This is a genomic window from Streptomyces sp. NPDC048496, assembly GCF_043200055.1.
Taxonomy (GTDB): domain Bacteria; phylum Actinomycetota; class Actinomycetes; order Streptomycetales; family Streptomycetaceae; genus Streptomyces.
The window spans coordinates 1-98967 of sequence record NZ_JBICXB010000022.1 but is presented as its reverse complement, the minus strand read 5'-3'; the positions used below and the strand labels follow the sequence as shown (position 1 = coordinate 98967).

94 protein-coding genes, 2 tRNA genes, 6 pseudogenes and 1 riboswitch are annotated in these 98967 nt (G+C 69.9%); of the genes and pseudogenes, 42 read left to right on the top strand and 60 right to left on the bottom strand.

Features of this window, described 5'->3' with window-relative positions; all coding sequences use genetic code 11:
* Positions 1 to 280: 280 nt before the first annotated feature.
* Positions 281 to 802, bottom strand: a complete 522-nt coding sequence (locus tag ACGFSA_RS20755) for an SMI1/KNR4 family protein (protein WP_393306189.1) — start codon at positions 800 to 802, stop codon at positions 281 to 283.
* A 433-nt stretch (positions 803 to 1235) separates the two neighbouring features.
* Positions 1236 to 2240, bottom strand: coding sequence for a helix-turn-helix transcriptional regulator (locus ACGFSA_RS20750; RefSeq protein ID WP_393306187.1), 1005 nt, complete (start codon positions 2238 to 2240; stop codon positions 1236 to 1238).
* Positions 2241 to 2302: 62 nt separating this feature from the next.
* Here ACGFSA_RS20750 and ACGFSA_RS20745 point away from each other — a divergent pair, with 62 nt between their 5' ends.
* Together ACGFSA_RS20745 and ACGFSA_RS20740 are read left to right on the top strand one after the other, a co-directional pair.
* Entirely contained in the window at positions 2303 to 2890 is a 588-nt protein-coding gene (locus tag ACGFSA_RS20745) for a DinB family protein (protein WP_393306185.1), read from the top strand.
* Positions 2887 to 3348: a VOC family protein gene (locus ACGFSA_RS20740; protein WP_393306183.1), complete on the top strand. Its 462-nt coding sequence runs from the start codon at positions 2887 to 2889 to the stop codon at positions 3346 to 3348. Before ACGFSA_RS20745 ends, ACGFSA_RS20740 begins: the two co-directional genes overlap by 4 nt.
* Before the next feature lie 111 nt (positions 3349 to 3459).
* On the opposite strand, the gene ACGFSA_RS20735 is transcribed toward ACGFSA_RS20740, so the two are convergent.
* On the bottom strand, positions 3460 to 4137 hold the full coding sequence (locus tag ACGFSA_RS20735) for an SDR family NAD(P)-dependent oxidoreductase (RefSeq protein WP_393306199.1): 678 nt from the start codon (positions 4135 to 4137) through the stop codon (positions 3460 to 3462).
* Between the two features lie 16 nt (positions 4138 to 4153).
* Here ACGFSA_RS20735 and ACGFSA_RS20730 point away from each other — a divergent pair, with 16 nt between their 5' ends.
* Positions 4154 to 4624 carry an SMI1/KNR4 family protein gene (locus ACGFSA_RS20730; protein WP_393306181.1) on the top strand — a complete coding sequence of 157 codons (471 nt, stop codon included), beginning with the start codon at positions 4154 to 4156 and terminating at the stop codon, positions 4622 to 4624.
* A 44-nt stretch (positions 4625 to 4668) separates the two neighbouring features.
* On the opposite strand, the gene ACGFSA_RS20725 is transcribed toward ACGFSA_RS20730, so the two are convergent.
* The 7 genes from ACGFSA_RS20725 to ACGFSA_RS20695 all read right to left on the bottom strand — a co-directional run bounded on the left by ACGFSA_RS20725 (position 4669) and on the right by ACGFSA_RS20695 (position 15160).
* On the bottom strand, positions 4669 to 5514 hold the full coding sequence (locus ACGFSA_RS20725; protein WP_393306179.1) for an ABC transporter permease: 846 nt from the start codon (positions 5512 to 5514) through the stop codon (positions 4669 to 4671).
* Positions 5511 to 6464, bottom strand: coding sequence for an ATP-binding cassette domain-containing protein (locus ACGFSA_RS20720; RefSeq protein ID WP_393306177.1), 954 nt, complete (start codon positions 6462 to 6464; stop codon positions 5511 to 5513). The genes ACGFSA_RS20725 and ACGFSA_RS20720 overlap by 4 nt, the downstream gene beginning before the upstream one ends.
* On the bottom strand, positions 6457 to 7698 hold the full coding sequence (locus ACGFSA_RS20715; protein WP_393306175.1) for a hypothetical protein: 1242 nt from the start codon (positions 7696 to 7698) through the stop codon (positions 6457 to 6459). Before ACGFSA_RS20715 ends, ACGFSA_RS20720 begins: the two co-directional genes overlap by 8 nt.
* Positions 7695 to 8759, bottom strand: coding sequence for a thiopeptide-type bacteriocin biosynthesis protein (locus tag ACGFSA_RS20710; RefSeq protein WP_393306173.1), 1065 nt, complete (start codon positions 8757 to 8759; stop codon positions 7695 to 7697). The genes ACGFSA_RS20715 and ACGFSA_RS20710 overlap by 4 nt, the downstream gene beginning before the upstream one ends.
* Positions 8759 to 11491, bottom strand: coding sequence for a lantibiotic dehydratase (locus ACGFSA_RS20705; RefSeq protein WP_393306171.1), 2733 nt, complete (start codon positions 11489 to 11491; stop codon positions 8759 to 8761). The genes ACGFSA_RS20710 and ACGFSA_RS20705 overlap by 1 nt, the downstream gene beginning before the upstream one ends.
* Before the next feature lie 12 nt (positions 11492 to 11503).
* Positions 11504 to 13147 carry a SagB family peptide dehydrogenase gene (locus ACGFSA_RS20700; protein ID WP_393306169.1) on the bottom strand — a complete coding sequence of 548 codons (1644 nt, stop codon included), beginning with the start codon at positions 13145 to 13147 and terminating at the stop codon, positions 11504 to 11506.
* A 66-nt stretch (positions 13148 to 13213) separates the two neighbouring features.
* The gene (locus ACGFSA_RS20695) at positions 13214 to 15160 is read right to left on the bottom strand and encodes a TOMM precursor leader peptide-binding protein (RefSeq protein ID WP_393306167.1); all 1947 of its coding nucleotides are present in this window, start codon (positions 15158 to 15160) and stop codon (positions 13214 to 13216) included.
* A gap of 79 nt (positions 15161 to 15239) precedes the next feature.
* Between ACGFSA_RS20695 and ACGFSA_RS20690 the strand changes: the two genes are divergently transcribed.
* Entirely contained in the window at positions 15240 to 15491 is a 252-nt protein-coding gene (locus tag ACGFSA_RS20690) for a hypothetical protein (protein ID WP_393306165.1), read from the top strand.
* A gap of 77 nt (positions 15492 to 15568) precedes the next feature.
* On the opposite strand, the gene ACGFSA_RS20685 is transcribed toward ACGFSA_RS20690, so the two are convergent.
* The 4 genes from ACGFSA_RS20685 to ACGFSA_RS20670 form a co-directional block, all read right to left on the bottom strand.
* Positions 15569 to 17557 carry a TOMM precursor leader peptide-binding protein gene (locus ACGFSA_RS20685; protein ID WP_393306163.1) on the bottom strand — a complete coding sequence of 663 codons (1989 nt, stop codon included), beginning with the start codon at positions 17555 to 17557 and terminating at the stop codon, positions 15569 to 15571.
* Positions 17558 to 18271: 714 nt separating this feature from the next.
* Positions 18272 to 18670 (bottom strand): hypothetical protein, encoded by a 399-nt coding sequence (locus ACGFSA_RS20680; RefSeq protein ID WP_393306161.1) that lies wholly within the window; start codon positions 18668 to 18670, stop codon positions 18272 to 18274.
* 131 nt (positions 18671 to 18801) lie between these two features.
* A tRNA-Pro gene (locus ACGFSA_RS20675) sits at positions 18802 to 18875 on the bottom strand.
* Between the two features lie 50 nt (positions 18876 to 18925).
* Entirely contained in the window at positions 18926 to 21550 is a 2625-nt protein-coding gene (locus tag ACGFSA_RS20670) for an ATP-binding protein (protein WP_393306159.1), read from the bottom strand.
* A gap of 107 nt (positions 21551 to 21657) precedes the next feature.
* On the opposite strand from ACGFSA_RS20670, the gene ACGFSA_RS20665 reads away from it, so the two are divergent.
* Both ACGFSA_RS20665 and ACGFSA_RS20660 read left to right on the top strand, forming a co-directional pair.
* Positions 21658 to 22152 carry a DUF309 domain-containing protein gene (locus ACGFSA_RS20665; RefSeq protein WP_393306157.1) on the top strand — a complete coding sequence of 165 codons (495 nt, stop codon included), beginning with the start codon at positions 21658 to 21660 and terminating at the stop codon, positions 22150 to 22152.
* Between the two features lie 81 nt (positions 22153 to 22233).
* The gene (locus ACGFSA_RS20660; protein ID WP_393306155.1) at positions 22234 to 22632 is read left to right on the top strand and encodes a hypothetical protein; all 399 of its coding nucleotides are present in this window, start codon (positions 22234 to 22236) and stop codon (positions 22630 to 22632) included.
* Between the two features lie 12 nt (positions 22633 to 22644).
* Here ACGFSA_RS20660 and ACGFSA_RS20655 read toward each other — a convergent pair whose 3' ends face one another.
* Entirely contained in the window at positions 22645 to 22773 is a 129-nt protein-coding gene (locus ACGFSA_RS20655; RefSeq protein ID WP_393306153.1) for a hypothetical protein, read from the bottom strand.
* Between the two features lie 60 nt (positions 22774 to 22833).
* On the opposite strand from ACGFSA_RS20655, the pseudogene ACGFSA_RS20650 reads away from it, so the two are divergent.
* Positions 22834 to 23120: pseudogene (locus ACGFSA_RS20650) on the top strand (ABC transporter substrate-binding protein); the annotation flags it as partial.
* 38 nt (positions 23121 to 23158) lie between these two features.
* Positions 23159 to 24208: a hydroxyacid dehydrogenase gene (locus ACGFSA_RS20645; RefSeq protein ID WP_393306197.1), complete on the top strand. Its 1050-nt coding sequence runs from the start codon at positions 23159 to 23161 to the stop codon at positions 24206 to 24208.
* Positions 24209 to 24515: 307 nt separating this feature from the next.
* Here ACGFSA_RS20645 and ACGFSA_RS20640 read toward each other — a convergent pair whose 3' ends face one another.
* The 4 genes from ACGFSA_RS20640 to ACGFSA_RS20625 form a co-directional block, all read right to left on the bottom strand.
* Positions 24516 to 25148, bottom strand: coding sequence for a lactate utilization protein C (locus ACGFSA_RS20640; protein WP_393306151.1), 633 nt, complete (start codon positions 25146 to 25148; stop codon positions 24516 to 24518).
* Positions 25145 to 26683 (bottom strand): lactate utilization protein B, encoded by a 1539-nt coding sequence (locus ACGFSA_RS20635; protein WP_393306149.1) that lies wholly within the window; start codon positions 26681 to 26683, stop codon positions 25145 to 25147. Before ACGFSA_RS20635 ends, ACGFSA_RS20640 begins: the two co-directional genes overlap by 4 nt.
* The gene (locus ACGFSA_RS20630; protein WP_366690519.1) at positions 26680 to 27447 is read right to left on the bottom strand and encodes a (Fe-S)-binding protein; all 768 of its coding nucleotides are present in this window, start codon (positions 27445 to 27447) and stop codon (positions 26680 to 26682) included. The genes ACGFSA_RS20635 and ACGFSA_RS20630 overlap by 4 nt, the downstream gene beginning before the upstream one ends.
* 145 nt (positions 27448 to 27592) lie before the next feature.
* Positions 27593 to 28318 carry a FadR/GntR family transcriptional regulator gene (locus ACGFSA_RS20625; protein ID WP_393306147.1) on the bottom strand — a complete coding sequence of 242 codons (726 nt, stop codon included), beginning with the start codon at positions 28316 to 28318 and terminating at the stop codon, positions 27593 to 27595.
* 164 nt (positions 28319 to 28482) lie between these two features.
* Between ACGFSA_RS20625 and ACGFSA_RS20620 the strand changes: the two genes are divergently transcribed.
* Positions 28483 to 28881, top strand: coding sequence for a helix-turn-helix domain-containing protein (locus ACGFSA_RS20620; protein WP_393306145.1), 399 nt, complete (start codon positions 28483 to 28485; stop codon positions 28879 to 28881).
* A 4-nt stretch (positions 28882 to 28885) separates the two neighbouring features.
* Here the strand turns inward: ACGFSA_RS20620 and ACGFSA_RS20615 are convergent, their stop codons facing one another.
* Both ACGFSA_RS20615 and ACGFSA_RS20610 read right to left on the bottom strand, forming a co-directional pair.
* Positions 28886 to 29929 (bottom strand): S66 peptidase family protein, encoded by a 1044-nt coding sequence (locus tag ACGFSA_RS20615; RefSeq protein ID WP_393306143.1) that lies wholly within the window; start codon positions 29927 to 29929, stop codon positions 28886 to 28888.
* A 48-nt stretch (positions 29930 to 29977) separates the two neighbouring features.
* Positions 29978 to 30349: pseudogene (locus ACGFSA_RS20610) on the bottom strand (enoyl-CoA hydratase-related protein); the annotation flags it as partial.
* Between the two features lie 218 nt (positions 30350 to 30567).
* Between ACGFSA_RS20610 and ACGFSA_RS20605 the strand changes: the two are divergent.
* A complete protein-coding gene (locus ACGFSA_RS20605) occupies positions 30568 to 33006 on the top strand; it encodes a SpoIIE family protein phosphatase (protein WP_393306141.1) in 2439 nt (812 codons plus the stop codon).
* A 31-nt stretch (positions 33007 to 33037) separates the two neighbouring features.
* Here the strand turns inward: ACGFSA_RS20605 and ACGFSA_RS20600 are convergent, their stop codons facing one another.
* Entirely contained in the window at positions 33038 to 33265 is a 228-nt protein-coding gene (locus ACGFSA_RS20600; protein WP_393306139.1) for an alpha/beta fold hydrolase, read from the bottom strand.
* Between ACGFSA_RS20600 and ACGFSA_RS20595 the strand changes: the two genes are divergently transcribed.
* Entirely contained in the window at positions 33242 to 33544 is a 303-nt protein-coding gene (locus ACGFSA_RS20595; protein ID WP_393306137.1) for a TetR/AcrR family transcriptional regulator C-terminal domain-containing protein, read from the top strand. The genes ACGFSA_RS20600 and ACGFSA_RS20595 overlap by 24 nt on opposite strands.
* Positions 33545 to 33737: 193 nt before the next feature.
* Here the strand turns inward: ACGFSA_RS20595 and ACGFSA_RS20590 are convergent, their stop codons facing one another.
* Positions 33738 to 34376, bottom strand: a complete 639-nt coding sequence (locus tag ACGFSA_RS20590; protein ID WP_393306135.1) for an Lrp/AsnC family transcriptional regulator — start codon at positions 34374 to 34376, stop codon at positions 33738 to 33740.
* A 164-nt stretch (positions 34377 to 34540) separates the two neighbouring features.
* On the opposite strand from ACGFSA_RS20590, the gene ACGFSA_RS20585 reads away from it, so the two are divergent.
* The 8 genes from ACGFSA_RS20585 (at position 34541) to ACGFSA_RS20550 (ending at position 41849) form a co-directional block, all read left to right on the top strand.
* Positions 34541 to 36109: an ABC transporter substrate-binding protein gene (locus tag ACGFSA_RS20585; RefSeq protein ID WP_393306132.1), complete on the top strand. Its 1569-nt coding sequence runs from the start codon at positions 34541 to 34543 to the stop codon at positions 36107 to 36109.
* Positions 36084 to 37181 carry an ABC transporter permease gene (locus ACGFSA_RS20580; RefSeq protein ID WP_393306130.1) on the top strand — a complete coding sequence of 366 codons (1098 nt, stop codon included), beginning with the start codon at positions 36084 to 36086 and terminating at the stop codon, positions 37179 to 37181. The genes ACGFSA_RS20585 and ACGFSA_RS20580 overlap by 26 nt, the downstream gene beginning before the upstream one ends.
* Positions 37178 to 38047, top strand: a complete 870-nt coding sequence (locus tag ACGFSA_RS20575; RefSeq protein WP_393306128.1) for an ABC transporter permease — start codon at positions 37178 to 37180, stop codon at positions 38045 to 38047. The genes ACGFSA_RS20580 and ACGFSA_RS20575 overlap by 4 nt, the downstream gene beginning before the upstream one ends.
* The gene (locus ACGFSA_RS20570; RefSeq protein WP_393306126.1) at positions 38044 to 38892 is read left to right on the top strand and encodes an ABC transporter ATP-binding protein; all 849 of its coding nucleotides are present in this window, start codon (positions 38044 to 38046) and stop codon (positions 38890 to 38892) included. The genes ACGFSA_RS20575 and ACGFSA_RS20570 overlap by 4 nt, the downstream gene beginning before the upstream one ends.
* Positions 38889 to 39836 (top strand): oligopeptide/dipeptide ABC transporter ATP-binding protein, encoded by a 948-nt coding sequence (locus tag ACGFSA_RS20565; RefSeq protein ID WP_393306124.1) that lies wholly within the window; start codon positions 38889 to 38891, stop codon positions 39834 to 39836. Before ACGFSA_RS20570 ends, ACGFSA_RS20565 begins: the two co-directional genes overlap by 4 nt.
* 216 nt (positions 39837 to 40052) lie before the next feature.
* Positions 40053 to 41192 carry a M24 family metallopeptidase gene (locus tag ACGFSA_RS20560; protein ID WP_393306122.1) on the top strand — a complete coding sequence of 380 codons (1140 nt, stop codon included), beginning with the start codon at positions 40053 to 40055 and terminating at the stop codon, positions 41190 to 41192.
* Positions 41193 to 41339 (top strand): hypothetical protein, encoded by a 147-nt coding sequence (locus ACGFSA_RS20555; RefSeq protein WP_393306120.1) that lies wholly within the window; start codon positions 41193 to 41195, stop codon positions 41337 to 41339. It begins immediately after the preceding gene.
* 81 nt (positions 41340 to 41420) lie between these two features.
* Positions 41421 to 41849 (top strand): DUF4440 domain-containing protein, encoded by a 429-nt coding sequence (locus tag ACGFSA_RS20550; RefSeq protein WP_393306118.1) that lies wholly within the window; start codon positions 41421 to 41423, stop codon positions 41847 to 41849.
* Between the two features lie 244 nt (positions 41850 to 42093).
* Here ACGFSA_RS20550 and ACGFSA_RS20545 read toward each other — a convergent pair whose 3' ends face one another.
* The gene (locus tag ACGFSA_RS20545) at positions 42094 to 46803 is read right to left on the bottom strand and encodes a multicopper oxidase domain-containing protein (protein ID WP_393306116.1); all 4710 of its coding nucleotides are present in this window, start codon (positions 46801 to 46803) and stop codon (positions 42094 to 42096) included.
* A gap of 446 nt (positions 46804 to 47249) precedes the next feature.
* On the opposite strand from ACGFSA_RS20545, the gene ACGFSA_RS20540 reads away from it, so the two are divergent.
* Together ACGFSA_RS20540 and ACGFSA_RS20535 are read left to right on the top strand one after the other, a co-directional pair.
* The gene (locus tag ACGFSA_RS20540) at positions 47250 to 47915 is read left to right on the top strand and encodes a response regulator transcription factor (protein ID WP_393306195.1); all 666 of its coding nucleotides are present in this window, start codon (positions 47250 to 47252) and stop codon (positions 47913 to 47915) included.
* A 67-nt stretch (positions 47916 to 47982) separates the two neighbouring features.
* Positions 47983 to 48945, top strand: a complete 963-nt coding sequence (locus tag ACGFSA_RS20535; protein ID WP_393306114.1) for a sensor histidine kinase — start codon at positions 47983 to 47985, stop codon at positions 48943 to 48945.
* Between the two features lie 453 nt (positions 48946 to 49398).
* On the opposite strand, the gene ACGFSA_RS20530 is transcribed toward ACGFSA_RS20535, so the two are convergent.
* The 4 genes from ACGFSA_RS20530 to ACGFSA_RS20515 all read right to left on the bottom strand — a co-directional run bounded on the left by ACGFSA_RS20530 (position 49399) and on the right by ACGFSA_RS20515 (position 52672).
* Positions 49399 to 49935, bottom strand: coding sequence for a hypothetical protein (locus ACGFSA_RS20530; RefSeq protein ID WP_393306112.1), 537 nt, complete (start codon positions 49933 to 49935; stop codon positions 49399 to 49401).
* Between the two features lie 70 nt (positions 49936 to 50005).
* The gene (locus tag ACGFSA_RS20525; protein ID WP_393306110.1) at positions 50006 to 51523 is read right to left on the bottom strand and encodes an alkaline phosphatase; all 1518 of its coding nucleotides are present in this window, start codon (positions 51521 to 51523) and stop codon (positions 50006 to 50008) included.
* A 257-nt stretch (positions 51524 to 51780) separates the two neighbouring features.
* Positions 51781 to 52317 (bottom strand): hypothetical protein, encoded by a 537-nt coding sequence (locus tag ACGFSA_RS20520; protein ID WP_393306108.1) that lies wholly within the window; start codon positions 52315 to 52317, stop codon positions 51781 to 51783.
* Between the two features lie 16 nt (positions 52318 to 52333).
* On the bottom strand, positions 52334 to 52672 hold the full coding sequence (locus ACGFSA_RS20515) for a helix-turn-helix domain-containing protein (protein ID WP_393306106.1): 339 nt from the start codon (positions 52670 to 52672) through the stop codon (positions 52334 to 52336).
* A gap of 59 nt (positions 52673 to 52731) precedes the next feature.
* Between ACGFSA_RS20515 and map the strand changes: the two genes are divergently transcribed.
* The 3 genes from map (at position 52732) to ACGFSA_RS20500 (ending at position 54710) form a co-directional block, all read left to right on the top strand.
* The gene (map, locus tag ACGFSA_RS20510; protein ID WP_393306104.1) at positions 52732 to 53478 is read left to right on the top strand and encodes a type I methionyl aminopeptidase; all 747 of its coding nucleotides are present in this window, start codon (positions 52732 to 52734) and stop codon (positions 53476 to 53478) included.
* Complete coding sequence (locus ACGFSA_RS20505; protein WP_393306102.1) at positions 53469 to 54134, top strand: LuxR C-terminal-related transcriptional regulator; 666 nt, start codon at positions 53469 to 53471, stop codon at positions 54132 to 54134. Before map ends, ACGFSA_RS20505 begins: the two co-directional genes overlap by 10 nt.
* Before the next feature lie 135 nt (positions 54135 to 54269).
* A complete protein-coding gene (locus tag ACGFSA_RS20500) occupies positions 54270 to 54710 on the top strand; it encodes a hypothetical protein (RefSeq protein ID WP_393306100.1) in 441 nt (146 codons plus the stop codon).
* A 29-nt stretch (positions 54711 to 54739) separates the two neighbouring features.
* On the opposite strand, the gene ACGFSA_RS20495 is transcribed toward ACGFSA_RS20500, so the two are convergent.
* Positions 54740 to 54813, bottom strand: a tRNA-Pro gene (locus ACGFSA_RS20495).
* A 126-nt stretch (positions 54814 to 54939) separates the two neighbouring features.
* On the opposite strand from ACGFSA_RS20495, the gene ACGFSA_RS20490 reads away from it, so the two are divergent.
* The 3 genes from ACGFSA_RS20490 to ACGFSA_RS20480 all read left to right on the top strand — a co-directional run bounded on the left by ACGFSA_RS20490 (position 54940) and on the right by ACGFSA_RS20480 (position 57019).
* A complete protein-coding gene (locus ACGFSA_RS20490) occupies positions 54940 to 55641 on the top strand; it encodes a transketolase (RefSeq protein ID WP_393306098.1) in 702 nt (233 codons plus the stop codon).
* Positions 55642 to 55699: 58 nt separating this feature from the next.
* On the top strand, positions 55700 to 56602 hold the full coding sequence (locus tag ACGFSA_RS20485; protein WP_393306096.1) for a transketolase family protein: 903 nt from the start codon (positions 55700 to 55702) through the stop codon (positions 56600 to 56602).
* A gap of 102 nt (positions 56603 to 56704) precedes the next feature.
* Positions 56705 to 57019, top strand: coding sequence for a hypothetical protein (locus tag ACGFSA_RS20480; RefSeq protein ID WP_393306094.1), 315 nt, complete (start codon positions 56705 to 56707; stop codon positions 57017 to 57019).
* Positions 57020 to 57082: 63 nt separating this feature from the next.
* Here ACGFSA_RS20480 and ACGFSA_RS20475 read toward each other — a convergent pair whose 3' ends face one another.
* The 3 genes from ACGFSA_RS20475 to ACGFSA_RS20465 form a co-directional block, all read right to left on the bottom strand.
* Positions 57083 to 57919, bottom strand: a complete 837-nt coding sequence (locus ACGFSA_RS20475; protein ID WP_393306092.1) for an ABC transporter ATP-binding protein — start codon at positions 57917 to 57919, stop codon at positions 57083 to 57085.
* Positions 57916 to 58935 (bottom strand): ABC transporter substrate-binding protein, encoded by a 1020-nt coding sequence (locus ACGFSA_RS20470; RefSeq protein WP_393306090.1) that lies wholly within the window; start codon positions 58933 to 58935, stop codon positions 57916 to 57918. Before ACGFSA_RS20470 ends, ACGFSA_RS20475 begins: the two co-directional genes overlap by 4 nt.
* 73 nt (positions 58936 to 59008) lie before the next feature.
* A complete protein-coding gene (locus ACGFSA_RS20465) occupies positions 59009 to 59884 on the bottom strand; it encodes an ABC transporter permease (RefSeq protein ID WP_393306088.1) in 876 nt (291 codons plus the stop codon).
* A 250-nt stretch (positions 59885 to 60134) separates the two neighbouring features.
* Between ACGFSA_RS20465 and ACGFSA_RS20460 the strand changes: the two genes are divergently transcribed.
* A complete protein-coding gene (locus tag ACGFSA_RS20460) occupies positions 60135 to 61178 on the top strand; it encodes a LacI family DNA-binding transcriptional regulator (RefSeq protein ID WP_393306193.1) in 1044 nt (347 codons plus the stop codon).
* A gap of 282 nt (positions 61179 to 61460) precedes the next feature.
* Here ACGFSA_RS20460 and ACGFSA_RS20455 read toward each other — a convergent pair whose 3' ends face one another.
* From ACGFSA_RS20455 to ACGFSA_RS20425, 7 genes are all read right to left on the bottom strand, one after another.
* Positions 61461 to 62069 carry a GAF domain-containing protein gene (locus ACGFSA_RS20455; RefSeq protein ID WP_393306086.1) on the bottom strand — a complete coding sequence of 203 codons (609 nt, stop codon included), beginning with the start codon at positions 62067 to 62069 and terminating at the stop codon, positions 61461 to 61463.
* Entirely contained in the window at positions 62066 to 62716 is a 651-nt protein-coding gene (locus ACGFSA_RS20450; RefSeq protein WP_393306084.1) for an ATP/GTP-binding protein, read from the bottom strand. Before ACGFSA_RS20450 ends, ACGFSA_RS20455 begins: the two co-directional genes overlap by 4 nt.
* A complete protein-coding gene (locus ACGFSA_RS20445; RefSeq protein ID WP_393306082.1) occupies positions 62694 to 63065 on the bottom strand; it encodes a DUF742 domain-containing protein in 372 nt (123 codons plus the stop codon). The genes ACGFSA_RS20450 and ACGFSA_RS20445 overlap by 23 nt, the downstream gene beginning before the upstream one ends.
* Positions 63066 to 63067: 2 nt before the next feature.
* Positions 63068 to 63502, bottom strand: a complete 435-nt coding sequence (locus ACGFSA_RS20440; RefSeq protein WP_393306080.1) for a roadblock/LC7 domain-containing protein — start codon at positions 63500 to 63502, stop codon at positions 63068 to 63070.
* Positions 63503 to 63509: 7 nt separating this feature from the next.
* Positions 63510 to 65354, bottom strand: a complete 1845-nt coding sequence (locus ACGFSA_RS20435) for an ATP-binding protein (protein WP_393306078.1) — start codon at positions 65352 to 65354, stop codon at positions 63510 to 63512.
* Positions 65355 to 66361: 1007 nt separating this feature from the next.
* Positions 66362 to 66928: a DUF6529 family protein gene (locus ACGFSA_RS20430; RefSeq protein ID WP_393306076.1), complete on the bottom strand. Its 567-nt coding sequence runs from the start codon at positions 66926 to 66928 to the stop codon at positions 66362 to 66364.
* A 4-nt stretch (positions 66929 to 66932) separates the two neighbouring features.
* Entirely contained in the window at positions 66933 to 67097 is a 165-nt protein-coding gene (locus ACGFSA_RS20425; protein WP_393306074.1) for a hypothetical protein, read from the bottom strand.
* 227 nt (positions 67098 to 67324) lie between these two features.
* Between ACGFSA_RS20425 and ACGFSA_RS20420 the strand changes: the two genes are divergently transcribed.
* The gene (locus ACGFSA_RS20420; RefSeq protein ID WP_393306072.1) at positions 67325 to 67480 is read left to right on the top strand and encodes a hypothetical protein; all 156 of its coding nucleotides are present in this window, start codon (positions 67325 to 67327) and stop codon (positions 67478 to 67480) included.
* A gap of 84 nt (positions 67481 to 67564) precedes the next feature.
* Here the strand turns inward: ACGFSA_RS20420 and ACGFSA_RS20415 are convergent, their stop codons facing one another.
* From ACGFSA_RS20415 to ACGFSA_RS20375, 9 genes are all read right to left on the bottom strand, one after another.
* Positions 67565 to 68785 carry an acyl-CoA dehydrogenase family protein gene (locus ACGFSA_RS20415; protein WP_393306070.1) on the bottom strand — a complete coding sequence of 407 codons (1221 nt, stop codon included), beginning with the start codon at positions 68783 to 68785 and terminating at the stop codon, positions 67565 to 67567.
* A complete protein-coding gene (locus ACGFSA_RS20410; protein ID WP_393306067.1) occupies positions 68782 to 69195 on the bottom strand; it encodes a hypothetical protein in 414 nt (137 codons plus the stop codon). The genes ACGFSA_RS20415 and ACGFSA_RS20410 overlap by 4 nt, the downstream gene beginning before the upstream one ends.
* Positions 69192 to 69611: a hypothetical protein gene (locus tag ACGFSA_RS20405; protein WP_393306065.1), complete on the bottom strand. Its 420-nt coding sequence runs from the start codon at positions 69609 to 69611 to the stop codon at positions 69192 to 69194. The genes ACGFSA_RS20410 and ACGFSA_RS20405 overlap by 4 nt, the downstream gene beginning before the upstream one ends.
* Positions 69608 to 71170, bottom strand: a complete 1563-nt coding sequence (locus ACGFSA_RS20400; protein WP_393306063.1) for a type I 3-dehydroquinate dehydratase — start codon at positions 71168 to 71170, stop codon at positions 69608 to 69610. Before ACGFSA_RS20400 ends, ACGFSA_RS20405 begins: the two co-directional genes overlap by 4 nt.
* A gap of 47 nt (positions 71171 to 71217) precedes the next feature.
* Positions 71218 to 71583, bottom strand: a complete 366-nt coding sequence (locus ACGFSA_RS20395) for a hypothetical protein (RefSeq protein ID WP_393306061.1) — start codon at positions 71581 to 71583, stop codon at positions 71218 to 71220.
* Between the two features lie 5 nt (positions 71584 to 71588).
* Positions 71589 to 73088, bottom strand: a complete 1500-nt coding sequence (locus ACGFSA_RS20390) for a hypothetical protein (protein WP_393306059.1) — start codon at positions 73086 to 73088, stop codon at positions 71589 to 71591.
* 388 nt (positions 73089 to 73476) lie between these two features.
* Complete coding sequence (locus tag ACGFSA_RS20385; protein ID WP_393306057.1) at positions 73477 to 74034, bottom strand: hypothetical protein; 558 nt, start codon at positions 74032 to 74034, stop codon at positions 73477 to 73479.
* Complete coding sequence (locus ACGFSA_RS20380; RefSeq protein WP_393306055.1) at positions 74031 to 74981, bottom strand: metallophosphoesterase family protein; 951 nt, start codon at positions 74979 to 74981, stop codon at positions 74031 to 74033. Before ACGFSA_RS20380 ends, ACGFSA_RS20385 begins: the two co-directional genes overlap by 4 nt.
* Positions 74978 to 75496: a cupredoxin family copper-binding protein gene (locus tag ACGFSA_RS20375; RefSeq protein ID WP_393306053.1), complete on the bottom strand. Its 519-nt coding sequence runs from the start codon at positions 75494 to 75496 to the stop codon at positions 74978 to 74980. Before ACGFSA_RS20375 ends, ACGFSA_RS20380 begins: the two co-directional genes overlap by 4 nt.
* Before the next feature lie 271 nt (positions 75497 to 75767).
* Between ACGFSA_RS20375 and ACGFSA_RS20370 the strand changes: the two are divergent.
* A pseudogene (locus ACGFSA_RS20370) lies at positions 75768 to 75982 on the top strand (IS30 family transposase); the annotation flags it as partial.
* A 358-nt stretch (positions 75983 to 76340) separates the two neighbouring features.
* Here the strand turns inward: ACGFSA_RS20370 and ACGFSA_RS20365 are convergent.
* Positions 76341 to 77582 (bottom strand): MBL fold metallo-hydrolase, encoded by a 1242-nt coding sequence (locus ACGFSA_RS20365; RefSeq protein WP_393306051.1) that lies wholly within the window; start codon positions 77580 to 77582, stop codon positions 76341 to 76343.
* 112 nt (positions 77583 to 77694) lie between these two features.
* Complete coding sequence (locus tag ACGFSA_RS20360; RefSeq protein WP_393306049.1) at positions 77695 to 78135, bottom strand: PPOX class F420-dependent oxidoreductase; 441 nt, start codon at positions 78133 to 78135, stop codon at positions 77695 to 77697.
* 119 nt (positions 78136 to 78254) lie between these two features.
* On the opposite strand from ACGFSA_RS20360, the gene ACGFSA_RS20355 reads away from it, so the two are divergent.
* The 5 genes from ACGFSA_RS20355 (at position 78255) to ACGFSA_RS20335 (ending at position 83069) form a co-directional block, all read left to right on the top strand.
* Positions 78255 to 78818 carry a carboxymuconolactone decarboxylase family protein gene (locus ACGFSA_RS20355; protein ID WP_393306047.1) on the top strand — a complete coding sequence of 188 codons (564 nt, stop codon included), beginning with the start codon at positions 78255 to 78257 and terminating at the stop codon, positions 78816 to 78818.
* A 118-nt stretch (positions 78819 to 78936) separates the two neighbouring features.
* On the top strand, positions 78937 to 80565 hold the full coding sequence (locus ACGFSA_RS20350; protein ID WP_393306045.1) for a thiamine pyrophosphate-binding protein: 1629 nt from the start codon (positions 78937 to 78939) through the stop codon (positions 80563 to 80565).
* A complete protein-coding gene (locus tag ACGFSA_RS20345; protein ID WP_393306043.1) occupies positions 80562 to 81785 on the top strand; it encodes a Glu/Leu/Phe/Val dehydrogenase dimerization domain-containing protein in 1224 nt (407 codons plus the stop codon). The genes ACGFSA_RS20350 and ACGFSA_RS20345 overlap by 4 nt, the downstream gene beginning before the upstream one ends.
* A 166-nt stretch (positions 81786 to 81951) precedes the next feature.
* On the top strand, positions 81952 to 82224 hold the full coding sequence (locus ACGFSA_RS20340) for a hypothetical protein (protein WP_393306041.1): 273 nt from the start codon (positions 81952 to 81954) through the stop codon (positions 82222 to 82224).
* Between the two features lie 254 nt (positions 82225 to 82478).
* Positions 82479 to 83069: a TetR/AcrR family transcriptional regulator gene (locus ACGFSA_RS20335; RefSeq protein WP_366690483.1), complete on the top strand. Its 591-nt coding sequence runs from the start codon at positions 82479 to 82481 to the stop codon at positions 83067 to 83069.
* Between the two features lie 49 nt (positions 83070 to 83118).
* Here the strand turns inward: ACGFSA_RS20335 and ACGFSA_RS20330 are convergent, their stop codons facing one another.
* Both ACGFSA_RS20330 and ACGFSA_RS20325 read right to left on the bottom strand, forming a co-directional pair.
* Complete coding sequence (locus ACGFSA_RS20330; RefSeq protein ID WP_393306038.1) at positions 83119 to 84120, bottom strand: DUF6745 domain-containing protein; 1002 nt, start codon at positions 84118 to 84120, stop codon at positions 83119 to 83121.
* Between the two features lie 123 nt (positions 84121 to 84243).
* Positions 84244 to 84570 (bottom strand): hypothetical protein, encoded by a 327-nt coding sequence (locus ACGFSA_RS20325; RefSeq protein ID WP_393306036.1) that lies wholly within the window; start codon positions 84568 to 84570, stop codon positions 84244 to 84246.
* A 164-nt stretch (positions 84571 to 84734) separates the two neighbouring features.
* On the opposite strand from ACGFSA_RS20325, the gene ACGFSA_RS20320 reads away from it, so the two are divergent.
* The 6 genes and pseudogenes from ACGFSA_RS20320 to ACGFSA_RS20295 all read left to right on the top strand — a co-directional run bounded on the left by ACGFSA_RS20320 (position 84735) and on the right by ACGFSA_RS20295 (position 90414).
* Positions 84735 to 85691: an STM4015 family protein gene (locus ACGFSA_RS20320; RefSeq protein WP_393306034.1), complete on the top strand. Its 957-nt coding sequence runs from the start codon at positions 84735 to 84737 to the stop codon at positions 85689 to 85691.
* A 124-nt stretch (positions 85692 to 85815) separates the two neighbouring features.
* Positions 85816 to 86109 (top strand): annotated as a pseudogene (locus ACGFSA_RS20315) (leucine-rich repeat domain-containing protein); the annotation flags it as partial.
* The gene (locus tag ACGFSA_RS20310; protein WP_393306032.1) at positions 86090 to 87244 is read left to right on the top strand and encodes an STM4014 family protein; all 1155 of its coding nucleotides are present in this window, start codon (positions 86090 to 86092) and stop codon (positions 87242 to 87244) included. The pseudogene ACGFSA_RS20315 and the gene ACGFSA_RS20310, both read left to right, overlap by 20 nt.
* A 70-nt stretch (positions 87245 to 87314) precedes the next feature.
* Positions 87315 to 88130 (top strand): STM4013/SEN3800 family hydrolase, encoded by an 816-nt coding sequence (locus ACGFSA_RS20305; RefSeq protein ID WP_393306191.1) that lies wholly within the window; start codon positions 87315 to 87317, stop codon positions 88128 to 88130.
* Positions 88127 to 89488, top strand: coding sequence for an STM4012 family radical SAM protein (locus ACGFSA_RS20300; RefSeq protein WP_393306030.1), 1362 nt, complete (start codon positions 88127 to 88129; stop codon positions 89486 to 89488). Before ACGFSA_RS20305 ends, ACGFSA_RS20300 begins: the two co-directional genes overlap by 4 nt.
* An 8-nt stretch (positions 89489 to 89496) precedes the next feature.
* Complete coding sequence (locus ACGFSA_RS20295) at positions 89497 to 90414, top strand: STM4011 family radical SAM protein (protein WP_393306028.1); 918 nt, start codon at positions 89497 to 89499, stop codon at positions 90412 to 90414.
* A gap of 196 nt (positions 90415 to 90610) precedes the next feature.
* Here the strand turns inward: ACGFSA_RS20295 and ACGFSA_RS20290 are convergent, their stop codons facing one another.
* The 3 genes and pseudogenes from ACGFSA_RS20290 to ACGFSA_RS20280 form a co-directional block, all read right to left on the bottom strand.
* Positions 90611 to 91456, bottom strand: coding sequence for an SGNH/GDSL hydrolase family protein (locus ACGFSA_RS20290; RefSeq protein WP_393306026.1), 846 nt, complete (start codon positions 91454 to 91456; stop codon positions 90611 to 90613).
* A gap of 166 nt (positions 91457 to 91622) precedes the next feature.
* Complete coding sequence (locus ACGFSA_RS20285) at positions 91623 to 92543, bottom strand: peptidoglycan DD-metalloendopeptidase family protein (protein WP_393306024.1); 921 nt, start codon at positions 92541 to 92543, stop codon at positions 91623 to 91625.
* A gap of 3 nt (positions 92544 to 92546) precedes the next feature.
* Positions 92547 to 92704, bottom strand: a riboswitch (cyclic di-AMP (ydaO/yuaA leader).
* A 297-nt stretch (positions 92705 to 93001) separates the two neighbouring features.
* Positions 93002 to 93645, bottom strand: a pseudogene (locus ACGFSA_RS20280) (GH36 C-terminal domain-containing protein); the annotation flags it as partial.
* 138 nt (positions 93646 to 93783) lie between these two features.
* Between ACGFSA_RS20280 and ACGFSA_RS20275 the strand changes: the two are divergent.
* Positions 93784 to 94596: a tyrosine-protein phosphatase gene (locus ACGFSA_RS20275; RefSeq protein ID WP_393306022.1), complete on the top strand. Its 813-nt coding sequence runs from the start codon at positions 93784 to 93786 to the stop codon at positions 94594 to 94596.
* A 22-nt stretch (positions 94597 to 94618) separates the two neighbouring features.
* Here the strand turns inward: ACGFSA_RS20275 and ACGFSA_RS20270 are convergent, their stop codons facing one another.
* From ACGFSA_RS20270 to ACGFSA_RS20250, 5 genes and pseudogenes are all read right to left on the bottom strand, one after another.
* Positions 94619 to 94792, bottom strand: coding sequence for a DUF6126 family protein (locus ACGFSA_RS20270; protein WP_393306020.1), 174 nt, complete (start codon positions 94790 to 94792; stop codon positions 94619 to 94621).
* Between the two features lie 33 nt (positions 94793 to 94825).
* Positions 94826 to 95434, bottom strand: coding sequence for a helix-turn-helix domain-containing protein (locus ACGFSA_RS20265; protein WP_393306018.1), 609 nt, complete (start codon positions 95432 to 95434; stop codon positions 94826 to 94828).
* Between the two features lie 62 nt (positions 95435 to 95496).
* Positions 95497 to 96894, bottom strand: coding sequence for an aspartate aminotransferase family protein (locus ACGFSA_RS20260; RefSeq protein ID WP_393306016.1), 1398 nt, complete (start codon positions 96892 to 96894; stop codon positions 95497 to 95499).
* Entirely contained in the window at positions 96891 to 98792 is a 1902-nt protein-coding gene (dxs, locus tag ACGFSA_RS20255) for a 1-deoxy-D-xylulose-5-phosphate synthase (RefSeq protein ID WP_393306014.1), read from the bottom strand. Before dxs ends, ACGFSA_RS20260 begins: the two co-directional genes overlap by 4 nt.
* Before the next feature lie 26 nt (positions 98793 to 98818).
* Positions 98819 to 98967: pseudogene (locus ACGFSA_RS20250) on the bottom strand (4-hydroxy-3-methylbut-2-en-1-yl diphosphate synthase); the annotation flags it as partial.

The following is a 98967-nucleotide window of genomic DNA, read 5'->3' as shown; positions in this document are numbered from 1 at the left end:
CGCGGCGGGCACTGCACGCCCTCGAACCCGTGCCCCACACCACCATCAGCCCTCGGCGAGAAATCGGACCTCGGAAACATCAGCCGGTGGATCCGAGCTGAGTATCAGGCAGGGCAACCGACGACAGGGATCCCTTGAAACATTCGCTGCGATGCTTCAAAATGGGGATTTCTACTGAATCCCGGGAAGCGATCAACAACGCGGCTCAGGCAATCCCTGGGAAATCTCCACACGGTGGTATCTCCTGTCACCAGGACAGGAGATACCACCGTGTTCATTTTCAGGACAGGAATTCGTAGAACGGGCGTTCAGGCGCGAAGTTGCGAGAACACAACGTCACGTCTCTACCCTTGAGATAAGCCAGCAACCACTCACTGAACGTCATCTCATAGAGAGTCCACGCCGGACTGTCCATTTCCTGGACCACGACGCGCCAGGGCGACGAGGAGTCGTCGGGAACGCGGAGGAAAACCCATTCCCCCGTCATGGCCGACGCCACCGGCATCAACTCACCGGGGTTCGCCCCTACAGGACTGGGCAGCAACTCGGCCATGTCCTCTTCGCTCCAGAGCTCGAGATCCCCCCTGATGGTTTTTCCCAGACTGTGCAGAAGATGGCCCGCGGGGTGCTCCAGATACAACTGCCCGTTGATCGTGATCGAACCGTAGGCGTCCACGATCTCACGGAAGTCCGCAGGACATTCGATACCGATTTCCTGCTCCAGTTCGATCCATGGCGCCGGATCCGACCAGTTGAACCGGGGTTCGCCCAGCAGGGCTTGTATCTCTGAAAGTGTTGCCACCACTATGCTCCTTCTAGCACATCGAGCCGATACCGGTCTGGGAGTTGATCGCAGTGCACGAGAAAGTGTCCACGATATCTCCCTGGGGTCCGTATGCGGCCGTTCCCACCTGAACGAGTGCAGGAACAGCCGAATGCGGATCTCCGTAGTTGGGAACGACCGACATGAACAGTTCGCAGTCCCCAGTCAAGTGCTTCCAGCCGAAGCGTTCCACCTTGCCGGCCATCCTTCTCTTTGCACTGCCATGCAAAGCCACCAGGTTTCGGACACCCTGGCCGGTGCCCTTGCCTGCAACGACCTGCTAAATCACCGGCCTTGCTCTGAACTGCGACGATTCATGGACTACATGTCCGCGATGGTGAGTTGGGGTCGTTGCCGTAGCTCGTCCGAGTGGTCTCGGTGCAAGCGCCCTCGGCGCCGACGTTGTCGCGGCTCATGGCTCCTCCATGTCCGGCACCAGTGAGATCGTTGCACCGGCCGACAGCAGTCTCGCCGCCAGCGCGCGACAGCGCCTCCCGAGCTCCGGAGGATCGAGTACCTCGAATTCGTGCCCCAACAGGAGCACGTGCATGAGCACGACGTCGAGGCTGCCGGCGCCACTGAGCACCTCGCAGAGCTCGCTCCCTCGCCGTTGTACGACGGCTGCCGACGCCGGAATCTGCGCGCGCACCGTGTCGGCCGACGCGTACACGAGGAAGCGTGCCTGGTGCGGGTAGACTCGACTCGCCACACCCTCCTGCACGTACGTCGCCGCGTCGGGCGCCGCGCGCGGGCGGAAGCGCCAGGTCCGTGCAGAGACGTCGGTCATCCGGTCGACTCGGAAACTGCGCCAGTCGTCGCGATCGAGGTCGTAGGCGAGGAGGTACCAGCGCCGGTCGGAGGCGACCAGGCGATAGGGCTCGACCCGCCGCATTCGCACCTCGCTCCCTGGGGGCACCTCCCGGACGAAGTCTGGGGGAGGGTAGTCCAATCCCACCTCGGCCTCGTCGCGGCAGGCTCTGGCCAGCGTCATGAGCACCTCGGGGTCGACCGGCGTGCGGCCTGTGCCGAAGAACTCCACCGAGCCGGAAAGGGCGCGCACCTCGTGCCGCAGCCGGGTGGGCAGCACCCGGTCGAGCTTGGTCAGTGCCCGGAGTGCGGCGTCGCCGGCGCCGGCGAGCAGCGACACCGCGGTGGCGATCGCCTCCTCGTCGTCGAGAAGCAGCGGCGGCAGGTCCTGCCCCGGGCCGAGCTGGTAGCCGCCTCCGACACCCTGGCTGGCATGCACCGGATAGCCGAGTGTGCGCAGCCGCTCGACATCACGCCGTACGGTGCGCGGCGTGACTCCGAGCCGGTCGGCGAGCTCGGGGCCGGTCCAGACCTGGCGCTGCTGCAGCAGCCCGAGCAGGGTGAGCACCCGCTCCGTCGTACCCCGCTCGTCACTGCTTGCCGCGTCCATGGCGCCCACCCTGCCAGAGATAGCGGACCGATCCTGTCCGCTAGAGATGTCAGGGTGGTCCCATGGACGCAGACGAACTCGACTGGAACCGGACGCTGCGCGAGCAGTGGGAGTTCCACTGGAACCATCAGCTCCGAGCCCGGCTCGAGAGTCTTACCGACGACGAGTACTTCTGGTCGCCGGTGCCGGACGCCTGGAACGTGCGGCCGCGCGGCAGCTCGACGGCGCCCGTGCAGGCCGGTGCCGGGGACTTCACGATCAACTTCGCCTTCCCGCAGCCGGTCCCTGCTGCCTTCACCACGATCGCCTGGCGACTCGGTCACGTCATCGTCGGCGTGCTCGCCGCGCGCAACGCGGCGCACTTCGGCGCGCCGACGGCGTCGTACGAGACCTGGGAGTACCCCGGCAGCGCGGCCACCGCGCTCGACCAGCTCGAGGCCCAGCTCGACATCTGGTTGGCCGGGGTGCGCGGCCTCGGTGACGCCGGGCTCCGGGTCCCGGTCGGCGCGAAGGAGCCTTTCCCCGACGCCTCCATGGCCGATCTGGTGCTGCACATCCACCGCGAGTTGATCCACCACCTGTCCGAGGTCTGCCTGCTGCGCGACCTCTACCTGCACACGAAACCCGCTACGAACGGAGCAACCCGATGAGCCGCCACATCCAGGTCGCCTTCGACGCCCACGACCCTCGGGCGCTGTCGTCCTTCTGGCGCGACGTCCTGGGCTACGTCCACCCTGGCCCGCCCGGAGTCGACCTGCCCGAGGGCGACGACCCGCTGGCCGCATGGGACGACTTCCTCGCGCGGGTCGGCGTACCGGAGCAGCAGCGCAACACGAGATCGGCCATCGAGGACCCGGACGGGCACGGCCCACGGCTGTTCTTCCAGCAGGTGCCGGAGGACAAGGCCGTCAAGAACCGCGTCCACCTCGACGTCCGTGCGGCTCCCGGACTGCAGGGAGAGGAGCGGATGGCGGCGCTGGAGGTCGAGTGCGACCGGCTCGTCGCGCTGGGAGCGACGCGGGTACGTCGCTACGAGCCCGCTCCCCCGATGAGCGCCGGCTTCATCGTGTTGACCGACCCCGAGGGCAACGAGTTCTGCCTGGACTGACGCAGCTCAGGCCATGCCGGCCCGCAGTGTGCGCAGGCCCGGCTCGTGCCATCGCACTGCCGACGCCCCGCGCTCCACCGATGTCGGCACAGCCGGGGCCGCCCCTGCGGTTCACGAGCCCGGGAGGGGCCAACCCGCCATGAGGCCGCCATCAACGGTGAGGACATGACCGGTGACATAGCTCGCCTTGTCCGAACACAGGTACTGGACGGCCTCGGCGATCTCTTCCGGGGTGCCCGCCCGGTGCAGGGGCAGCGCCGAACTGACCGCGTCACGCACGGTGTCGTTGCCGGTGAACCGCTCGTACATCGCGGTCTGGGTGTAGCCGGGGGCGACGGCGTTGACCCGGATACCGTGAGCGGCGCCTTCGAGTGCTGCCGCCTTCGTGATGCCGACGACGGCGTGCTTGCTGCCGACGTACAAGGTCGCGTCGGGGTAGCCCATCAGGCCGAAGGTGGAGCTGACGTTGACGATGCTGCCACTGCCCTGCTCCCTCATGACCCGGAACTCGTGCTTCAGGCTCAGCAGCGTGCCTTTGACGTTCGTGTCGAAGGTGGCCTGGTAGCTCTCGTCGGTCACCTCGGTGACAGGGCCGGGCGTTCCTTCGGTGCCGGCGTTGTTGAAGGCGACATCGATCCGTCCGTGCCGCGCGACCGCGCGGTCGACGAGGTTCTTCACGTCGGCGTCGAAGCGGACGTCGGCACGCACGAACTCGGCCTGGGCGCCGAGGTCGCCGAGCTCCCTGGCGAGCTGCTCGCCGACGTCCTGGTGGCGGCCGGAGACGACCAGGTTCGCGCTCTACTCAGTGCATCTGCCGGCTTGTGAACCGGAACCACTCCAGGGCTTCGACGACCTCTACCAGTTGGGTCGTGACGATGCCGGTGAGTACGGCTGGGGCACTCTCCTTGGGGAGTACCGGCGCAGTCGCGACGGGTGGCTCGCTGAAAACGTCTCCCTGACCGGTCTACTGCCCATCGCCCGCAACGGTGGCAGCGACACCCTCTTCCTGGACCTGAACCCGGCCACTCATGGCAAGCTCCATGCGTTCATCCACGCCATTCCCCACCTCGGGTATCTGGGCAGCCATGTCTTCACGAAGGTGGCGGACGACTTCGACGCATACCTCGACGGCCTGTTCGTCGACCCTGACATGGCGGAGGACTCGTGGGCCGATGTCGCCGACAGCGATCCCTCGGATCCTTTGCGGAGGACCGTCGAGGAGTGGCTGGACAAGGAGCTGCCGGGCTGGCGCGCTGAAGCGTGGGCCACGCCTTGATCTTCAAGTACTCGCCTCAAGTGCCTTCGTGGGATCACTGGCGCTCAGGTCACGTCCCGCCGGTTGACGAACAGGCAGGAGAGGCCGAGGCACACCACCACGTACGCCGCGAGTACCAGGCTCGCGGACAGGGGGCCCGAAACCGAGACGACGCCGGGAATCGAGGTGTTCGGCTTGCCGGACGGATCGAGGGCGGTGGCGAGCGACCCGGCGCTCGGTCCGATCAGCAGCCGTTGCACCCACTTGAGGGCGGGAAGGGTGCCGGCCAGTCCGGAAACGAGGTTCTCCAGCGCCAGCAGCCAGAGCAGGCCCACTCCGATGGCCGCCCCAGTGCCGCGCAGCAGGATCGACAGGAAGATGCCCAGGCTCGCCGCGGCCATGCTGATCAGCCAGACGGCGCCGATTCCGCCCAGCAGCGTGGCCGCGTCCGGCCAGTGGGCGGGGCGGCCGGTGAGGGCCGCGACGAGCCCGCTCGCCCCCGCGCTCGCCACCAGCACCAGCACCGTGACGCACAGGACCGCCACCGCTGCCGCCATGGCCTTCCCGAGTACCGCCGAGCTCCGGCCGGGTCCTTGGACCAGAAGGGTGCCCCAGGTGCCCCAGCGGTACTCCCCGCCGACGAGGACAGCGCCGAGGATCAGCATCAGCGCGCCGCCGAACATCGGGTACAGGTCGACTGTGCCGGACAGGAACTTGTCCGGCAGCACGCCGCCGATCAGCTGCTCCGGATCACCCGCCGAGCCGACCGGCCGGTTCCTGATGGCCAGCCAGACGATGTAGGGAACCACCATGCCGAAGGCCACCGCCAGGCCGGCCCATGCCCCGCCGACGACCCAGACACCGGGACGCTTGCGTGTCGCCAGCAGTTCGGCCCGAAGGACGCCGTTCAACGGCCCACCACCTCCATGAATTCCGGTCCGGTGGGCCGGTGGCCCTCCACCAGGTCGAGGAACACGTCCTCCAGGGAGAGGACCTGCTTGCGCAGTTCGCTGACCTCCAGCCCGTTCACCACCAGCAGCCTGTTGACGGCGGCCGCCTCACGCGGGTCGACGACCACGCGCAGCTCCCCGTCGCCGACGGTCGCCGAGCGGACCGCCGGCAACTGCCGTACGAGCTCCGCGGCACGCTCGGGCGAGTCCACGGTCACCGTCAGACCGCCCTCACCGACCCCTCGGCGCAGCTCGGCCACCGTTCCCTCGGCGATCAGCCGGCCGTGCCGGATCACGCCCACCCGGTCGCACAGATGCTCCACTTCGGCCAGCAGATGACTGGACAGCAGCACCGTGCGGTTGTCCCGGCGCAGTCCGGTGATCAGCTCGCGCATGCTCGCCATACCCTCCGGATCGAGGCCGTTGGTCGGCTCGTCGAGGATGAGCAGTGCGGGGTCCTTCAGCAGCGCGGCGGCCACCGCGATGCGCTGTTTCATGCCGAGCGAGTACGCGCGGAAGGCGACATCCGCCTTGGCCGTCATCCCGACTTCTTCGAGAACCTGCTCGATGCGGGCCGTGGGTACGGACGCGTAGCCGGCGAGGACGCGCAGATTGTCCCGGCCGGACAGATGCGGATACAGGGCCGGTGCCTCGATCAGTGCTCCCACCCCGCGCAGGCTGCTCCGGGTCCCGGCGCGGTGGCCGAGCACCGTGGCGGTCCCCGAGGTGGGCCGGATCAGCCCCACCAGCATCCGCATGGTGGTGCTCTTCCCCGACCCGTTCGGTCCGAGGAATCCATAGACCTCGCCGCGCCGGACCGTCATGTCGAGGTCGAACACACCGGTTTCCGGGCCGTACCGCTTGGTCAGCCCGCTGGTGCGGATCGCGATGTCGTCGCCGCTCTCAGGCATCGGCGGCCTGCCGTTCACCGGAGCGGCCTCGCGCGGCCAGCCCGAGGATGCCGGCCGCCACCACGGACTCCACGGCGAGGATCACCACCGCCCACACCGGGCCCGTCCAGCGCTGAAGGGTGCCGAACCACACCCACATCAGCGCGCAGTAGGCCGCCACGAGGAGCAGGAGCGAGGTGATGCCGTAGATCGCGTAGGCGCGTGCGTCGCGGGGCGGGTAGGCGCTGAGCTGTTCCCGGGCTGCGGGGTCGCGCCGGCGCAGTCGCAGCTGCCAGAACCGGTAGGACTCGCGGCGCAGGTCGACGATGTTCAGCGAGTGGGTGAGCATGACGTAACCGTCCGATCGCAGAACCGGCAGCAGACTCATCACGGCGGCTCCGCTGCCGAACAGCAGCAGCCCGGCGGCGAGCGAGCGCCCGGGCACCCCGTCACGGGCCAGCAGCCACCAGGCCAGCACCGGTACGAGCGCCAGCAGACTGACGAAGACGCCCGCGAACGCCGTGCCCACCCGGGCCCTGCGTCGGTGGAAGAGCACGATGTCGTCCGTGCGGCAGTAAGGGGTCAGCATCGGAAACCGCCAGCTGAGCCCGATCTCGGTGACCGTGCCGCCGAAATGGCGGCAGGTCACGCCGTGGGCGAACTCGTGCAGCACGGTGATGCCCCAGAACAGCAGCATCGACAGCGGCACGGTGATCAACCAGGACTTCTGGTGCGTCGCCTCGTGGGTCAGGGTGGACAGGTGCGTCCAGACGAACACCTGCAGAGCGGCCACCAGGACGAACGCGGGGATCAGGAACGCCGCACGGAAGGCGAACGCCAGCCGGTTGGCCAGAGCGGCGCACAACCGGTCGGGGCGCAGCATCACCCAGCGCCGGCGCAGCCAGCTCTGCCTCGCCGACTCCTTGGCCTCGTGGGCCTGTCTGAGCTTGTCCAGGGCCGCGTCGTCGGCGTATCCGTCGAGCAGTTGGTAGCGGCCGAGCATGGTGAACATCTGCTGCCAGTGCGCGGGCCCGAGCCGGCGGTCGTAGGTGTCGGTGTAGCTGCGTCCGATGTCCTCGAGGGTGTGACCGCCGTCCATCAGCCCCATGATGAAGTGCTCACGGGGGCCGACCCGGTAGTAGCAGCCGGTGCGTGCGTCCTTGACGTGGTGCACGGTCTTCGGGCCGGAGCGCAGGGCGGGGCCGAGTACCACCTCGGGCCGGAGCCGGGGCCGGTCGTAGGCCGTTCCGGTCACCGCAGCGCCTCCTTGGGTGCCATGTCGGACAGCGCTCTGCAGATGACGTAGGAGAGATAGATCTCGTCCAGGATGCTCACCCCGAGCCGGTTGTTGGTCATGTGGACGTAGGAGCTGAGCACGATGGCCAACGCGTCCTGCGGGTCCGGTACGGCTCCGTCACGGAACGTCAGGTGTCCGGCGTTGGCCAGTTTCAGTACCCGGTCGCGGAGTTCGGCGCAGTGGGCGAGCCAGGACCGCTCCAGCGGGGTGGGCGACGCCGCCACGTCGCCCCAGGCACTGTCGCGCACATGCCGCAGTCGGGGCACCAGCCGGTCCTTCATCCGCTCGTAGGAGCGGTCGAAGCGCTCGTGCTGGCTGTCGCTCGGCTCCTGGTACGAGGTCTCCCACATGGTGCGGTAGCGGACGAGGAACCGGGCCACCGCGTCCTCGTCCCGCAGCAGGGCAAAGCACAGTCCTGCCGTCAACTGCGCGGCCTGGCCGAGCAGTACGGTCCGCACATGCACGTTGGTGGTCTCCAGCAGCGCCATCACCGTCTCGCTGGACTCCTGGAAGTGCCACTCGGCCAGCTCCATGCCGGCCGGGCCACCATAGCGGTCAAACTCGCGTTCATAGGGGATGGGCGCGACGCTGTTGTTGTCCTGGAACGGCATCTCGCCGTCGGCGCCGTAGAGTTCGTTCCAGCGTTCCTCGGTGTACTCGGCGAGGAACATGTTCTTGTAGAGGTCGCCGCTGGAGTTGCGGTCCTCCTCGTAGAGGGCGGGGCGCTCGCGCAGGTACGCCTCCAGCGTCTCCCGCGCCGCGCGGGCGACTTCGCCGGCCGCCGAAGCGTCGGCCGGCAGCAGACGCAGCCGGATGTGCGGGCCCTCCAGCCAGTAGCGGATGAAGAACCACGAGCGCAGCAGGCCCCGTTCACACAGGCGTGACATCAGCGGCCGTACGCAGTGCACCAGTACCGGGTTGGCATTCGCGGCGTAGAAGACGTGCAGGCTGATCCAGCCGTCGCCGTCCTGCTCCGTGTCGACGGTGCCGCCGTCGTTCGATCCTCGCCTGCCGTCCATCACCGCTCCGTATCCGTTCCGTTGACGCCGTCGAGCTGGACCGTGAGTTCGGTGACGTACCGGTGCCGGCCGTCGCGCAGCCACATCTGGTCGGGGCCGGGCAGCATCTCCGTGAGCACCACCGCCGAGGCGCTCTTGCGGACCGCGGTCTCCAGCAGCCGGACGCACGCGTAGGAGTCGAAGTCCACGTACTGCGGCTTGTGTTCACCGCCCAGCGAGGCGAACACATGACGCGGGAGCCCCGCATCGCGCTGCCATTCCCGCCACGCAAGGAACCACTCCTCGTCCGGCTGTCCGGCCACCGCCGGCGGCAGCTCGTCGGCGGCGAACCGCCAGGTCTTGCGCTGCAGCACCACATTGCCGAGCCGCACACGGGGGAGGAAACCGCTCGCGCCCTCCTGGACGCCGGTGCCCTCCCACAGGTCGAGCTGGACCATGGTGGTGCAGGAGAAGTTCAGCAGCACCTGCTGCACCTCGGGCAGCGCCATCGGCAGCAGGAAGCCGAGGTAGACGGGGATCACCTCGACGCCCAGACGGCGGGAGCGCAGCCGCAGCCGGTCGGTGGCCGCGTCGTGCTCGACGACCAGGTCCTCCACCGGGATCCGCTCGTGCGGCGGGCGGAAGCTGGTCTCTCCGGGGCAGACGATCTCGTAGGGGGTGACGACCGGGTGGAGGTTCAGGTTGGTCGCGTCGTAGCCGCCCTTGAGCTCGGCGAACACGGCTCCCTCCGGTACGGCGTCGTCCAGCGAGCGACGCAGTGACGCGGTGAGGGTGTCGTCGAAGCAGTGCGCGAACCGGGAGAAGAGCAGGGTGAGTCCGGAGTAGACCCGGTTGACGACCACGACGGGGTCCTCAGTGCCGTTCTCGGCGAGCTGAAGGAAGAACGACAGCGACCGCAGGTCCTCCGTCCGCGGCAGCAGCTCCTCCACGGTGGCCAGGAAGTCCTCGTCGAGCTCGACGTCGGCGCCCCGCGCGCGGGCTCCGCCGTACCGGACTCTCATCTCCTCGGCCACGGCGGCGCGGGCGCGGTCGATGCCGGCGATCTCCTCCTGCCGGAACCAGTTGTCGTACGGACGCAAGGTGGTGCCGTCGAAGCGCTGATGGCGCATCAGGCGCTGGTTGTAGTTGTCGTAGAAGTCCTGGTTGAACTGGTGGGCGAAGGACAGGAAGTCCTCGCAGCGGCCGCCTTCGCCGTAGCGCGCCCGGAAGAACCCCTTGGTGACGATCCTGCGTACCGCGTTCCCGTCGAATGCCGGGAGGATCCGGGCCAGTTGGTGCAGGCCGGGGGTGAGCTGCCGGGTCCAGGCCGAGGCGTCGCCGGTCACCGCCAGCCCGGACAGTGTGGTGTCCTCATAGACCAGGGTGCGCAGGACCGGTGTGTCGTCACGGCCCAGCAGGCGGTGCGTCTCGGCCACCGACTCCTTCACGTGGGCGAGCAGTTCACGCCTGCGGGCCAGTCCGGCCCCGGCGAACCGTTCGACGTCCGCGCCCATCCGCTCGACGAGCGTCGCGATGTCGTCGGCCCAGCTCCTCCCCAGTCCCCGTAGCCCGCTTCGGTAGGTGGAGACCGGGTCCGGGTCGTGGATGTCGATGTGCAGATCCGGCACGACGAGCAGGCCGAGCCTGAGCAACTCGGCGAGATACCGCTCCACTTCCGGCTCGGGGCGCTTGGCGTCCATCGCGCACAACTCCCGTACGGCGTCCTCGAACCGCAGCGTCGTGCCGTCGTCGAACAGCTTGAGCACATCGGCGAGCGCTTCTCCGCCGGGCAGGAAGAACAGGCTCTCGTGGACCGCGTCCAGGGTGACCGCCGCGTCCGCGTTGCCGTCGGCGCCACGCAGCTTGCGCAGGTAGCGGACCCGGTCCTGGTGCACCTGCGTTCCGCTGGTGGCCCGGACCGGCAGGTCATGAAGGATCCGGGGGTTCGTGGTCAGCAGTTCCGAGAGTCTGGCGAGTACCGCGATGTTCAGCCGGGTGCTGCCCCGCTTCTCCCACCCGTCGACGGACGCGACGAGCGGCCGGCCGCCGGCCTCGGCGAAGTGGCCCGCGGACACCGCCGTCAGGGTGCTGAACGGGCTGGTCTTGCACGCGGTGCGCAGCAGGTACTCCAGCAGTGACCGTTCGATGCGCCTCTCCCGCTTGCTGAGCGGGCCGCCGGCGCGGTGCAGGTAACCGTCGAGATACTCGTCGAGCGACGGGGACGACAGCTGGATGCCATGCCGCAGGTCCGTCTCCGTCGCCGCGCGCCGCAGCTCCCGCCGGGCCGCGGCACTCTCCTCGGCCAGGATGCCGGAGCCGGTCCGCAGCAGCGCCTCGTGCCGCTGCCGGTCGGCGGACCACTCGCGCAGCTCGGCGAGTTCGGTGGCAGCCAGCAGCGGCTCGGCTGCCGCCAGGCTGCGTGGCGCACGGGCGTTGAAGACGTCACGGCGCAGGTTGATCAGCGTCCGGCGGGCCGCCGGGTCGTCGAGGCTCTGTGCCACCCGCTCCTGCAGGAAGTCGGCGAGCCGGGCCCCGCGCTCGCGCAGCCGCCGCCGCGCGTCGAGCACGGCGTCCGCCCACGCCGCGCTCTCGGGAGTGGCCAGCGCGGCGGCGGTTTCGAAGGGGAGACCGCCGACGCGCAGCATGAACCTCGGCACCAGGTGCCACCGCACGCGCTCCGCGCTCTCGTGGTCGGGCAGGGTCGCGGCCGACGCCACACGTGACGTCGGCGCCGGCAGCGCGCTGGAATTCACGGATCAGCCCTCTCAGACCAGCCGGTAGTCGAAGTCCGCGCTGTCCGCGCGTTCATGGCCGAGCAGGACGAAGAGGAAGGTTCGCTCGTCCCCGTCGTCGAGGCCGGCCCATTCGTCGATGGCGATGTTGTCGAAGCCGAGCACTGCCCCGCAGCCGACGCCCAGCGCGGCAGCGGCGGTGTAGGCCGTCTGCGCCACCGCGCCCACCTCGGAGTTGAGCACCCGGTAGCCGCGGCTGCCGTAGGCGTCGAGCGTGCTGCGCCACCGTCCCGAGATCGCCAGCACAGCGCCGACCTGCTCCAGGTTGTAGTTGCTCAGGTAGTAACTGTGTTGCAGCTTCTCGGCGAGCGGCATTTCGCGCACCACACGCAGCCGGTGCCCGCCGCCGTCGTAGCGGTAGGTGCCGCTGGGCAGCCCGGCGACCCGGTTCGCCAGTACGTACAGCCCCGTCAGCCCCACGTCGTCGGGCACCACGTCCGAGACGTACCGCTGCCCCGACACCGTGCCGGCCAGCACGGTCCCCAGTTCGTCGAGGCCGAGCGGGCGGGAGCGGGTGAACGAGCCGAAGCTGGTCCGGCGGGAGCGCAGCGTCTCGCCGACGTCCGGGCCCAGCCGGTCGGTCAGCGGCTCGGGAAGTACGACGTCCTCGCCCACTGCGGGCGGGACCGGAACGAGTCCGCGCGCCGCCTCGGGCTCCGGGCGCTCGCGGCGGTCTGCCAGGACCGCACGGTGCACCTGCTCGACCTGCTCGAAGGTGCGGGTCCGCGCCGACCTCTCGAAGCTCGGCCGGTCGATCAGAGCGACCGAGCCGTCGCGGTCCGCCGGACCGGTCGAAGCGCCGGCGGGTCCGCCGAACGGCAGCGGGACCACGGCCAGCGCGCACTCCTGGTCGGTTTCGAGTCCCAGCAGCCGGTTCAGCCGTTCGTCGTCGAACCACAGCACGCGGGTGAGGCATCGGCCCGTGCCCCGCGCGATCAGCTCCCAGCTGCCCAGCAGCGCACCGGCGTCCTGGGTCACCACGTGGTAGCAGAAGCTGTTGTACTTGAAGGAGTTCTTCCAGAACCGCACGGTCACCACGAGGAAGCCGTCGGACTCCCCGGAACCGGCCCCGGTCCCGTTCCCGGTCCCGTTCCCGGACTCGCACGCCGCGCGCACCTCATCGGTGAGATCACCGGCCAGCAGGCGCTCGAAGCCATGGTGCGCCGTCGAGTAGTGGTAGACGCCGGGGGTCAGTGGACCGCCCGGCCCGGCCACCCAGTACACCTCCAGCGGGTACATCCCGCCCCCGGATGCGGTACCCCTCCCCCACAGCGCCTCCGGGTACAGCACCCGCACATGGCTGTCCTGGTTCCAGCTCACCCGTAGCCTGCGGTCGAGAACGCCGTAGGAAAGCCGCAGCAAGGCGGCGAGCGAGTCGAGCGTCCAGGGCGGGCCCTGGCCGGCGGGCGGTTCGCCGAGGAGTACGTCCGCGGCGCCGGCCAGCGGCAGGCCGGTGCCCGCCGGCAGGGGGAAGCGCCGCACCCCCAAGTAGGTCTTGTGCCGGGAGGGCTGGTCCTCCCAGTCGGGGGTGAATCCGACCGGCTCCATCGGCTCCCGGCCGCGCCGGAACACCGACTCCACATAGTCGCTCACGACCTGCGTGCGGTTCTCGGACACGGGATCTCCTTCTTCGGCCGGGGCTGGCGCCGGCGGGGACGGCTCACGGAAGGCAGCGGGTACGGCTCATGGGAACGGGTGCGGCCTGCGGTTCAGCCCCGTGGGACCGAACCCATCGTCGCGGGCGTGGATCTCCGCCAGCGCGCCGTCGAGGTAGGCCTGCAGCCGCGGGTGCTGCAATACACGCTGCCGCTCCCAGCCGAAGTCGATCGGCACCAGTCCCGGCGCCAGCACGCTCAGCGTGCGGATGCCGGTGCCGTCCTGCTCCGGGCACGTCTGGTCCACCGCGACGACGTCGCTGCCCACCTCGCGCAGCCGTTCCATCACGAACCGCGCGTCCTCGGCCAGGTCCAGGCTCTCGGGCCGCTGCGCGAGCCACGGGCCGTACAGCTCGTCCATCGACCGGGGTGGCGCCGCGTCCAGCAGGAAGTCGACCGCCGGTGCCATCTCCGGCAGGCCGTACAGCAGCGCGTGGTGGGTGAGTTCGTGCACCCGGTTGTAGTCGGTGACCATCGCGCGCAGGTCGGGCAGTTTCGCCTCCACCCGCTCGTCCATGCCCGGGATGTAGGAGGCGGTCTCCGCGATCGCCGCGCGCACCGCCTCCACCGGGTCGAGGCTCGCGCCGGCGGCGAAGCACAGCCGGCCCATCCCGCCGTCCAGCCGCTCGGCCACCGCCATCACCGCGGGCACCGGGACGTCCACGCGCATGTCGAACAGGCGCATCCGGTAGCCGAGCCTCGCGACCCGGTCCAGTACGAACTGGACCTCCTCGTCGACGACGGTCGCCTGGTCGATCTCCGGCAGCTTCGCCGCGCCGTACCAGCACAGCAGGAACGCGTCGCGCTCGACGAGTTCGAGCATGCCGTGCAACAGCGCCTCCTCGACACTGCTGCCGCTGGCGCAGCCGTTGGAGCACTCCTGGACGAACTTCCGGTCCGGGCGGCGGTCCAGGTAGAACACGAACTGCTCGGGCACCAGCAGCGGCCGCTGCTCACCGAACGAGTAGCCCCAGACCCAGTGGGTCGGGGTGTCCGGATGGTAGGGCTGGTAGTAGTCGTTGTGTCCGACGTAGAACTCGGGACGGTACGAGCCCATCGTCGCGGGGTCGAGGGCCTGCGGCGCCAGTTCGCGGTAACTGCCGTACGTCTCCGGCTGCTTGGCCCGTGGGAACTGGCCCGCGTACCGCTCCAGGCCCTCCAGGATGCCGTACCGCTCGCTGCTCGCCGAGCTCTGCGACTGCCCGCTCCACCACATCTCGTGGTAGTCGTACTTGCTGCGCACCCGGAAGTACCCGCTGACAGGCAGGGTGGCGCTGCACTGGTAGACGCGGCGGGCCGCGCTCGCCAGCGCTCCGCACACCTCGTTGACCAGGCCGGTGGTCGGCAGGGGCAGGTCCGCCGCCGACGCACCCCGGTAGGTGGTCGGCCCCGGCTTCGGTCGCGGGCCGAGCGGCAATCTCGCGCCCTCGGCGGTGTCGGGCACCGGGGTGGCGCAGCTCTCGCACTCGGAGTCAGGAATCAGGTCGTGGCGGTCGACCGTCAGATCACCGGTCCGCAGCTCCACGATCCGTCCGGTCCGCCGGTCGCCGGGGGCGACTTCGCCGTCGGCCGTCTCCGCGTGCACGATCTGCGCGATCTGCTCCAGGGCGAAGGCGGTGAGCGATTCGTCACCCGCCACCCAGGCGTCCGCGCCCTCCTCGATCGGCCCGCGCTCCTCGACCGGGCGCAGCGCCAGCCAGCGGCGGTCCAGGCAACGGCCGCACGGACGGCTCGTGCCGTCGGCCCGGTGCAGCGGCCCCATCAGCACCGTCCCGCCGTACAGGCGCACCGGGTAGACGAGTCCTTCGGCCTGCCGCTCCCCGCTCGGCGCCGGCCGCGCCGGCAGGCCGAGCACCCCGACGTCGACCGTGACGCCCACGCCGGCGCGCCCGGCCAGATAGTCGCGGACGACGTCGGTCACCCGGGGGTCGTCCAGGACCGTCGCGGTGGTCACCGCGTTCGACACCACATTCATCCGTCCACCCAGTCACTCCGAAGATGGGGGTGCGGCTGCCTGCCTCGGCGACGGGGACCGTCGCGTCGGGCAGCCGCACGTGTCAGCCGGACGACCGGGCCGGCGACAGGTGCTCACCGGCCCGGCCAGCTGCCTGCGTCAGCTGGTGCTACTGCTGCAGGAGCAGCAGCTGCTGGTGGAGCAGGAGCAGCAGCTGGAGCACGAGCAGGACGAGCTGGACCACGCCAGCTCGACGGACTCGTCGGTCATCTCTTCGATCTCGAACGTCGCGCTCTCCAGAACGCTCAGTTCGTCTCGGAGCTCAATGGACATGGCGATCCTCCCTTCGTGATGGTGGGATGTGCACCCGGAACCGGTGTTCCGAGAACCATGGCGCGCCTCGAGGGCGCGAACCGGCTCGCTGTCGCGCTACTTCGCAGCGAGCAGGATCGTTCCAGCAACCATCGCGCGGATCGCGCTCAGGTCGATCGGCGTCGTGTCGACGAACAGGGCGCGCGTGCCGTCGGCGTCCAGTCGGCCGAGCGCTTCGGACATCGGCACACCGGGCTGGTCGAAGGACCACTCGGCCTTCGCGTCGCCCTCGGTGAGGGTCCTGGGGTCGAAGTCGGCCACCAGCGGGTCGCCGGGGTCCAGGGGCGCGCCCTCGTAGTGCCGGCCGACGGCGAGACCGACGGCGTCCCGCACCGCCTCGCGTACCGCGGCGCGCACCGACAGCGCCGAGCCCGTCGCCCAGTCGACCGCCCCGCCGTCGGCGCCCTCGACCACCGCGAGCACCGCGAAGGCCGGTGCGGCGCCGGGCAGCGCGTAGACCCGGGCGGTGTGGCCGATGTGCCGCAGGCTGCCGAGCACGAACGCCGTCTCCTCGTCGCCGGCCAGCCACTCCTCGGTGAATGGCAGGGCCGGGTCCTCGCCGCGGATCGCGCGGACGAGCCCGCGCTGCGCCAGCGCCGAGCACAGCCCGCGTTCCTGTACGTCCGGCGCGGTCCAGCCGGCCGCCGCACCCGCGGGGCTCGGCTCGAACAGCAGCCGGGAGTTGGCCGGGGAGAGCGGGTGGACGGCCGCGGCCGGCACCTGCCAGCGGCTCGAGTCGTGCAGGGACACCGCGGACAGCCGTGCCCGCGCCGCCGGCTCCTCCTCGGGTGCGGGCACACCGCTGAACAGGGCGAGCCGCTCGGCCGGAACCAGTTCCCCGTCCAGGGTGGCCGCCTCGTCCCGCGGCCCGACGGGCCCGAGCCGGCCCACGTAGCAGGCGACCGCCGCCTGCACCGAGCGCGTGCGGGCGACCAGGACCGTGTCGGTGCCGAACGCGGCGATCTCACGCGCCCCGTCGGTCAGCGAACCGGCCGGCCCGAGCCGCACCCGGCCGGTCTTGAGCGGGATCTGCCGGATCGAGTCGTCCGTCCAGCCGGACATCACGCCGAATCGCGGGGAGACCAGAACAGCCGCACGCCCATAGGCGTCACTGTCGTCCGCAGGCGGGCGTACGGCGTCGTCGGGCTCCGCCAGCTGGTGCCGCATCGGGCATCCGGGGTGCGGCAGCACCCGTTCGCGGCTCGACTCCAGCGTGGTCAGATCCTGGATCACGGCGTGCCGCTCGTCGTCCGGCTGCAACTGGCCGGTACGCAGCCGGAAGATCTCGAACGCGACGGCGTTGCCGGCCATGGACTGCGCCACCAGGCTGCCGTCCGGGGCCTCGCCACCGGCCGGGCCGACCGCCAGTGAGCGCCAGAAGTCGGCCACGAGCCGAGGGTCGGAGTTGGCGGACAGCCGAAGCTGTGCGCACACCCAGCACGGCTGCTCGGCGGGTCCGGAGACCGGCCCCACCACCATGCGGTCCGGGTCGGTCACCACCGGGACCAGGCGCGGGCCGTGCGCAGCGCCGTGCAGCCGTTCGGCCAGTTCGAGCAGCGCACCGCTGCTCGATCCGTCGGCCACTGCCACCACGACGTCGAACGGCGTCAGATCCTCGGGGGTCGACGGCATCACGACGACGTGTGCCGGTGCGCCGGCGTCCGCGAGCCGGGCCGTCTCGGTGTCGAATTCCGATCCCCACGCTGCGTTGTCGAGCGCGATTTCGGCCAGTCCATTACGCAGCAGGCCGCGCACCGCTGCCGTCGCTACGCCCCCGGGTGGGCCGGTGACCAGGACCCGGGAGGAGCGGAACCGCGCGAAGAGTTCCTGCGGCGTCCGCTGGTCCGCGTGCATGAAATGTTCCACGAAATTGATCTGGGGCGCGAACAGATCCGATACGGCGGCCGGCAGCAGCTCAACGTCAGGGCGCGGGACGGCGCGGGCGAAGCCCCGATCGAGCAGGGTGCGCATCAGTCCGACCGCGGTTTTGCGTCGAGTGTCGTCCAGCCCTTCACATAATTCCGCGATGCTGGATTCGCCAGTCATTCGAGGACCGAGAACGGACATCCACTCATATGCGCCTGCGCCTTTGAGGACGCAGGAAGTCTCTGAACTTCTGAGATAGATTCCGGTGTCGACGCGAAGGAATACCACGTCATTACGCAGCCGGGGTCTTATCTCCATCAGAGGTGCACGGTCGATCGTTTGCATATCGCCCCTTCGCAGGATCGTACGCCTCTCGACGGTGGGGTGTCGCTACCCGCGTCCACCGGGGAGGATTGTGTCGCTCTTGCAATGGTCACGTCAACAGCCCGTACCGACTTCGACGAATGGTGTCCGTTTGGGCCGCTTTTGGAATCCTTGGCGGACGGCGGCGACACAGGATCCATATCGGGTCACGGCCTCGGGGGCATTATCAGGCTCCGCCGGCGGCGCATTTCTGGGCTCGTCCAGCCGCACTCCGGCCTGGATTTGCTGAACGACACTTAGCGCCCGGCCAAAATCCGCCGACGCCCCACGACCGGCGAAACGCAATCGCCTCGAGCGGAATCACCGTGTAACCGGCGGTAGCCTCTGGTGTTGACACATCCTTTACCCGGCAAGGTGATCCCGATCGCAAACAAGTCACCGGCGCGCGGGTGACCCGGCATTCGGCAGCGCGCGCCCGGTGGTCCCCAACTGACTCCTGAACCGGTGGTGACAAGCGCGTCAACGAAAGGGACGTGCAGCGCCGCGCGTGGGGGGTGCCAAGTGGCGTCCTCACGAGACCGCCGCCTTGAGCAGTACCTCGGCGGCCTCGGTTCGGGCGCACAGCACGGTACCGGCCCGCGGCGTTCCCAGAGGGGCGCGACTCCGAGCGGCGGGTACCGAAGGGGCGGCTGCCGGCCAGGGCCGGTGACCGAGAACGCTCTGGGCCTGTACGTCCATGGCTCGGTGGCCGCCCACGTTGCTGGCAACCGTCGCGAGCAGCCGGGCGACCTTGGTCGGATTCGGAACGGCCGCCGGGTCCACCTCCTCATGGAACGCCGGAGCGTTCCACCTGAGCCCGTTGAGCGGATTCTCCGCGAAGTACCCCTTCTCGACTGCCGTGTTGATTACCTCGTTGAACGCAGCACTCCTACGCCGTGCTGTCTTGGGCGTCGCCGCTCCCCGCGCCACGGCCGGGCAGGCGCCGAGTCGCGGCTTGGGCCTGCTGTGGCATCAGATCCGGTCCCAACTGGTCCCCAAAAATGATCAAGGGGCCGTTTCAGATTGCTCTGAAACGGCCCCTGACCTACGACTCTTTCGAGTCGGGACGACAGGATTTGAACCTGCGACCCCTTGACCCCCAGTCAAGTGCGCTACCAAGCTGCGCCACGTCCCGATGCGATTCCTCCCGGTGTTCCCGGGCGGCTGCGCAGGACAAACATTACCTCACTTCGCGGACCGGATCGACGTCCGTGCCTGATGGGCGCGGGTCGCGAGCGCTTCGGCGGCGCATGCCGTGGCCAGCTTCTCGGCCCGGGCGAGCTCGCGCGGGGAGCGGATGGCGATGCCGTAGTCGACACGGGCCAGGGCGTGTTCGTACGCGGACGGGGACGCCTCCAGGTGCCGGACCGCGTCTGCCAGCAGATGGCGGGCCTCCTCGGGGCGGGCGAACAGGGCGACGCAGCGCAGTGCCTCGCCGATCGCGGTGTCCGTGCCGAAGCGTTCGGCGTGCACCCGGGCCGAGGTGGCGAGCTGGGCTGCGCGGCCCGGGTCCTCGTCGACCAGGGCGCGCGCGAGGTCGCCCGCCCATGGCGCCCAGATCCCGTTGAACCGGCCGCGCGGTTCAAGAGCCTGTCCCGCTGCTTCGAGCTCGGCGACGGCTTCCTTCGTACGGCCTTCGGCAAGCAGGAGACGGCCGCGAACGGACGGTGCGTCCGGCATGACCATTGCGCTGGGATAGGGCATCCCGAAGTTGTACCGGTCAGCTATCGTGCGGGCCTCGGTGACCCGGCCCCGGGCCAGCAGCGTGTCGATGAGCAGGCAGGCTGCGATCCAGTTGCCGGGCAGGCCGCTGCCCACACGGTCGGCGAGCCGCAGTCCTTCGCGCAGGAAGCCCTCCGCCTCGGCCAGCCTGCCGCGACGCCGGTGGACGAGACCGAGGAGGGTGTGTGCGAAGGCGAGGTGCGCGCCGCTCCAGCCGGAGATCTCGAAGGCACGGACGGCCTCGCTGAACAGTGCCTCGGCCCGATCGAGCTGATCGGTGAAGGCGTAGGTGATACCCACTGTGGTGGGGAACTCGAAGCCCCATTCGGTGTCGGTCCACCCGAGCCCGCGGGCCGGGCGACCGTCGACCAGGGCGCGTTCGCAGAGGTCGACGACAAGCTGGCAGTCCTCGCCCCGGAGCATGGCGTCGAAGGCGCGCAGCGTGAGCAGGGCGCGTTCGGCGTTGTTGCGGCCGGTGAGGTGGTCGGCGTTGCCGGCAAGCCTGCGGGAGCGGCCGGGGCCGTCGTCCTCGGCGGCCTGCATGCCCTCCCACATGAAGTGCGCGGCCTGGAGCCGCATCCGGCCCGGTCCGGGGGCGGTGCGCCCGGTCTCGGCGGCGAGAGCCAGTGCCGCTTCCTTCAGCTGGTTGTTGTGGGAGAGGGCGGCGGCGAGCCGGAAGGTGGCGTCGACGCGCACCTCGTCGGCCAGTCCGGGCAGATCGAGGGCGGCCCGCAGATGCTGGACGGTGGTGGGAGGGGAGCTGAGCAGCGTCGCGCAGCCCAGCTCGTACAGCAGCGTGGCCCGCACCTGATGGCGCGGCGGCTCCTGCAGGGCGCGTTCCAGGCAGCGACGGGCGGCTTCGGGGGCACCGACCGCGAGATGCTGTCCGGCTGCCTCGCGGAGCTGCTCGACCAGTTCCTGGTCGCCGTCCGCGTGGACTTCGATGAGGTGGCGGGAGGCCGCGGCGGCGCCGAGTCCGGCGCGGGTGATCGCCCAGGCGGCGCGGCCGTGCATGGCGGTGCGGGTGGCCGGCGGGATGGAGCGGTACACGGCGGTGGCGATCAGCGGGTGGACGAACTCCAGCGGGTCGAAGCCGCTGACGATACGGGCGTCGCGCAGCCGCGCGGTGCAGTCGGCGGCCTCCGCGGGGGTCATTCCGGCGAGGGTGGCGGCGAGGTCCTGGGAGATGTCGGTGCCGAGGACTGCGGCGGCCCAGGCGAACCGGTTGGCGTTGGTGCCGAGCCGTTCGAGCCGGGCCACGAGACCGCTGCCGCGGGCCGAGGCGCCGAGTTCGCGCAGCACCCCGGCCGACTCCTCCAGGGGGGCCAGTTCGTGGTCCTGCACCTTGGCGACGAGTTCGACCGTCTCGTACGGGTTGCCGCCGGTGACGGCCCACACCTCGCGGCAGAACGGGTCGTCGGCTTGGTCGCCGAGAACGGCCCGGACCAGTTCCGCGGTGGCCTCGGGGGTGAGCGCGCGCAGCGCGACCCGGGCCTGGGCGGGGTGGCTGCCGCCGTCCCCCTCGCGCGCCGCCAGTTCCTCCGGGCGGTGCGCCTGGACGACGAGGACGGGCAGTTCGCCGAGGCGTGCGGTGAACGAGGCGAGCCAGGCAAGGGATTCGCCGTCCGCCCAGTGTGCGTCGTCGATGATCAGCAGCAGCGGACGGTGGCTCAGCCGGGAGGAGAGCCGCGACACGACGTGGTTGAGTCCGTCGCGTACACCCTGCGGGTCGGGCTGCGGGCCGCTGGGCTCGGCAAGTCCGAGGGCGGGTGCGGTGATCTCGAACCACGCGCCGAACAGATCGCGTACCTCGTCGGGCGGAAACGGGTCGAGCGCGGGCTGCAGGAGTTGGCGTACGACGTGGAACGGCACGGATGTGACCGTCTCGCCGCCGCGTGCGGACAAGACGGTGCAGCGGTCCGCGGCCATGGCCTGGATCTCGGTGAGCAGAGCTGTCTTGCCGATGCCTGCCTCACCGCTGAAGATCAGCAGCCCGCCGACTGCCTGGGCGCCGCAAAGGGCGTCCACGGCTAGTGCGGCGGCAGCGAGTTCCGGTTCGCGCTCGTACAGCGGCCGGGACGGCTTCATGCCTACCCTCCCCTAGTGATGCGGATTGCTGCCGAGACTAGTCGTGCGCGACGGCCCACGGACAGTGGTTCGGTCAGTTCACCGCAGGTGCGGGGCACAATCGACGGGTGGACGAGACTCGTAGGGACCGCGATCCCGAAGGCCGGGCGCGCAGTGCGCGCCCCCGTGACGGGCTGGGGCGCCCCCTGCCGTACGGGGTTCCGGGGGTGGAGCGGCAGCCGGAGGGTGTGGTGCGCTCCCCCGAGGAAACGCTGCGGGAGGCACAGCGGCTGCTGGACGCGGGGATGCCGTTCCACGCGCACGAGGTGTTCGAGGACGCGTGGAAGTCGGGCCCGGAGGCGGAACGGGAGTTGTGGCGCGGGCTCGCGCAGCTGGCGGTGGGGCTGACGCATGCCGCGCGCGGCAATGCGACGGGTGGGGCGCGGCTGTTGCGTCGGGGCGCGGCGGCCCTCTCGGCGTACGGGGGCGCGTCGGCGCACGGGATCGGGATCGATGCGCTGACCGGCTGGGCGGAGGAGCTGGCCGGGCGGGTGGAGACGGGCGGCGGGCGGACGGTGGACGCGGCCGAGGAGGCGCCCCGGCTGCGACGGGAGGGCGGATGAGCCGGATGGCGACGTTCGTTTTCGGCAACCGTCGGGCGGAGCGGTGAACACGGCGCCGCGAAACTATTACCATCCCGCGTCATGAGCACTTCTGACCAGGACCAGTCCGTGGACACCCCGATAACCGCCCCCGAAAGCGACACGAACGGCACAGAGACCGACGCCGGTACCGAGGTCGACGCCGAGGTCGACGCCGAAGTCGAGGGGGCGGGGGCCGGGGACCGCGGATTGACACCGCGTCAGGCCAGACGGTTGCGGGTCGTTCTCTCCTCGGTCGGCATGGCGGCGATGGCGGTCGTGCTGGCGCTGCGGATCGCGAGCCGGTCGTCCGTTCTGGTGGTCGGGGTGTACGGGCTGGCGCTGATCCTGTGCGGGATCGTGATCGAGCTCAGCAGGAACGGCCGTACGCGCTTGGGCAGTTGGCTGTTGGCCTTCGGTCTGGTGGCGGCGATCGGTTCGGACTGGCTGCTGATCCCCTGACGTCCGGCCGGTTCAGACTGCTGTGATCCGCACGGTTCCGCCGTGCGGATCGACGCGGTCGAGCCAGTCGGCGCGCAGCCGGAACGGCCGGTGCGGTTCGGCGGGCAGCAGCAGAACGATGCCGCAGGGCTGGTGGCGCATACGGGGCGGACATGATCGGCCATGGACAGTGCGGAGGCGATCGCTATGCTGCGACCCAAGCGGGCGGGCAACGCCCCGGACGTCGCCACGATCGAGTACCCCCAGCTCCCCAACTCGCGATCGACGGTGTCGCTCGCGAGATCACCGGTCTGATGAGCGATGGGCTGCGCACCAAGCTGCTGCCACAGGCACTCGGGCTGACCACGTTCGAGAAGCGCACCTTCAGCGTTCCGCTGGATGTCGAACCGATGGTGACGCACTACCGCACCGACCTCTTCCAGCGGTACGGACTCCACGTGCCGCGTACCTGGGACGAGTTCGAGGAGACGACCCGTACCGTACGCCGACCGGATCACGTCCGCACCACTCCCCGACCAGGAGCATGATGCCCAGCACCACCCCTACCGTCCCGACCACCCCCGCCGCACACCGCCGGCCACGCGCCGCCGTCGCCATGGAGCCGGACGCAGCGGCCGCCGTCCTCACTCCCGGAGCCCTGGCCGCACTCGCCGGGGTGTGTGAACTCGCCCCCCTGCCCGTCCTCGACGACTTCACCACCGACCGGGCCCGCGCCACGCTCGCGGACACCGAGATCCTCATCACCGGCTGGGGCTGTCCACCGCTCGACGAGAACGTGCTGGCCGCGGCGCCGCAGCTGCGTGCCGTCGTCCACACGGCGGGCTCCGTCCGCGGTCATATCACCGAGGCCTGCTGGGAACGGGGCATCGAGGTGTCCTCGGCGGCGGCAGCCAATGCGCTGCCGGTCGCGGAGTACACCATCGCGATGATCCTGCTCTCCGGCAAACAGGTCCTGGAACGGGCCCGCGACTACCGCGCCGAGCGCTGTCGCGACGACTGGCTGCGCACCTCGGCGGAGGTGGGCAACTACGGGCGCACCGTGGGCATCCTGTCCGCCTCGCTGATCGGCCGGCGCGTCATCGAGCTGCTGCGCCCGTACGACCTGCGTGTGCTGTTGCACGATCCGTACGTCTCCGAGGCGGACGCCGCCGAGCTGGGCGTGCGTCCGGCCGGGCTCGCCGAACTGTTCGCGCAGAGCAATGTGGTGAGCGTCCACACCCCGCTGCTGCCCGCCACCCTCGGTCTCGTCAGCCGCGAACTGCTCATGTCCATGCGCCCCGACGGGGTGCTCATCAACACCGCGCGGGGCGCCGTCCTCGACCAGGACGCGCTCATCGACGTACTCCAGCAGAACCGGATCCGCGCGATCCTCGACGTCACCGACCCCGACACGTTGCCGCCCTCGCACCCGCTGTGGGAGTGCGAGAACGCCCTGATCACTCCACATCTCGCGGGCTCGCAGGGCAACGAATGGCGGCGGCTGGTCGACCTGGCGGTCGGCGAGATCAACCGCTGGGCCGCGGGCGACGGCTTCGCCCACCCCGTACGACGCGAAAGGCTGGCATTCCTCGCATGACCTCTCCTCGTGAACTCTCCTCTTGAACTCGCCTCCGAAGACCGCGGCTTGAGCCCGCACACCGGCTACACCCGGGCGCACTGGGAGGCGGCGGCGGACGGGATGCTGCGGGCTGCCTGGCAGTGGTCGACCGTTCGCGGGCGCGGACGGCAAGGACCCGCACGGCTGAACGTGGACGGCGACACGGTCGAGGTCAGCTGGGCCGACAACGGGTCGACGACCCGTATCGGCTTCGAACCGCTGACGGTCGAGCACCGCGGACCGTACGGTCCGCCGGACGGCCTCCTGGCCGTCCGGCGGACACCTCCTACGCGTCGACGCGGATCACGACCACCAGCGTGCGCGGACCGTGTACCCCTTCGACCCGCTCCAGCTCGATGTCCGACGTGGCCGACGGCCCGCTGATCAGCGTCGTCGGGCGCTCCGGCACCAACCGCGCGACCGCCTCCGGCACCCCCACCTCGACGGCAGACAGATCGACGACACACACATGCAGGTCGGGGACGAGCGACAGGGCCCGCCGCCCTTGGTCGGGCGAGCCGTCGAGGAAGATCGTGCCGGTCTCGGCGCAGCCGACGGCCGACGCGGTGACGACTCCGTCCAGCGCGTCGAGCCGGGGCGCCGGAATACCGGCAGAGTCCTGCTGGACATCACCGTCGTACGCACCGAGCCACTGCTCGTCGAGCCCGGCGGGCACCCCGATCGTCCGCGCACCGAGCCCGTCCAGCACCTCCGCGATCACCTCGGCGGTGCGGGCAGCCGTGCAGGTGTGCACCTGCGCCTTGTAGTCGACGAGCCGGTCGGTGAAGAGTGCGAGTCGCTCGTCGTCGGGGAGCGTGCGGCCGGTCCGGTAGTCGCGCGGGATGGTGGTGTCCGGGGTGGGGGCGAGGGCCAGGGCGTTCCGGACCCGGCCGAGCACCGTGGCGCGAGCGGTCGTCACTTCTCCTCCTCCTGCTGGTTCCTGTCGTACTCGTCGGCGGCGGCCCGCATGGTCGCGGCACCCTCGTCCGAGGCCAGCCACGAGCGGAATGACTGCTTCGGCGGCGCCGCGGTGTCACGGCTGTCGCTCCATCCGCTGAACGGCGGTGGCAGATGCGAGATCTTGCCGTCCCGCCCGCCGAGCACCCGGCCGAGCCCCGCGGCCTTCTGCGCGGCCGTGAACAGTTTCGGCCGCTTCATCACGCCGGCCGCCGCCTTCATGGCCAGCTTCTCCGCTGTCGTACCGGACTGTTCGGTGTGCTGGTGGCGCAGCTCGACCAGCAGCGACGGGATGTCGATCTTGACGGGGCAGGCGTCGAAGCAGGCGCCGCAGAGGCTGGAGGCGTACGGCAGGGAGCTGTTGGGGTCGTCCTTGGCGGCGTGCATCCCGGCGAGCTGCGGCGTGAGGACCGCGCCGATGGGTCCGGGGTAGGTCGATCCGTACGCGTGACCGCCGGCCCGTTCGTACACCGGGCAGACGTTGAGACAGGCCGAGCAGCGGATGCAGTTGAGCGCCTCGCGCCCGATCCGGTCGGCCAGCGCGGCGGTCCGTCCGTTGTCGAGGAGGACCAGATGGAAGTCCTGCGGTCCGTCGCCGGGCGTCACACCCGTCCACATCGAGGTGTACGGGTTCATCCGCTCCCCGGTCGACGAACGCGGCAGCAACTGCAGGAAGACCTCGAGGTCCTGATAGCGCGGCAGCACCTTCTCGATGCCCATGACGGTGATCAGCGTGTCGGGCAGGGTCAGGCACATCCGGCCGTTGCCCTCGGACTCGACGACGGACAGGGTGCCGGTCTCGGCGATCCCGAAGTTGGCGCCCGAGACCGCCACCTTCGTCGTCATGAACTTCTCGCGCAGATAGGCGCGGGCCGCGGCGGCGAGATGGGCGGGCACGTTGTCGAGCCGCGGGTCGACGCCGGGGATCTCCTTGAGGAAGATCTGCCGGATCTCGTCGCGGTTGCGGTGGATCGCGGGCACCAGGATGTGTGACGGTCTGTCGTGGGCGAGCTGCACGATGAGCTCGGCGAGGTCCGTCTCGTACGGGGTGATGCCGGCCGATTCCAGGTGTTCGTTGAGACCGATCTCCTGGGTGGCCATCGACTTGACCTTGATGACCTCCGTGGATCCGGTCGCCCGGACGAGCCGGGTGACGATCTCGTTGGCCTCGACGCCGTCGCGCGCCCAGTGGACGGTGCCGCCGCGCTCGGTGACCTGCTGCTCCAGCTGCTCCAGGAGCTCGGGGAGCCGGTTCATGGTGTCGGTCTTGATGGCCGAGCCGGCGTCGCGCAACTGCTCCCAGTCGGGGAGTTCGCCGGTGACGTCCAGGCGCTTGGCACGGATCGTGTGGGTGGCCTTGCCCAGGTTGCGGCGCAGTTGTTCGTTGCGGAGCTCGTCGTGGGCGGCCGCGGGAAACGCCCGGTCGCCGCGCAGATTTCCGGTCCCGTACGGGGAGCGGGGCGGGGTGGCGGGCATGCCGAGGAAGGTGCTGCTCATCGGACGGCCTCCGTCAGGACGTACGGCGAGGTGCGGGTGGAGGAGAGGATCTGCGCGAGGTGCAGGGTGCGCGTGCCCGACTTGATACGGGAGAGTCCGCCGCCGATGTGCATGAGACAGGACGAGTCCCCTGCGGTGCACACGGCCGCTTCCGTGGTGGCGATGGCGCGCATCTTGTCCTGGAGCATCGCGGTCGACGTCTCCGCGTTCTTCACGGCGAAGGTACCGCCGAACCCGCAGCAGGAGTCGGCCTCGGGGAGCTCGACGAGGTCGATGGAGTCGACGGCGCGCAGCAGTTTCAGCGGCTTCTCGCCGACACGGAGCATCCGCAGGGAGTGGCAGGTGGGGTGGTAGGTGACGCGGTGCGGGAAGTACGCGCCGACCTCGGTGACGTCCAGGACGTCGACGAGGAACTCCGAGAGCTCGTACGTCTTGGCCTTGACCGTGGCGACGCCCGCGCGCAACGCGGCGTCGCCGTACCGCTCGGCCACGATCTCGTGCTGGTGGCGGACCGATCCGGCGCACGATCCCGAGGGCATGACGACGGCGTCGATGGACGGGTCGCCGAACTGCTCGGCGAAGTTCCGCACCAGGGGGACGGGCTCACGCTGGTAGCCGGTGTTGACGTGCATCTGGCCGCAGCAGGTCTGCTCCGGCGGGAACACCACCTCATGTCCCAGCCGGGCGAGCAGGACCGCGGTGGATTTCACCGCCTCGGGGAAGAGCGTGTCTCCCAGACAGGTGGCGAAGAGTCCGATGCGCATGGAGCCTCTCCGATCGATTCTCTGGCCTTTGTATGGTCGGACCATACTAGCCTCGGTCCGTAAGAGGAAGGGAAGAACACGCACGAGGGGGCGGTGCGCAGGCGCACCGCCCCCTCGTCGCCCGACACCCTGCGGGCCCTGCGGGCTATTCCTTCTCGTCCACCAGCGTGCCATGCAGGCTGCGGATGTGCCGCTCGACCAGATCGGCCGCCATCGCACCCTTGCCCGCGCGCACCAGCCGCAGCAGTTCGGCGTGCTGGGCGTTGAGCCCGCCCGCCGTGGCCGGCCAGTCCTCGGCCGCCTCCAGCGCCCGCAGAATCAGCGGACGTATGGACTCGCGCACGGCGGAGGTGAGAGTGGAGGTCAGTTCGTTGCCGGAGCTGCGGGCGATCTGCACGTGGAACCGGGTGTCCAGGTCGTTGAACTCAAAGACTCCGACATCCGGCTCCCCCATGCGTACGAGCAGGTGCTCCGCCTCGTCCAGATCCTCGGCGGAGGCGTGGGTCGCCGCCGCTTCGAAGCTGGACCGTTCGAGCACGACGCGCGCCTCGAGGACGTCCTCCAGGCTGTAGCTGCCGAGGGCGAAGTGGAGCCGCAGCAGCCGGCCGAGGGCGTAGTCGGGGTTGCGTACGATCCGCGCCCCCGCGTCCGGGCCGCGCCCGGGCTGGGCGACGAGCACCCCGATCGTCTCCAGCACCCGCAGCGCCTCACGCAGGGCGGATCGGCTGACTCCCAGCACCGGCGCGAGTTCACGCTCGGGCGGCAGCCGGTCCCCCGCCTTGAGCTCTCCCGTGAACACCCGCTCCTCGATGCTCTGGAGCACGAGCTCATGCGTACGGGACTGTCGTACGGGTTGCCACTCGACAGGCACCGTTCACCCCCTGCCTCGAATTTCCTCCCACTATGTCACACACGCCATGTGGTCGGACCAGAGATTCGGCGCCTCGCGGCCGCCCCGGTTGCCTCCCGCTGCCCGCGAGGCCCGGACGGCAGCGAGACCACGATGAGCCCGGCTCGGGCCGGGACGGCAAGGTGATGGACCTGCTGCTCCTGCTGCTCGCACCGCACCCCGTCCCCGCGCTGCATCTGCCGGCCTCCGCCGATCCCCAGCTGCTCGGTCTGTGCGAGGCGATCCGACAGGCCCCGGGCCGGCCGCGGACGACATCTCTGGCCGCGGCGTACACGCATATGAGCCCGCGGAGTCTGCAGCGGAGGTTCACCGCGGCGACCGGTCTGAGCCTGGCCCGCTGGGTGCAGCAGGGCAGGCTCGTCCATGCGGTGACACTGCTCGCCCGGAACACCCCGGTCACCGCTGTCGCCACCGGCCTCGGCTATGCGACACCCAGTGCGTTCACGGCGATGTTCCGCCGAGCGCTGGGCACGACCCCTTCGGCGTACTTCGCCGACGGGGAAGAAGCCCACCTCAGCGGGTGAGGCCTCAGTAGGTGACGACGATGCGGCGGGCGGTCCCGTCGACCCGGATGTGTCCGCCGTACGGGATCACCGCCTGCGGGTCCGTGTGGCCGAGGTCGACATCGAGGACGGCCATCGTGTCGGGGGCGTACTCGCTCAACGCGCGCAGGACCGCCTGCCGTTGCTCCGCACGGAACCGGTCCCCCTCCTCGGCGCTGAGCGGCTGTGCGAACGACCAGCACTTGGCCCGCCCCATGATCAGCGCCGGGAACTGCTGCAGGAGCCCACGCTCCCCCATGCTCCGCAGAATCCGGTAGACCTCGTCGGCAGAGGGCATCTCCTCGGACGTCTCCAGGAAGAGCACGCTGCCTGCGTAGTCGCCGACCGGCCGGATCTCGTGGTCGGCCATGAGCAGCCACGCCAGGATCTCCAGGTTGCCTCCCCAGCCGGGCCCTTCGACGACCCGGTCGGCGTTGTGCCAGGTCCAGCCATCGGCGGGTCGCATCTCGGGCTCGGAGTCGAAGGTCCGGGGGTCCTCCCAGCGGCGGTTGACGTGGTCGGTCTCCTTGGCGGGAGTCAGTTCGTAGGTGCCACGGGTGAAGAGGGCCGCTCGCAAGGAGTCGGCGGTCAGGGGGTGCATCGCGCCGGGGCGTCCGAGTTCGACCATCACCGACCCGCCGTGGTAGCCCACGATGCCCAGGTTCCGGAGGAGGGCCAGCAGGTTGGTGTTGTCGCTGTACCCGAAGAACAGCTTGGGGTTGGCGCGCAGGAGCTCGCGGTCCAGGTGTGGAAGAACAGTGATCTGGTCGTCACCGCCGATGCTGGCGATCACCGCCTTGATCTCGGGGTCGGCGAACGCCGCGTGGATATCGGCGGCCCGCTCGGCCGGGGTCGACCCCATGGTGCGCGTCGACGGATACTCCACCGCTTCGAGCCCGAACTCGTCGCGGAGTCTGCGCAGCCCCAACTCGTAGGGCAGAGGCAGGATTCCGGGCAGCCCGGAGGACGGGGAGATGACGGCGACGCGGTCGCCGGGGCGGGGCTTGTCCGGGTAGCTGGGTGTCATCATCCGGCGAGCGTAGGGCCAGCCCGTTCCCGGTGTCAGCCGGGTTTCGGCTCACTCGTCGAACGACCCGTGACGGCCGGCGCCGCCGCCGAACCGGTCGGCACCGGCCTGGGTCTCCCCCGCGGTCAGCGGAACCCGGCCGTGCCGGTACTCGGCCGCCAGGGCCTCCGGCTCGGAGAGGCCGTGCTGTTCGCGGACGGAGAGCCTGTCGTGACGCAGACAGAGTTGGGGGAACGCCGCGATCTCCCGGGCGAGTTACTCCGCCGCGCGACGTGCTTCACCGGTCGGGACGAGCCGGTTGGCGAGCCCGATGTCGTACGCCTCCGTTGCCGAGACCGGGCGGCCGGTGAGGATCAGGTCCATCGCGCGGCTCTCACCGATCAGGCGCGGCAGCCGCACCGTACCGCCGTCCACCAGGGGCACCGCGCACCCAGTACGGCAGCGGCAAGCTGGTCAAGGGCCGGGTACGGGACATCGTCACCCACCGGGGCGCGCCGGCCGGCGACTGATCCGTCCCCCTGGCACGCACCGACCGGCCCGGCCCCCGGGCCACGGCCCGCCGGGCACGGCGCGCTCAAGGAGTCAGGCACCACCCCGGTCCCTATCATGGGCAGGGAGAGGCCTGGGACGAGGTGGTGCCGGTGCGCGTAACCAAGATTTCCGGGGGCCTCGACGCAGGATCGGGGAACTCGCTGCCGGGGGCGTGCACGGCCATCGCATACGTCGCGGGCAACGGCGCGATCTCCCTGTGGAGCCCGCAGGCGGAAGCACTTCTTGGATACCCCGCGGAAGACATCTGCGGAAAGCCGGCGGTGGATCTGCTGACCACCCGGGAGGACCGGGAAGCGGCGGAGGCTGCCCAGGGTCGGCCTACAGCCGGGCAGAGCTGGGACGGCGTACTGGGCATGAGGCACCGCGACGGGCACGAGGTGTCGGTAGCGGTGCGCGTGCGGCCCGTGCTCAACAGGGAGGGCCAGGCCGGCTGGTCCGTCAGGGCCGCCGACGCGGGGATAGTGGAACGGGAGGAGGTCGATCGCGCGATCCTGGAGGCGCTCTTCAGCCAGTCCCCGATCCCGGTGACCGTCACGGATACGGAGCTGCGGTACCTGTGGGTGAATGCCGCGACGGAGCACGCGACCGCCCTGCCCGCCGAGTGGCTCATCGGCCGGCGCATCGGCGATGAATCACCGGACTCGCCCCGGACGATCGACCGGGTCCTGAGGCGGGTGCGGGACACCGGAGAGCCGGTGGTCGACTTCAAGCTGCACATCCGCCTCGCGTCCGATCCGGACCGCGAGCACGTGTTTTCCGTCTCCTCCTCCCGGCTGACCGACCCGGCCGGCCGCGTCCTGGGGATGTGCCAGATGTACATCGACGTCACCGACGGCTATCAGGCCCAGCAGCGGCTGGCGCTGCTGACCGAGGCCGGCGTGCGCATCGGCACCACGTTGGACGTGATGCGCACGGCGCAGGAACTGGCTGACGCGGCTGTTCCCGGACTCGCGGACTTCGTCGCCATCGACCTGCTGGAGGCGACGGTGCGAGGCGAGGAACCGGCCCCCGGGCCGGTGGCCGGGGAGGTGCATACCCACCGATCAGGACTCCGTTCCGTACGCGAGCACGCGCCGGAGGCCGTGTTCGTGGCGGGCGAGACGGTGGCGTTCCACCCGGGCACGCCACAGGTCCGGAGCCTGGCCACCGGGCAATCGGTACTGGTGCGGAACCTCGACGCGGACGAGTGGTTCGCCCACGACGCCCGGCGGGCCGAGAAAATCCGGCAGTTCCGTTTCCACTCGTACATGGCAGTACCGCTGCGGGCCCGCGGCATCACGCTGGGTGTGGCCACCTTCGGCCGCCACCAGGATCCGCGACCCTACGACGAAGGGGACCTGTTCCTCGCCGAGGACTTTTCGTCCCGCGCGGCGGTATGCATCGACAACGCCCGCCGCTACACCCGCGAGCACAACACCGCCCTGGCCCTGCAGCGCAGCCTGCTGCCGCGCGATCTGCCCGATTTCCCCGCCGTGGAGACCGCCCACCGGTATCTGCCCGCTGCCGCCCACGCCGGGGCGGGCGGGGACTGGTTCGACGTCCTGCCCCTGTCGGGCGCCCGCGTCGCCCTGGTCGTCGGAGACGTCACCGGCCACGGCCTGCACGCGGCGGCCATCATGGGACGGCTGCGCACCGCCGTCCATACACTGGCCGGCCTCGACCTCCCACCCGACGAGGTCCTCACCCAGCTCGACGACCTCGTCATCCGTCTCACCGAGGAGGATCCCGACTGCGAGGGCGCCACTTGTCTGTACTCTGTCTACGACCCCATCTCCCGCATCTGCACCTTCTCGCGCGCCGGCCATCCCCCACCCGTCCTGGTGCAGCCCGATGGTGCGGTGGAGGTCCTCGACGACATCCCGCCCAACCTGCCCCTGGGGCTGGGCGGTCTCCCCTTCGAAACCGCTGAACGCCGTCTCGCGGACAGCTCAGTCCTGGCGCTCTACACCGACGGCCTCATCGAAGCACCGGGCTGGGACATCGACGCCGGACTCGACCAGCTGTCCCGCACCATGGCCGGCCCCACCCGACCGCTCGAGCAGCTCTGCGACGCCGTAGTGGCCCCTCTGCTGTCGGAGCACCGATCCGATGACGCTGCCCTGCTGCTTGCCCGCACCCGCGTACTGGAAGCAGGCCGGGTCGTCTCCTGGGAGCTGCCGGTCGACCCCGCGCAGGTCGCCCACGCCCGCACTCTCACCACCCGTCAGCTTGCCGCCTGGGGCTTGGAACCACTCGCCTTCACCACCGAACTGATGGTCAGTGAGCTGGTCACCAACGCCATCCGGCATGCGCGCGGCCCCATCGCCCTGCGTCTCATCCACGCCACAGCCCTCATCTGCGAAGTCTCCGACGGCAGCCTCAACGCCCCGCATCTGCGCCGCGCGCGCACCGGCGACGAGGGCGGCCGCGGTCTGTTCCTCGTGGCCCAGCTCGCCTCCCGTTGGGGTGCCCGCTACGACCGCGACGGCAAGACCATATGGGCCGAGCAAGTTCTTTCTCCTGTCGGAGCACCGATTCCGACAATGTGACGCTCACGCAGAAGCCCCCCGAATACCGTGCTCATGCGGTGAAGAAGTCCTTCAGGGCCGGCGCGAGCACGCGCGGATCGACGCCGTGGTCCTGCCCGTCGAGGGTGCGGTGGGAGGCGCCCGGCAGGAGGTCCCCGAGGGCCTTGGCTCCGCCTCGGCTCCAGGCATCACTCGCGCCGCCGTCGAGGACGAGAACCGGGGCCGACGTGGCCGGCCAGCGGTGCAAGGGCAGCGGATGGCCGGACATGGTGTCGCCCATGACCGCTTCCCCGAACTGGGCCGGAGCTACTACGAACGCGGCCCCGACCGCATCCACACCCTGCTGGCCCGAGGCCTGCAAGGACTCGCCGACCGCAAGCTCCTGACCCTGACGGATCCTCTGCTCGCGGCCAACCACTTCACCTGGCTGGCCACGTCCGTCCCGGTCAACAAAGTCATGTTCTGCGGCTCTGACGTCCAATTCACCGATGCCGAGCTCAAGGGCTACGCGGACGAAGCCGTACGCGTCTTCCTCGCCGCCTGGACGCCGGCCCGGTAGAGGACGATCCATCACCACCCAAAGCGCCCGGTCCCGCCTCGGCCTCACACTGGGTTCGGGGCGTCGAATCCCTTGTGCGTACGGCGGGCCCACCAGCGTCGGCTCCCTGCCGATGCGCGCGAGGTCCGAACGCGCTGCCCCGGTCATACGCCATCTGATGGGCACGGCAGTCGAGCCCGAGGCGTTCGTCGGGTCAGTCTTCCGGGTCAGCGCCGCGTCGGAGGTCGGCGCGGCCCTCGGCGGCGCGGATGAAGCGGGTCATGCCGAACTGGTTCCCACCGGTGCCCGTGTCGGGAGGCGGCTCCACCGACCCGGGGTCGGAGGGCAGGACGTAGGGGCGACGGAGCACCTCGTCCAGGATGATCACCGTCTCGGTAGCGCGGACGGCCGGGACGTTGGCGAGCCGGTCGGTCACCAGGCGGTGCACCGCGCCGACGTCGGGCACACGGATCTGGATCATGGCGTCATGCTGGCCGGTGGTGATGGCGCAGTACTCCACCTCGGGCATCTGGGCGAGGGTCGCCCGGAACTGCTTCCACAACTCCTGGCGGACAGAGACGAAGACCAGGGCGCAGATGTCGAGTCCGAGGCGCCCGGGGTCGACCCGTGCGCTGAAGCCACTGATCACTCCATCGGCACGCAGTGCCTCAAGGCGGGTGTAGGCGTTCGCGCGGGAGACGCCGATGCGCTCGGCGAGAGCCGCGACGGAGATACGGCCCTGTGTACGGAGGACGTCAAGGATCTTGAAATGCACCGAATCCAGGGCAAGGCCGATGCCGATCCGTCCAGGGCGGCGCTCACCGGACGAATCCCGGCTTGACAGATCTCCCACGGTGGCGCCCTTCTATTGATTTTCGTCTCACTCTAATACCGATGGCCGGATGTGTTGGTTAGCTTCAGCGCACCCTAACGGTGAAACGTCCAGGGCCCCTCCCTGCGGCCGTCGATGCCCCACGGTCTTCTGCTGCTCCCTGCTCCCCGCTCTCGGAGGCACCCATGTCCAGATCGCGCACCGGGTCGTACCCGGCCGCACTTCCGCTCGTCGCCGTCGCGGCACTCGCGCTCAGCGCCTGCTCGGGCGGCGGGGGCACGACCGCCTCCGCAGGCGGCGGCAGGACGCTGGTGGTCGACACGTCATTCAACCTGAAGACCGCCGACCCGGGCCGCGAGTTCGAGCCGACCGGGCAGATCGTGGACAAGGTGCTGTACGAGACGCTCCTGACCTTCAAGGGAAGCGACGTCACGAAGCCGGTGGCGGGATTGGCGTCGTCGTACGAACAGTCCGCCGACGGCAGGACGCTCACGCTGCACCTGCGCAAGGGCGCGGTGTTCTCGGACGGAAGCGCGGTCACGGCGGATGACGTCGTGTACTCGCTGAACCGGGTGATCGACCTCAAGGGCAATCCGTCGTTCCTGCTGGACGGGGTGACCGTGACCAAGACGGACACCTCGACCGTGACGCTGGTGTCGAAGAAGGCGAACCCGGCGCTGCCCTTCATCCTGCCCAACCCCGCGCTCGGCATCCTGAACGCCAAGACGGTCAAGGCTCACGGAGGCTCGGAGAAGTACCTCAACACGACCTCCGCCGGCTCCGGCCCGTACACACTGACTTCCTTCAACACCAACACGCAGGTCGTACTGACGAAGAACCCGAAGTACACCGGGCCCCAGAAACCGACGTACGACAAGATCGTGATCAGGAACGTCCAGGCGCCGACACAGAAGCTGAACGTGCAACGCGGCGACAGCCAGATCGCCCTGGACCTGACCTCGGACCAGGCCAAGGGGCTGACCGGCGGACTGAAGGTGAGCACCGGGGCCTCGTCGGACGTGATCTTCCTGCTGCTGAACCGCGACAACAAGGTCAGCAGCACGGCCGCCAACGCCAAGTTCACGGAGGCCGTGCGCAAGGGCGTCGACTACGACGGCCTGCTGAGCCTGGCAGGAGAAGGCTCGGTCCAGCCGGCCGGAATCATCCCCTCGACCTTCCTCGGCGCGCTGCCGTCCTCCGACGCGGTCAAGCGGGACCTGGCCGGGGCCAAGGCCGCGCTGAAGGCCAGCGGGATCAAGAACCCGTCGGTGACGCTCGGCTACCCCAGTGATCTGACCGTCGACGGACTGTCGCTGCAGCCCCTGGCCGAGCGGGTGCAGTCGCAGCTGAAGGAGGTCGGCATCGACGTCAAGCTGGCCCCCGCGCCGACCACCACCGAACTGGACAACTACCGCAATGGCAAGGAGCAGGCCGGCCTCTGGTACTGGGGCCCGGACTACCCGGACCCCAGCGACTACCTGGCCTTCCTTCCCGGCAACCTGGTCGGTCTGCGGGCCGGCTGGAAGGCCGGCGCCGACGACACGCTCACCGCGGCGGGCGACAAGGCGGCCAGCACCATAGGCGACGACGCCCGAAAGGCGCTGTACGAGCAGATCCAGACCCGGATGAACGACAGCGGCCCGTTCATCCCGCTGATGCAGCCCAGCCGCAACACCGTGACCGCGGCCTCGGTGACCGGTGTCGCGTACAACCCTGTTTGGACGATCGATGTCGCCGAACTGGGTACCAAGTAAGGCCCAGGGCAGGGACAAGAGGCGCAACGGTGGCGGGTACTTCCTCGCCCGCCACCCGCTCGCCCGGTTCCTGCTCCGCCGCACCGCGACGGCCGTACTGCTCGCCTTCGGGGTGACGCTGGTGACGTTCGTCCTCACCAACCTCGTCCCCGGCGACCCGGCGGCGGCGGCCCTCGGCCAGCGCGCCGTCGGCGACCCGGCGATCGTCGCCCAGTTCCGGCACCACTACGGCCTCGACAAGCCGCTGCCGGTCCAGTACGTCACGTATCTCGGCAACCTGCTCCAGGGTGATCTGGGCGAGTCCCAGCAGAGCCACCAGCCGGTACTGACCGACCTGTCGACAGCAGTCCCGGCAACCTTGGAGTTGGCCGGAGCGGCGATCGTCGTCTCACTCGTCGTCGGCGTGGCCTTCGGTGTCGTCGCGGCCCTGCGCCGGGACCGGTTCACCGACCAACTGCTGCGCGTGGTGAGCCTGCTGGGGGTGTCCGTGCCGACGTTCTGGCTGGCGCTGCTGGCCTTCTACGTCTTCTTCTACCAACTGGGCATCGCGCCGGGCAGCGGCCGGATCGCCCCCGATCTGATCGCTCCGCCGCATGTCACGGGCCTGTACACGGTGGACGCCGCCCTGGCCGGGCAGTGGCCGGTGTTCTGGAGCGCCGTGAGCCACCTGATACTCCCGGCGCTGGTGCTGACCGCGTACACCGTCGGTCTGCTGACCCGGTTCACCCGCTCGGCCGTCCTGGAGGTGCTGAGCCAGGACTACGTCAGGGCGGCGCGTGCCAAGGGGCTGCCCGGCCGGACCGTGCTCTTCCAGTACGTGCTCCGGGCGGCCCTCGTGCCTGTCATCACGGTCGCCGGACTGGCCTTCGGGGCGCTGCTGTCGGGCACCGTCCTGGTCGAGTCGATCTTCGCCTGGCCAGGTCTGGGCGCGTATGCCTACCGGAGCGCGACCACGCTCGACCTGCCGGCCGTGATGGGCGTCGGTCTGGTCGTCGGCATCGTGTATCTGACCGTCAACCTCGCCGTGGACGTGCTGTACGGCGTGATCGACCCGAGGGTGAGGGTGAAGTGAAGAGCTTCGGTGTGCTCAAGCGGCTGCCTGCCGCCTGGCGCAGGCCGCTCGCCGTCACCGGCGGCCTGATCAGCGGCGTGTGGCTGGTGATCGTGCTGGCGGCTCCGCTGCTCGCCCCGCACGACCCGCTGGCGCAGGACCTGCCCCGGCTGGCCGGGCCCGGAGCCGGGCACTGGTTCGGCACCGACGAACTGGGCCGGGACGTGCTGAGCCGGGTGCTGTACGGGGCCCGGGTGTCCATCCCGCTCGCCCTGCTGCTGGTCAGCCTGTCGTTGCTGATCGGCGGGGTCCTCGGCGCCTGCGCGGGGTTCTTCGGACGGTGGGTGGACGAGACCGTGATGCGGATCGCGGACCTGGTGTTCGCCTTCCCGACCGTCATTCTGGCGATGGTCGTGGCCGCCGCACTGGGCGCGAGCCTGCAGAACGCGGTGCTGGCGGTACTGGTCGTCGCCTGGCCCTCGTACGCCCGGGTGACACGCGGCCTGGTGATGGGGCTGCGCGCACGCGAGTTCGTTCTCAGCGGGCGGCTGCTGGGCTTCTCCGCCTGGCGGTCACTGCGGGTGGACGTCCTGCCCAACGTGCTGGGGCCGCTGCTGGTTCTCGCCACCCTCGACATCGGCACCGCGACGCTGCTGTTGTCGGGGCTGTCCTTCCTCGGGCTGGGCGCCAAACCGCCGACCGCCGAGTGGGGATCGATGGTCGCGACCGGTACCCAGCAGTTCGACAAGTGGTGGATAGGGGTCTTCCCGGGCCTGGCGATCCTCACCGTCGTCCTGGCCTTCAACTTCCTGGGCGACGCACTGCGGGACGCTCTCGACCCCGGCACCGCCCGGACCCTCGGCGCGGAGAAGGAGCGTGTGGCGTGACCGGCCCCATCAACGCGCTGGAGATAACCGGCCTGACCGTCGACCTGCCGGCCGAAGGCGGTACGAAGCGCATCCTGCACGGCGTCGACCTCGCCCTGCGGCCCGGCCAGATCCATGGCCTGGCGGGGGAGAGCGGCTCGGGCAAGACCATGTCCGGCCTCGCCGTCCTCGGCCTGCTGCCGGCCGGTGCCCGTACCGGTGGCCGGATCAAGCTGCACGACACGGACCTGCTGGCCCTGTCGCCGAGGGAGTTGGGCGAGCTGCGCGGCCGGGCCGTGAGCATGGTCTTCCAGGACCCGTCCACCAGCCTCCACCCCATGCTCAGCATCGGGCACCAGCTCACCGACCATCTTCGCCATCACCTGAAGCTGGACCGCAGGGCGGCGAAGGAGCGGGCCACCGACCTCCTCGGCCAGGTCCGCATCCCCAACCCCGCCGAAGCACTGGGGCGTTACCCGCACCAGTTCTCCGGCGGGATGCGGCAGCGCATCGCCATCGCCATCGCGCTGGCGTGCGAACCGCAGGTGCTGATCGCCGACGAGCCGACCACCGCGCTCGACGTCACGGTCCAGGCCGGCGTGCTGCGGCTGCTGCGCGGACTGTGCGACGAACTCGGCCTGGCCGTCCTGCTGGTCACGCACGACCTCGGGGTGATGTCCGCCATCGCCGACGAGGTCAGCGTGATGCGCCACGGCCTCGTCGTCGAGACCGGCCCCCGCGGCCAGGTCCTCACCGAGCCCCGGCACGAGTACACCCGTACGCTCCTGGACGCGCTTCCCGGAGCGGCGGTGGCTCGCGCGCGGACAACGACCGACCCCGCCCCCGACTTCCGGAGTGCCCCATGACCCCGCCGCCGTCGCCGCTGCTCTCCGTCGACGACCTCGTCGTCCAGTACCGCCGGCCCGCAGCGCCACCGACCCGCGCGGTCGCGGGGGTCAGCCTGGAGGTGCGCGCCGGGGAGGTCGTCGGGCTGGTCGGGGAGTCGGGCTGCGGCAAGTCGACCCTGGCCAGGGCGGTCTGCGGGCTCACCGCCCCCACGGAAGGCACGATCACCTTCGACGGCACGCCGGTGCGACCACTGAAGGTACGCCGCCGCGACCTCGCGCTGACCGCTGTCCAGATGGTCTTCCAGGACCCGTACGGATCCCTCAACCCCCGGCGTCGGGTGGGCACACAGGTCGCCGACGGCATCCGTACGGCGACCGCGCGCGGCAAGGCCAGCGGCTCGGAAACTCCGGAGGACTACCTCACCCGCGTCGGCCTGCCGGAAAGCGCCGCGCAGCGCTACCCGCAGGAGTTCTCCGGTGGCCAGCGGCAGCGCATCGCCATCGCCCGCGCGCTCGCCGCCCGGCCCCGGCTGCTGGTCGGTGACGAGCCGATCTCCGCCCTCGATGCCTCCGCACAGCTCCAGGTGGCGACGCTGATGCGGTCACTGGCCGTCGAGTCCGGCGCCGGACTGCTGTTCATCAGCCACGACCTGTCCGTCGTACGGCTCATCGCCGACCGCATCGCCGTGATGTACCTCGGCCGGATCGTGGAAACCGGGCCGACCGGCGAGGTCTGGGACAACCCTCGCCATCCGTACACCCAGGCACTGCTGGCGGCCATCCCGCGGCCAGACGGTGCAGGCCTGCTGCCCGCCGAGCTCCCCGGCGACGTACCCGACCCGTCTGCCCCGCCGAGCGGCTGCCGCTTCCACCCACGCTGCCCCCGTGCCTTCGACGGCTGCGACCGCCAAGAGCCGCAGCTGACCGCCGACGGCGTCGCCTGCCACCTCTACGCGGCGTGATCTGAGCCAAAACGGTCCCCCCTTCCCCGGGTCGGGGAGGTGCGTGCCGTCCCGGTGCGAAGCCGGCGCACACCACCCGGCCATGCCGAAGCCCCGCCCGCCCGAAAGCGATGCGTGGCTGCCTCGAATCGGCCGCGAGGCGCGGCAACACGCCGCGTCAGCGGCATCCCGCTTCCGGCCGTCCCCGCGGCCCGGACAACACCTCACGGAGATCTCGTGCACGATCAGACCCGTACCGCCGAGTCCGACCAGGACCTCTGGCCCGCCGGCCGTCTCCACAACGCCCGCGAGGCCGCGGCCCGCGCCGGGCTGGACGCCCTGCTGATCTCACCCGGCGCCGATCTGCGCTACCTGACCGGATACGACGCCAAGCCGCTTGAACGGTTGACCTGCTTGGTCGTGCCCGTCGACGGTCCGCCGTTCCTCGTGGTGCCGGCGCTGGAGGAGTCCGCGGCGCAGGCCTCCCCGGCCGGCGGCCTCGGCCTCGAGATCACTGGCTGGAGCGAGACCGACGACCCCTACGCCATCATCGCGGCCCGGCTGCCCTCCCGGACGGCACGCGTTGGCGTCGACAACCACATGTGGGCGGAGAAGACCACCGCCTTCCGCACCGCGCTGCCAGGCACGCGGCAGGAACTCGCCGGAAGCGTGCTGAACGAGCTCCGGATGCGCAAGACCCCGCCGGAGGTGACCGCTCTGCGCCGGGCGGGGACGGCCATCGACCGGGTGCACGCCCGCATGGGCGAGTGGCTGCGGGCCGGGCGCACCGAGCGCGAAGTCGGCCGGGACATCGCCGAGGCGATCCTGGCAGAGGGGCATGTGCGGGTCGACTTCGTCATCGTGGGCTCCGGGCCCCACAGTGCCAGCCCGCACCACGAGCTGTCCGACCGGGTGATCCGGCCCGGCGACCCGGTGGTCGTCGACATCGGCGGCACCACCCGGGACGGTTACTGCTCCGACTCCACCCGCGTCTACGCGATCGGGGAACCACCCGAGGAATTCCGTCGGCTCCATGACGTACTGCTGCGCGCTCAGACCGCCCAGACCAAGGCGGTACGGCCGGGCCTCACCGCGGGACAGCTGGACGCGATCGGCCGCGACATCATCACCGACGCCGGCTACGGCGCATTCTTCATCCACCGCACCGGACACGGTATCGGCCTGGAAAGCCATGAGGAGCCCTACATCGTGTCCGGCTCCGCGCTGCCGCTGGAGCCCGGGATGGCCTTCTCCGTTGAGCCCGGCATCTACCTGCCCGACCGGTACGGGGCACGGATCGAGGACATTGTGATCTGTACCGAGGATGGGGCGGAGCGCCTCAACCTCACCGGCCGCGACCTGGTCGTCATCCCCTGAGTGACGGTGGCCATCGAGGCGGAGAACGGAGCCGGCGTCGCCGTCGCCCGCGCTGCGGGTTTCCACCTCACGGACGAGCCGCCGCTCACCACGGTCGACAAGAAACGCCCGTTGACCCTGCAGACGTGGGCCCATGACCGCCCCTGACCCGCTCCCGCGCCCTCGCATCGCGTTCGTACCGAAGGACACACCCGCATGCCCGCTTCACCGCCCCCCACCGTTCCGTCCATGCCTGCGGCCGCGCGCCCCGGAGGCACTCCCGCCGACCTTGTGGCCGTCTGGGCGGTGATCACCGGCATGTACCAGGCCTACACCACGGGCGACCGCGACCGCATCGACGCCTTCCTGGACCCCGATGCCACCGTCTGGGACTCCGCGACCTCCGAACTGCTCTGCGGGAAGGCCGATTTGGACCGCGTCCGCGACGCCCGTCCCACGGCGGCCGTCAGCCCTGCCCCGGCATCACTGACGGCGTACGGCCAAGCCGTCGACGTCTTCGCGGACCTGGCCGTGGCCCGATACTGGCTTCGCGTCGAATTCCATGCCGCCGCGCCGGAACTGGTACGCAACACCGCCGTCCTGCGACGCGGCGGCAGCGACGGCCGATGGTTGATCGTGCATCTGCACGAGGACGTCCAAAGTGCTGCGAACACGTAGGGACGGCGACACGACGGGCCGCCGGCACACGGCCTGCCGCCTCGGCCTGGATGTTGCCCGGAAGGGCGGGGTAACCCCTCATCCAGTCCACCACCCGCGCGGTCGTCCTCGTGCACCTGCGCGGCCGACCAGCATCCGGCACCGCAGAAATCGCCGACCGGCCAAGAGCCAGGAGGGCGGGCGCGGCCCCGCCCTCCTGGTCTGCTTGGTCACTCGGCCGGAACCGGCTCCGTCCTTCCCGGCGTCACGGTGCCGCGGGCACCCGGACCGGGGACGACCACGCCGAGCTTCCGAGTGCGTTGGTCGCTCGGACCTGCACGTACCAGACCTGGCGAGCGAGTGAGCCCGTCGTGTAGCGCCGGGGGTCGGCGGGAATCCTGGGCGACGTCCCGGCCACCGTGGTGAACGCGCTGGTCTTGCTCCACCTGACGGCATAGCCGGACTCGCCCGAGACATCACCCCAGGTCATCAGGATCCTTTCCTTGCCGCCGACCCGGACTGCCCTTGCCGACGGGCCTGCCGGCACCGACGGGGCCGACATCCTGACCGTGACGGGAGGCGTCGTGCCGTGCCCGGCGATGTTCACCGCCGAGACCCGGTACTGGTAGGTCGACCCCAGTGCGACGGTGCCGTCCACGAACGTGACCGTTCCGGTGTTCTTGCGGGCCGGGGCCGTGCCGACCTGGCTGAACGTCACGCCGTTGTCCGTGGACCGCTCGACGACGAACCCGGACTCGTTGGTCGCGTTGTCGCGCCAGGTGAGGCTGACCTTCGGCCCGGTCTGCGACGCGGCGGTCAGGCCGGTCGGAGACAGCGGAGCGTTGACGCCGACCGGGTCCGACACCGACTTCGCCGTCATGCTCGGGAACTCGCTGCCGTATCCGACCGTGTTGAGCGCGACCACCCGGTAGAGGTACGGCGTGGTCACCGATGCCGTCGGGTCGTCGAAGGCGCGGGCCTGGTGGATGTTCGGCTTGTCCAGTGGCGAGACGACTGTGCCGATGTCGGCCCACGTGGTGCCGTCACTGGTCCGCTGGACGACGAAGGAGGTCTCGTTGACCGAGTTGTCCTGCCACGCCAGCCGGATCCGGGCGTTCTTGCCCGTGCCCACGACGGCTGTCGAGAGCCCGCTGGCCTTCAACGGCGGCAGCGCCAGCGACTCCGGGCGCATCATGTCCATCTCCTCGTGGCTGAGGATGTGACAGTGGATGACGTACTCCCAGCCGAAGTTCACCAGCTTGTTGGTGATGGCCGCCGTCGGGTTGCCCTGCGGATCGACGTTGTTGAACATCGACGTGTCACCGAGTGGCATCGCCGGGTCGAGTGGCCTGATGGAGTTCGGCACCTCGAAGGGTACCGTCGGCACGACCGGCCGCAGCGCGACGATCGTGTCCTCCAATGGGCTCATCCGCACCGTGTCCTTCCACCCCAGCTCGTTGGCGTCCGGCGGGATGATGATGTTGTCCCAGGTCACGCGGTTGAGGACTTGGACGTCGTACAGGTGGAAGTGGATCGGGTGTGTGTCCACCCCGTTGTGGGTGAACCGCCAGATCTGCGTCCCGTCCGCGTTGGTTCTTATCGGCGTCACCTTGACATCGCCCTTGGGCAGGTCGGTGCCGTCGATCACCTCGGTCTGCGGGTTGATGTACGGGTACAACGTCACGTTCTGCGCTCCCGGCGTCGGTGGCTGCGCCTCGATGCCGAGGTTGGCTTCCATGCGGCCGAAGTCGTCGAACGCGGTCGCGTTCATCTCGTCGTGGATGGCCTTCGGCTGCAACGGCATCGTCATCTTGGTGGTCGGTGCCTTCAGCGTGTTGAAGCCGAACGTCGACGTGTCGTTCACGCGGACCAGGCCGTCACAGGTGTTCACGGACGTATTCTTGACGTTGCAGTTGCTGCTGGCGGCGAAGCTCGTGCCATACGCCGAGTTGTAGGCCGCCTGCCCGACGATCACCGGGTTCTGCCCGGACTCGAAGACGCCCGAGCCGTCCGCGTGGTGCCTGAAGGCGGTCCGCAGCTTTGCCAGGTCGAACGTCGGAGCCGGCGTCTTGTCCGCGATGGTCACCCGCATCACGGTGCGGGTGTTGGGACCGTACCCCGGCAGGATCTTCGGTGCACCGACCGGGCTGAGGTCGGGTGCGCCCGTGTAGTAGTCGTACGACGAGACGCGTGCCGGATAGGCCGCGGGTGCGTCGTTGTACAGGATGAGCGTCTTGCCGGCGAACTTCGAGAAGTCCACCAGCACGTCGGCCCGCTCGGCCGGCGCGAGAGCCAGCGAGTGCTTGTCCACGTTGCCGACGTCGAAGCGCGTTGGGTCGGTGATCCAGGTCGTCGGCTGCTGACCGTCGATGACTGCGGGCGCCGGCAGGAAGCCGCCTTCGTTGGCGATCTGGATCCAGTCCGGCCCGGCGGCGTCGTTGTTCGCGTCCACCGGGGTGGGCGACACGTTCGGGTCGGTCTGCGCGGCCTCCAGCTCCCTCGGCTTCAGCGCCACCTCGGTCGTGCCGTCGCCCTGCTTCGGGTCGGCGGTGTACCACTGGAAGTTGAAGAACCGGTCGTTCGCTGCGTTGAGCAGCCGCATCCGGTAGGTCTTCGGCTGAAGCGTCACCTTCGGGTAGGCGACCCCGTTGACGATGGGCGTGTCGTTGAACTGCTCCATGCCCATCGAGATGTTGGGAGTGCCGGGGATCTGCTCCGGCTCGCAGTGCGGGTCGGTCTGGTACTGCCAGGTCGACGGGTCGTCCAGCTTGCACTTCGGGTCGTAGTACGGGTTGGCGATCGGCCCGTACTTGGTGTCGCCCGCCGGTGGCCAGAACCACGGCCCGTACATCCAGCGCCCGTACGCGCTCATGCCCGACGGGTCGCCCGGGTTCTGCGCGGGCATGTAGACGTGGTGGTACCAGAAGCTGCCCTTGGTGCCCCAGCGTTTCGTGTCCCAGGTGGGGTCCTGACCGTAGGAGACGACCTTGCCGCCTGCGTCCTTCTGCTCCTTGAGCTGCGCGTCGTCCGGCACGAACGTGCGGTCCTGGACGAGCAGCGGGAGGGTGTCGGCCGCGTCGGGGATAGTGCCGTTCCTGACGAGCGCCTTCTCGGTGTCGTCGGTGATGGTGTAGCCCGCGGCCTCGCCGGCGTACACATTCAGCCGGGTGATGCCGTAGGAGTGGTCGTGGTAGAACATCAGCCGCGCGCTCTGCTGGTTGGTGTAGTAGAACGTCGAGCAGCCGTCGTCCTTCGCGGCGCAGAGCGTCGCCCCGTTGCCGTCCACCATGTCTGGCACGTTCTGCACGCTGACACCCTGCGGCCAGTCCGTGGTCTCGCCGGCCGGGGTGATCCACTGGTGGGGGGTGCCGTCGCTGATCCACGGCGTGATGCCCCCGTGCAGGTGCAGCGTGGCCCGGTTGTCCGTGAAGCAGCCGGTCTTGGCGTTCGTGCACGTCGGATTGCGCACCTTGTCCATGACGGTGCCGTCGTTCTTCGGTGCGGGCATCGCCATCGGGCCCATGCCGGAGCCCATGCCGGTGCTGTCGACCGGCAGGAACAGGTCACCGTCGGCGCCCTTCGGGAGCAGGTTGCGGAACACGATTCGCACCGGCCGGTCCTTGGTCGCGGCGATGAGGGGGCCCATCCACTGCGGCGAGGTCACACCCGTGTACGGCAGCGGTCGCCTGGTGCCGTCCATCATCTCGTTGTAGAGCGGCACCTTCCGTCCGGGCACCGCGTCCGTCGACAGCTGGACGTAGCCGCGCACCAGGGTCGGCGGCAGGTCCGAGGAGAACCGGGTGAGGTACTGCACGAGACCGATGACGTATTCGTCGGCCGGCTTGCCGCTGGTGGTGACAGGCTCCGGCACACCCCTGGGGATGAACTTCTCCGACGGCTTCGTCGACGGCGCCCGCAGCTGTGGGACGTCGGGACAACCCGTGCCGTCCGCCCCGGGGTCGCAGGTGACCGGCAGCTCGTCCTGGAACTTCTTCATCCCGACCGTGAGGTAGCCGGCCCCCGGGTCGGTGACCTTGATGGCACGGATGGCCCCGACGTCCGTCACGGCGCTCGCCGCCGCCCCGGTGCCTCCCTTCCCCGTCGGGTCGGTGATGGTGACGTCGGGCGCTGTGGTGTAGCCGGAGCCGATCTTGTCCACGCTCAGCGCCACCAGCTTCAGGCTGCCGGAGGCCTTCGCCTCCGTCGCGCCGAGGATCGGCTCGGCCAACGTGCCGTTGTGGATCGCGACGCCGGGTGCGTTGCTGTAGCCCCCGCCGGGATCGTCGACGGTCACCTTGGTGACGCTGCCGTCGGCGGCGAGATCGGCCGGCTCGACGTGCCCCTTGGCCACGGTGCCGTTCGGGTCGTCGGGAAGGTCGAAGTCCACCGTCGGCATGGTGTAGCCCGACCCGCCGTCGGTGATCGTCACGGCGTCCACCCCACCGGAGGCCGTTGCGGCGGCACCGCTTCCGCCGCCGCCGCTGATGTCGACCGCGAAGCCGCCGTAGCCGCTGCCGGCCGCGCCGGCCTTGAGGCTGACCACACCCCCGCTCGACTGGACAGTGGCCTCCGCGGTCGCTGCCGTGGTGCCACCGTCGATGGTGACCGTTGTCGCGCCGGCGACGTAGCCGTGGCCCGGGGCGGTCACGTCGATGCTCGCGACGCCGCCGGTCTGCGGGTCCACGGTTGCCGTCGCCTCGGCGCCGGTCCCGGCGCCCGTGGTGGACGTGATGGTCACACTGGCCTTCGACACCGTCAGCGGGCTGTTGGCCCAGTTCGGCGACGGGCCGAAGTAGTGCGGAACCTTCGTCTCGTCCGTCGGACTGCTCGGCCCGCCGACGGCAGCCGCCTGCGCCTGCCGCACCGGCGACGGTGGCAGACCTATCAAGATCGCCACCGCCGCCCCGGAGATGATCACTGCGACGGTGAGCCGTACCCACGCCTCCAGCGATCTCTTCGCCCGTTCGATGAACACGCCTTCACCCTCCCCTTGGTGACCCGCCGCCGTTTGCGCGCTCGGGTCCGACCCCTGGCCACCGGGAGGCGGCGTGAACGAGGTCACGAGCCCCTGCCACCGACCCAGTGCCGCGACCCGCGGGGCCGCGCGACAACTGTGCGGCGGGACGCCACAGGTGTGGGCGAAGATGACAGGTCTCTCATCCATCTGTCATGACGGGGAGTCGCGAGGCCGGGCCGCGCGGGACGTCGGCGCATCGGCGCGCCATCGCCCTGCGTATGCGCCTACTCGCGCACCGTCACACAGGTCGCCTTCGGCGGGCACCAAACCGGGACGAATCGCGGCACTATCCGAGATTGGCTGCGGAATCCCGGGGGCGGCACTTACAAAGGTCCGGGGACAGCCGCAGATGACAGCCCAGGAGGGGCACTGTCGAGTGCGGTGCAGGGGAGGTAGTGGCCACCATGACTCGGCTGCTGGTCGTCGAGGACGAGGCACGGCTGCGTGCCTACCTCATGCGCACGCTGGAAGCGGACGGCCACGTCGTGGACGGCACGGGATCCGGCCCGGACGCCGTACGGCGCCTGCGAGACGGCGAGTTCGACCTGGTCGTGCTCGACCTCATGCTGCCGGGGTTCGACGGTTTCGAGGTGATGCGGCGCGCCTTCGAACTGCGACCCGACCAACGGGTCCTCGTCCTGTCCGCCGTGATGGACGTCGCCACACGGGTCCGTTGCCTGCGGATCGGGGCCGTCGACTTCCTCGGCAAGCCCTTCGCGACCGCGGAACTCGTGGAGCGTGTCCGCACCAGGCTCCGTGCGCCCTCCACCGGCATTTCCCAGCGGTGGCTGCACGTCGGGGAGGTCACCCTCGATCTCGAGCGGCAGGCGCTGAGCCTCGACGGGAGGAACGTGCCCCTTTCGCACCGCGAGTTCATGCTGCTCGGCCACCTCATGCGGCGGGCCGGGGAGGTGTGCAGCCGACGTGAGCTCCTCGCGAGCGTCTGGGGCTACGCCGACGACCCCGGGAGCAACGTGGTCGACGTGACGGTCCGCCGGATCCGCGGCAAGGTGCCCCGGCCGGTCATCGAGACGGTGCGCAATGTCGGGTACGCGTTCAGCGCCGGCTGAGCACCGACGTTTCCTCTTCGTCGGCTGGGTGCTGTTCGCCGCGTGCAGCCAGCTGCTTATCTTCGTCGTGCCCGACCTCGAGACCGTGGTGTTCCACCTGGTGTGGATCAGCCTGTCCCTCGTCTACGGCGTCCAGAGCTGGTCGGCCCGTCGCACGCTCATCGTGCTGACCGTGGTCGCCTTGGTCACGGGTACCACGCTGAGCGGGGTCGTCGCGCAGGGCTACGCCTCCTGGGACGAGCTCGCCGAGGTGCCGCTGATGGCGCTGGTGTTCCTCACCATGGTTTGGCATGTACGCCGACGAGCCGCTGCCCTCGCGGAGACGCAGAGCCTTGTCGAGCGCGAGCGTCGCGCACAGGAGGTCAAGGAGCTGTTCGTCCGCAACTGTTCACACGAGATGCGGACGCCGATCACGGTGGCCCGCTGCTACGCGGAGATGGTCCGCAACGAGCTGCCGACCCCGGAGAGCAAGGAGGACCTCGACGTCGTCGTGGACGAGCTGGACAAGCTCGGCGGCCTCGCCGGGCGTCTCCTCGTTCTGGCCGACGCCTACGAGCCCACCGAGTTCGAGTGGGGGCCCGTCGACCTCGGCTCTCTCCTGCGGCGGACGGTCGAGCGGTGGCGGCCGGCCTCGGACCGTGACTGGCACGTGGACGCGCCTTCCGTCCTGATCGAAGGTGACGAGTCACGGCTCGAGGCCGCCCTCGACGCCCTGGTGGAGAACGCCGTGAAGTTCACCGTGGACGGGGACGCCGTCGCGCTGCGCTGTCGCGCGGCCCGCAATGGTGCCGTGGTCGACGTGGAGGACGGGGGCATCGGCTTCGCAAGGTCGCAGGCGAACGACGGGAGCGGCCAACCGCAGTCGTCGGGGCGCCCCGGCACCGGGCTCGGCCTGGCGATCGTGCGCGCCATCGTAGAGGGTCATGGCGGTGGCCTCACCGTGGTGTCCGAACGGCCGAGCGGCTCGTTGCTCCGAATGGTGCTGCCGCTGCACCCACCGGCGGCTGAGAGCCTGTCGGGTGACCTCTGATCGGGCGGCCACGCCCGCGAGCGGCTCAGCCCGAGGAGGCCGCCACCGGCAGGGAGCGCCCAACGGCCGCGCTGTAGAAGCGGACTCCGACGATCCACCCGGTCCGCCCGGACTGACGGGTGTGGCACGGGCATGGCCCCGTGGAGCGCTTCGCTGAGGTTGTAGGCGTCGATGGTCAGCCGGCCCGCCAGGCCCGACAGTGCCGCGGGCCGCTCTGGCTGGGCGGCGCCAGGATCTTCGCGATGGCTCCGGCGATAAGCCCGAGGACGGTCCAGCTGATGGCGCCCACGTCGTTGACCCGGGTCCGGGTGTACGTGGCCCGAACTGGGCCCAGTGGCGCGATGTGTAATTGCGCAACTGTACAGATGGTGCGGAAGGCGTCGTACTGGCGGCACCGGTTGCGGCGGGACGGTCGCGCGCCACGGTGTTCCGTCAGCTACCGGCTGGGGACGGTTACTCGTTGACCAGTACGGGGATGGAGACCACCGCGGTGGCCGGAGTGCCGGTGAGTTTCTTCGCGGGCACGGTGAAGTCGATTCCGTTCCCGGCCGCGCGCGGGCCGTCATGGTGGTCGTCGCCGTGCGCGTCCTCTCCTTCTTCCTGGTACTGGAAGCTGCCCGTGCCGAGCAGGCGGCCGTCGGCGTCGTAGTAAGCGGCACGTAGTTCCAGGGCGAGGACGTCACTGACATCAGAAGTGATGGCCACATGGCCCGTGACTGTCGGCTTCTTCGTGAGGGCGAGACGGGTGACACGTACCCGGTCGGTGAACGGCCCCTCCTCGATACGGACTTCGCCCCGCTTGGGCAGGGAGGTGAGCGTGAGAGCCGGGGCAGGGGCGGAACGCGGGGCGGGCAGGGCGGCCGGAGTGAGCGTCGGCGACGGCTTCGCATCGGCGCGGTCGGCGTCCGCGGCGGTGCTGCAGCCAGTGAGGGCCGCCAGCATGACGGCGCCCAGTGTGGCGAACGCCTGGGAGCGGGTGAGGTGTCTCATCGTCGTACTCCAGATGCATCCGGGCCGGGGCCGGGAGGGAGAAACCCTCCCGGCCCTGGCCTCAAAGAGGTCAGTCGTGCTGGGGCGCGGTGCCGAACAGCGAGCGGTACAGCTTTCCGTACAGCTCGGTGTTGTTCTGGCTGGCGGCGAAGGCGCTGCCGTTCGGGCCGTAGGCGTAGATGGGCACGTCGGCGCCGGTGTGGTTGCCGGACAGGTAGGTCAGCCAGAGGCTGGCGTCTACGCTGCCGTCCTTCACATCCTTCGGGTCGTCGGGCGTACGGAACGTGGCGGGCGCGAAGTTCTTCGCGTCGCCGGAGCCCGCGCCGTTGACGATGCCGCTGGAGCGGGCCGCATCCTTGGCGCCGGAGGACGAGCGGGACGGGGTGCTGTTGTTGGCCGGGTTGCCCGCGTCGGTGTTGGCCGGGGGCGCGACGGCCTCTGCGTTGGTGTAGGTGCCCTTCTCGATGATGTTGAAGCCGGCGCACTCGTGGTCGGCCGTGACGACGACCAGGGTGTGGCCGTCCTTCTTCGCGAAGTCGTACGCCGCCTTGACCGCGTCGTCGAACGCCTTGACCTCGGCGAGCGTCTGGGCGGCGTCGTTGGCGTGCGAGCGCTTGTCGATCTGGGCGCCTTCGACCTGGAGCAGGAAGCCCTTCTTCGAGCGGCCGTTCAGCAGCGAAAGGGACTTCTTGGTCATGTCCGCCAGTGTCGGCTCCTGCTTCTGCGGGGCGTCCGCGGGCAGGGAGGCCTTCGCCTGCTCTACGGTCAGGTTGCCCCGGTTGAACAGGCCGATGACCTTCTTGCCCTGGGCCATGTCCAGGTCGGTCTTGGTGGCGACCTTCTGGCTGGCGGCGGTCTGCGCCGGAAGCGACGGGTCGCCGAAGCTGCCGAGCACCTGATAGCCCTGCGCCTGCAGCGCCTTCTGGTCGTCCGGCTCGAAGCGGGCGAGGCCGCCGCCGAGAATCACGTCCGCCGTGCCGTTGCGGGCGATCTGCTCGGCGATCGGCGTGATCAGCGTCTTGTCCTTGGGCGCCGGCTCATACGTGCCGTCGGCCTTCTTCGGCAGGCAGGCGGCGTCGGAGTAGACCGGGCCCTGGCAGCCGCGCAGCAGCGCGTGGCTGAACTGGGCCGCCGGAGTGGCGTCGGTGATCTCGGCAGTGGACACGTTTCCCGTGGCGAAGCCGGCCGACTTGGCCTCCTCCATCAGCGTCGACACCTTCTTCTCGTAGGTGTCGACGCCGATCGCCGCGTTGTACGTCTTGACGCCCGACGACCAGGCGGTGGCCGAGCTGGCCGAGTCGGTGACCAATGCGGGCTGCTCGCTGCCCTTCTCGACGGCGTAGGTGGCGACCGCGCCCGTGTACGGCAGGCGCTCCATGTTGAGTTTGCCGGCCGCCCCGTAGTAGCGGTCGCGGCCGGCCGTGACGTGCGTGCGGCCCATTCCGTCACCGAGCAGGTAGATGACGTTGCGGATCTCCTTCCCTTGACCGTCGTGCTGGGGAGCGGAGTTGGCGGTGATCGCCGTACCGGCGGCCACGGCGCCGGTCAGGGCCAGGACCGTCAGCGTCTTCACAGGTCTACGTCGCATGCTCGGGAGATTCCCCTCGAAAATGTGTGACTCGGGCCGCCGACGTTAGGAGCGGAACATGAACACGCCACCTTCCCTGAGTGTCGCCGAGTCGAACACCGCTCACCCGTACCGGCCCCTCACGCGGCATGCCAGCGGAGCCCACCACGCCCCCGGGACCTTGGAAGGGCAGAGGACAGGCTCAGGGTGAGAGCGCCACGGTCAGCAGGTGGGAAAAGGCTGTCGCCCTGAGAGGGCTCTCGCGAAGATGCCGCGTGTCAGTCCTGGTCCGAGATGGACAGAGCTTCGGTGATCACGCGGGTGGCGAAGTCGCGGTCGTCAGTGAGCCGGTTGATGTGCTCCGCGAGTAGCACGGCCGTGACTTCCAGGGAATTCATCTCGTCCCCAGTCCAGTCTCCGTACTGCTTGCGCCACAGGCTGGGGCTCAGGCCGGTGCCGGCCGCGACGACGAGGCCAGTCATGGTGGGGATGACCTCGGGGCGGACGCTCTTGGGCATCATGCGCATCGAGGCCACGAAGCTGGGCACCACGTACTCGATGACGTCCCTGTCGTGGTCCTCGTAGGTCGTCCGCAGCCACTGCATGAACATGTAGATGAGCGTGCACGCGCCGTCCACCACGTCATGGGCTTCCTTGGGGCCCAGTGACGCGGTGAATTGGTCGATCAACTGCTGCTGTTCGGGGTCGGTTTCGGCCTTGCCGTCGTGAATGGCTTTGAGCCGAGAGTCGATCACCATGAGCGCTGTACCCACATCGCCGGCGGGAGCGTACAGGGGGTCGCAGGGCGATGGCACAGGATTCCTCCTCTGGTTACCGTGAGCAACGCGTGGTGTCCGTACGGTAGCCCGCCGATGAGGCGACGGTCTGACGAATCCCGATGGAGGGCCTTCCGGGATGCCAGTTCGGGTCACGCGCGCACGCGGCCGCCAACTCGTCCAGAGACACATGCAGCGCCGCAGCCAGGGCCGCAATGGCGAAGAAGGCGGGGGTCGGGGCCCGGCCGGTCTCAATCCTGCGCAGAGTCTCCGCGGAAACCCCCGCCGCGGCCGCCACCTCCGCCATGCTCCGGCTGCCGCGCGCTCGACGCAGCAACGCACCGAGCCGCTCACCGCGTTCCCGTTCCCACGGAGCCAGAGGAGCTCTCACCAAGTCCGTGATACCAATACCGGTATAAGTATTGGGTCGACGTCCTGCAGGGAGCCAAACACATGGTGGAGATCAAGACCGATGCCGCATTGGACGCGATGCGGGAAGCCGGACGTGTGGTGGCCCGCGCCCTGGCCGCAGCCCAAGAAGCAGCCGGCGTGGGGGTATCCCTGCAAGAACTGGACGAAGCGGCCCGGTCAGTTCTGGCCGAGGCCGGAGCCGACTCCCCGTTCCTCGGATACCGGCCGTCCTTCGCCCCTGTGCCTTTCCCGGCCGTGATCTGCACGTCCGTCAACGACGCCGTGTCGCACGGCATCCCCACCGGCTACCGGCTGCGCGACGGCGACCTGGTGAGCATCGACTGCGGCGCCCAGCTCGACGGCTGGACCGGCGACGCGGCCATCACCTTCACCGTCGGAACACCACGCCCCGGCGACCTCGAACTGATCGAAGCCACCCAGCAAGCCCTCGACGCCGGCATCGCCGCCGCCCAGGTGGGCAGTCGCATCGGCGACATCTCCCACGCCGTCGACACCGTCGCCCGCAAGGCGGCCTGCGGCATGCCCGCCGACTTCGGCGGCCACGGCATCGGCCGCCGCATGCACGAAGACCCCCACGTCCGCGTCACCCGCAACGGCGCGATGCTGTCCGCAGAGATCACCGACGACGGGACCGGCGGGGCGGACGCATCTCGAGGCAGCGGCCTGGACGGAATTCGCCGCCGCGCCGCCGCCCTGGACGGCACCATGAAGATCAGCAGCCCGCCGGGCGGGCCGACCACCCTCACCATGGAGTTGCCGTGCGTGTAGTCATCGCCGAGGACAACGTCCTGCTGTCCTCCGGACTCGAACTCCTGCTGGGATCCCAGGGCTTCGAGGTCGCCGCGATCACGGATGACGCCCCCGGCTTCCTCGCCGCCGTCGAGACCCACCGCCCGGACGTCACCATCGTCGACGTGCGGCTACCCCCGACCTTCCGCGACGAGGGTATCCGCGCCGCCCTCCGGGCTCGCCGCGACCGCCCCGGACTTCCCGTCCTGGTCCTGTCTCAGTACGTCGAGCAGGAATACGCCGGCCGCCTCCTCTCCGACACCCGCGGCGGCATCGGCTATCTACTCAAAGACCGGGTGAGCCGTATCGCAGAATTCACCGACGCACTGCGCCGCGTGGCCGCCGGCGGCACCGCCATGGACCCCGAGGTCATCGCCCAACTCCTCGCCGTCCGCAGCGATCCCGTCGACGCCCTCACCCCCCGCGAACGCGAGGTCCTGGCTCTGATGGCCGAAGGGCACGACAACGCCACCATCGCCCAGCGGCTTTTCATCACCGACAACGCCGTCCACAAACACATCGGCAGCATCTTCCTCAAACTCGGCCTGTCGGCCGGCGACAGCGGCCACCGCCGGGTCCGCGCCGTCCTGGCCCACCTCCGCCGCAACGGCGGCACCGAACCCAGCCCCTGTTGAGTAATCGACCGATTGATGAGCAAGATCGGCAAGCGCGACCCCGTCCGGTCCTGTCGCCCTTAGCGGCAGGCACAGGCGTGGATCCAGACCATCATCGAGGCCACAGAAGCCGGCCTTGCCCTCTCGGTGGCCACTATGAAGCTCGCCGAATACGGCGAGACGAACATGGAACTCGCCCTGCGCGGCCTGGAATTGAAGACGCGCGACTGTATCTCCACCGCAGTCCTGCGTGACGCCACCCACTGGAACGACGTCGTCACCAAGCTCGGGTACGAGCACCTGCGCCGCCTTGACGTCCGGCACACGGGACTCACCGGGTTCGCCGATGCCGGGGTCCAGGTGCACGTCCTACGCAAGATCGCCGAGCACGGCTCACTGACCATCACCCAGAAATATCCGCACCCCGACGTGCACAAGATCACCGCCGCCGGCGCCGCTCTCTCGGCGCACCTCAGCATGTTGCGCGCCCCGCGCTCCCCGCCGAGCCCGATCGTGGTCGCCCGCCGACACGGTCAAGGGCGTTGGTCCCCAACTGGCCCCCAAAAACGATCAAGGAGCCGTCTCAGATTGCTCTGAAACAGCTCCTGACCTGCGACTCCTTCGAGTCGGGACGACAGGATTTGAACCTGCGACCCCTTGACCCCCAGTCAAGTGCGCTACCAAGCTGCGCCACGTCCCGATGCTCGCCTGACCCGGGCTTCCCCCTGGCCGAACGCGCATGAGAACAATACCGCACTTGAGCGGGTGCCCACGAACCGCTTTCCATGCTTGACCTCAACCACGCTTGAGGTTGAATGCTGGACGCATGACGATCAAGACCGCCGCTCCAGCGCACACATATCGTGACCTGAACCGCCTGATGAGCCTGATGACCGGCGACGAGAAGCACGGGCCCGCCGCCACTTCCACCCTCGACGCCCTCTGGGTTCTGTACGACCAGGTGCTGCGCGTCACCCCCGACACCGTCGACGCCCCGGACCGGGACCGGTTCCTGCTCTCCAAGGGGCACGGACCGATGGCGTACTACGCCGTCCTCGCCGCGCACGGCTTCCTCGACGAGGAGTTGCTGCCCGGATTCGGGGGGTACGACTCACCACTGGGGCATCACCCGGACCGCATGCTCGTCCCCGGCGCGGAGATCGGCAGCGGTTCGCTGGGACACGGATTGCCACTGGCTGTCGGAAGTGTGCTCGGGCTCCGGGCACAGGGGCTGACCGACCCCCGGGTCTGGGTGCTGATCGGGGACGCCGAGCTGGACGAGGGCAGCAACCACGAGGCGATCGCCTACGCCGGTCCGGCCGGACTCGAGCAGCTGCACACCCTGGTGATCGACAACGCCTCCGCCACCTTCGGGTGGCCCGGCGGCATCGCGTCCCGGTTCGAGGCGGCCGGTTGGTCGGCCGTGACCGTGGACGGGCGCGACCACGAGGCGCTGTACGCGGCATACACGGCACCGCATCCTGGGCAGCCACGGGCCGTGGTCGCCGGTGTCTCCCCCAAGAACTGACCCCCCGCACCACCGCACACCAACGACTCAGCGATACAGAACGAGGGAGAACCGGCCCATGGACACCATGCGTGACCGCTTCATCACCACCGCGTCGCGGCTGCTGGACGACGACCCCAGGCTGGCCGTGGTGCTGGCCGAGATCAGCCGGGACGGCTTCGACCGCGCCGCGCGCACCCATCCGGACCGGGTGATCAATGTCGGTATCCGGGAGCAGCTGCTGGTCGGCGCGGGGGCCGGACTGGCACTGACCGGGATGCGACCGATCATGCATACGTTCGCCCCGTTCCTGGTGGAGCGGCCCTTCGAGCAGGTAAAGCTCGACTTCGGGCATCAGGGCGTGTCCGGGGTGCTGGTCAGCGCCGGAGGTTCGTACGACTGGCCCGCCGGCGGCGTCACCCACATGGCGCCCGGCGATGTCGCGCTGATGGACACCCTCGACGGCTGGACGGTGCAGGTGCCGGGCCACCCCGACGAGGCGGAAGCCCTGCTGCGGCAGGCTGCCGCCGGGGAGGACAAGGTCTATCTGCGGCTCTCGCTCCAGCAGAACGAGCGGGCCCGGGCGGTCGGCGTCGGTGCCGGGTTCACGCCGGTGCGGGAGGGGAGCAGCGGGGCGGTGATCGCCGTCGGCCCCATGCTCGACAACGTCCTGGCAGCGACGGACGGCCTGGATGTGACGGTGCTGTACGCGACAACCGTGCGCCCCTTCGACGCGACGGGACTCCGGCGCGCGGTCGGAAGCCGCGAGACGGCGGACGTGGTGATCGTCGAGCCGTACCTGGCGGGCACGTCGACGGGCGCCGTCAACGATGCGCTCGTCGAACTGCCGCACCGGGTACTTGGGCTCGGGGTGGGGAAGGCGGAGCTTCGCCGGTACGGGCAGATGAACGAACACCTCGCCGCACACGGCCTCGATCCGCACGGGCTGCGGGAGCGGATCACCGGCTTCCTGGGCGGCTGACCGGGGCGTGGGCGGTCGCCGAGCCGCACCGCTGTCTGCTGATCCTGGGCGCGCCGGTGCCGGGCATGTCGCACCGGCCGACACGCTGGAACGGCCCGAGCGGTGCTCGGGCCGTTCCTGCTGGTCTTCGCCGACGGATCGCCGGAGTCGGGGGTGGCCGCGGTGGTGGACCGGATGACGGCATGGGCCGGGGTGGACGCGGCTGTGGCCGGCTGGGTGGCCGCATACGTACCGGCAGCCGTCGGCAACGCCGGAATGCCGGGGCGGGCGCCGGCAGGTGCGGTGCTCGCCGGGGCGCAGCTGCACGGCTCTGTCGGTCTTGAGGCGGCCGGTCTGTTCGCGGACATGAGGCACACCGGCGCCACGCTGCCGGCCGTGCAGGCCGAGATGCCGGCGGACGCGGTCGCGCTGGTGTGACGCCCGGGGCCGCACCGTGCGGGCCCGGGCGCCCTCGCGTGGTGACGGGGCGGACCGCCCCGATCAGTCGTGGGCGGACGCCGCGCCGAGCAGATCGCGGATGTGGGCCGCCGCGTCCCGGAATTCCGGGCGGCCCACCGTCTCGCCGTACTCCCGTTCCGCCCCCAGCCCCACCTCGATGATCTCGGTGATGGTGCCGGGCCGTGGGCTCATCACCACCACCCGGTCGGCCAGATAAACCGCTTCCGAGATCGAGTGGGTGACCAGCAGCACGGTGGTGCCGGTCTCCCGCCAGATGCGGTTCAGTTCCATGTTCATCTGCTCACGTGTGAGGGCGTCGAGCGCGCCGAACGGCTCGTCCATCAGCAGCACCGGTGGTTCGTGCAGCAACGCGCGGCACAGCGCGACCCGTTGCTGCATCCCGCCGGACAGCTCGTGCGGATACGCGTCCTCGAAGCCGCCGAGCCCGGTCATCCGAATCAGCGCGTCGGCCCGGTCGCGCGCCCTGGCTGCGGGCATCTTCCGGATCTCCGCCTGCAGCAGGATGTTGCGGCGCGCGGAACGCCACTCCAGGAGGGCGGCTCGCTGGAACACGTAACCGATGTCGTGCCGTGGGCCCTTGACCCGTTCGCCGCCGAGCCGGACCTCGCCCGAGGACGGCTTCAGCAGTCCGGCGACCAGCTTCAGCAGCGTCGACTTGCCGCACCCGGACGGTCCGACCAGGGCGACGAACTCGCCCGGCGCCACGTCGAGCGAGACCTCGCGCAGGGCGGTGACATCGCGGTTCTTGCCGCGGAACCGGACCGAGACGTCCGACACGCCGACGGCCGGGGTGACGGCGCGCCGGTCGCCCGCACCGAGCGGGTCCCGGGGCTTCGCGTCCTGCTTCGGCATCGTCATCCCTTCAGCGCCGTCTTCGCGTCCCAGTACTCCGCCACGGACTTGGGCTTGCTGACCATGCCGGCCTCGGCGAACACATCGATGGTCTGCTGCCAGTCCGCCTCGTCGTTGACCCCGGGCGCCTTGCCCTCGGTCGACGTGGTGTGCAGCAGCGTGAGCGTCGTCCTGAACTGCTCCGCCAGCACGGTCTTCGGCGGCAGCTGCTCCGACGCCCCGTCCATGGCCGCGACCGCAGGCTCGGGCGCCTTCGCCGCGGCGGCCCATGCCTCGCTGACCGCCTGCACCATGCGTCCTGCCAGCTCGGACCTGGAGGCGAGAAGCTTCTGCCCGGCGAGCAGACCGTTGGAGTAGAAGTTCAGCCCGTTCTCGGAGAAGCGCAGATACGAGACGGTTTTCTTGGCCTTCTCCTGCATGGTCGGGCCCTGGTCGCTGGCGTAGCCGAGCAGTCCGTCGGTCTTCCCGGAGATCACCGCGGCGATCTTGCCCGCCGGGTCGGTGTTCTGGACCTTCACCTCCGACGCGTCGATGTTGTTCTTCTTCAGGAAGATCGGGAACGTCTTGGAGAGCGCGTCACCGGCCGTCCCGGCGATCGTCCTCCCCTTCAGATCGGCGGGTGACCCGATGCCCTTGGAGTCGAAGGACTGCACGGACGCGGGGGTGGTCTGCAGGAACACGCCGAGGCTCTTGACCTGCACCCCCTGGTCCACCGCGGCCAGCAGCGCCGGGGTGTCGGCCCAGCCGAAGTCGGTCTGCCCGGCGGCGGTCGCCTGCACCGTCTTCTGCGAGCCCTGGCCCGCCTGGATCGTCAGGTCGATGCCGTGCTTCTCGAAAATCTTCTGCTGCTTGCCGTAGTAGAACGGCGCGTGTTCGCCGTACGGATACCAGTTGAGCGTCAGCGTGACCTTGTCCAGCTTCTTGCCCGAGTCACCGGTGGAGGTCGACGGGTCGTTCCCACCGCAGGCCGTGGCCAGCAGGACAAGAGGTACAACACCGATCAGGAGTCTGCGCGCGTGCATGGGCTGGCCCTTCTCGCAACGGGGTCCGTGACAGCAATCAATGGGTGGTGCTCGGTACGGGACGGGGTGGCGTTCAGTACGAGGTGGTGGCCGGCGCGTCGCGGCGGCTGGCGTGCCAGGGGAGCAGGAGCCGCTCGGCGATCTCGACGACAACGAAGAGGACGACGCCGATCAGGGACATCACCAGCAGCCCGGCGAACAGCATCGGTGTGTCGAGGTTGCCGTTGGCCTGCAGGATCACATAGCCCAGCCCCTCGTTGGCGCCCACGAACTCACCGACGACGGCGCCGGTGACGGCCAGGGTGACCGCGACCTTGAGACCGGAGAAGAGATGGGGAAGGGACGCCGGGAAACGGATCTTGAGGAAGGTCTGCCAGGGCTTCGCACCCATCGTCGCCGACAGCTGGAGCATCTCCGGGTCGACCGCTTTGAGTCCCGTGACCATGGAGATCACCACCGGGAAGAAGGCGATCAGGACAGCGATGAGGATCTTCGGCGCGATACCGAAGCCGAGCCAGACCACGAACAGCGGCGCGATCGCGATCTTCGGTACGACCTGGGCGAACAGCAGAATGGGATAGAGCGTGCGCTCGACGGTCGAGGAGTACACCATGACCACGGCCGCCAGCACGCCGACGGCCACGGCGATCACGAAGCCGAGCAGCGTCTCGTACGTGGTCACCCAACTGTGCTGCCAGAGATAACTCGTCTTCCCCGTGAGGACATCGACCGTCGCACCGGGCGACGGCACGAGATACGGCTCCACCAACTCGGCTGCTGAGATCACCCACCAGACGACGAAGCAGACCAGCAGCAGGGCGACCGGGCGCCAGCTCCGCTCGACCGCCCGCGCCAGTCGCTCCCCCGCGGACGGCCCAGCCCTCCGGGCAACACCCGCCACTTCGGCGGGATTTCCGGTCAACGCGCTCTGGCTCACGGTTAACTCCATGCACTTCGGTGGTAGTTGTGGAGAGCTGTGCGATCCTGCGATGACGGAGAAGGCGCTTTCAGAAAGCGCTTTCTTGCAAGGTGCCGCCACGCTAATGACTGTCTGCACGCACGGTCAATAGGTCGTCCTGAAGTTTCGGGACCCTGCCGCCACCGCGCCCTTGGGGGTCGAGTTGAGTGAACGCGTGACCAGCGAACGGGCGACGCGGGACCGTCCGGGAGCGCGCCGTATCGTCGCGACCACGGCCCATGTGACGCTCGACGCCGTGGCCCGGGAGGCCGGCGTCTCACCGGCCACCGCTTCGCGGGCGCTCAACGGTACGGCCACGGTCCGCGACGATCTGCGACAGCGGGTGCACGCTGCGGCGGAACGGCTCGGCTACATCCCCAACGCACATGCACAGGCACTCGCCAGTGCCGCCAGCAACCGTACGGTGGGCGTCATCTGTCATGACGTCAGCGACCCGTATTTCGCCGCGATCTCCAGCGGTGTGATGCGGGCGGCTGCGGAACGGGGGCTGCTCGTCATGCTGGCCTCCACGTTCCGGGAGCCGGCACGGGAGATCAGTTACGTCTCCATGCTGCGGGCTCAGCGCGCGCGGGCGATCCTGCTGATCGGCTCGGGCTTCCAGGACCGCGCGTGGGAGCGGGCCATGGATACCGAACTGGAGCCGTATGTCAGGGCCGGCGGGCGGGTGGCGGTCGTCAGCCGGCACCGCAGCCTGCGGGTGGACACCGTGCAGCCGGAGAACCGGGCGGGGGCGGCTGCACTCGCCCGGGCACTGGTGGGGCTGGGGCATCGGAGGTTCGCGGTTCTCAGCGGGCCGCCCGAGCTGACGACGGTCTCCGACCGGTTGGCAGGGTTCCGGGAAGGGCTCGCCGAGGCAGGCATCGGACTCGACCAGGTGATGGAGGGGGCGTTCACCCGTGACGGCGGGTACGAGGCGGCGCGGCGGCTGCTGCTCGCCGCGGCGCAGGCGCCGCCCCGCGCCCGGCCGACGTGTGTCTTCGCGGTGACCGATGTGATGGCGGTCGGGGCGTTGGCGGCGCTGCGGGAGGCGGGGTCGCGGGTGCCGGAGGATGTGTCGCTGGCCGGGTTCGACGACATCCCTCTGGTACGGGAGTTGTCGCCGCCGCTCACGACGGTGACGCTGCCGCTGACATCGATGGGCGAGAACGCGATCGCGCTGGCGCTGCGGGAGGTGGGGGCCGGGGGACGGACCCGGGTGGTGCGGGTGGAGGGTGAGGTGGTGTTGCGGGGCAGTACGGGAGTGCCGGGGGGTGGGGTGCGGTGACCGGGGGCCGCGGTGTCCTCCATCGCCGGACGGGCTTGATCGTGCCGGGCCGGCTCGAACCCCCGCGCGTTGCACCGCGGACAGCGGCGGCGCCGGCCCGACCGGCGATCGACGGGGGGTGATGGCGGAGGGGCCGGGGCTTGGAGGACGAGTTAGCGGATGGCCGAGGGGTGGCCTTTCCCGGCCGGGATTCCGAGGCCCGTAGCACGTCGCGCAGAGTGCCGGGGCTCAAGGGCCGGTTTGCGCGGCGTCCGGGGCCGAGCCACGCGGAATCATCAGCGGCTACCGCGGTTTTCCGTTCCGATACTCCCCCAAGGCCTTGTCCTCCCGTCGGTGGATGTGGCCGATGAGTTCCTGCGCCAGGGACTTGATCGTGTCGAGACCGGCCTGTCCCCAGGGGCGGGGCACGGTGTCGACGGCGCAGACCGCCCCCAGCGCGATGCCCGTACGGTCGATGAGCGGAGCCCCGAGATAGGAACGGATGCCTATGTCGTCGACGACCGGATTGCCGGCGAATCTCGGGTAGTCGCAGACGTCCTCCAGGACGAGCGCCTTCCGCCGCGCGACGACGTGCGGGCAGTAGCCGTGATCGAGGGCCACATACCGCCCGTCACGGCCACTGCCCGCAGCCATGGCGCCCAGGTCGGAACCGGTGTGCGTACCGGCCGGCGTGTGCAGTCCGGCGAAGAACTGCCGGTTCCCGTCGATGAAGTTGACCATCGAGAAAGGAACATCGGTCATTGCGGCCACCTTGTCCGCGAACGCGTCGAAGCTGTCGAACGATCCGCCGGCCTGTTCCCCGAGTCCGAGCGTCCGCAGCCGCTGGGCTCGGACGGGGGCATCGTGGTCGACGGGGGTCAGCAGCAGCCGGTCGTTGGTGCGTCCGTTCACGGGTGGGCTCCGAAGGCGGAGAGCGGGGCGGGGTCGGAGGTGGCGTTGATCAGATGCTGGACCAGTGTGATCAGCGCTCCGGTGCCCGAGTTCGCGATCCTGGCGTCGCAGAGGACGACCGGTACCTCGGGCGGAAGGTCGAGCGCGGCCCGTACCTCGTCGGGGCCGTACCGGTAGGCGCCGTCGAACTCATTGACCGCGACGATGAATCCGATGCCTCGCCGCTCGAAGAAGTCGACTGCCGGGAAGCACTCCTCGAGCCGCCGGGTGTCGGCGAGCACGACCGCTCCCAGCGCGCCCTGGGAGAGCTCGTCCCACATGAACCAGAAACGCTCCTGGCCCGGGGTGCCGAACAGATAGAGCACGTGCTGCTCGTCGAGGGTGATGCGGCCGAAGTCCATGGCAACCGTCGTGGCGGTCTTCGACTCGATACCCTCCAGGCTGTCCGTCGCCACACTGACCTGGGTCAGCAGCTCCTCCGTGCTCAGCGGTGCGATCTCGCTGACGGCGCCCACGAACGTCGTCTTGCCGACGCCGAAGCCGCCCGCCACCAGGACCTTGAGCGCGACGGGGAAGCACTCGGGGCCCTCGGGGGCGTCCCCTCCGCCCGAGGTGCCGGAGCCGTCAGAGCTGTCGTCGTAGGCCATCGAGCACTGCCTCCAGCAGAGATCGGTCGGTGGGCATGTCATGGAAGGCGGGCGGATGCGCGGTGACTGCGCCGCAGTCGACCAGATCGGAGACGAGCACCTTGGTGACGACTGCCGGCAGCCGCAGATGTGCGGCGATCTCGGCCACCGAAGTGGGTCCGCCGCACAGCCCGAGCGCCACGGAGTGCTCGGGGCCGAGATGCGTCTGCGGATCGGTGCCGGTGGCCCTCACCAGGGAGAGCAGATCGAGCACGGCGGTCGGACGGGTACGGCCGTTGCTCACGGTGTACGGACGGATGAGCCGGCCCGCGGCGTCGTCGAGCAACGGCCCGTCCTGCACGGCCGACACTCTCACAGCTCCGTGGTGCTCGGTGCCCCGGCCGCTTGTCTGGCCGGGGTCGTCAGATACGGCCGGACGCTCTTGACCAGCATCGTCATCTCGTAGCCGAGCACCGCGGCATCTGCCTCGCGTCCGGCGAGGACAGCGAGACAGGTGCCGGAACCGGCGGTGGAGACGAAGAGCAGCGTCGAGTCGAGCTCCACCACCACCTGCCGGACCTCCCCGTTGTCCCCGAAGCGCGCCCCGGCGCTGCGGCCGAGGGAGTACAGACCGGCGGCCAGCGCCGCCATGTGGTCGGCGCTGTCCGCGTCCATGCCGTGGAGGGACTTCACCAGCCCGTCGGCGGAGAGCAGGACCGCGCTGCGCGTGTAGGGCACACGCTGTACCAGCCCGCTCAGCAGCCAGTCGAGGTCGGCGACCTGACCGGACGGCATATCGGTCGTCATGGTGCATCTACTCCTTCAAGGTATTCGTTTCGAGGGGGTCCGGTTCGTGAGGGAGCGCGGAGACGGTCGCGGTGCTTCCGCGGACGGGCAGCGGTTCGAGGGGCGGCCGGGCCGGGGACTGTGCGGTGTCGGCGTCTGCTTCGCTCCGGGCGTCGGCAAGCTCGATGCCCCGCCGGAATGACGCCATCAGCCCCGGGTCGTGCAAAGGGGGTTCTTCGTCCTCGGCACGGGGGGCGGGGGCTTCGCGCAGCTGCGGGACCAGGTGTTCCTGATGGGCGCGCCTGGGGAGTTGGGGCCTGCCCATGGTGCCCCGCACGGTTCCGGGCTCCGGCTGGAGGGCCGGAAGCACGTCGTCCGGTCGCTGGATGCCGGGTCGGGTGTCGGCGGGAGTGGGCCGGGTGACACGCTCGACGCGCAGCGGCAGCGGTGGCCCCTCACCCTGCCTTCGCGGCTGCTGGGGCGTTTGGTGCAGGCGGAGCGGCTGACTGGGCACCTGGGTCTGCCGGTTCGGGGCCGGGCTCAGCTTCCGCTGGTGCGCGGTGGCGTCCTGGGCGGGCGGCCGGTGTACGGGCCCGGGCGGCGGGACCGGGACGGCGTCGGCCGTGGTGGGTGCCTCGGTGTCGGCGCCGAGCAGGGACTGCGGGAGTACCAGTACGGCCTGGGTGCCGCCGTAGATGTTGCTCTGCAGCCGGACCGCGATGCCGTGCCTGCGGGCCAGCGATGCGACGACGAAGAGCCCGATCCGGCCGTCCTGGAGCAGATGGGCGACGTTGACCTGGTCGGGGTCGGCGAGCAGGGCGTTCATCCGCTTCTGCTCGTTGCCCGGCATGCCGAGCCCCCGGTCCTCGACCTCCAGGGCCAGCCCGGCAGTGACGTGCTGTGCTCGCAGCAGCACCTGGGTGTGCGGGGCGGAGAACACGGTGGCGTTCTCGACGAGTTCGGCCAGCAGATGGATCACATCGGCCACGGCGTGACCGCGCAGGGTGCCGTCGATCGGCGGCACCAGTTTGACTCGCGGATACTGCTCGATCTCGGCGATCGCGGAGCGCAGCACCTCGGTCGTGGTGACCGGGTTGCTCCACTGGCGCCGGGAGACGGCTCCGCCGAGAACGGCGAGGTTCTCGGCGTGCCTGCGGATGCGGGTAGCGAGGTGATCGACCCGGAAGAGGCCCTTGAGGAGATCTGGGTCCTCGACCTCGTGCTCCAGCTCGTCGAGCAGCTGGATCTCCCGGTGGACGAGGGACTGGAGGCGGCGAGCGAGATTGACGAAGACCTCGACCCGCTGTTCCTCGCCGGAGTTGTTGCTGAGCCGTGCTGCCTGGACGACGGCGGCGATGGCCCCTTCGTGCGACCGGCCCATTTCCTGGGCGAGCAGCTCGAAGGCGTCGCTGCCCGGGGCGACGGGCCGCGGGGGGCGCCGCTCGGGCGCCGGTTCTCCATTGCGGAGCTTCTCCACCAGCCGCTGCAGGTCGGCCTGGCCCTGGGCACTGGCACGGCGCAGCGCCAGGCAGCGGCCGAGGACGGTGGTCGTGACCCGGTTGGCACCGAGGAATGCGGCGACCACGGCGGCGACGGCCAGCGCCCCGGATCCGCCCAGCGCGACCCAGAGTTGGGTAGTCGGGCGGGCGCCTGTGGAACGGATGGTGAAGATGACGGCTGCGGCACCGCTCAGCATCACGGCGATGGCCGGGAGCAGGGCGGTACGCAGGATCTGGGGGCGCACGCGGGCGTCAGGAGACGGCTGCGAGGCGCGCGGCCTGGCCGCGGCCGAGTGGGAACGGGCACCCGGCCGGCCGTGCCGCGCGCCCTCTCGGCGTTCCGGTCGCGCTTCAGGTGCGCGAAGTTGAGACATCAGCGTCCTCAGTACATGGGGCACCAGGAATCGGCGTTCATGCGGTGGCACCTACGGTGGTCGGTCAGGCTCGGGTCAACGCTCGGCCATGCTCGAACGATATGAGCCCAGCGTTGATCACTGGCCACACACAGTAGTCGCCAATCGAGCTCCCGCGACAGGCAGTTGTCAAACTTGCCCGCGATCCGTCCCGCTCTGGTATGAGCTCTCGCACAAGAGACCGATAACGCCGCATTGACATGGGTAGCCCGATAGCCGGACCGCCGGGTGGGAGAGACGTGCGTCAACGCCCCTTGTTCATTGTCGCCGGGTGTCCGTCAACACCTGTTGCCCGCCGCCGGACGTCACGCGGCACCACTCCTGGTCCTGTCCTTCGGATTCGGCCTGATCCGAAGGGCAATCACAAGTGCCGCGACTGGCAATGGATACCCCATGAGGAGCGTCGTCCGGTGCGTGCGATCGCAAGGCGGCCGGAAGTTCCTGGATGGGGTCTCCCCTGCTCGAACGAAGCTGAGAGCTTGGGGAAGGAGCTGCCAGGGCTTGTGGCCGACGCGGCGAGCGGGCGTGCCGGGCGGTGCGACGGGGCAAAGCTTGCCGGGAGAGGCGCTAGGCGGTCGGAGCCACTTCCGGGCGGCTCGCCCCTGCGGCCGGGTCGGCGGTCGCGGCGGCGGCGCTCTCGGGTGAGCGGTCGCGTACTTCCGCCCAGCCCTCGGCTACCGGGCGAGCCCACAGACTGCGGCCGTTGATCGTGGCCCGCGCCGGGGGGCACGTCACGCTGATTGCGGGCGAGGTAGGCGCGCTAAAAGTGAGGCTGACGGCCGATAACTCCTGAGGGCCCGGCTGCCACGAGAACAACGGGCAGAGCTGACTTCATGTGCCCAGTCTTGCCTGACCTCGCCCGAACCGGGAGGCACCGCCCAAGTACAGGGTGTCACTGGGCAGCGTGTCGCTCACCGCGATGTTGTCGGTCCGGCCGGGGCCGTCGGAAGAGACGTCTCGCGCTCTGCTCACAGGCCGGGTGCCTTGAAGCCGTTCAGGTCCCAGAGGGCGGCGGCGTACCAGATCAGGGCGATCGCGGTGACGAGGGTGCCTCCCGCCAGAGGGAGTGCCCAGCTGGGCCAGTGGCGGTGGCGGACCACGATGACCTTGGCGACGAAGGCCCCGTAGAGGAAGCAGCCGGTGAGCGAGTGCAGCGCCAGGCGGGTGTCGGTCAGCTGGACGCCGTAGGCGGTGATGCAGTGCTGAGCGATGGGGAGGGAGAGGAGGAAGGCGGTCAGACCGATGAGGCGGTGCGTCGTGTTGACCCGGTGCGGTGCGGTTCGCAGTGCGGGCAGGCGGCCGTACATCCAGAGGGCGAGAAGTAGCTGAATCAGCGCCAGGCCCAGCAGTGCGGAGCCGAGTTGGGCTTTGAGTAGTCTGGCGTCGTCGCCGCGCTGCCCGAAGAGGCTGTTCTCGTAGGCGGGGGTGTGTACCCGGCCGTACCAGTAGAGGCCGACCATGACCGCCACGGGCAGGAGCATCCACAGGACGCCGTAGAGCCGTCGGTGGTTGGCAGGGTGAGCGAGGCCGTCCACGTGATCAGCCGCTCCCGCTCTCGATTGTGCCGCCCTGGAGCTGGACGGCACACCACGTGGTGCCGAGCGCGGCGCTGGGAGTGCCGGTGGTGCGGGCCGACGGCCCGGAGACAAAGCGAGGATCGGTGCGGGCGGATGCGTCCGCCGCCGGCGCGGGCTGCGGGCTCACGCCGATCGTCGTCCTTCTCCCGCCGGAGCAACCGTTGTGCACGGTGGCACGCATGGCGTCAGCGGCGACCGAGGCGGTCGCGAGGCGAGGGTTTCTCAACATGTTCTCCAGGCGTTGCGGGCCGATCTCGTCAGTACGTCCGAAGGGTCCCTGCCGGGTCCAGTCGGCGCGTCAGCAGGTACGCGAATCGAGGAGAGCGGTTGGGCCGGACGGCCGATGAGAGCGACATGCCGACCCAGGTGAAGCCGCCGGACGCCCCTGCCGACGCGGCCATGCTCGTCGCCCGCAGCCTCGTGACCGGCGCGCAGGCCGTCGCGAGCCATACGTGCCCCGCGCGCCGACCCGGCCTCAGCCGCCACGGCTGCGCGCCCAAGCACTCGTAGGTCGCTGGTCTCGCATGTCCATGCATCGTCGCCGATGGATGCCCTGAGATGACGTGTTCCCTTACCCGGCTTGAGGGTTCGGAGTCATGGTCTGTGGAACGACGGGTCGTGCTGCTCGCCGAGTACAGCCTGCCCGATGGTCGCCAGGACGTGGTCGTCGCTGTCATGGAGCTCGTAGAAGGTCAGGTCGCGCAGGATCCGCTCCACGGGGCTCGGGCGGATCAGGCTGCGGGCACCGCACGCGCGGATGACGTGGTGCACTGTCTCTTCCGCCAAATGCTCGATCGCATGCCAGGCCCTGATGCCGGCGATCCGCGCCTCCTCGACCCTGCCTTCATCCCACAGACCGGCGACGTAGCGCAACCAGAGGCGGGCGGTGTCGATGTTGACCGCCATGCTGCCCACCCGCTGCTGCACATGGGGATCACCGCCCTTGCCCTGCCGCATCAGATACCCGAGTCCGTATTCGTTCGCGGCCAGGGCGCCGCCGAGGAAGCTGGCAGCGTAGTGCGGGATGAAAGCGGTCTGCCAGTGCCCTTCGAAGTAGCCGCCGGGGCGGCCGATGAGATGCTCGCGTGGTACGAAGGTGTCGTGGAACCGCACCACATGGCTGACCGTCGCGCGCATGCCGATCGGGTCCCACCACGAACTGTCCACAGTCACAGTCGGGTCGGACAGGTCGCAGGCGAGCAGCAGGAGCCTTCCGCGGGCCTCTCGGCTGTGCCGGGCTCCGCCGGGGCCGGCCGGGTCGACGAGCAGGATCGCCCACTGGGCTCCGGTGGCGCTGGTGGCGAACGCCTTGCTGCCGCGAAGGGTCCAGCCGCTGCGGACGGGTGTCAGCATGGTGCCGAAGCGACCGCTCTCGCCCGGCTTGGGGGCCTGGGGTTCGCCGCTCCAGGCGGCCCATTTCTCTCCGTGTTCGACCACGCCGGTGAACCAGTGTCGCTTCTGCTCCGGGCCGGCCAGGGCGTCGATGAGGACGAGTGCGTTGGCGTGCCCCTCCCAGCAGCGGGCCAGTGACAGATCGGCCTTGGCCAGCGTGGTGGTCATCTCCCACAGGGGCAGGGTGTTGCGCCGCTGGGGGCCGTAGCCCAGGCCGCCGTGCTCCCGCGGCACAGGGGCGGCCAGGAACCCGCCGGAGAACAGATCGTCGAAGTCCTCGGCGGGGAAGGCGGCCCTGCGGTCGTATTCCTCGGCGCGGGGGGCGAAGTTGTCCGCGGCCAGCTTCGCCACGGCGTGGAGAACGGCCCGGTCGCCCCCGGTCACCGGATCGCGGGCCGGACCGTGGCCCAGGTCGTCGGTCATAGGAGGACGGCCCCTTCCGAACGGTAGAAGTGGGCGCGGTACATCACGTTCGGTATCTGCGGATCGGCGGTATGGACGGTATGGACATCGATGGTCAGCAGGCCGCGGTTGAGGTAGCCGCAGAGGATGACCTGGCGGGAGCCGAGCGGACCTTCGGCGAGGAAGGCCACGGCGTCGGGGGCGTCCATGTCATCCGCCAGCGGGACGGCGGGCAGGGTGGCGCCGGTGACGGGCGTTGCGGTTGGTACGAGCGCCTCTTGTGACGGGTCCGGGTCGCCGCGCTCCGTGATCCGCAGCATGAGCTGGCTGCCGTCGACCGCGGCATCGACCAAGTGGATACCCGTGGCGGTGGTGTCGAAGTTGACCCAGCCACCGGCCAGCGGCGCCGGATCGACCGTCCGTGCCGTCATGCCCGCCCCTCCGCCCTGTGGAAGAACGAGCGGGCCCAGTGGTCGGCTCTCCCGCTGCCATCGCTGAAGATGCTGCTCGTGGTGGCCACCAGGATGCCCGCCTTGTGGTAAGCGCACAGGACAGTGCGCAGCGACCCGAAGTTGTAGATCGCCGAGAACGACCAGGCGGCCGATGGGGTTCCTGGCGCGGTGTACACGACCGCCGGCACCTCACCCCAGTCGCGCGGCTGCGGGCTGCCGGTGCCGAAAGCTCTGACGAACAGGCCCTTCTCTTGCCACGTAACGTTCAGCCGTAGGGCGCCCTTCGAACTGCCCTGGTCGGTGTTGACCCAGTCGCCCAGCAGAGCCGAGACGTCGGGGGCGTCCGGCGGGAGAGGTGCGGCCGGTCCGGCGGGAGAGGCCGAACGGGTCGTCATGGTGCCTCTCCGCTCGTGGGTAGCATCGCGGACTGCGCCGGGGGCGATTCCTCCGGCTCGGTGAGGTCGTGGACGTCGGTGCGCTCGACCCGGCTGAAGCAGAGGGGGCGCAGTGGCAGCGCACCGGGGAACGGATGACCTGTCAACAGACGGAATTGTTCGCTCACTTCGACGAGCAGGACGTCCCAGCCGTCGATGCCGATCAGTCCGCGGGCGCGGGTGGCGTTCATGAGCGCGGTCGGAGGGTCGCGGTAGACCATTTCCAACACCGCCGCGTCCGGGTCGACGGCGGCAACCGGAAATGGTTGCCTTTCCGCCAGGGGCGTGGCGTGGACGAGCACGGCGTGTCCTGCCGGGGAGAACCGGGAGAGCGGTACGTAGGGAGCCCCGAGGCGCGAGGAGGCTTCCCGGCCGCGCGCATGCCCCCGGTTGACCAGGGTCACCCGGGCTCCGGCCTGGAGCAGGGCCAGCGCGACGGCCTGCCCGGTGCTGCCGCAACCGATGACGGCGGCCCTGCGGCCGCTGGGATCGACCCCGGCCCGGGCAAGGATGTGCAGGGCAGCGGCGGTGTCGGTGGTGGCCGCCCGCCAGCGCCCGGCGTCGTGCCACAGAACGTTGGCCGCGCCGCACCGCAGCGCCTGCGGGCCGACGATGTCGGCCACTTCGACCGCGCTCTGCTTGTGGGGAGCGGTCACGGTCAGCCCGCGTAGCGGCAGCCGGGCCAGCGCCCCGAAGCCGTTGGCCCAGTGCCAGAAGCGGGGGAACGTGTCCACCTGGAAGGGCAGGTAGAGCGCGGGCAGCTGCAGCTCCCGCAACGCCGCATTGTGGAGCCGGGGTGACAGCGAGCGTCCCGGGTCATGGCCGGCAATGCCGAACAGGGCACTGAGCGGTGGCAGAGCGGGCAGTCCGTAGTCAGTCAGGAGATGGCCCACACTCGGCATTCCGTCCGCCCCCGGGGCACCGGCCCGGCCGAAGGCGAGAGGCGCGCCCAGCCACGGCGCCAGCACCCGGGTCCAGGTGCCGGCCGGACCGGACGCGAACGCCGTCACGTCGGAGCGCCCGAGCCCGGTGAGCAGCAGCGGCGAGGCCGACCCATACTGAGTTCCCGCCTGCGGCACAAGGAGGTACAGCAGCGCAGGTGTGCTGGCCATCGCGGCGAACCGCTCCCGCAGTTCCGCGGATCCCTCCAGCACGCCGGCCCCGCGGTCGGCGCTCTGCTCGGGGCGTGCGGGTTCGGGCTGGTGCCAGGAGACGCGCCGCTGCCGGGCGGGGATGCCCGCCAGCAGTTCCGGGACCAGGTCGTCCACGGCCTCCAGATCGACCACGTCATAGTGGTCCGCCGCGCGGAGGAGCCGGGTGCGGCGTTCGACCGGGCCGGCAGCCGAGCGACCGCCGTGGCGCGGGGAGCGCAGGCTGTAGGTCAGTGGCCCGGTGAAGTGTCGGCGCAGCCGGTGCGGATCGGGGTCGCCGACCAGGTCGGCACGCACCTCCAGCGCGTCGGCCACCCCTGCGAGGCCGCGCAGGCGAGGCGTGGTGAGATCCTCAGGTTGGGCGACCACTGCGACTATGTGAGCCCGCCGCGTGACGGCGGCATCGCATCCGCTCGTCAGCCGCTCCATTGGACGTACTCCTCCAGAGGGGCCCGCGGCAGGACGAACCGAGTGACAGTCGGGGCGCACACGATGGGACGGTCAGAGTCGATGCCCAGCCGCAGGCGCAGGACATCCGCGTAGCCGGCGGTCGGCGGTCCGTGGAAGCGCAGGTTGTCGCGGAGGTGGGCCCGTGCGGCGGCGGTGTCCGCGGCGGCGTCCCCCTTGGCCGGCAGCGCTCCCGACCTGGCGGCGCGGGTACGGCGTTCGACGATGTCGTCCAGCGACGGCAGCCGGTTGGCGTCATCAGGCGTGGGCCGATCACCGCGGTCGAACGCCTCGCCCAGAGCGTCCACCAACACCTGCGGGATGCTGCCGATCACCGCGATCACCTGCCGTATCCGGGTGTTGCGGCTCGACGGTGCGCCGCGAGGAGGTCGGAGCGAAGGAGTTCCCCCAGGCGGACGCGGACGGACCGCTGGATGTGCCGGGCGCACCGGCCGTACACCTCCGAGGACTGCCCCTCCGGATTGGGGATGTCACAGCGCGGATCCAGACACAGGGTGCGGCCCTCGGCCTCGGGTGCCATGGCGATCACCCCGTGGCAATGGGCCCGGGTCATGCAGTAGATGACGGAGCTGTCCCGGCAGAGCTCAGGGGTGACCGGGCGTGCTCGGTGAAGCCCGGGATTCCCCCGGCCCGGCACTCGGTCCAGTCCGAGCTCAGCGAGCGCGGACCTGGCTTCGGGAGCCATCGGGGCCCCAGGCCGCTTCGTCGCAACACCCGCGCTGGAGAACCGGAAGGCGTACGCGACTCCCGCCTCCGCGGCCTGGGCCCACGCGATGACCTCGGCCATGGGCGAACGGGAGGTGTTCCCGCCGCAGACGAACAGCACGCGGCACACCGCCCCGGTGGCGCGTACCCGCCACCAGGTGACGGCCGACGGGTAGGACAGCGCCGCCGCCGCGCCGACGCCGAAGACGAGCGCGAGGAGCTGAGCGTCCCCCGGAGCTTGGAGCCCGGCCACCCACGCCAGCGAGAAGGAGGCGGTCAGACCGGACATCAGGCTGGCGAACGCCCATGCCGGCACGCCCCAGGTGTACTCGCGCCGGTCGAGGTAGATCAGCGAAGCGAAGACGAACAGCACTTCGTACGCCACGCCTATACCCGCCGCCGCCAACGCGACAGGGGTACCGAGGAATGTGGTGAAGCCCGCACGCAACTGCGCTTGCCCGGCCAGTGCCCCTGCCGCCAGCAGCAGAGCCAGCCAAACCGGTGCGGCGACATGCTCCTCCACGAAGAAGCGGCGGTCTGTTGCGAGAACCCCCGACTTGGCCACCCGGCTCATGATTTCGAACCGGCCCATGTAGCCGACGAGATAGATCAGGACGCTCAGCACGGCAGCCAGGGTGAGGTGGTAGCTGTTCACATCACCGAGTGCCACTGAAACCGCGATCAGGCTGAGGCACAACCCCACCCAGGAAGATGCCGTCACCCGCCGTTTGCGCGCCTTGTCGACCAACGGGGAGAGAACCAGAACTCCCCCGCGCATCAACAACAGCATGAAGAGGATCGATACGCCGGAAAAGGTGTAGTTCATCGTGGTGGTGCCGATAATAAGCGAAGCGAAGAAGGCGGCCGCCAACGTTTCCCGACCCGCCATTGGAATTCGATGCCCCCCGATCCCACCCCGCCGCATGTGCCGCCACCAACCCGACAGGGCTACGAACACAGGCATCACCACGAGCTGTCCGAGGACGGCTGCGGGCAGCAACTCAAAGCCGTTGACCGGCTTCCCCGACAGCGGGGTCACTCCGCTGGCCAGTGCCTTCACCAGCATGGCGTACGGAACATACGATATGAAGTAACCGAAGGTGAGCCATCCCATGCGCAGGCCCCGTTCCTGATCGAATGTTCGGGATATTCCTACCGGTGGAGTGGCGAAGTGCGGCAGACGGCAATCAAGCCTCGAGGGGTGCCCTGGAATCGACGTGTCCGCCCGTCGCTCGAAAACAAAACCCCGATAACCGCTCTGGATTTAGACCGACACGCACGGTCGAATCGCGCATCGGTCCGGCTCGTGACCACCCGTTGTGCCGGCGCCGCGAACCGTCAGGGCGCGTCTCGGGGTAACGAAATCACGTCAGCCCAAGACTGCGCGAATCCCCTGGCCCGTGCAAGAAATTCGAGCCCAGTAATCTGTCAGGTGCGCTTTCCTGAAAAATTCTACCGTTCGCGCGGACATGCGGCCGGCGCATGAAGCGCACGCTCCCCCATCATCCCTCTTCGATAGCCAGCCTGCCACTTGTCGGCCGGCGGATGGGCCGCCGCGTCGGGTGGTGTCCGCCGTGTAGGAGGCGCGTCGGTGTCCGGTTCATCTGTCCGGTCCCGTGGTGCGGAGGTCGGGCCGCACCACGGCTGGTCTCGTCGTGGTGCGGCTGGGTGCGACGATGTCGCCGGACCTCGGATGCTTGCCAGGCCGCGACAGTCAGCAGAGTGAGCGTCTCAGCGATAAGGCTGAGCAGGGCCTGCGGAGCGGGCTGCAGGCCGCGTTCGGTGAACCCGAACAATCCGATGGTGCGGGATACGGCGAATCCGGCGAGCGCGCCAAGGGCGATTGCGGCGGCGGCGATTCGGAGTAGCAGGGGGGCCGCCAACAAGAGAAGTGCGGCCACGGCGAAGGCGGCGCTGGCCTGCAGCAGGAACAACGGGCCGATGACGTGGATGAAGCGGTATCCGTCGATGTAGAGCTGGGCGTGGATGTATCCGCTTGCCGCGAGCGTGGCGGCGAGCACCAAGCGCAGTGCGAGGGCGGGCAGGCTCCGGGGGGTCATGTGAGTTTCTCGTCCTTGACCGCCAGTGCGTGGCCGCCCTGCCGGTAGTTGACGGTGCGGATGCCAAGTGCGTCCTTGAGGCGTCCGGCGGGCAGCACCTGCGGAATGGGGCCGGGGCCGTGGCCGGGTTTGGGAAACGGATAGCAGGTGGGGGCGGCCGAGTGGAAGGTGATGTTGCCCTCGGTCTTGGCGAACAGCTGGTGGACGTGCCCGTTGAGGCACGTGACTGAGGAGAAACGGCGCAGCATCGACAGCACCTGCACCGCATCGTCGGTGCCCCAGCCCCACTTCGGATACATCGCGAACAACGGGATATGGCTGAAGACGACGATTGGGGTGTCCGATGACAGGCCGGCGATGTCCTTGCGGACGAAATCGATCTGATCGCTGCCCAGGTGGCCGAGATGCTCAAGGTGCAGAGTGTTGACCAGCGCGATGAAGTGCACACCATGGGTGTCGAAGCTGTACCAGCCGTCGCCGAGGGTGTTTTTGGCGAAAGTTTGTCGGTATGCGCGTCCGTTGTCTCCGATCGAGTCGTGCTCGCCCGGCACGGTGAAGATCCGGTCCGTGCGCAGCTGCGACAGCATCTGCTTGACCTGGTCGAACTGGGCGGGGGTGGAAAGGTGTGTCAGATCGCCGCTGTGCATGACGAAGTCGGGCCGGAATCCGAGTGAGTTGACCTGGTTGATCGCTGCGGTGAGCGTTCCGGCGACATTCAGGTTGGCCGGACCATGGAAGCCGATGTGGCTGTCGGAAATCTGCACGAATCGCAGGTCTGCGCTGCCCGCCGGGGTGGGGTCCGTCGAACCGGAGATATGGCTGATCACCTCTCCCCCGGTGACTGTCAGGATGACGGCGCCACCGAACCAGGCGGAGTGCCGCATGAGCTGACGGCGGGACATGCGGTGTTCGCCGTCGCCGCTGGAGTCGTGTGGGGGTTCGGTCATGGGGTCACCTCCACGGTGGCCGTCATGAACGGGTGGATGGTGCAGTAGTAGGCGTAGGTGCCGGGTTTGGTGAAGGTGTAGCTGTAGGTGGCATTGGTGGCTAGGCCTGCCGACTTCAGCGGCCCGCCCGATCCTTGTTTACTGGTGACGGTGTGAGTGTCGGAGTCGGTGTTGGTCCAGGTCACCTTCGTGCCCGCCTTGACCGTCAGTTTGGCCGGGGAGAACGCAAAGTTCTTGATCGTCACCGCGTTGGCGGCCGCCGGAGCGGACGATTGGCTGGCGGTAGGTGAGGTCGAGGGCGTGGTTGGTGGTGGGCTGACGGTACCGCCGGTTCCGGAGGCACCGGGCGTTCCAGGCAGGGTCTGGCCAGTGCCGGGACTCAGTGCGCCCGATGGTTTGGGTTGTGATGATCCGCCGCACGCACTGAGCAGTCCCAGTGCTCCGGCAACAGCGACAGCGGCCAGGCACGTGCGTGACCGCCGGACCAGCACAGAGGAGTTCGCATTCATGGTCATCGTTTCCTTCTACGCATTTCCCGCCGCACGGGCGGGTGTGATCCAAGACCAATCCTGGATCGGCCTGTTTCAGGCAGATAGGCGACCGGGTTATACCCCCCGGGGGGTATTTGAAGGGGCGTAACCCGGGGGGTTACATTAGGTGGGCGAACAGTAGATTCCGTTCACCGAAACGAATCCCACAGCGAAGTCTTCGTTGTTTCACTGCGGCGGCGGGTAGCAGGGTGGATTCAACTGCTCGTCGCAACACCTCGTGGCCTGAGGTGGAGTGATGGGTGTTGGTCCACTGCAGCGCAGGGCTCGTGAGTGCCGGGGGCAGATGCCGTCGCCGGGCCGGCCGACGGTCGCGTGGCGTGAGGATCGCCTCCGGTTCTGGACTGCGATCGCCCGGGGGCTTCGGTCAGAGGAAGCGGCGGCCGAGGCCGGGGGGCACCCGCGGTCGGGACACGGCGATTTCGCCATGCTGGGGGCGTGGGACCGAACCTTTCACCGCCATGACGTGCACACAGTCGGCAAGCCGCACCCCGCAAAACGACGGACGAAGAAGTCAACAACCCCGCGTCCACGCCGCACAGGTTAAAGATCAAGTGAGAAATACGGAAGCCCCACCCCGCCGTTCTGGCCGGAAGGGTGGGGCCTCGGTGTCAGGACTTGACGATCCGCGTCTCGACTTGGATGCCGGATGGCTTTCGTGAAGTGGGCAGTGGGATGCACTGCCGTGCCTCAGCAGCCCTCCCCCGTCGAGGGGGACCGTCGAGCGCCTGGATCGCCTGCTTTTGTTCGGCCTCCGTCAACTTGGCGAACGCCTGCGTCATTGCGTTCAGGCTTTCATCCCTGCCCCGAGTCACCGCTCACCTGCGAGATCAAGATCGCGATTCTCCTGACCCTGAGCAACGTCCGTTGCCTCGCTGCGGCGCCAGGGGTGTGCAATCGGGGCAGCCACGGACCGCCACCAGGGATCGAGGGGAAGCGTTCCCGCGGGCTCGAAGGGCTCGCCCGGTCGGGGGAATGCTGCCGGCTGCTCGGCTTCTTCGGCGGCATCCTTGGTCCACTCGCCGGGCTCTGCCCACGGGTGCATGGCGAGGGTGAAGGTGCCCCAGTGGATGGGCATCATGACGCCGTGCGGCTTGCCCCCTTGCAGGTCAATGTGCGCCTGGATCCCCTGAGCGGGCGTCATATGTATGTCGGGCCACCCACCGGGGAGTGGGGTACAGTCCGTGTGGTTCTCGGGCCAGTACTCGGAGTAGGCGCCGATCTGGATCATCGTCGCGTCGAACGGGCCGTGCTCGGCGCCGATGTCCTTGAAACCGGGAAAGTAGCCGGTGTCCCCGCTGTGGTAGATCCGGTGCTCCGGGCCCGCGACGGCCCAGGACGCCCAGAGGGTGTGCTGCTGGTTGCGCAGGCCGCGCCCGCAGAAGTGCCGGGCGGGGGTCGCGGTCAGGCTGATCCCCGCGATGTGCGTGGTCTCGTTCCAGTCGAGCTCGCGCATCCGGTCGGCAGACACGCCCCAGCGCTCCAGGTGGGCTCCGACGCCGAGGGGCACGGCGAAGACCGTGTCCGTACCCGCCAGGGACTGGATCGTCGGCAGGTCGAGGTGGTCGTAGTGGTCGTGGGAGATGACGACCGCGTCGACCGGGCCGAGCGCGGCGAGCGGCAGCGGAACGGGATGCAGCCGCTTGGGCCCGGCAAACGCGAAGGGCGAGCATCGCTCGCCCCACACCGGGTCGAAGAGAACCCGGCGGCCGTCGATCTCGGCCAGCACGCTCGAATGACCCATCCAGGTGAGCCGCAGCCCCGTGGCGGGCGGCGCGGCGAGGTCGGCGAGCGTGGTCGCGTGGACGGGTACCGTGCCGGTCGGCGTCCTGCGGGCCCGCTCCTCCTTGCGGAAGAAGACCTTCGCGAACTCCAGCATGGAACCGGACGGCCTGCTCCGCGCCCCCATGGGGTTCTGGAAGACGCCGTCGGCGAAGTTGGGTGAGCGCCGGATGCGCTCCATGCGGTCGCCGTCGGGGTCGGCGCCGAATGCGGCAGGTCGCAGCGCACGGAGCCGGGTGCGGAGCGGGTGCAGGGAGTCAGCGCCGATCACAACATCTCCTGAGGGAGTCGGTGTCGATTCATTATGAGCAGGGGTTACGACCGTGCGGTACGACCGCGCGAGTAGGGGACAGCCAGGGGAATGACGGCCGGACCCCGCCGCCTCAGCCACGCGGCTGCCCGTACACATGCTCCACGTGCAGTCGCAGGACGATCCGCCGGTCGCGGACCATGGCACTGCGGTAGTCGTCCCAGTCGGGGTGCTCGCCCTGCACGTCGCGGTAGAGCGTGATCAGCTCCTCCACGGTCGCGTCGTGCGGATCGGCGGCGACCGGCGACAGCTCGGCGGTCCCGTCCGCGACCGTCCAGGCCCAGCGGTCCTTGCTGGTGACGTGGTAGCTCGCCCTGGGATCGCGCCGGAGGTTCCGTGTCTTCGCCCTGTCCTCGGTGATCGAGACGCGGATGACGCGCTCCTCGGGACTGTAGAAGTGATTGACATTGGACAGCTGGGGCCGGCCGTCCCGCTTCAGCGTCACGAGCACCCCGCCGTGCTCCTCGGCGATCAGCCGGAGGAGCGCGTCCTGCTCTGCATCGAATCCCGTCATGCCGGAACCAACGTCCGTACCCGTCGCAGGATTCCACGATCCAGCGCTCTGCGATGTCACATCCGGCACCCCCAGGGGACCGCGCGGCGGACTCGGAGCCGAACCGAAGGAGACCCGTCATGACCGCCCGTACCTCGCTCGACCCGCCCCGCAGCCTCCTCTTCCGCGCCGTGTCGTGGTATTCGAACCGTACGTACGGAAAGGTCATCGATCCCGTACGGGCCACCGCCCACCACACCAGGGTGCTGTGGGCCATGCTCCGCTTCGAGCTGGCCGCGGGCCGGTGGAAGGCGCTGGACCCGCAGCTCAAGGCCCTTGCGGTGATGACGTCCGCGGCGACCGTGGGCTGCAGCTGGTGCATGGACTTCGGCTACTGGGAGAACCACCGGCACGGGATGGACCCCCGCAAACTGCGCGAGGTGCCGGTGTGGCGGGAGAGCGAGGCGTACACACCGCGGGAGCGTGACGTCATGGAGTACGCGGAGGCGATGAGCCTCACCCCGCCGGAGGTCACGGACGAGTTGGTGGACCGGCTCAGAACCGCGCTCGGCGAGAAGGCCCTGGTGGAGCCGACGACCATGGTCGCCGTGGAGAACATGCGCTCGCGGACGAACTCCGCACTGGGTCTGACCAGCCAGGGCTTCAAGGACCAGTGCGAGGTGCCGCGCCCCGCCGCCCCCTGACGGTCGCACTTCCGCAACTGAACACTGATTCAGCAAAGATCGGATTGACAGGGGCGCTCCCGCCTCTCAATACTGACTGGCGATTCAGTAAATCGACCCGTTGGTGGAGGGAGGCAGTGTGTCCGAGCAGCCGAGGCCGACCTCGCTGACCGGTGGCGAAGCCGTGGTTCGCGCACTGGCGGAGCACGGTGTGACGCAGGCGTTCGGGATTCCGGGAACGCACAACCTGGAGATCTACCGGCATCTGGACCCGTACGGCATCGCGCATGTCACCCCGCGCCACGAGCAGGGCGCGGGGTACGCCGCCGATGCGTACGCGCGGGTCACCGGACGCCCCGGGGTGGCGATCACCACCACCGGTCCGGCGCTGCTGAACATCGCGGCGGCGGTCGGGCAGGCGTACTCGGACAGCGTGCCGCTGCTGGTCGTCTCGCCCGGCATGCCACTGCGCCACCCGCGCCAGTCGACCGGTCTGCTGCACGAGATGCGCAGCCAGACCGAGGCGCTGCGGGGGGGCGCGGCTTTCAGCCACCGGGTGTCGACGGTCGAGGAGATCTTCTCCGCGGTGGCGCGCGCCTTCACGCTGTTCCGCACCGGGCGCCCGCGCCCGGCCCACATAGAGGTGCCGCTCGATCTGCTGGAGACGCCGGCACCGGCGGGTCCGGTGCGGCTCGCCCCGCCGATGCCCGCGACCTGCCCGTCCGAGCCCGCGCTGCGGGACGCGGCGCAAGCGCTGCGGTCGGCCCGGCAGCCCGCACTGGTCCTCGGCGGCGGTGCCAGGAACGCCGCGGCGCAGTGCCTGACGCTGGCCGAGGAGCTGAGTGCGCCGGTGGTCACCACCGCCAACGGCAAGGGGATCGTCGACGAGACGCACCCGCTGTCGCTCGGGGTGTCGCTGCACAGCCCGTCCGTACAGCAGTGGCTGGCCGGGTGCGATGCGGTGCTGGCCGTGGGCACGGAACTGGCCGAGTCCGATCTCTGGTCCGCGCCGCCCGTGCTGCGCGCCACCCTGATCCGGGTCGATGTCGACCCGGATCAGATGTACGCGGGACTGCCCGCGCAACTGCCGCTCGTCGGCGACGCCCGCACCACCCTGGAAGCCCTGCGACAGCAACTCGCCGAGCCCCACGGCGAACCGGACTCCGGGGCTCCGGACCGGGCCGGTGCCGTACGGGCGCTGCGCGCCGGGCGGGACGCGGAGACCGCGGAGCGCGATGCCCACCGGCTGCCGTATCTGCAGGCCGTACGAACCGTGCTGGACGCGGACGCGATCCTGACCTCGGACAGTGCGCAGTGCTGCTACTACGGCGCGATCCCGCATCTGCCGGTGGGTCCGGCGGGCCGCTATCTCCATCCGACCGGCTTCGGCACGCTCGGCTATGCCCTGCCCGCCGCGATCGGCGCGAAGACCGCGTATCCCGCCCGTCAGGTGGTGGCGCTGAGCGGTGACGGCGGGCTGCAGTTCTCCGTGCAGGAGCTCGCCACCGCCGCCCAGCTGCGACTGCCGCTGCCCGTCGTGGTGTTCGACAACGGCGGTTACGGCGAGATCCGCGACGAAATGGCAGCGCGCGGCGACACCCCCACGGCGGTCGATCTGCCGTCCGTCGACCTCCCGGCGCTGGCCCGCGCGTACGGCGGCCACGGTGTCCACGCCGATTCACCCGAGGCGCTCACCCGCGCCCTGTCCCTGGCCCTGACCACCCCTGGGCCCACCCTGATCACTGTGACCGAGGAGACCCCCCGATGACGACGCCGACGACGACCGCGTCCCCGACCACACCGCCGGCTCCGCTGATCTCGCTGACCTGGACGGACCATGTCACCGGACGCCAGGGCCATCTGGTCGTCGACCGGCTGGTGCGCGGTGTGTCCAGCGGCGGACTGCGGATGCGGGAGGGCTGCACGCTCGACGAGGTGGCCGGACTCGCCCGCGGTATGACGATGAAGGAGGCTCTGCACTTCGACTCCGACGACGCACAGGCCCGCTACATACCGCTCGGCGGCGCCAAGGGCGGCATCGACTGCGACCCGCGCGCCCCGGAGGCGTACGGGGTACTGGTGCGCTATCTGCGGGCCGTGCGCCCGTACATCGAGAACATCTGGACGACCGGTGAGGACCTCGGGCTGACGCAGGACCTCGTCGACCGGGCGGCCGTCGAGGCCGGGCTCGTCTCCTCGGTCCAGGCCGTCTATCCGCTGCTCGACGACGAGACGGCGGCGCGGCAGCGGCTCGCCGACGCGTTCGCCGTCGAGGTGGACGGCATCGGGCTCGACGAGCTGGTCGGCGGCTGCGGGGTCGCCGAGTCGGCGCTCGCCGCGCTGGACCGGGCGGGCGTGGCGTACCCGGAGGCGCGCGTGTCCGTGCAGGGGCTCGGCACGATGGGCGGGGCGACGGCGCGGTTCCTGGCGCGGGCCGGGCTGAAGGTCGTCGCCGTCGCGGACATCAAGGGCACCATCGCCAACCCGGCGGGTCTCGACGTCGAGGCGCTGCTCACCGCCCGGGACGCGTACGGAACGGTGGACCGCGGTGCGCTGCGGGACGGGGACCGCGAGCTGCCCGCCGACGCCTGGCTGGCCCAGGAGGCGGAGGTGCTCGTCCCGGCAGCGGTCTCGTACGCCATCGACGCCACGAACCAGGCCCTGATCACTGCCCGTTGGGTGGTCGAGGCGGCTAACATGCCCGTGCTGCCGGAGGCGGAGGAACTGCTCGCCGGGCGCGGGATCACCGTGCTGCCCGATGTGGTCGTCAACTCCGGTACGAACGCCTGGTGGTGGTGGACCCTGTTCGGCGACATCGGCGCCGACGCCGAGGAGGCGTTCGGGCACACCCGTCGCTCGATGCGCGCCCTGATCGACCGGATGCTGGCCCGCGCCGAGGCCGACGGCTCCACGCCCCGTGCGGCGGCCCATGCGCTCGTCGCCGAACGGCTGCCGGTGATGGCCGAACGGTTCGGCTGGTACCGGTGACGCTCCGCGGGTCTTCTCCCAACTCCCGCTGATCGAAAGGGTTTACGGCGAATAGCCGAACCCACCGCGCTGGCCGCCCACGCCACGTACCCTAAGGCCTCCGCCGCACCGCAGAGCCACGACGTGACCTGGACGAACCCGTACGTCACCGGATCCGGTGACGTGGATGCTCGGCACCCGGATCACCAGCGAGTGGCGGTTCCGCTCCGGTCACGAGAAGTCGGCTGCCGCGGCCCGGCTGCTCGACCTCGACTACCGGCTGTCGCTGACCGGTGAGAACGCGGCCGACGCGGGGAAGCCGCTCGATTACACGGTCGGACTGACCGCGCAGGGCAGTCGGCGGGCGCTTGCCATCGCTTCGTTGAAGGTCTGGTACGCGACGGACGGCACCGACTGGAAGCAGGCCGCGGCGGCGCGTACGGCCGACGGCAGGTGGTAGGTGACGGTGCCGGCGGTGGGCACCGCAAAGGTCGACCTGCGCACCGCCGTCACGGACACCTCGGGTGCCTCGCTGACGGAGACCCTGATCGACGCGTACAACTCCGGCTGCGCCGATATCTGGTGCTGACCGGCGCCGAAGCCTTGAGGTGACAGGTGGTGAGCAGGGGGCGGGGCCGGATGCGGTCCCGCCCCCGACCTGTCCGGGACCGGCGCATTGGTTAGGGTGACGTCGTGGCAAGAGTGCGGTTGAGCGTGGCGGAACGACGCGAGGAGCTGCTCCGCGCTGCCGTCGAACAGATCGAGGTGCGAGGGGTCGCGGCGGTACGGATCGCCGATGTGGCCTCCGTGCTCGGCGTGAGCAACGCCCTGGTGCTCTACCACTTCTCGACGAAGGAGAAGTTGGTCGCAGCTGCCTTCGCGCATGCGGCCGAGGCGGACCTCGCCCATCTGCGCAAGCTCCTGAGCCGCCGCACGAGTGCGGTACGGCGGTTGCGCGCCGCCGTCCGCTGGTACGCACCGACCGGGCAGGCCAAGGGCTGGCGGCTGTGGATCGAGGGCTGGGCGGCCTCGCTCCGGGACCCGGCACTGCGCAATGTGGCCGGCGATCTCGACCAGCAGTGGAAGGCGGAGCTGGCCGAGGTCATCGAAGAGGGCGCCGCCGCGGGTGAGTTCCACTGCGACGACCCGATGTCCGTGGCCTGGCGACTGACCGCCCTGCTGGACGGCCTGGCCGTCCAGATGACATCGTACGCCGGTCCGCTCTCCCGGGCCACGATGCTGGCGTGGACCGACGAGGCGCTCGCCCGCGAACTGGGCATCGACCACGCGGCGCTGACGGCCTGACCCGGCCGGCCACTCCGCCTCCTTCGCTTCCTTCCGCCCTGTCGGCCGATCAGGTTTGGCGCAAAGGCGCGTACGCCTCGCCGTCCAGGCCGAAGGTCCAGGCGACGCCGTCCTTCGCGGTCCGGGTCGAGGGCGGTACCCGCAGCCAGTACGTGCGATGAGTCCCGTCGGGCTCCGGGGTGGAGTTGACCACCTCGACCATCACCACGTCCTCGTCGCCGTCCAGTGCGATCCGCCACAGGATGCCCGTCTCGTCCCGGTGCACCGGCTCGGCGCCCGACTCGGTGAGGTAGCGGTCGTAGCCGTAGAACTCCAGCATGACGCGGCGCAACTCCGCGTTCTCCTCCTCGCGTATCCGCTCGGGGGTCAGGGCCGTCAGTTCCGCGAGGAACTCGGCGGGAACGGGCATGCCGCGCCAGGCGTACAGCGCGAACCCGTCGCGGTACGAGAGGGCAGGGCCGTCCCCGCGATCGAGCCGGCCCGCCTCGTCGCGGCGGAGCGTCTCCGGGCGTTCGCTGATCACCACGGTGCGCTCGTACGGCCACCACCAGCCCGCGTGCCTGGCCACCTCCGCCAGGCCGCCGAGCCGGTCCCCGCGGCCGTCGAACGCGGCGAGCCACGCCGCGTCGTGCTGGCCGAGGACCGCGTCGAGCAGCACCAGGCGTACATCCGACTCATCCTCGGGGCTCTCGGCGAGGGCCGAGACGACACCGGTCCGTATCCGCTCGGCGAGCGCGGCCGTGGTCTCCCAGAGCTGGGCGCCCGTGGCCGACCAGAGAGAGGACCAGCCTGCCGGGCCCAACTCGTCGTACATCCGGCGCCGTTCCTCCGCCCATGGGCGGGTCCGCACCTCGTCGCGCACCGAGCGGCCCGCGTCGACGAGCTTCCCGACCGCCTCGACGGCCGCCTTCGGCGAGTCGGCCCAGACAATCTGCTCCGGCTCGGCCAGTCCCGCACTGCGGTAGGCGAGGCGGACCCCGTCCTCGGCCGCTCCCCGGTCCGCCGCACCGGTCGCCGCTGACACGGCCCGCCATGAGTCCACGTACTGCATCGGTTGTCCCCGTCCCCTGTTCACTCTCTTGGATCTCTGCTGTTCGCTGCCTGCCCGGCGTGTTCGCCGTCCCGCCCGGTGCCTGTCCGCTCCGTCGCGCGCTGCCTGCCCGGACCGGCCGGCTCAGTCCGCGACGATGCGGACCGCACCCGGTGTGTACTCCCGCTGGCGCACGACGCGGTACCAGCCCTTCGACAGCGGTATCGCCGCATGCTCCTCGTGCACCACCCGCCCGCCGTCGGGGAGATGGAGCAGCATCGGGCCGAAGGCGCCCGCCTCGCGCATCAGCCGGCCGGGCCCTTGGACTGCATGCGCATGACCGGTGACCTCACCCAGCGCGAGCACCATCCGCCCGCGGGCATCCCGCGGCTCCCCCGGCGCGTCCGCCAGGTGCGCTGGCACCTCGGACTCGTCCAACGACACGATCAGTACATCGCCCTGCCGGTACACAGACGTCTCCCCTCCAAGGTGGCACCCGCTGTGCCGACCCTGGAGAAAACGCTAAGGGCAGGGTCTGACAATCGGTCACAACCGATCCCGGCCGTCGCATTGTCAGTGGGGCTTGATAAACCTTGCGGACATCAGCCGTCCCCCAGTCTCAGGAGCTCAGGGTCATGTCCGGTGTGGATCATCTGCACGAGTTGCTCGGCCTACCGGCCGTCGACTTCCGGCACGCGACGAACGAAGCGCCGGCGCAGGCCGCGGGTGCCGCGGCCTGGCGTATCGCTGTCGACCCGTACGACGACGAGTCCGAGATGACCTGGGAGCAAACGTTCCAGGCATTTCTCGCTGCTGTCGACCCTGCGGGCGTGCGGGCCCTGATCATCGGCCAGTGGGGCGAGTCGTACGAGGAGACGTCGTCCTACCCGATCGATCTCGTGATCGCCGCCGCCGACCGGCTGACCTCGCTGGAAGCCGTCTTCGTCGGCGACATGACGGCCGAGGAGAACGAGATCTCCTGGATCGAGCAGTCCGACGTCACCGCGCTTCTGAGGGCGTTCCCCGGCCTGCTGGAACTGGGCGTGCGCGGCGGCACGGACCTGGAGTTCGCCCCTTCGAAGCACGAGCGGCTGCGTTCGCTGACCATCGAGACGGGCGGGCTGCCGGCCGGAGTGATCCGCGGCATTCTGGACAGCGAGCTGCCCGCGCTGGAGCGGCTCGATCTCTGGCTCGGTGTCTCCGCGTACGGCGGCGACGCCGATGTCGCGGACCTCGCCCCGCTGCTCTCCGGCTCGCGCTTCCCCCGCCTGCACCACCTCGGTCTACGCAACAGCGAGGTGCAGAACGAGATCGCGACGGCCGTCGCGGGCGCCCCGGTCGTCGCCCAGCTGCGCACCCTCGATCTGTCGCACGGGACGCTGGGCGACGAGGGCGCGGCCGCGCTGCTCGAAGGCCAGCCGCTGACCCATCTCGAACGGCTCGATCTGCACCATCACTTCCTCACCGCGCCGATGGAGCACCGGATCAAGGCAGCGCTGGAACCGCACGGTGTGCGCGTCGATGTGTCCGAACGCGAGGAACCATGGGACGGTCGCGGGGCCGAGGGCCGTTACACCACGGTTTCGGAGTGACGCCCCATGACTGACATCGACCATCCCGAGACGTTCCACGGCCTGCCGGTCCTTACGGTGCCCGGTCCCGGCCTGCCGCGCACCGGTCCGCTTCCGGCGGCGGACGCGGTCGCCTGGCGGCTGGGAGATCCAGGACGAGATCGCGGCCGCGGTGGCGTCCGCCCCGGTTGTCGCCCAGCTGGAGTCGCTCTCCCTGGCGATGGGCACGCTCGGGGACCTCGGAGCCAAGGCGCTGCTCGCGGGTCAGCCGCTCACCCACCTGACCTCGCTGGATCTGCACCACCACTACATCAGTGCCCCCTTGGTGGACCGCCTCGAAGGACTGCTCGGTGCCGACCGGGTGAACGGCGAACCGGACGAGGTGGAGTACTGGGATCCGGATGAGGACGACGAGCGCTATGTCGCAGTCACCGAGTAAGGCGGGCGGCCCGGCGGTGCGCTTCGCCGTCGTGGGCGTTCCCGGCAACCGCCGGGTCGCACTCTTCCGGGAGGCCGTACGCGCCGCCGGGCTGCCGGCCGCGCGCGTGGTGCCCTGGCTGGACGTCCTGGGCGGCAAGGCCGTTTTCCGGCCGGGCGAGACCGTACGGATGGACTCGCCCGGTGAGGACACCGAGGTCGAGCGGTTGCTGCGGTCGGTGGACGATCCGACGAGGGTCGAGGGCACCGCCCTCTGGTACACCCGGTTCACCGGAGCGGTGCGGACGGTCGCGCAGGCGGCCGACGCGGCCGGAGCGGTACTGCTCGACGCCCCGGGCGATGTCGCAGTGCTGTTCGACAAGCGGCTGTGCCATGCCGTGCTGGACGGCGCCGGGGTCCCTGTACCGGCTTCGCCGACTTCCGGCGCCGCGGCGCCCGTGGTGCGCGACTGGGCGGATGTACGGGAGCGGATGGCTCAGCAGCGCATGCCACGGGCCTTCGTGAAGCTCGCGCACGGCTCGTCCGCCTCGGGGGTGCTGGCCGTGGAGACGGCAGGTCCCGGCCGGGTGCGGGCGACCACGTCGGTGGAGCGCGACACATCCGGACGGCTCTTCAACTCGCTGCGGGTGCGCCGCTGCACGACGGAACGCGAGGTGGCGGCGATCGTCGACGCGCTCGCACCGGACGGGCTGCACATCGAGCGCTGGCTGCCCAAGGCATCGCAGCGAGGGCGCTCGGCCGACCTGCGGGTCCTGGTGGTGGCGGGCCGCGCCACCCATGCCGTCGTACGGACCAGCCACTCCCCCATGACCAATCTTCACCTCGGCGGCGAGCGCGGAAGCCTTGACGAGGTCCGCACGGCCGTCGAGGCGGCGGGCGGCAGTTGGGCCGAGGCCCTGGCCGTGTGCGAGCGCGCCGCTGGCTGCTTCCCGGACACGCTGTGTGTGGCCGTCGATCTGCTGCCCGCGACCGGCTGGCGGCGGTTCGCCGTCGGCGAGGTCAACGCCTTCGGCGACCTGCTGCCCCGCCTGACCGGGCTGCCCGGCAGCGGCTTCGAGGGCCTGGACACCTATGTGACGCAGGTCGTCGCCGTACTGAACAGAGCAAGGAACCACCGTGCAAGCGCCACCCCCTGACACCGGACAGGCCGTCGCCGACATCCGCGACGCGGACGCCGCCCCCTCGGAACACACCGGGAATCCTGACATGAGCGAGATCGTGGGCAGTCACGATCTGCTGCTCATCACCCTCGACACCCTGCGCTACGACGTGGCGGCGGAGCTGGCCGCCGCCGGACGCATCCCGCATCTGGCCCGTCATCTGCCCGGCGGCATCTGGGAGAAGCGGCATGCCCCGGGCAGCTTCACGTATGCCTCGCACCAGGCGATCTTCGCGGGATTCCTGCCGACGCCCGCCGCCCCCGGCCCGCACCCCCGGCTGTTCGCGGCACGCTTCGCTGGCAGCGAGACCACCGCTTCCCGGACCTTCGTCTTCGACACCCCCGATCTGGTGTCCGCTCTCGCCGGGGCCGGTTACCGCACGGTGTGCATCGGAGGCGTCGGCTTCTTCAACCGGCAGGGCCCGCTCGGTTCCGTGCTGCCGGCCATGTTCCAGGAGAGCCACTGGGAACCCGAGTTCGGCGTCGCGTCACCCATCTCCTTCGAGGCCCAGGTGGCGCGGGCCGAGCAGGTCGTCGGGGGGCTTCCCGCCGAACAGCGGCTCTTCCTCTTCGTCAACGTGTCGGCGCTGCACCAGCCCAACTGGTTCCACCAGCCCGGCGCCACCCGTGAGTCGGGTGACTCCCGTGCCACGCACGCCGCCGCCCTGGAGTACGTCGACGCACACATCGGCCGGCTCCTTGCCGCCGCGAGCAGCCGCCGGCGCTGCTTCGCCATCGTCTGCTCCGACCACGGCACGGCGTACGGGGACGACGGCTACACCGGTCACCGGCTCGGCCACGAGTCCGTCTGGACCGTTCCGTACGCGCACTTCTTCCTGGAACCGGGGGCCACCGCACGATGACCAGTCCGCACACCGTCCGCCCGTACCAGAGCTACGTCTACGCCTATCCGCACAAGACGGCGTACCGCCCGCTCACCGGCCACCCCGTCGGCCGGCCCGCGCTGCGCGAGCTGTGGGCGGGAGAGCGCAAGGACGCGCTCTCGCTCTATCTCCACATACCGTTCTGCGAGGTCCGCTGCGGTTTCTGCAACCTCTTCACCCGGATCGGCGCCCCCGACGAGCTGACGACCCGCTATCTCGACGCACTGGACCGGCAGGCCACCGCCGTCCGCGACGCACTGGGTGACGACGAGCCGGTGCGGTTCGCCGCGGCGGCGTTCGGCGGCGGCACCCCCACCTTCCTGACGGCCGCCGAGCTGGAGCGGCTCTGCGACATCGCGGAGAAGCGGATGGGCGCCGACCTGCGGTCCGTGCCGCTGTCGGTCGAGACCTCGCCGTCGACCGCAACGACCGACCGGCTGGCCGTCCTCGCCGACCGCGGGACAACCCGGATCAGCATCGGCGTACAGAGCTTCGTCGACGCCGAGGCACGCGCGGCGGTCCGTCCCCAGCGCCGCGCCGATGTGGAGGCGGCGCTCGGCCGGATCCGGGACGCGCGCATCCCGGTCCTCAACATCGACCTGATCTACGGCATCGACGGGCAGACCGAGGTCAGCTGGCGTTCCTCTCTGGACGCGGCCCTCGCCTGGCAGCCGGAGGAGCTGTATCTCTATCCGCTGTACGTGCGCCCGCTGACCGGACTGGGCCGGCTCGGCGCCGACGCCGAAGCAGCGGCGGAGGCGGCCTGGGACGGGGAGCGGCTGCGGCTGTACCGGGCGGGCCGGGACCATCTCCTCGCCCACGGCTACGAGCAGGTGTCGATGCGGATGTTCCGCCACGCCGACGCCCCGCAGCAGGGCCCCGCCGACTACGCGTGCCAGACGGACGGCATGATCGGTCTTGGCTGTGGCGCACGCTCGTACACCAGTCGGCTGCACTACTCCTTCGACTACGCGGTGGAGATGCGGGAAGTGCGGGCGATCATCGACGACTACACCGCCACCGAGGACTTCTCCCGCGCGGAAGTGGGGCGGTATGTCGACGGCGACGAGGCGCACAGGCGCCACCTTCTGCAGTCGCTCCTCCAGGCCGAGGGGCTGCAACTGGCGGAATACCGTGAGCGGTTCGGTGCCGCTCCCGGTGACGACTTCCCAGGTGAGCTGGACCGGTTCGAGGCTCGCGGCTGGCTGGACGGGTCCGCCGTGGCGTCCGGGCTGCTGCGGCTCTCGCCCGAGGGGCTCGCCCACTCCGACGCGCTGGGTCCCGAACTGTTCTCCCCCGCTGTACGGGCCGCGATGGCCGCGTACGAACCGAAGTGAGCACTCCCATGGATCTGACGATTCTCTATCGGGGTCCCCTGGCGTCGTGCGACTACGACTGCCCGTACTGTCCGTTCGCCAAGCGGCGCGACAGCCCGGAGCAGCTCCGCGCCGACCGCGCCGCGCTGGAGCGGTTCACCGCGTGGGCGGCGGCGCAGACCAGGGACAGGATCTCGGTGCTGTTCACGCCGTGGGGCGAGGGGCTGGTCCGTTCCTGGTACCGCCGCGCGTTGGTGGAACTGGCGCAGCTGCCGCACATCGGCCGGGTCGCGATCCAGACCAATCTCAGCGGTCGTACACGGTGGCTGGCCGAGGCCGGTGAAGCCGGCCGCGGCAAGATCGCGCTGTGGTGCACGTACCACCCGGGGCAGACACCGTACGGCCGTTTCCTCGCCAGGTGCCGGGAACTGTCCGCTGTCGGTGTCCGGTACAGCGTCGGTGTCGTCGGTCTCGAGGAGCATGTCGACGAGGCGCGGCGACTCCGTACCGACCTGCCCGACGAGGTCTACCTCTGGGTCAATGCCGCTGAGGGGCAGCGCTACACGGACGAGGAGGCGGACCGCTGGACGGCCCTCGACCCCCTCTTCCCGTACAGCCGTCACCCGCACCGCTCGGCAGGCATGCCGTGCCGGACCGGCGAGTCCGTCATCTCGGTGGACGGCGACGGCACGGTGCGCCGCTGCCACTTCGTCCCGGCCGAGCTGGGCAACCTGTACGACGGCAGCTACCGGCGTGCGCTCGGTCCGCGGGCCTGTCCGCTCACCGTCTGCGACTGCCACATCGGCTATGTGCATCTGGAGACACTGCCGTTGTACGACGTCTTCGCGGGTGGCGTCCTGGAGCGCATACCGGCCCGACGCCCGGGCATAGCGGCGCCCTCGGGGCGCCGGTTCCTGCCGGTGTCCCCTGTCGCCGGACACGCCTGAAGCCCCCGAGAGGCGAAAAGGGAACGGGCCCGTCCGGCAGAGGAGGCCGAAGAGAGGCCCTAAGCAAAATGGGATTCCGATCAGCGCGCGGCGTCTGGTGCGTGCGATCGCAAGGCGCCGGAAGGTCCTCGGATCGGCAACGCAGCGAGCGTGCGTGCCAGGCGTCGCGCGCCGGGCGCCCATTTTGTGAGCTCCTCTAAAGCGGCAGGAGGTCCGGCCGCTTCGCCTCGACGTGGTCGCCGGAGGACTCGCCGCGCAGCCGCCGCCCTATCCACGGAACCAGGTACTCACGCGCCCAGTGGATGTCGTCGCGCCGGACCTCCAGCGTGCCGCGCTGTGCCTGCGGGGGCCATTCCTGGTCGGGGTCGGCCGGCACATCAAGGCCGAGGACCTGGGCGGCGCGCAGCGCGACCCGGGTGTGCCCCTCGGGCGACAGGTGGAGCCGGTCGTCGTCCCAGGCGCGCCGGTCCTGCACGGACTTCAGCGACCACAGGTCGAGGACCGGGCAGTTGTAGCGATCGGCGATGGAGCGCACATGGGCGGTGTATGTGGCGATCTTGCCGCGCAGATGGCGCAGGACGGGAACGCCGCGGGTGTCGAAGCCGGTCGTCACCAGGACGGTGCCGACCGAGTCGGTGAGCTCGGCGACCGCGCGCTCGAAGCGCTCGGCCACGTCGTCGGGGTCGGTGCCGGGCCGGATGATGTCGTTGCCGCCCGCGCAGAAGCTCACCAGATCGGGTGCGAGCTCCTTGGCGCGCGGTACCTGCTCCTCGACGATCTGGTCGAGGAGGCGTCCGCGTACGGCGAGATTGGCGTACCGGAAGTTTCCGTGCGCGAAGCCGTCGGGGCTCGTCGCCGCATCGGTGTCCGGGAGCTGGTCCGCGAGAAGTACCGCGAACCGGTCCGCCCAGCCGACGAAGGTTCCGTCCGGGCCGGGGTCTCCGACTCCCTCGGTGAAGCTGTCGCCAATCGCTGCGTACGACCCGATGGCGCCATGCCGGTTGATGACGCCACGTTGATTGTTTCTCGAATCGTCTGCCACAAGCGCATATCCTGCACCGCCGAATGTGACCTACGCGACCGTAATAAGGGGTTGACGGGTGGTGAGATAGACCACCCGGTCAGGTTTTGGCAAAGGGGGAATAAGCGAAGGGGCGGTGCGCCGCTGCGCACCGCCCCTTCACCGGGCCGACCGAATCAGCCGTGGATCAGACGTAGATCCCGTGCGAGGCCAGGTAGGCGATCGGGTCGATGTCCGACCCGTACGCCGGGCCGGTGCGGATCTCGAAGTGCAGGTGCGGGCCGGTGGCGTTGCCGGTGGCACCGGAGAGGCCGACCTGCTGGCCCGCGGTCACGGTCTGGCCCGCCGAGACGGAGAGCGAGGACATGTGGCCGTACTGCGAGTAGTGGCCGTCGGCGTGCTTGATGACGACCTGGTTGCCGTACGCGCCACCCCAGCCGGCGGTGACGACGGTGCCGGAAGTGATCGCCTTCACGCTGGTGCCGGTGGCGACCGGGAAGTCGATACCCGTGTGGCTGCCGCTGGACCAGTTGGAGCCGGAGGCACGGTAGGCGGTGGTGTGGTTGCCCGGGACCGGGTGAACGTAGCCGGAGCTGTTGCTCTGACCGGCCGAGGCGGAGGCCGTGGTGGTCTTGACGGAGTCCGAAGCCTTGGACTGCGACGCGGACTTGTCGGCCGAGGAGGTCGACGGAGCCGGGGCGGACTGCGTGGTGTCCGTCGTCGCGGCGGAGCCGGCCGGCTTGCCGCCGAGCGTCAGCTTCATGCCCGGGAAGATCAGGCTCGGGTCCTCGCCGACGACCGCGCGGTTGTCCTGGTACAGCTTCTGCCAGCCGCCCTCGACCTGCTGCTCGGCGGCGATCTTCGACAGGTAGTCACCGGCGACGACGGAGTACGTCCGGGTCTCAACCTGCTTTTTCACGACCGGCGCGGCCTCGACGGCGGCGTGCGTGGCTGCCGACTGCGCGGTGGGCGCGGCCTGCTCCGCGGCGTGGGCACCGGTGGCGCCGAGCAGCGGAAGGGCGATGACAGCCCCACCGGCTCCGACGGCGGCGACGCCGCGGGCGATCGTGCTGGACTTGGTACGGCGGTGCTTACCCGATGTGGGCATGAAGAATTTCCTCTCCGGCGCCTACGAGGTGAGCTGTCGGGTTCGGGCTGGAGATGCCCGGTCGCAGTTCGCGACTTCACCCCGAGCCGACCGGATCTCTCCGGGCGGCGGCTTACCTGGTTCCCCCGCTCCTGCCACACGTGAGTGGGTGCGAATTCCGGGCGGCGGCAGGATTAGGCGGTCCGTCCGGATTGAGGGTGACCGTAGGCGAGCGAGGACGACGGAAACAAGCCATCGATTACTCGAGGGAATCCGCGCCGGGAAATCGGCGCGGAATCCTGGTCACCCTCCGTGGATTACGGATCTTGGCTTTCCGCGCGACGTCCGGAATACCCATCCGTGGCACCACCACACACCGTCACGAATATGATCCCGCTCACGAGGAGGGCATCATCTCCCGTAGAAATAGGCCATGTTCCGCCAAAAGGCGCAATGCGGACACATTGCGCGCGTCCGCCACGCCGGAGCCTCAGCACCTTCGCGTCCAGGCCCCCCTCAGCCCGGTGTGCAGACCCTGATGCAGCAGCACGGCACCGTGGTGGACCGCCCCGGCGTCCAGGTCGGTGCACGTCGCCGCGGGGCCGAGCCCGCGTAGCCGCAGGGCCGGCGGCCGCTCCCCGTACCGCTGTGCCTCCAGCCACATCAGCACCGCGGCCTTGTTGGCATGCACGTACTGCACGGCGCTGAGTCCACCGCGCGGGGCCCGCAGCCGGTACAGCGCGCCGTGCTGCACCGCGGGACGGATCTCCTTGTAGAGATCCACCCAGCTCCACGCCTCGGCCGGCTCCTCGTCACTCCACTCGGTGCGATCCCCGCCGACCCCGAGCTCCCCGGCCATCGCGCTGACGAAGCGGAAGCGCAGGCTCTCGGCGTCCGGGACGACATGGGCCAGTTGCCAGGCGTGCCAGGCCCGGCTCGCCCCGCCTAACCCTCCGGCGCTCCACAGTCCGGCGAACACCGGTGTGGTGTACGTCTCCCCCGGTGCGAGCCGCAGCAGCCCGGAGTCGTCGCATCCGGCGCCTCCGGTGATCTGCACGAGCCCGTCGGGGAGCTGCTCCACCGCGATGCGCCACGAGCCGGACCAGCCGAGCGCGCAGCCGTAACGCCCGTGCGAGGGGAATTCCATGGGGTGTTCAGCAGGAAACCGCCGAGATGATTGCCTGAGAATTCAATGTCGTATCGTCGCAGGAGCTGACCTCGCCGGCGAGCCGCGCCGACGCCAGACACTCCAGGAGACACCGTGACGCAGCAGGTGCCGCAGGTCCCGTCGACGGAACCCGAGCTGGCAGGTGTACGCAACTTCCGCGATGTGGGCGGACTGCCGACCGTGGACGGCCGCCGGGTGCGGCACGGACGGCTTTTCCGCAGTGGTCACCTCGCGCACGCCACCGACGAGGACGCCGCGTTCCTCGGCGGCCTCGGGCTGCACACGATCTTCGACTTCCGCAATGCGGCGGACCACAGGCTCGAAGGCCCGGACGTGGACCTGCCGGGCGTGCGGAATGTGAACATTCCGCTCTCCGACCCGGCCGACGGCACCGAGTTCTGGCGGATGGTCCGCGACGGCGACATCGCGCAGCTGCGCTCGGTCCTTGCCGACGGCAAGGGAGCGGCGCAGATGACCGCCTCGTACAAGTCGATCATCAGGGACCGTACCGCCGAGCACAGCCGGGTGCTGCACGCGCTGGCCGAGGACAGCGTTCCCGCTCTGATGCACTGCGCGGCCGGCAAGGACCGTGCCGGTCTCTCGATCGCGGTTTCGCTACTGGCGGTCGGCGTCGAGCGCGAGGCCATCGAGGCCGACTACCTGAAGTCCAACGATCCGCACCGCCGGTACAAGGTCCGGCGCACCGACACCTCGGCGACCGGGATGTCGCCCGAGGTGATGGAACTGCTCAGCCCGCTCTTCGATGCCCGCGCCGAGTACCTCGCCCAGGCCTTCAGTACCATCGAGGAGACCTGGGGCAGCACGGACCGCTATCTCGCCGAGGGCCTGAAGCTGACTCCGGAGATCCTGGAGCGGCTGCGCGGACGGCTTCTCGACGAGGCGTAGCCGGACCGCAGGCCGGCCGAGGTCAGCCCTTTCCGGCCACCGCGAAGAGCAGGTAGAGGAAGGCCGCGAAGATGTGTCCGGCGATGAGATAGGCGAACAGCCTGATCACCACGCCGCGCGGAAACTTCCGCTCCTGCGAGTCGTAGTTCTTCCGGGACTTCGGGGTGAGCGGATCGAAGTTCTCTGAATCGGACATGACAGTCCTTTCTGGTGACCGGCCGGGCCGGTCTCAGCGATGGTGGGTACCGCTGCCGAGGCACAACTCGGCGGCGGGGCTCTGCAACAGGGTGTGGACGAAGAGCAGCTCGGATCCGTCGCGGTCCACGGCGGCGATCCGGTGCGGGGTGAGCGAGTCGAAGTGGGCGCTGTCGCCCGGGTCGAGATCGTGCACGGTGTCGCCGAGGCTCACCCGCAGCCGCCCGGCAAGGACGTACAGCCACTCCTCGCCGGGATGGACCCGCACGAGATCGCCCTGGGCGCCGTACGGGACCCGGACACGCAGGGCCTGCATCGCCCGGCCGGACCCGCCGGCCTGCTGGTACATCCAGCCGTCGGCCTCGGCCCCCTCGAACCGGCCACCGCGGACGATCGCGTCACGTTCGGGGGCAATCTCGCCGAGCAGCTCGGAGACCGTCGTACCGTAGATCCTGGCAAGTCCGAGGAGCATGGGCAGCGACGGCTGCCTCCGGCCCGTTTCGAGCCGGGAGAGATGGGCCGGGGAGAGCCCGGCGTGCTGGGCGGCGGCCTCCAGGGTCAGACCACGGCGGCGGCGCAGATCGCGCAGGCGTGGCGCGACCCCGGGCAGCTCGTCGGCCACCCCTCCATCGGAAGAGTTCATATACCTATTGGGCCAGGATAATGCCTCAGAGGCAAATATTTTGCCCCTGAGGCAAACCAGGCTCAGCGGTTGGCGACGGTCTGTCTGACCAGCGTTCTTCCGAAGTCCCACATCAGCCCGCCGCCGCTGTGCGCGTCATCCATCACCGCCGTGAACGCGGTCACGAACCGGTCCACCTCCGGCTCCCCGATGACCAGCGGCGGAATCAGCTTGATCACTTCCAGACGGTCGCCGGAGACCTGGGTGAGGATCCGGTGCTTCTGCAGGAGCGGCACGACGACCATCTGCGCGAAGAGACCCTTGCGGGCCGCCTGCAGCACGGTCCAGCGGCTGCGCAGCTTCAACGAGCTCGGCCGGCCGAACTCGATGCCGATCATCAGCCCGCGGCCACGGACCTCGTGCAGCAGTTCGTAGCGGCCGGTGAGCGCGGCGAGCCGCTCGCGCAGCAGATCACCGGTGCGACGGGCGTTCGCGACGGTCTCCTCGTCCTCCATCACCGCCAGGACCGCGAGCCCCGCCGCCATCGCCTGGGCATTGGAGCCGAAGCTCGCCGAATGGACCAGAACCCGGTCCATCGACGAATAGACGCGTTTGAAGATCCAGTCCTTCCCGAGGGTCGCCCCGACCGGCACATAGCCGCCGGAGAGCGCCTTGGCGACACAGACCAGGTCGGGTTCGACGCCTTCCTCGTGCTGGTACGCGTAGAATTCGCCGGTCCTGCCGAGACCGGTCTGCACCTCGTCGGCGATGAGCAGCGCCTTGTGCCGGTGCAGCAGCTCCTGTGCGGCGCGCAGGTAGCCGGGCGGCGCCTCGTGGACGCCCTTCCCCTGGATCGGCTCGACGACGAGCGCCGCCACATCGCCCCGTCTCAGTTCGCGCCGCAGTGCGTCGAGGTCGCCGAGCTCGACGGCGGTGTCGGGGAGCAGCGGTGCGAAACCGTCCCGGAAGCCCGATTCGCCGTTGACCGAGAGCGAGCCTGCCGTCAGGCCGTGGAAAGCGTGGGCGCAGTAGAGAATGCGGGGCTTCCCGGTGGCATACCGGGCGAACTTCAGCGCGGTCTCGACGGCTTCCGTACCGCTGTTGCCGAAGAAGACCCGGTCCAGATGCGGACTGTGGGTGAGCAGCTTCTCGGCCAGCAGCCCGGGCAGCGGCTGGCAGTCGAAGCGGGTGAGGTCGGCGAGCGAGGCGTCCATGACGTCGTGCAGTGCCTTGCGGACGACCGGGTGGTGGCGGCCGAGACCCATCACGCCGAAGCCGGCGAGCATGTCGAGGTAGTCGTTGCCGTCCGCGTCCCAGAAGTGGGCGCCCTCGGCCCGCTCGTACACCTTGTCGAAGCCGATGGTGTGCAGCATGCGCGGGAGCTGGTGGTTGAGGTATTTCGTGTGCAGCTCGTACCGCTCGCCCCCACGTTCCGCGAGGAGCTGCGCCAGATCGAAGCCCTTGGGCCCGTCTTCCTTCATTCCCCGCTCTCCTCATTCCCCCGGGCCGCTTCCTTGGCGGCGAGCGCGCCACTGATCCGGCCGGCGATCTCGACCGGTGTGAGCCCGATGTCGGCCAGCACCTCCGCACGCTTGCCGTGCGCGAGGAACTGCTCGGGGATACCGAAGGTCCGCAGCGGTACGTCGACACCGGCATCGCGCAACGCCTGCCCGACCGCCGAACCGACGCCTCCCGCCCGGCTGTTGTCCTCGACGACGGCGACCATCCGGTGGCGTGCGGCGAGCGGGGCGAGCTGTTCGTCGACCGGCTTCACCCAGCGCGGGTCGACGACCGTGCAGCGGATCCCGCCGCCCGAGAGCAGGTCGGCGGCCTGCAGGCATGCGGAGGCGAGCACACCGACCGCCACGATGAGGACGTGGGGGTCGTCGGCGCGGTGCAGTACGTCCATGGAACCGACGCGGCCTGTCGCCGGTACCGGCTCCCCCACCGACTCCTTGGGGAAACGCAGCACGGTCGGTGCGTCGTCGACGGCAACGGCCTCGCGCAGCTCCTCCCGGAGCCGCTCCGCGTCACGCGGGGCGGCGATCCGCAGCCCGGGCACGACCTGGAGCACGGACATGTCCCACATGCCGTTGTGCGAGGCGCCGTCGGGGCCGGTGACCCCGGCCCGGTCGAGGACGAACGTCACCCCGCAGCGGTGCAGGGCGACGTCCATCAGCAGCTGGTCGAAGGCGCGGTTGAGGAAGGTGGCGTAGACGGCGACGACCGGATGCAGTCCCCCGGTGGCGAGCCCCGCCGCGGAGACCGTCGCGTGCTGCTCGGCGATCCCGACGTCCCAGACCCGCTCGGGGAACGCCTCGGCGAACTTCGTCAGCCCGACGGGGTGCAGCATCGCCGCGGTGATGGCGACGACATCCGGCCGCTCGGCGCCGATCGCGGCGATCTCGTCCCCGAACACCGAGGTCCACGACGGACTCACCATCGGGGCGAGCGGTGCGCAGGTCAGCGGGTCCATCGCGCCGACGGCGTGGAACCGGTCGGCCTCGTCCCGCAGTGCGGGCGCGTAGCCGCGACCCTTCTCGGTGAGGCAGTGCACCAGCACCGGGCCGTGGAAGCGTTTCGCGCGGCTCAGCGCGGATTCGACGGCTGCGATGTCGTGCCCGTCTATCGGCCCGACGTACTTGAGCCCCAGGTCCTCGAACATGCCCTGCGGGGCGAAGGTGTCCTTGAACCCCTTCTTCGCGCCGTGCAGCGACCCGTACAGCGGCTGGCCGACGACCGGGGTGCGCTGCAGGACGTCCTTGCCCCACGTCAGGAAGCGCTCGTACCCGTCGGTGGTACGGAGGGTGGCCAGGTGGTCCGCGAGCCCGCCGATCGTCGGGGCGTACGAGCGCTCGTTGTCGTTCACCACGATGATGAGCGGCCGGTCCCGGGCCGCCGCGATGTTGTTGAGCGCCTCCCAGGCCATGCCGCCGGTGAGCGCGCCGTCCCCGATGACGGCGACGACGTGGTCGGGGCGGCCGAGCACCTCGTTCGCCTTGGCCAGGCCGTCCGCCCAGCCGAGCACGGTCGAGGCGTGCGAGTTCTCGATGATGTCGTGCACGGACTCCTCGCGGGAGGGGTAGCCGGACAGGCCGCCCTTGCCGCGCAGCTTGGAGAAGTCCTGCCGCCCGGTGAGCAGTTTGTGCACGTAGCTCTGATGCCCGGTGTCCCACAGAATGCGGTCCACCGGTGAGTCGAAGGCCCGGTGCAGGGCGATGGACAGCTCCACCACCCCGAGGTTGGGCCCCAGATGTCCGCCGGTCCTGGCCACCGCCTCGACCAGGAACTTCCTGATGTCCTCGGCGAGTTTGTCGAGCTCCGGTCCGCTCAGCGCCTTCAGGTCGTGCGGTCCCCGGATGGTCTCCAGAATGGTCACGCTCGGGCCCCCTCTCCGGTCCTGTCTCAGCTCACGGTGACGGTGGGGACACCCGACGGTGTCCCTGCGTCGTCCATGCCCTCGGCGATCTTCAGGGCTTCTTCGATGAGCGTCTCGACGATCTTCGACTCGGGAACCGTCTTGATGACCTCGCCCTTGACGAAGATCTGCCCCT

Excerpts from the sequence above, each read along its gene's own strand:
- ACGFSA_RS20585 (WP_393306132.1), top strand. The coding sequence starts at position 34,541 with ATGTCCAGATCGCGCACCGGGTCGTACCCGGCCGCACTTCCGCTCGTC.
- ACGFSA_RS20285 (WP_393306024.1), bottom strand. The coding sequence starts at position 92,543 with ATGCCCACATCGGGTAAGCACCGCCGTACCAAGTCCAGCACGATCGCC.
- ACGFSA_RS20580 (WP_393306130.1), top strand. The coding sequence starts at position 36,084 with ATGTCGCCGAACTGGGTACCAAGTAAGGCCCAGGGCAGGGACAAGAGG.
- ACGFSA_RS20525 (WP_393306110.1), bottom strand. The coding sequence starts at position 51,523 with ATGCGACGTAGACCTGTGAAGACGCTGACGGTCCTGGCCCTGACCGGC.
- ACGFSA_RS20390 (WP_393306059.1), bottom strand. The coding sequence starts at position 73,088 with ATGGGATGGCTCACCTTCGGTTACTTCATATCGTATGTTCCGTACGCC.
- ACGFSA_RS20695 (WP_393306167.1), bottom strand. The coding sequence starts at position 15,160 with ATGAATGTGGTGTCGAACGCGGTGACCACCGCGACGGTCCTGGACGAC.
- ACGFSA_RS20720 (WP_393306177.1), bottom strand. The coding sequence starts at position 6,464 with ATGCCTGAGAGCGGCGACGACATCGCGATCCGCACCAGCGGGCTGACC.
- ACGFSA_RS20360 (WP_393306049.1), bottom strand. The coding sequence starts at position 78,135 with ATGACGGGATTCGATGCAGAGCAGGACGCGCTCCTCCGGCTGATCGCC.
- ACGFSA_RS20685 (WP_393306163.1), bottom strand. The coding sequence starts at position 17,557 with ATGACTGGCGAATCCAGCATCGCGGAATTATGTGAAGGGCTGGACGAC.
- ACGFSA_RS20660 (WP_393306155.1), top strand. The coding sequence starts at position 22,234 with ATGAGCACTTCTGACCAGGACCAGTCCGTGGACACCCCGATAACCGCC.
- ACGFSA_RS20450 (WP_393306084.1), bottom strand. The coding sequence starts at position 62,716 with ATGGCCTACGACGACAGCTCTGACGGCTCCGGCACCTCGGGCGGAGGG.
- ACGFSA_RS20745 (WP_393306185.1), top strand. The coding sequence starts at position 2,303 with ATGGACGCAGACGAACTCGACTGGAACCGGACGCTGCGCGAGCAGTGG.
- ACGFSA_RS20440 (WP_393306080.1), bottom strand. The coding sequence starts at position 63,502 with ATGACGACCGATATGCCGTCCGGTCAGGTCGCCGACCTCGACTGGCTG.
- ACGFSA_RS20435 (WP_393306078.1), bottom strand. The coding sequence starts at position 65,354 with ATGTCTCAACTTCGCGCACCTGAAGCGCGACCGGAACGCCGAGAGGGC.
- ACGFSA_RS20490 (WP_393306098.1), top strand. The coding sequence starts at position 54,940 with ATGACGATCAAGACCGCCGCTCCAGCGCACACATATCGTGACCTGAAC.
- ACGFSA_RS20670 (WP_393306159.1), bottom strand. The coding sequence starts at position 21,550 with ATGAAGCCGTCCCGGCCGCTGTACGAGCGCGAACCGGAACTCGCTGCC.
- ACGFSA_RS20265 (WP_393306018.1), bottom strand. The coding sequence starts at position 95,434 with ATGAACTCTTCCGATGGAGGGGTGGCCGACGAGCTGCCCGGGGTCGCG.
- ACGFSA_RS20655 (WP_393306153.1), bottom strand. The coding sequence starts at position 22,773 with ATGCGCCACCAGCCCTGCGGCATCGTTCTGCTGCTGCCCGCCGAACCG.
- ACGFSA_RS20295 (WP_393306028.1), top strand. The coding sequence starts at position 89,497 with ATGGATCTGACGATTCTCTATCGGGGTCCCCTGGCGTCGTGCGACTAC.
- ACGFSA_RS20615 (WP_393306143.1), bottom strand. The coding sequence starts at position 29,929 with ATGATGACACCCAGCTACCCGGACAAGCCCCGCCCCGGCGACCGCGTC.
- ACGFSA_RS20420 (WP_393306072.1), top strand. The coding sequence starts at position 67,325 with ATGCCGACCCAGGTGAAGCCGCCGGACGCCCCTGCCGACGCGGCCATG.
- ACGFSA_RS20345 (WP_393306043.1), top strand. The coding sequence starts at position 80,562 with ATGACGACGCCGACGACGACCGCGTCCCCGACCACACCGCCGGCTCCG.
- ACGFSA_RS20380 (WP_393306055.1), bottom strand. The coding sequence starts at position 74,981 with ATGACCGAACCCCCACACGACTCCAGCGGCGACGGCGAACACCGCATG.
- ACGFSA_RS20595 (WP_393306137.1), top strand. The coding sequence starts at position 33,242 with ATGGCCGGACATGGTGTCGCCCATGACCGCTTCCCCGAACTGGGCCGG.
- ACGFSA_RS20600 (WP_393306139.1), bottom strand. The coding sequence starts at position 33,265 with ATGGGCGACACCATGTCCGGCCATCCGCTGCCCTTGCACCGCTGGCCG.
- ACGFSA_RS20565 (WP_393306124.1), top strand. The coding sequence starts at position 38,889 with ATGACCCCGCCGCCGTCGCCGCTGCTCTCCGTCGACGACCTCGTCGTC.
- ACGFSA_RS20260 (WP_393306016.1), bottom strand. The coding sequence starts at position 96,894 with ATGAAGGAAGACGGGCCCAAGGGCTTCGATCTGGCGCAGCTCCTCGCG.
- ACGFSA_RS20300 (WP_393306030.1), top strand. The coding sequence starts at position 88,127 with ATGACCAGTCCGCACACCGTCCGCCCGTACCAGAGCTACGTCTACGCC.
- ACGFSA_RS20320 (WP_393306034.1), top strand. The coding sequence starts at position 84,735 with ATGTCCGGTGTGGATCATCTGCACGAGTTGCTCGGCCTACCGGCCGTC.
- ACGFSA_RS20355 (WP_393306047.1), top strand. The coding sequence starts at position 78,255 with ATGACCGCCCGTACCTCGCTCGACCCGCCCCGCAGCCTCCTCTTCCGC.
- ACGFSA_RS20410 (WP_393306067.1), bottom strand. The coding sequence starts at position 69,195 with ATGACGGCACGGACGGTCGATCCGGCGCCGCTGGCCGGTGGCTGGGTC.
- ACGFSA_RS20415 (WP_393306070.1), bottom strand. The coding sequence starts at position 68,785 with ATGACCGACGACCTGGGCCACGGTCCGGCCCGCGATCCGGTGACCGGG.
- map (WP_393306104.1), top strand. The coding sequence starts at position 52,732 with ATGGTGGAGATCAAGACCGATGCCGCATTGGACGCGATGCGGGAAGCC.
- ACGFSA_RS20530 (WP_393306112.1), bottom strand. The coding sequence starts at position 49,935 with ATGAGACACCTCACCCGCTCCCAGGCGTTCGCCACACTGGGCGCCGTC.
- ACGFSA_RS20540 (WP_393306195.1), top strand. The coding sequence starts at position 47,250 with ATGACTCGGCTGCTGGTCGTCGAGGACGAGGCACGGCTGCGTGCCTAC.
- ACGFSA_RS20740 (WP_393306183.1), top strand. The coding sequence starts at position 2,887 with ATGAGCCGCCACATCCAGGTCGCCTTCGACGCCCACGACCCTCGGGCG.
- ACGFSA_RS20645 (WP_393306197.1), top strand. The coding sequence starts at position 23,159 with ATGCCCAGCACCACCCCTACCGTCCCGACCACCCCCGCCGCACACCGC.
- ACGFSA_RS20710 (WP_393306173.1), bottom strand. The coding sequence starts at position 8,759 with ATGGACGGCAGGCGAGGATCGAACGACGGCGGCACCGTCGACACGGAG.
- ACGFSA_RS20310 (WP_393306032.1), top strand. The coding sequence starts at position 86,090 with ATGTCGCAGTCACCGAGTAAGGCGGGCGGCCCGGCGGTGCGCTTCGCC.
- ACGFSA_RS20470 (WP_393306090.1), bottom strand. The coding sequence starts at position 58,935 with ATGCACGCGCGCAGACTCCTGATCGGTGTTGTACCTCTTGTCCTGCTG.
- ACGFSA_RS20465 (WP_393306088.1), bottom strand. The coding sequence starts at position 59,884 with ATGGAGTTAACCGTGAGCCAGAGCGCGTTGACCGGAAATCCCGCCGAA.
- ACGFSA_RS20475 (WP_393306092.1), bottom strand. The coding sequence starts at position 57,919 with ATGACGATGCCGAAGCAGGACGCGAAGCCCCGGGACCCGCTCGGTGCG.
- ACGFSA_RS20270 (WP_393306020.1), bottom strand. The coding sequence starts at position 94,792 with ATGTCCGATTCAGAGAACTTCGATCCGCTCACCCCGAAGTCCCGGAAG.
- ACGFSA_RS20330 (WP_393306038.1), bottom strand. The coding sequence starts at position 84,120 with ATGCAGTACGTGGACTCATGGCGGGCCGTGTCAGCGGCGACCGGTGCG.
- ACGFSA_RS20630 (WP_366690519.1), bottom strand. The coding sequence starts at position 27,447 with ATGCGCATCGGACTCTTCGCCACCTGTCTGGGAGACACGCTCTTCCCC.
- ACGFSA_RS20305 (WP_393306191.1), top strand. The coding sequence starts at position 87,315 with ATGAGCGAGATCGTGGGCAGTCACGATCTGCTGCTCATCACCCTCGAC.
- ACGFSA_RS20340 (WP_393306041.1), top strand. The coding sequence starts at position 81,952 with ATGCTCGGCACCCGGATCACCAGCGAGTGGCGGTTCCGCTCCGGTCAC.
- ACGFSA_RS20635 (WP_393306149.1), bottom strand. The coding sequence starts at position 26,683 with ATGAGCAGCACCTTCCTCGGCATGCCCGCCACCCCGCCCCGCTCCCCG.
- ACGFSA_RS20550 (WP_393306118.1), top strand. The coding sequence starts at position 41,421 with ATGCCTGCGGCCGCGCGCCCCGGAGGCACTCCCGCCGACCTTGTGGCC.
- ACGFSA_RS20385 (WP_393306057.1), bottom strand. The coding sequence starts at position 74,034 with ATGACCCCCCGGAGCCTGCCCGCCCTCGCACTGCGCTTGGTGCTCGCC.
- ACGFSA_RS20500 (WP_393306100.1), top strand. The coding sequence starts at position 54,270 with ATGAAGCTCGCCGAATACGGCGAGACGAACATGGAACTCGCCCTGCGC.
- ACGFSA_RS20620 (WP_393306145.1), top strand. The coding sequence starts at position 28,483 with ATGGACCTGCTGCTCCTGCTGCTCGCACCGCACCCCGTCCCCGCGCTG.
- ACGFSA_RS20485 (WP_393306096.1), top strand. The coding sequence starts at position 55,700 with ATGGACACCATGCGTGACCGCTTCATCACCACCGCGTCGCGGCTGCTG.
- ACGFSA_RS20405 (WP_393306065.1), bottom strand. The coding sequence starts at position 69,611 with ATGACGACCCGTTCGGCCTCTCCCGCCGGACCGGCCGCACCTCTCCCG.
- ACGFSA_RS20375 (WP_393306053.1), bottom strand. The coding sequence starts at position 75,496 with ATGACCATGAATGCGAACTCCTCTGTGCTGGTCCGGCGGTCACGCACG.
- ACGFSA_RS20750 (WP_393306187.1), bottom strand. The coding sequence starts at position 2,240 with ATGGACGCGGCAAGCAGTGACGAGCGGGGTACGACGGAGCGGGTGCTC.